The 113,511-nt window shown below is 67.7% G+C and carries 101 protein-coding genes and 1 tRNA gene (1 of these 102 only partly in view); 52 read left to right on the top strand and 50 right to left on the bottom strand.

Features of this window, described 5'->3' with window-relative positions; translation table 11 throughout:
* Positions 1-136 precede the first annotated feature (136 nt).
* On the top strand, positions 137-2,098 hold the full coding sequence (locus AB7M35_RS06095) for a TRAP transporter permease (RefSeq protein WP_453958070.1): 1,962 nt from the start codon (positions 137-139) through the stop codon (positions 2,096-2,098).
* A 113-nt stretch (positions 2,099-2,211) separates the two neighbouring features.
* Here AB7M35_RS06095 and AB7M35_RS06090 read toward each other — a convergent pair.
* Positions 2,212-2,286: transfer RNA gene (locus AB7M35_RS06090), tRNA-Val, on the bottom strand.
* Positions 2,287-2,649: 363 nt separating this feature from the next.
* Between AB7M35_RS06090 and AB7M35_RS06085 the strand changes: the two genes are divergently transcribed.
* The 4 genes from AB7M35_RS06085 to AB7M35_RS06070 all read left to right on the top strand — a co-directional run bounded on the left by AB7M35_RS06085 (position 2,650) and on the right by AB7M35_RS06070 (position 6,429).
* A complete protein-coding gene (locus tag AB7M35_RS06085) occupies positions 2,650-2,844 on the top strand; it encodes a hypothetical protein (RefSeq protein ID WP_453958068.1) in 195 nt (64 codons plus the stop codon).
* Positions 2,845-3,164: 320 nt separating this feature from the next.
* Positions 3,165-4,082 carry a LysR substrate-binding domain-containing protein gene (locus tag AB7M35_RS06080; RefSeq protein ID WP_453958066.1) on the top strand — a complete coding sequence of 306 codons (918 nt, stop codon included), beginning with the start codon at positions 3,165-3,167 and terminating at the stop codon, positions 4,080-4,082.
* Between the two features lie 353 nt (positions 4,083-4,435).
* Positions 4,436-5,647 (top strand): Ppx/GppA phosphatase family protein, encoded by a 1,212-nt coding sequence (locus AB7M35_RS06075; protein WP_453958064.1) that lies wholly within the window; start codon positions 4,436-4,438, stop codon positions 5,645-5,647.
* Complete coding sequence (locus AB7M35_RS06070) at positions 5,644-6,429, top strand: RlmE family RNA methyltransferase (protein ID WP_453958062.1); 786 nt, start codon at positions 5,644-5,646, stop codon at positions 6,427-6,429. Before AB7M35_RS06075 ends, AB7M35_RS06070 begins: the two co-directional genes overlap by 4 nt.
* 73 nt (positions 6,430-6,502) lie before the next feature.
* Here the strand turns inward: AB7M35_RS06070 and AB7M35_RS06065 are convergent, their stop codons facing one another.
* Positions 6,503-7,912: an MFS transporter gene (locus tag AB7M35_RS06065; RefSeq protein ID WP_453958061.1), complete on the bottom strand. Its 1,410-nt coding sequence runs from the start codon at positions 7,910-7,912 to the stop codon at positions 6,503-6,505.
* Positions 7,913-8,181: 269 nt separating this feature from the next.
* On the opposite strand from AB7M35_RS06065, the gene guaB reads away from it, so the two are divergent.
* The 3 genes from guaB to guaA all read left to right on the top strand — a co-directional run bounded on the left by guaB (position 8,182) and on the right by guaA (position 12,659).
* Positions 8,182-9,684: an IMP dehydrogenase gene (gene guaB / locus AB7M35_RS06060; protein ID WP_453958059.1), complete on the top strand. Its 1,503-nt coding sequence runs from the start codon at positions 8,182-8,184 to the stop codon at positions 9,682-9,684.
* Between the two features lie 81 nt (positions 9,685-9,765).
* The gene (locus AB7M35_RS06055; RefSeq protein ID WP_453958057.1) at positions 9,766-11,049 is read left to right on the top strand and encodes an RsmB/NOP family class I SAM-dependent RNA methyltransferase; all 1,284 of its coding nucleotides are present in this window, start codon (positions 9,766-9,768) and stop codon (positions 11,047-11,049) included.
* 41 nt (positions 11,050-11,090) lie between these two features.
* Positions 11,091-12,659 carry a glutamine-hydrolyzing GMP synthase gene (gene guaA / locus AB7M35_RS06050; RefSeq protein WP_453958055.1) on the top strand — a complete coding sequence of 523 codons (1,569 nt, stop codon included), beginning with the start codon at positions 11,091-11,093 and terminating at the stop codon, positions 12,657-12,659.
* A 217-nt stretch (positions 12,660-12,876) separates the two neighbouring features.
* On the opposite strand, the gene AB7M35_RS06045 is transcribed toward guaA, so the two are convergent.
* Complete coding sequence (locus AB7M35_RS06045; protein ID WP_453958052.1) at positions 12,877-13,494, bottom strand: TetR/AcrR family transcriptional regulator; 618 nt, start codon at positions 13,492-13,494, stop codon at positions 12,877-12,879.
* Positions 13,495-13,621: 127 nt separating this feature from the next.
* On the opposite strand from AB7M35_RS06045, the gene AB7M35_RS06040 reads away from it, so the two are divergent.
* The 8 genes from AB7M35_RS06040 to AB7M35_RS06005 all read left to right on the top strand — a co-directional run bounded on the left by AB7M35_RS06040 (position 13,622) and on the right by AB7M35_RS06005 (position 21,257).
* Positions 13,622-14,368 (top strand): SDR family NAD(P)-dependent oxidoreductase, encoded by a 747-nt coding sequence (locus tag AB7M35_RS06040; protein ID WP_453958051.1) that lies wholly within the window; start codon positions 13,622-13,624, stop codon positions 14,366-14,368.
* 70 nt (positions 14,369-14,438) lie between these two features.
* The gene (locus AB7M35_RS06035; protein ID WP_453958049.1) at positions 14,439-15,317 is read left to right on the top strand and encodes an SDR family oxidoreductase; all 879 of its coding nucleotides are present in this window, start codon (positions 14,439-14,441) and stop codon (positions 15,315-15,317) included.
* 264 nt (positions 15,318-15,581) lie between these two features.
* Entirely contained in the window at positions 15,582-16,256 is a 675-nt protein-coding gene (locus AB7M35_RS06030; RefSeq protein ID WP_453958048.1) for a response regulator transcription factor, read from the top strand.
* The gene (locus AB7M35_RS06025; RefSeq protein ID WP_453958047.1) at positions 16,253-17,590 is read left to right on the top strand and encodes a sensor histidine kinase; all 1,338 of its coding nucleotides are present in this window, start codon (positions 16,253-16,255) and stop codon (positions 17,588-17,590) included. Before AB7M35_RS06030 ends, AB7M35_RS06025 begins: the two co-directional genes overlap by 4 nt.
* A 411-nt stretch (positions 17,591-18,001) precedes the next feature.
* Positions 18,002-18,850: an enoyl-CoA hydratase/isomerase family protein gene (locus AB7M35_RS06020; RefSeq protein ID WP_453958046.1), complete on the top strand. Its 849-nt coding sequence runs from the start codon at positions 18,002-18,004 to the stop codon at positions 18,848-18,850.
* 795 nt (positions 18,851-19,645) lie between these two features.
* The gene (locus tag AB7M35_RS06015; RefSeq protein WP_453960628.1) at positions 19,646-20,422 is read left to right on the top strand and encodes a DUF3313 domain-containing protein; all 777 of its coding nucleotides are present in this window, start codon (positions 19,646-19,648) and stop codon (positions 20,420-20,422) included.
* Between the two features lie 189 nt (positions 20,423-20,611).
* Positions 20,612-21,076 (top strand): hypothetical protein, encoded by a 465-nt coding sequence (locus AB7M35_RS06010; RefSeq protein ID WP_453958044.1) that lies wholly within the window; start codon positions 20,612-20,614, stop codon positions 21,074-21,076.
* Positions 21,077-21,161: 85 nt separating this feature from the next.
* A complete protein-coding gene (locus AB7M35_RS06005) occupies positions 21,162-21,257 on the top strand; it encodes a helix-turn-helix domain-containing protein (protein WP_453958043.1) in 96 nt (31 codons plus the stop codon).
* A 96-nt stretch (positions 21,258-21,353) separates the two neighbouring features.
* Here AB7M35_RS06005 and AB7M35_RS06000 read toward each other — a convergent pair whose 3' ends face one another.
* The 4 genes from AB7M35_RS06000 to AB7M35_RS05985 form a co-directional block, all read right to left on the bottom strand.
* The gene (locus tag AB7M35_RS06000) at positions 21,354-23,354 is read right to left on the bottom strand and encodes a TRAP transporter permease (protein WP_453958041.1); all 2,001 of its coding nucleotides are present in this window, start codon (positions 23,352-23,354) and stop codon (positions 21,354-21,356) included.
* Between the two features lie 63 nt (positions 23,355-23,417).
* Positions 23,418-24,575 carry a TAXI family TRAP transporter solute-binding subunit gene (locus AB7M35_RS05995; protein ID WP_453958040.1) on the bottom strand — a complete coding sequence of 386 codons (1,158 nt, stop codon included), beginning with the start codon at positions 24,573-24,575 and terminating at the stop codon, positions 23,418-23,420.
* 196 nt (positions 24,576-24,771) lie between these two features.
* Entirely contained in the window at positions 24,772-25,566 is a 795-nt protein-coding gene (locus tag AB7M35_RS05990) for an IclR family transcriptional regulator (protein WP_453958038.1), read from the bottom strand.
* A 41-nt stretch (positions 25,567-25,607) separates the two neighbouring features.
* The gene (locus tag AB7M35_RS05985) at positions 25,608-26,816 is read right to left on the bottom strand and encodes a CaiB/BaiF CoA transferase family protein (protein ID WP_453958037.1); all 1,209 of its coding nucleotides are present in this window, start codon (positions 26,814-26,816) and stop codon (positions 25,608-25,610) included.
* Between the two features lie 122 nt (positions 26,817-26,938).
* Here AB7M35_RS05985 and AB7M35_RS05980 point away from each other — a divergent pair, with 122 nt between their 5' ends.
* From AB7M35_RS05980 to AB7M35_RS05970, 3 genes are read left to right on the top strand one after another with little or no spacing between them, the layout of a single operon-like run.
* Positions 26,939-27,769: an SDR family oxidoreductase gene (locus AB7M35_RS05980; protein ID WP_453958036.1), complete on the top strand. Its 831-nt coding sequence runs from the start codon at positions 26,939-26,941 to the stop codon at positions 27,767-27,769.
* Complete coding sequence (locus AB7M35_RS05975; protein ID WP_453958034.1) at positions 27,762-28,229, top strand: MaoC family dehydratase; 468 nt, start codon at positions 27,762-27,764, stop codon at positions 28,227-28,229. Before AB7M35_RS05980 ends, AB7M35_RS05975 begins: the two co-directional genes overlap by 8 nt.
* A 34-nt stretch (positions 28,230-28,263) precedes the next feature.
* Positions 28,264-29,055: an oxepin-CoA hydrolase, alternative type gene (locus AB7M35_RS05970; protein WP_453958032.1), complete on the top strand. Its 792-nt coding sequence runs from the start codon at positions 28,264-28,266 to the stop codon at positions 29,053-29,055.
* A 194-nt stretch (positions 29,056-29,249) separates the two neighbouring features.
* On the opposite strand, the gene AB7M35_RS05965 is transcribed toward AB7M35_RS05970, so the two are convergent.
* Positions 29,250-30,074: an AraC family transcriptional regulator gene (locus tag AB7M35_RS05965; protein WP_453958030.1), complete on the bottom strand. Its 825-nt coding sequence runs from the start codon at positions 30,072-30,074 to the stop codon at positions 29,250-29,252.
* Between the two features lie 135 nt (positions 30,075-30,209).
* Between AB7M35_RS05965 and AB7M35_RS05960 the strand changes: the two genes are divergently transcribed.
* Both AB7M35_RS05960 and AB7M35_RS05955 read left to right on the top strand, forming a co-directional pair.
* Positions 30,210-30,905, top strand: coding sequence for an O-methyltransferase (locus AB7M35_RS05960; protein ID WP_453958029.1), 696 nt, complete (start codon positions 30,210-30,212; stop codon positions 30,903-30,905).
* Between the two features lie 74 nt (positions 30,906-30,979).
* Positions 30,980-31,648: a siderophore-interacting protein gene (locus AB7M35_RS05955; protein WP_453958028.1), complete on the top strand. Its 669-nt coding sequence runs from the start codon at positions 30,980-30,982 to the stop codon at positions 31,646-31,648.
* A gap of 124 nt (positions 31,649-31,772) precedes the next feature.
* On the opposite strand, the gene AB7M35_RS05950 is transcribed toward AB7M35_RS05955, so the two are convergent.
* From AB7M35_RS05950 to AB7M35_RS05925, 6 genes are all read right to left on the bottom strand, one after another.
* Positions 31,773-32,948 carry an alpha/beta hydrolase gene (locus AB7M35_RS05950; protein WP_453958027.1) on the bottom strand — a complete coding sequence of 392 codons (1,176 nt, stop codon included), beginning with the start codon at positions 32,946-32,948 and terminating at the stop codon, positions 31,773-31,775.
* 108 nt (positions 32,949-33,056) lie between these two features.
* Positions 33,057-34,070, bottom strand: coding sequence for a TAXI family TRAP transporter solute-binding subunit (locus tag AB7M35_RS05945; protein WP_453958026.1), 1,014 nt, complete (start codon positions 34,068-34,070; stop codon positions 33,057-33,059).
* Positions 34,071-34,157: 87 nt separating this feature from the next.
* Complete coding sequence (locus AB7M35_RS05940) at positions 34,158-36,092, bottom strand: TRAP transporter permease (protein ID WP_453958025.1); 1,935 nt, start codon at positions 36,090-36,092, stop codon at positions 34,158-34,160.
* Entirely contained in the window at positions 36,089-36,847 is a 759-nt protein-coding gene (locus AB7M35_RS05935; RefSeq protein WP_453958024.1) for an enoyl-CoA hydratase/isomerase family protein, read from the bottom strand. The genes AB7M35_RS05940 and AB7M35_RS05935 overlap by 4 nt, the downstream gene beginning before the upstream one ends.
* Entirely contained in the window at positions 36,844-39,228 is a 2,385-nt protein-coding gene (locus AB7M35_RS05930; RefSeq protein ID WP_453958023.1) for a xanthine dehydrogenase family protein molybdopterin-binding subunit, read from the bottom strand. The genes AB7M35_RS05935 and AB7M35_RS05930 overlap by 4 nt, the downstream gene beginning before the upstream one ends.
* A gap of 1 nt (position 39,229) precedes the next feature.
* Positions 39,230-40,789 (bottom strand): UbiD family decarboxylase, encoded by a 1,560-nt coding sequence (locus AB7M35_RS05925; RefSeq protein ID WP_453958022.1) that lies wholly within the window; start codon positions 40,787-40,789, stop codon positions 39,230-39,232.
* A 152-nt stretch (positions 40,790-40,941) separates the two neighbouring features.
* Here AB7M35_RS05925 and AB7M35_RS05920 point away from each other — a divergent pair, with 152 nt between their 5' ends.
* Together AB7M35_RS05920 and AB7M35_RS05915 are read left to right on the top strand one after the other, a co-directional pair.
* The gene (locus tag AB7M35_RS05920) at positions 40,942-41,670 is read left to right on the top strand and encodes an IclR family transcriptional regulator (protein ID WP_453958021.1); all 729 of its coding nucleotides are present in this window, start codon (positions 40,942-40,944) and stop codon (positions 41,668-41,670) included.
* A gap of 35 nt (positions 41,671-41,705) precedes the next feature.
* Entirely contained in the window at positions 41,706-42,374 is a 669-nt protein-coding gene (locus AB7M35_RS05915) for a dienelactone hydrolase family protein (RefSeq protein WP_453958020.1), read from the top strand.
* A gap of 56 nt (positions 42,375-42,430) precedes the next feature.
* On the opposite strand, the gene AB7M35_RS05910 is transcribed toward AB7M35_RS05915, so the two are convergent.
* Complete coding sequence (locus tag AB7M35_RS05910) at positions 42,431-42,961, bottom strand: VOC family protein (protein ID WP_453958019.1); 531 nt, start codon at positions 42,959-42,961, stop codon at positions 42,431-42,433.
* A gap of 106 nt (positions 42,962-43,067) precedes the next feature.
* Between AB7M35_RS05910 and AB7M35_RS05905 the strand changes: the two genes are divergently transcribed.
* Positions 43,068-43,862 carry a response regulator transcription factor gene (locus AB7M35_RS05905; protein WP_453958018.1) on the top strand — a complete coding sequence of 265 codons (795 nt, stop codon included), beginning with the start codon at positions 43,068-43,070 and terminating at the stop codon, positions 43,860-43,862.
* A 10-nt stretch (positions 43,863-43,872) separates the two neighbouring features.
* Here the strand turns inward: AB7M35_RS05905 and AB7M35_RS05900 are convergent, their stop codons facing one another.
* On the bottom strand, positions 43,873-44,856 hold the full coding sequence (locus AB7M35_RS05900; RefSeq protein ID WP_453958017.1) for a VOC family protein: 984 nt from the start codon (positions 44,854-44,856) through the stop codon (positions 43,873-43,875).
* 238 nt (positions 44,857-45,094) lie between these two features.
* Here AB7M35_RS05900 and AB7M35_RS05895 point away from each other — a divergent pair, with 238 nt between their 5' ends.
* The 3 genes from AB7M35_RS05895 (at position 45,095) to AB7M35_RS05885 (ending at position 49,463) form a co-directional block, all read left to right on the top strand.
* The gene (locus AB7M35_RS05895; RefSeq protein ID WP_453958016.1) at positions 45,095-46,303 is read left to right on the top strand and encodes an FAD-dependent monooxygenase; all 1,209 of its coding nucleotides are present in this window, start codon (positions 45,095-45,097) and stop codon (positions 46,301-46,303) included.
* A gap of 189 nt (positions 46,304-46,492) precedes the next feature.
* Complete coding sequence (locus AB7M35_RS05890; protein WP_453958015.1) at positions 46,493-47,515, top strand: TAXI family TRAP transporter solute-binding subunit; 1,023 nt, start codon at positions 46,493-46,495, stop codon at positions 47,513-47,515.
* Positions 47,516-47,561: 46 nt separating this feature from the next.
* Entirely contained in the window at positions 47,562-49,463 is a 1,902-nt protein-coding gene (locus AB7M35_RS05885; protein ID WP_453958013.1) for a TRAP transporter permease, read from the top strand.
* Between the two features lie 360 nt (positions 49,464-49,823).
* On the opposite strand, the gene AB7M35_RS05880 is transcribed toward AB7M35_RS05885, so the two are convergent.
* From AB7M35_RS05880 to AB7M35_RS05855, 6 genes are all read right to left on the bottom strand, one after another.
* Positions 49,824-51,344, bottom strand: coding sequence for a tripartite tricarboxylate transporter permease (locus tag AB7M35_RS05880; RefSeq protein ID WP_453958011.1), 1,521 nt, complete (start codon positions 51,342-51,344; stop codon positions 49,824-49,826).
* The gene (locus AB7M35_RS05875; RefSeq protein WP_453958010.1) at positions 51,341-51,802 is read right to left on the bottom strand and encodes a tripartite tricarboxylate transporter TctB family protein; all 462 of its coding nucleotides are present in this window, start codon (positions 51,800-51,802) and stop codon (positions 51,341-51,343) included. The genes AB7M35_RS05880 and AB7M35_RS05875 overlap by 4 nt, the downstream gene beginning before the upstream one ends.
* Before the next feature lie 68 nt (positions 51,803-51,870).
* The gene (locus AB7M35_RS05870) at positions 51,871-52,863 is read right to left on the bottom strand and encodes a Bug family tripartite tricarboxylate transporter substrate binding protein (RefSeq protein ID WP_453958008.1); all 993 of its coding nucleotides are present in this window, start codon (positions 52,861-52,863) and stop codon (positions 51,871-51,873) included.
* Positions 52,864-53,005: 142 nt separating this feature from the next.
* The gene (locus AB7M35_RS05865; RefSeq protein ID WP_453958006.1) at positions 53,006-54,499 is read right to left on the bottom strand and encodes a UbiD family decarboxylase; all 1,494 of its coding nucleotides are present in this window, start codon (positions 54,497-54,499) and stop codon (positions 53,006-53,008) included.
* 136 nt (positions 54,500-54,635) lie between these two features.
* Positions 54,636-56,735 carry an acetate--CoA ligase family protein gene (locus AB7M35_RS05860; RefSeq protein WP_453958004.1) on the bottom strand — a complete coding sequence of 700 codons (2,100 nt, stop codon included), beginning with the start codon at positions 56,733-56,735 and terminating at the stop codon, positions 54,636-54,638.
* 5 nt (positions 56,736-56,740) lie between these two features.
* Complete coding sequence (locus AB7M35_RS05855; protein ID WP_453958002.1) at positions 56,741-57,595, bottom strand: p-hydroxycinnamoyl CoA hydratase/lyase; 855 nt, start codon at positions 57,593-57,595, stop codon at positions 56,741-56,743.
* 51 nt (positions 57,596-57,646) lie between these two features.
* On the opposite strand from AB7M35_RS05855, the gene AB7M35_RS05850 reads away from it, so the two are divergent.
* Positions 57,647-58,108, top strand: a complete 462-nt coding sequence (locus AB7M35_RS05850; protein ID WP_453958001.1) for a MarR family winged helix-turn-helix transcriptional regulator — start codon at positions 57,647-57,649, stop codon at positions 58,106-58,108.
* Positions 58,109-58,380: 272 nt separating this feature from the next.
* On the opposite strand, the gene AB7M35_RS05845 is transcribed toward AB7M35_RS05850, so the two are convergent.
* Positions 58,381-59,934: a winged helix-turn-helix domain-containing tetratricopeptide repeat protein gene (locus AB7M35_RS05845; protein WP_453958000.1), complete on the bottom strand. Its 1,554-nt coding sequence runs from the start codon at positions 59,932-59,934 to the stop codon at positions 58,381-58,383.
* A 131-nt stretch (positions 59,935-60,065) separates the two neighbouring features.
* Here AB7M35_RS05845 and AB7M35_RS05840 point away from each other — a divergent pair, with 131 nt between their 5' ends.
* From AB7M35_RS05840 to AB7M35_RS05830, 3 genes are all read left to right on the top strand, one after another.
* Positions 60,066-60,668 (top strand): DUF1326 domain-containing protein, encoded by a 603-nt coding sequence (locus tag AB7M35_RS05840; RefSeq protein WP_453957999.1) that lies wholly within the window; start codon positions 60,066-60,068, stop codon positions 60,666-60,668.
* Entirely contained in the window at positions 60,668-61,462 is a 795-nt protein-coding gene (locus AB7M35_RS05835; protein WP_453957997.1) for a DUF2182 domain-containing protein, read from the top strand. Before AB7M35_RS05840 ends, AB7M35_RS05835 begins: the two co-directional genes overlap by 1 nt.
* A gap of 164 nt (positions 61,463-61,626) precedes the next feature.
* On the top strand, positions 61,627-62,061 hold the full coding sequence (locus AB7M35_RS05830) for a pyridoxamine 5'-phosphate oxidase family protein (RefSeq protein WP_453957996.1): 435 nt from the start codon (positions 61,627-61,629) through the stop codon (positions 62,059-62,061).
* A gap of 111 nt (positions 62,062-62,172) precedes the next feature.
* On the opposite strand, the gene AB7M35_RS05825 is transcribed toward AB7M35_RS05830, so the two are convergent.
* From AB7M35_RS05825 to AB7M35_RS05810, 4 genes are all read right to left on the bottom strand, one after another.
* Entirely contained in the window at positions 62,173-63,132 is a 960-nt protein-coding gene (locus AB7M35_RS05825; protein ID WP_453960625.1) for an ABC transporter substrate-binding protein, read from the bottom strand.
* Positions 63,133-63,251: 119 nt separating this feature from the next.
* Positions 63,252-64,040: an ABC transporter permease gene (locus AB7M35_RS05820; RefSeq protein ID WP_453957994.1), complete on the bottom strand. Its 789-nt coding sequence runs from the start codon at positions 64,038-64,040 to the stop codon at positions 63,252-63,254.
* Positions 64,037-64,861 carry an ABC transporter ATP-binding protein gene (locus tag AB7M35_RS05815; RefSeq protein ID WP_453957992.1) on the bottom strand — a complete coding sequence of 275 codons (825 nt, stop codon included), beginning with the start codon at positions 64,859-64,861 and terminating at the stop codon, positions 64,037-64,039. Before AB7M35_RS05815 ends, AB7M35_RS05820 begins: the two co-directional genes overlap by 4 nt.
* Before the next feature lie 336 nt (positions 64,862-65,197).
* Complete coding sequence (locus AB7M35_RS05810) at positions 65,198-65,482, bottom strand: putative quinol monooxygenase (RefSeq protein WP_453957990.1); 285 nt, start codon at positions 65,480-65,482, stop codon at positions 65,198-65,200.
* A gap of 272 nt (positions 65,483-65,754) precedes the next feature.
* On the opposite strand from AB7M35_RS05810, the gene AB7M35_RS05805 reads away from it, so the two are divergent.
* Together AB7M35_RS05805 and AB7M35_RS05800 are read left to right on the top strand one after the other, a co-directional pair.
* Positions 65,755-67,131, top strand: a complete 1,377-nt coding sequence (locus AB7M35_RS05805) for a CoA transferase (RefSeq protein WP_453957989.1) — start codon at positions 65,755-65,757, stop codon at positions 67,129-67,131.
* A 225-nt stretch (positions 67,132-67,356) separates the two neighbouring features.
* On the top strand, positions 67,357-67,707 hold the full coding sequence (locus AB7M35_RS05800) for an ArsC family reductase (protein WP_453957987.1): 351 nt from the start codon (positions 67,357-67,359) through the stop codon (positions 67,705-67,707).
* A gap of 20 nt (positions 67,708-67,727) precedes the next feature.
* On the opposite strand, the gene AB7M35_RS05795 is transcribed toward AB7M35_RS05800, so the two are convergent.
* The 6 genes from AB7M35_RS05795 to AB7M35_RS05770 are packed head-to-tail and all read right to left on the bottom strand — an operon-like array spanning position 67,728 to position 72,844.
* Complete coding sequence (locus AB7M35_RS05795) at positions 67,728-68,474, bottom strand: SDR family NAD(P)-dependent oxidoreductase (RefSeq protein ID WP_453957985.1); 747 nt, start codon at positions 68,472-68,474, stop codon at positions 67,728-67,730.
* Positions 68,475-68,477: 3 nt separating this feature from the next.
* Positions 68,478-69,131 carry an isochorismatase family protein gene (locus AB7M35_RS05790; protein WP_453957983.1) on the bottom strand — a complete coding sequence of 218 codons (654 nt, stop codon included), beginning with the start codon at positions 69,129-69,131 and terminating at the stop codon, positions 68,478-68,480.
* A gap of 1 nt (position 69,132) precedes the next feature.
* Positions 69,133-69,747 carry a 3-isopropylmalate dehydratase small subunit gene (gene leuD / locus AB7M35_RS05785; RefSeq protein ID WP_453957982.1) on the bottom strand — a complete coding sequence of 205 codons (615 nt, stop codon included), beginning with the start codon at positions 69,745-69,747 and terminating at the stop codon, positions 69,133-69,135.
* On the bottom strand, positions 69,744-71,159 hold the full coding sequence (leuC, locus tag AB7M35_RS05780) for a 3-isopropylmalate dehydratase large subunit (RefSeq protein ID WP_453957981.1): 1,416 nt from the start codon (positions 71,157-71,159) through the stop codon (positions 69,744-69,746). Before leuC ends, leuD begins: the two co-directional genes overlap by 4 nt.
* Positions 71,160-71,184: 25 nt before the next feature.
* Positions 71,185-72,048, bottom strand: a complete 864-nt coding sequence (locus AB7M35_RS05775) for an isocitrate lyase/PEP mutase family protein (RefSeq protein ID WP_453957979.1) — start codon at positions 72,046-72,048, stop codon at positions 71,185-71,187.
* 46 nt (positions 72,049-72,094) lie between these two features.
* Complete coding sequence (locus AB7M35_RS05770) at positions 72,095-72,844, bottom strand: maleate cis-trans isomerase family protein (RefSeq protein WP_453957978.1); 750 nt, start codon at positions 72,842-72,844, stop codon at positions 72,095-72,097.
* A 212-nt stretch (positions 72,845-73,056) separates the two neighbouring features.
* Here AB7M35_RS05770 and AB7M35_RS05765 point away from each other — a divergent pair, with 212 nt between their 5' ends.
* Positions 73,057-73,839 (top strand): GntR family transcriptional regulator, encoded by a 783-nt coding sequence (locus AB7M35_RS05765; protein WP_453957976.1) that lies wholly within the window; start codon positions 73,057-73,059, stop codon positions 73,837-73,839.
* Between the two features lie 14 nt (positions 73,840-73,853).
* Here AB7M35_RS05765 and AB7M35_RS05760 read toward each other — a convergent pair whose 3' ends face one another.
* The 6 genes from AB7M35_RS05760 to AB7M35_RS05735 all read right to left on the bottom strand — a co-directional run bounded on the left by AB7M35_RS05760 (position 73,854) and on the right by AB7M35_RS05735 (position 79,345).
* On the bottom strand, positions 73,854-74,729 hold the full coding sequence (locus AB7M35_RS05760; protein ID WP_453960622.1) for an MBL fold metallo-hydrolase: 876 nt from the start codon (positions 74,727-74,729) through the stop codon (positions 73,854-73,856).
* Between the two features lie 5 nt (positions 74,730-74,734).
* Complete coding sequence (locus AB7M35_RS05755; protein ID WP_453957975.1) at positions 74,735-75,571, bottom strand: SDR family NAD(P)-dependent oxidoreductase; 837 nt, start codon at positions 75,569-75,571, stop codon at positions 74,735-74,737.
* Between the two features lie 45 nt (positions 75,572-75,616).
* The gene (locus AB7M35_RS05750; RefSeq protein ID WP_453957974.1) at positions 75,617-76,357 is read right to left on the bottom strand and encodes a GntR family transcriptional regulator; all 741 of its coding nucleotides are present in this window, start codon (positions 76,355-76,357) and stop codon (positions 75,617-75,619) included.
* Positions 76,354-77,271, bottom strand: coding sequence for a hypothetical protein (locus AB7M35_RS05745; protein ID WP_453957973.1), 918 nt, complete (start codon positions 77,269-77,271; stop codon positions 76,354-76,356). Before AB7M35_RS05745 ends, AB7M35_RS05750 begins: the two co-directional genes overlap by 4 nt.
* Positions 77,272-77,371: 100 nt before the next feature.
* On the bottom strand, positions 77,372-78,118 hold the full coding sequence (locus tag AB7M35_RS05740; protein WP_453957972.1) for a maleate cis-trans isomerase family protein: 747 nt from the start codon (positions 78,116-78,118) through the stop codon (positions 77,372-77,374).
* Positions 78,119-78,166: 48 nt separating this feature from the next.
* A complete protein-coding gene (locus tag AB7M35_RS05735; RefSeq protein WP_453957971.1) occupies positions 78,167-79,345 on the bottom strand; it encodes an FAD-dependent oxidoreductase in 1,179 nt (392 codons plus the stop codon).
* Positions 79,346-79,796: 451 nt separating this feature from the next.
* On the opposite strand from AB7M35_RS05735, the gene AB7M35_RS05730 reads away from it, so the two are divergent.
* The 7 genes from AB7M35_RS05730 to AB7M35_RS05700 all read left to right on the top strand — a co-directional run bounded on the left by AB7M35_RS05730 (position 79,797) and on the right by AB7M35_RS05700 (position 87,369).
* Positions 79,797-80,714: a branched-chain amino acid ABC transporter permease gene (locus AB7M35_RS05730; protein WP_453957970.1), complete on the top strand. Its 918-nt coding sequence runs from the start codon at positions 79,797-79,799 to the stop codon at positions 80,712-80,714.
* The gene (locus tag AB7M35_RS05725; protein WP_453957968.1) at positions 80,714-81,643 is read left to right on the top strand and encodes a branched-chain amino acid ABC transporter permease; all 930 of its coding nucleotides are present in this window, start codon (positions 80,714-80,716) and stop codon (positions 81,641-81,643) included. The genes AB7M35_RS05730 and AB7M35_RS05725 overlap by 1 nt, the downstream gene beginning before the upstream one ends.
* Entirely contained in the window at positions 81,640-82,446 is an 807-nt protein-coding gene (locus AB7M35_RS05720) for an ABC transporter ATP-binding protein (protein WP_453957966.1), read from the top strand. Before AB7M35_RS05725 ends, AB7M35_RS05720 begins: the two co-directional genes overlap by 4 nt.
* Positions 82,436-83,179 carry an ABC transporter ATP-binding protein gene (locus AB7M35_RS05715; RefSeq protein ID WP_453957964.1) on the top strand — a complete coding sequence of 248 codons (744 nt, stop codon included), beginning with the start codon at positions 82,436-82,438 and terminating at the stop codon, positions 83,177-83,179. Before AB7M35_RS05720 ends, AB7M35_RS05715 begins: the two co-directional genes overlap by 11 nt.
* A gap of 46 nt (positions 83,180-83,225) precedes the next feature.
* Positions 83,226-84,422 (top strand): ABC transporter substrate-binding protein, encoded by a 1,197-nt coding sequence (locus AB7M35_RS05710; protein ID WP_453957962.1) that lies wholly within the window; start codon positions 83,226-83,228, stop codon positions 84,420-84,422.
* Between the two features lie 100 nt (positions 84,423-84,522).
* Complete coding sequence (locus AB7M35_RS05705) at positions 84,523-85,455, top strand: TAXI family TRAP transporter solute-binding subunit (RefSeq protein WP_453957960.1); 933 nt, start codon at positions 84,523-84,525, stop codon at positions 85,453-85,455.
* Positions 85,456-85,470: 15 nt separating this feature from the next.
* Positions 85,471-87,369: a TRAP transporter permease gene (locus tag AB7M35_RS05700; RefSeq protein WP_453957958.1), complete on the top strand. Its 1,899-nt coding sequence runs from the start codon at positions 85,471-85,473 to the stop codon at positions 87,367-87,369.
* Positions 87,370-87,480: 111 nt separating this feature from the next.
* Here AB7M35_RS05700 and AB7M35_RS05695 read toward each other — a convergent pair whose 3' ends face one another.
* A complete protein-coding gene (locus AB7M35_RS05695; protein WP_453957956.1) occupies positions 87,481-89,166 on the bottom strand; it encodes a thiamine pyrophosphate-requiring protein in 1,686 nt (561 codons plus the stop codon).
* A gap of 355 nt (positions 89,167-89,521) precedes the next feature.
* On the opposite strand from AB7M35_RS05695, the gene AB7M35_RS05690 reads away from it, so the two are divergent.
* Positions 89,522-90,559, top strand: coding sequence for a hypothetical protein (locus tag AB7M35_RS05690; RefSeq protein ID WP_453957955.1), 1,038 nt, complete (start codon positions 89,522-89,524; stop codon positions 90,557-90,559).
* Between the two features lie 60 nt (positions 90,560-90,619).
* Here the strand turns inward: AB7M35_RS05690 and AB7M35_RS05685 are convergent, their stop codons facing one another.
* Positions 90,620-91,975 (bottom strand): sugar porter family MFS transporter, encoded by a 1,356-nt coding sequence (locus AB7M35_RS05685; RefSeq protein ID WP_453957953.1) that lies wholly within the window; start codon positions 91,973-91,975, stop codon positions 90,620-90,622.
* A gap of 314 nt (positions 91,976-92,289) precedes the next feature.
* On the opposite strand from AB7M35_RS05685, the gene AB7M35_RS05680 reads away from it, so the two are divergent.
* From AB7M35_RS05680 to AB7M35_RS05665, 4 genes are all read left to right on the top strand, one after another.
* A complete protein-coding gene (locus AB7M35_RS05680; RefSeq protein ID WP_453957951.1) occupies positions 92,290-93,471 on the top strand; it encodes a DegT/DnrJ/EryC1/StrS family aminotransferase in 1,182 nt (393 codons plus the stop codon).
* Between the two features lie 134 nt (positions 93,472-93,605).
* The gene (locus AB7M35_RS05675; RefSeq protein ID WP_453957950.1) at positions 93,606-95,006 is read left to right on the top strand and encodes a sugar porter family MFS transporter; all 1,401 of its coding nucleotides are present in this window, start codon (positions 93,606-93,608) and stop codon (positions 95,004-95,006) included.
* Positions 95,003-95,320 (top strand): hypothetical protein, encoded by a 318-nt coding sequence (locus AB7M35_RS05670; protein ID WP_453957948.1) that lies wholly within the window; start codon positions 95,003-95,005, stop codon positions 95,318-95,320. The genes AB7M35_RS05675 and AB7M35_RS05670 overlap by 4 nt, the downstream gene beginning before the upstream one ends.
* Positions 95,310-96,944, top strand: coding sequence for a GMC oxidoreductase (locus tag AB7M35_RS05665; protein ID WP_453957946.1), 1,635 nt, complete (start codon positions 95,310-95,312; stop codon positions 96,942-96,944). The genes AB7M35_RS05670 and AB7M35_RS05665 overlap by 11 nt, the downstream gene beginning before the upstream one ends.
* A gap of 58 nt (positions 96,945-97,002) precedes the next feature.
* On the opposite strand, the gene AB7M35_RS05660 is transcribed toward AB7M35_RS05665, so the two are convergent.
* Positions 97,003-97,446, bottom strand: a complete 444-nt coding sequence (locus AB7M35_RS05660) for a GFA family protein (RefSeq protein ID WP_453957944.1) — start codon at positions 97,444-97,446, stop codon at positions 97,003-97,005.
* A gap of 114 nt (positions 97,447-97,560) precedes the next feature.
* On the opposite strand from AB7M35_RS05660, the gene AB7M35_RS05655 reads away from it, so the two are divergent.
* The gene (locus AB7M35_RS05655) at positions 97,561-97,938 is read left to right on the top strand and encodes a winged helix-turn-helix transcriptional regulator (protein ID WP_453957942.1); all 378 of its coding nucleotides are present in this window, start codon (positions 97,561-97,563) and stop codon (positions 97,936-97,938) included.
* Between the two features lie 43 nt (positions 97,939-97,981).
* Here AB7M35_RS05655 and AB7M35_RS05650 read toward each other — a convergent pair whose 3' ends face one another.
* The 7 genes from AB7M35_RS05650 to AB7M35_RS05620 all read right to left on the bottom strand — a co-directional run bounded on the left by AB7M35_RS05650 (position 97,982) and on the right by AB7M35_RS05620 (position 106,174).
* Positions 97,982-98,809 (bottom strand): XdhC family protein, encoded by an 828-nt coding sequence (locus tag AB7M35_RS05650; RefSeq protein WP_453957941.1) that lies wholly within the window; start codon positions 98,807-98,809, stop codon positions 97,982-97,984.
* A 10-nt stretch (positions 98,810-98,819) separates the two neighbouring features.
* A complete protein-coding gene (locus AB7M35_RS05645; RefSeq protein WP_453957939.1) occupies positions 98,820-100,019 on the bottom strand; it encodes a vWA domain-containing protein in 1,200 nt (399 codons plus the stop codon).
* Positions 100,016-100,891, bottom strand: coding sequence for an AAA family ATPase (locus tag AB7M35_RS05640; protein WP_453957938.1), 876 nt, complete (start codon positions 100,889-100,891; stop codon positions 100,016-100,018). Before AB7M35_RS05640 ends, AB7M35_RS05645 begins: the two co-directional genes overlap by 4 nt.
* A 93-nt stretch (positions 100,892-100,984) precedes the next feature.
* Positions 100,985-103,405, bottom strand: coding sequence for an aerobic carbon-monoxide dehydrogenase large subunit (locus AB7M35_RS05635; protein WP_453957936.1), 2,421 nt, complete (start codon positions 103,403-103,405; stop codon positions 100,985-100,987).
* The gene (locus AB7M35_RS05630; protein ID WP_453957935.1) at positions 103,402-103,902 is read right to left on the bottom strand and encodes a (2Fe-2S)-binding protein; all 501 of its coding nucleotides are present in this window, start codon (positions 103,900-103,902) and stop codon (positions 103,402-103,404) included. Before AB7M35_RS05630 ends, AB7M35_RS05635 begins: the two co-directional genes overlap by 4 nt.
* A gap of 11 nt (positions 103,903-103,913) precedes the next feature.
* Complete coding sequence (locus AB7M35_RS05625; protein WP_453957933.1) at positions 103,914-104,777, bottom strand: FAD binding domain-containing protein; 864 nt, start codon at positions 104,775-104,777, stop codon at positions 103,914-103,916.
* Positions 104,778-104,947: 170 nt separating this feature from the next.
* Positions 104,948-106,174: an MHYT domain-containing protein gene (locus AB7M35_RS05620; protein ID WP_453957932.1), complete on the bottom strand. Its 1,227-nt coding sequence runs from the start codon at positions 106,172-106,174 to the stop codon at positions 104,948-104,950.
* 336 nt (positions 106,175-106,510) lie between these two features.
* On the opposite strand from AB7M35_RS05620, the gene AB7M35_RS05615 reads away from it, so the two are divergent.
* The gene (locus AB7M35_RS05615; protein ID WP_453957931.1) at positions 106,511-107,392 is read left to right on the top strand and encodes an alpha/beta hydrolase; all 882 of its coding nucleotides are present in this window, start codon (positions 106,511-106,513) and stop codon (positions 107,390-107,392) included.
* Between the two features lie 33 nt (positions 107,393-107,425).
* Here AB7M35_RS05615 and AB7M35_RS05610 read toward each other — a convergent pair whose 3' ends face one another.
* Positions 107,426-108,334 (bottom strand): LysR family transcriptional regulator, encoded by a 909-nt coding sequence (locus tag AB7M35_RS05610; protein ID WP_453957929.1) that lies wholly within the window; start codon positions 108,332-108,334, stop codon positions 107,426-107,428.
* A gap of 125 nt (positions 108,335-108,459) precedes the next feature.
* On the opposite strand from AB7M35_RS05610, the gene AB7M35_RS05605 reads away from it, so the two are divergent.
* The 4 genes from AB7M35_RS05605 to AB7M35_RS05590 all read left to right on the top strand — a co-directional run.
* Entirely contained in the window at positions 108,460-110,739 is a 2,280-nt protein-coding gene (locus tag AB7M35_RS05605; RefSeq protein WP_453957927.1) for a xanthine dehydrogenase family protein molybdopterin-binding subunit, read from the top strand.
* On the top strand, positions 110,736-111,695 hold the full coding sequence (locus AB7M35_RS05600) for a dihydrodipicolinate synthase family protein (RefSeq protein WP_453957926.1): 960 nt from the start codon (positions 110,736-110,738) through the stop codon (positions 111,693-111,695). The genes AB7M35_RS05605 and AB7M35_RS05600 overlap by 4 nt, the downstream gene beginning before the upstream one ends.
* A 51-nt stretch (positions 111,696-111,746) precedes the next feature.
* Positions 111,747-112,298, top strand: coding sequence for a 3-hydroxyanthranilate 3,4-dioxygenase (locus AB7M35_RS05595; protein ID WP_453957924.1), 552 nt, complete (start codon positions 111,747-111,749; stop codon positions 112,296-112,298).
* 64 nt (positions 112,299-112,362) lie between these two features.
* Positions 112,363-113,511 carry the 5' portion of an ABC transporter substrate-binding protein gene (locus AB7M35_RS05590; RefSeq protein ID WP_453957923.1) on the top strand. Its footprint extends 27 nt past the window's final position, so 1,149 of the gene's 1,176 nt are visible here — the first part of the coding sequence; the start codon lies at positions 112,363-112,365; its stop codon lies beyond the right edge, outside the window.

Genomic DNA, 113,511 nt, shown 5'->3' with positions numbered 1-113,511 from the left:
CGGCCGACCGGCACTGTCGGCGGCCGGAGCAATCCTTCACAGACCCGGCCGCCCGTCTTTCCACCGCGAAGGATCAGCCGCGCTTCCGGCGTGCCCCCACGCCCGACAGGTGCCGCGATCGGCAAGGATCCGCCTGATGAGCGTCGAAACGACCGGCGTCGAAGCCTCCATTCCTCCCTCGCCGCTGCTGCGGATCGCCACCATCGTGCTCGGTGCGCTGATCGCGCTTGCCGGGCTCGCGTGGGGGGCGGACCTCTACCGGCTGGTTGGCTGGACCTTTCTCACCGAGCAGTTTCTGGCCGCCATCCTGGGCCTCAGCCTTGCCCTGGTGTTCGTGACGCGGCCGCTGCGCCGCTCCGACCCGCGCCCCAAGCAGCTCACCTGGTACGACAGCCTGCTCGCGCTGATCTCGCTGGGCGCAGGCATCTACGCCGCCTTCGAGTATCCGACGATCCTCTCCAACTTCTTCAGCCAGCCGACAGATGGGCTGATCGTCAGCTGGCTGTTCTTTCTGCTGGTGATCGAGGGGCTTCGGCGGACGTCCGGCTGGTCGCTGGTGATCGTCGTGCTGGCCTTCACCGTCTACGCGCTGGTCGGCCATCTGGTCGAAGGCGAGCTGCAGACGCGGAACGTCGACCTCAACAACATGGTCTTCTATCTCGGCGTCGACACCAGCGGGCTCTTCGGTCTGGTGCTGCTGGTCGGCGTCACCGTGGTGATCCCCTTCATCTTCTTCGGCAACCTGCTGCAGGCCTCGGGCGGCTCGTTCTTCTTCAACGACTTGGCGCTCGGGCTGATGGGGCGCTTCCGCGGTGGCGCGGCGAAGATCTCCATCCTCGCCTCCACCCTGTTCGGCTCCATCTCCGGCATCGTCGTCTCCAACATCCTGGCGACCGGCGTCATCACCATCCCGATGATGAAGAAGTCCGGCTTCAAGCCGGAGCAGGCCGCCGCGATCGAAGCGAGCGCGTCGAACGGCGGCCAGCTGATGCCGCCGGTGATGGGCGCCGTGGCCTTCCTGATGGCCGACTTCCTGCAGATCTCGTACGCGGAGGTGGCGCTCGCCGCCCTGGTGCCGGCGCTCCTCTATTATCTGGCGCTGTTCATCCAGGCGGACCTGGAAGCGGCCAAGGCCCACATCCTTCCGGTGCCGCTGAAGGAGATCCCGAGAATCGTGGCGGTGCTGATGAAGGGCTGGTTCTTCATCCTGCCGTTCGCGGTGCTCATCTACGCGCTGTTCTGGCTGAACCGCGAGGCGGAGAACGCCGCCGTCTTCGCCTGCATCGGCGTGGCGCTCGTCGGTCTCGCGTTCGGCTATTCCGGCCACAGGCTGACCCTGCGGGGCATCTGGGACGCGCTGGTGCGCACCGGCATCTCGTCGGTGGACATCATCATGATCTCGGCCGCCGCCGGCTTCATCATGGGCATCCTGCAGCTGACCGGGCTCGGCTTCGCGCTGACGCTGTTCCTGGTGAAGTTCGGGGCCGGCAGCATCTTCCTGCTGCTCGTCATCGCCGGGCTGATGTGCATCGTGCTGGGCATGGGCATGCCGACGCTGGGCGTCTACGTCCTGCTGGCGGTGCTGATCGCGCCGAGCCTCGTCGAGGTCGGCATCTCGCCGCTCGCCGCGCACATGTTCATCCTGTATCTCGGCATGATGTCGTTCGTGACGCCGCCGCTGGCGATCGCCGCCTTCTTCGCGGCGAACCTGGCAGGGGCGGCGCCGGTGCGCACCGGCTGGGTCGCCATGCGGTTCTCATGGACGGCCTACATCGTGCCGTTCCTGTTCGTGTTCTCCCCGACGCTGCTATTGCAGAGCCCGTCCTGGAGCGGCACGATCCTGTCGCTGGCCACCGCGGCGGTCGGGGTGTGGTTCGTGTCGGCGGGCGCCATCGGCTATGCCCTGCGCCCGCTCTCCCTCCCGCTGCGGATCGCGTCGATCGTCGGCGGGGGGCTGCTGCTGATCCCGCTGGAGATGTTCCACCACGCGGCGATCGCCAACGGCATCGGCCTGGCAATGGTGGTCACGGTGCTGGCGATCGAGATCGTGGCCCGGCGCGCCACGCCGGCAACTGTTGGGGAAGGGGCGGCGGAATAGTCCGCCGCCACGAGCGGGAGAGGCCTCCGCGCACCGACAGGGTCAGCGGCTGGATCGGGCCGTCCGGCGTTCAGTCTCGTGGGGAGTTCTGACGGTCAAACCATTGGAAACAATGGTGGGCGTGACAGGGATTGAACCTGTGACCTTTCCGGTGTGAACGGAACGCTCTCCCGCTGAGCTACACGCCCCCGCCGTCAGAGCGTGTCCCATAAGCCTTCTTGGAAAATGAGGCAAGGGCTTGTGCGCCATCGTTGTGGACGACCGCGCCGCATGGCCGTTTGGTCGCCAAGGCCTCGGCGGCCGAGCCCGGGTCGGATCGATCGCGGACGACCTGCCGGCCCGGCTGTCGCGCGCCGCCCAATGAGCACGGGACCTTGCCGCTGACAGCATCGCGCGGTCCGGAAATGGCGGCAAACAATCGGAGGTGCATGGACTCGTGCCATCGCGTTTGGAGAAAGGGGCTTTCACATACTTCGCATTGTGCGATGCGAAAATGTTGCCCAGATTGGGGTCACGGCATTCGACCCGGCCTCCCACGCACGAGACATCAAATGGCTTTCTTCGCAGACACCGCCTCCGCCCCCGTCGCCGATGATCGCGCTGCCGCGACCCCGCGCACCGAAGCGTCCTTCTTCGAGATCTTCCGCGCTGCGCGCCGCCTCTCCTTCGCCGCCACCAACGGCGATGCGCTCCCCGAGGACGCCATCGAGGTGGTCATGGGCAAGCGCGCCTACCTGCGCAGCTGACACCCGCTCCTGAACGGCGCCGGACCTTTCCGGCGACCGATTGGATCCCATCCGGGCCGGCGTCTCACGCCGGCTCGCCGCTACGCCGCTCCGGTTCCTCCCAAGACCGAGCTGCCCTCCCGACCGGTGCGCCCTGCGCGCCGGTCGGGACGATCCTCGGATCCACGCCTCCGCCTGGATGGATCACCCGATCCTCGGGTGCGGGGCTGTTCCCCGCCTTTCCCCACAGGCATCGCCTCAATCGATCAGCGGTGCCAAGTTGCCCGGCCGGCGCGCTTGCGGCTGGATTTTTCGGCGCCCGCGTTGAATAGTCCTGCGCCGTGAGAGATCCTGACTTCACCACCCTTCGCTGCTTCGTTGCGGTTGCCCATGCCGGTGGCATCGCCGCCGGCGCACGCCGTCTCGACCTCGCCACCTCCGCCGTCTCCAAGCGCCTCGCCGACCTGGAGGCCTCCGTCGGCCAGACGCTCCTGGAGCGCGGCGCCTCGGGCGTGCGGCTGACGTCGGCGGGGGAGACGGTGCTGCGGCGCGCCGAGCACATGCTCGAAATCGCCAAGTCGCTGAGCGCCGACCTGGACGCGCATGCGGCCGGGGAGCGGGGGGAGATCCGGCTCGCCGCCGTCGCCGCCGCGGTCAGCGGGCGGCTGGCCGACGACCTCGCCGCCTTCGAACGCACCTATCCCGGCATCCGCATCATGCTGGCGGAGGGCATGAACTTCGACGCGGCGCGCGCCGTGGCCGATGGCACCGCCGGCGTGGGGGTCGTCGTCGACCATCACCTGCCGCCCGGCCTTCTGAAATTTCCCTATGCCAGCGACCCGGTCTGGGTGATCGGCCGCAAGGGCCATCCGCTGTTCGACGCGGTGGCCCCCGGCGAAGGCGTCCGCTTCGAGCGGGCGATCGAATACGACGTCATCTCCATGATGGGCGGCGCCTCCACGGAATCGCTGCTGGCAGCGGCGGCCACCACCATCGAGCGGTCGGTGCGCAAGCACTTCGAGGTGTCGCGCTACGATTCGCTGCGCCGGCTGGTGGAAGTGGGCCTCGGCATCGGGTTCATCCGCGAGAGCGGCGTCACCCGCTATCTGGCCGCGCTGGAGATCGAGGGGCGGCCGCTGGCCGAACCGTGGGCCGACCGACAGCTCTGCGTGATCCGCCGCGAGGCGAGCGAGGGCGGACGGGCGCTCGGCATCCTGATCGAGCACCTGACCAGCGGTCCGCCCGGCCGGCCGGCCTGAGGGCTGCTGCCGACTGTTCCGGCGCATCGAAGCGATCTGCCGATCCCGCCGGCGCCCGGTGCCGCTTCCTCGCCATGGGAAATGCGTGTCCTACCATCCCGTGGTCCAACGGCAAGGAGGGGCTGCGCGACGTCATTTGACGCAACGTTTGGCCGTTGGCCCGCGCATTGCTACACTCGTTCCAACAAAGGGCGGAACACGCAGCGCCGCGCTGCAGGGATCTGCCGGAACCGGACATGCCGGTTGCGGCCTCGCCTGCAGGTGGGGAGCCGGCGCGCTGCTCCGCCGGGAGCGGATGAACGATGGATGGCACGGACGACTCCGGTGCGCCTCCCGCACGATCGCGGGGGGTGATGCCGCAGGGACCTGCCGAGCGGTCGTGCGCGACGGAGGTTTCCGCGCGCGGGGCGGAGCTGCGCCATTGCGCCGTCGCGGCTGATCCCGGACACGGCGGGGCGGGCCGCCGGCGTGGGCCGAAGGGCGAGGGCGGCCACCCGTCGGCCGGGCCCGTTGTCCGGCGCGGAGCGCACACGGGGGCGCCCGGACGGCGCTACGCGGCCCTCGATCTCGGAACCAACAACTGCCGGCTGCTGGTCGCCGAAGCGCGCGGCGGCGGCTACCGGGTGGTCGATGCGTTCTCGCGCATCATCCGGCTGGGCGAGGGCGTGTCCGGCTGCGGCCGGATCGGCGAGCCGGCGATGGCACGGGCGATGGAGGCGCTGCAGGTCTGCGCGCGCAAGCTCGAGCACGCCCGCGTCGACCGCTTCCGCCTGATCGCCACCGAGGCCTGCCGCATGGCGGCCAACGGGCCTGAATTCGTCGAGCGGGTGGAGCGGGAGATCGGCCTCAAGCTTGAGATCGTCAGCCGCGAGACCGAGGCGCGCCTGGCGGTGGCAGGCTGTTCGACGTTGATCGACCGGGACTCGGAAGGGGTCGTCCTCTTCGACATCGGCGGCGGCTCGTCGGAGATCGTCTGGGTCGACCTGTCCGGCCGTCACCGGCTGACCGGCGTGGCGATCACCCGCTGCATCCGCGCGTGGACCTCGCTGCCGGTGGGCGTCGTGTCGCTCGCCGAGCGCCACGGCGGCGTGGAAGTGGACGCCGCCAAGTTCGGGGCGATGGTCGACGACGTCTCCAGCCTGCTGGAGCGGCTCGACCAGGGGGGCGCGCTGGATCAGGTCGTCGGTCGCGGGCGCGTGCATCTTCTCGGAACCTCGGGTACGGTCACCACGCTCGCCGGGGTTCACCTCGGCCTCGAGCGCTACGACCGACGCCGCGTCGACGGCACCTGGCTCCATGAGCGGGATGTGGACGCGATGATCGGGCGAATCCTGGCGATGCCGTTCCACGAGCGGGTCGCCAATCCCTGCATTGGCGCGGACCGGGCCGACCTCGTGTTGGCCGGCTGTGCAATCCTGGAGGCGATCCGACGCCGCTGGCCGTGCCGGCGGCTGCGCGTCGCCGACCGGGGCCTGCGTGAAGGAATACTGATGGAACTGATGGCGCAGGATCGCACCGGCCGCCCGCCGACGCCGGCAACCTCTCCGGCCGGGCCGTCCCTATGACCCGCAACTCCGGCGGCGATGGCAGCCGCGGACTGAAAACCCGCGTGAAGACCGCGCGGGGCCGGCGGGCCTCGTCGGTGCGCTGGCTCGAACGCCAGCTGAACGATCCGTACGTCCGCCGTGCCCAGGCCGAAGGCTACCGCTCGCGTGCCGCCTACAAGCTGCTCGAGATCGACGACCGCTACGGGCTTCTGAAGCCGGGCATGCGCGTCGTCGACCTGGGGGCCGCGCCGGGGAGCTGGTCGCAGATCGCGGCCGCCCGGGTCGGCTCGCGGCCGGAGGCGCCGAGCGTGGTCGGCATCGACTACCTGCACGTGGACCACCTGCCGGGCGTCACGCTGCTGGAGAAGGACTTCCTCGACGAGGATGCCCCGGCGGCGCTGATCGACGCGCTGGGCGGCCGCAAGGCCGACTGCGTGCTCTCCGACATGGCGGCCCCCACCACCGGACACCGCCAGACCGACCACATCCGCATCATGCACCTGTGCGAGGTCGCCGCCGATTTCGCCAGCACCGTGCTGGATCCGGGCGGCAGCTTCCTCGCCAAGGTGTTCCAGGGCGGCACGGAGGCGGCGCTGCTCGCCGAGCTGCACCGCAACTTCGAGAAGGTGCGGCACATCAAGCCGAAGGCCAGCCGATCGGAATCGGCGGAGCAGTACGTGCTGGCGACCGGCTTCCGGGGGCTCGTGCCCCGCGCCCATAGCCCCGAGCGCGACGACGAGGCCGACAGCGATCCGCGCGACCCGGAGGACTGGGACCGCGAGGACCCGAGGTCCGTCTAGAGCCCCTGCCGATCGGGTGGACACACCGGATCGGCGAGGAATCGCTCCAGATGAATGCTCGGGGGCAGGCAGGTCAGGGCCGCGTCGGCGCCGGGGTGCGCGCGACGTGGCCGGACATCTGCCCGCCGGCGGCGGGCGAGAGCTGGCGGAACACCAGGATCGAGACGGCCGCGATGCCGGCGACGACGACGAAGGCCGTCAGGAAGTCGCCCGGCATGATCTCGCCGCCCGGCCGGGCCGCCCGCTGGAACTCCAGGATGAAGGCCGACGCGGTGACGCCGGTCGACAGGCCGACCTGCTGCGCGACGCTGGCGAAGCTGGTGGCGCGGCTCATCTGCTGCTGCGGGATGTCGGCGTAGGCGAGCGCGCTGATGCAGGAGAACTGCAGCGAGCGGAAGAAGCCGCCGACCAGCAGCACCGAGATGATCACCGCGGTGGCCGGGCCGAGGGCGAACAGCCCCATGCTGCCGAGGATGACGGCGCTCACCAGCCCGTTGACGATCAGCACCCGGCGGAAGCCGAAGCGGCGGACGATCGGCTGCGCGGTAAACTTCATCAGGAGGGCGCCGATGGTCGTCACGAAGACCAGCGAGCCCGCCTGGAACGGGTTCATGCCCAGCCCGAGCTGCAGCGTCAGCGGCAGCAGGAACGGGATGGCGCCGACCCCCACCCGGAAAAAGAAGCCGCCGAACACGCTGGCCCGGAAGGTCGGCACCTTCAGGAGGTCGAGGTCCAGCAGCGGATGCGCCACGCGCCGTGCGTGGCGGACGTAGAGCACGATGCAGGCGATCCCGCCGAGGACGAGCGCGAGCGAGGCCGGCAGCGGCATCATGCGCTGCCCCATTACCGACAGCCCGAAGATCAGCGCCGACAGCCCGATGCCGGACAGGGCGAAGCCCGTGCGGTCCAGCGGCACCACTTCGGGCATGCGGATGTTGTCGATGAGGAAGGTGACCAGCAGCACGCCGACGGCGCCCACCGGCACGTTGATCCAGAAGATCCAGCGCCAGTCGAAATAGGTGGTGATGAAGCCGCCGAGCGGTGGCCCGATCATCGGACCAATCAGCGCGGGGATGGACAGCCAGGCGAGCGCCGACAGGATCTGGTCCTTCGGCGTGGTCCGCAGCACGACGAGGCGGCCGACCGGCGTCATCATCGCGCCGCCGGCCCCCTGGAGGATCCGCGCCAGCACGAATTCCGGCAGGCTGGACGACAGGCTGCAGCAGATGGAACCGAGCAGGAACACGCCGATCGCCGAACGGAAGATCGTCTTGGCGCCGAACCGGTCGGCCGCCCAGCCCGATATCGGAATGAACACGGCGAGGCTCAGCAGATAGGAGGTCAGCGCCAGCTTGAGGCGAATCGGATCGGTGCCGAGATCGGCCGCGACCGCCGGCAGCGACGTGGCGATCACCGTGGAATCGATGTTCTCCATGAACAGCGCCGAGGCGACGATCAGGGCCGTGACATTTGGACGAGCCACAGGGGCGATTCCAGCTAATTGATTTTGAAAGGATTTTTGCGCCGGTCAGGGAGGCTCGCCGCGCGGTCGATGCTGGCAAACCTGGGCAGTTTAGCCCGAGAATCGAGAGCGGGGGACAACTGGCAGCTATGCGTTAACGGCATTTTGCTTGCCGCGTCTCGTCATGGTAAAGACCTGCGCCACCGCATAGAAGCGTGACCTGTTCACGCGGGCGGGCTTGTTGCCCGCTCGATGTGCGCCCCTTTCCTCCCTGATCGTCGAGGCGGCGGATGGCACAAATCATTGAAACCTACAGCGGCCGCGAGGCGCTCACCTTCGACGACGTGCTCCTGATCCCGGGGCACTCGGAGGTGATGCCGAATGCGACGAACCTGTCGACGCATCTGACAAAGTCGCTGGCCCTGTCGCTGCCGATCATCTCGGCGGCCATGGACACCGTGACCGAGGCCAAGCTGGCCATCGCCATGGCCCAGGCCGGCGGCATCGGCGTGATCCACCGGAACATGACCCCGGAAGAGCAGGCCGAGCAGGTCCGCCAGGTCAAGAAGTTCGAATCCGGCATGGTCGTGAACCCGGTGGTGATCGGCCCCAACGCCCGCCTGAAGGACGCCCTCGCGCTGATGGAGCGCTTCCACATCTCGGGCATCCCGGTGGTGGAGAACGGCGGGCAGGGCGGTCAGATCGTCGGACGGCTGGTCGGCATCCTCACCAACCGCGACGTTCGCTTCGCCTCCGACCCCGACACGCCCATCCACGAGCTGATGACCAGGGAAAACCTGATCACGGTGCGCGACGGCGTCACCCAGGCCGAAGCCAAGCGCCTGCTGCACCAGCACCGCATCGAGAAGCTGGTTGTGGTCGACGATGCCCAGAACTGCATCGGCCTGATCACCGTCAAGGACATCGAGAAGGCGCAGCTCAACCCGAACGCCTCCAAGGACGAGCAGGGCCGCCTGCGCGCCGCCGCGGCCACGTCGGTCGAGGACGCGGCGATGGAGCGCTCCGAGCGTCTCATCGATGCCGGCGTCGACCTGATCGTCGTCGACACCGCCCACGGCCACTCCGAGCGCGTGCTCGACACGGTCCGCCGGGTGAAGAAGTTGTCCAACTCCGTGCAGGTCCTGGCCGGCAACGTCGCCACGCCGGAAGCCACCCGGGCGCTCATCGATGCGGGCGCGGACGCCGTCAAGGTCGGCATCGGACCGGGCTCCATCTGCACCACCCGCGTCGTTGCGGGCGTCGGCATGCCGCAGCTCACCGCGGTGATGGGGGCGGCCGACGTGGCCTCCCAGCTCGGCATTCCGGTCGTCGCCGACGGCGGCATCAAGTATTCCGGCGATCTGGCCAAGGCGCTGGCCGCCGGCGCCTCCTGCGCCATGATCGGCTCGCTGCTTGCCGGCACCGACGAGAGCCCGGGCGAAGTCTACCTCCACCAGGGCCGGTCCTATAAGGCCTATCGCGGCATGGGGTCGGTGGGCGCGATGGCCCGCGGTTCGGCGGATCGCTATTTCCAGGCGGAAGTGCGCGACACGCTGAAGCTCGTGCCCGAGGGCATCGAGGGCCAGGTCCCCTACAAGGGACCGATCGCCAGCGTGCTGCACCAGCTGGCCGGCGGCCTGCGCTCGGCGATGGGCTATGTCGGGGCGGAGACCATTCCGCTGCTGCAGGAGCGCGCCCGCTTCGTGCGCATCACCAACGCGGGCCTGCGCGAAAGCCATGTCCACGACGTCGCCATCGTCCGCCAGAGCCCGAACTACCCGACGGACGGCTGACCGACGACGCGCTCTTCCCCGGGGCCGAGCCCGCGCTTTCCGGCGCGGGCCGACGGCCCGGACAACCAAAGCTGAGGTTAAATGCGCGCTGGCGGACGCATCCAGGCTGCGATCGAGGTTCTCGAAACCATCGAGACCCAGCATCGACCGGTCACCGAGGTCCTGAAGGACTGGGGCAACGCCCACCGGTTCGCGGGATCCGGCGACCGGGCGGCGATCGCCAACCTGGTGTTCGACGCGCTGCGCTGGCGGGCATCCTCGTCCTGGCTGATGGGCACGGGCAGCGCCCGCGCGGTCGTGCTCTCGGTGCTGGTGCGCCGCTGGGGCTGGGACATCGAGGCCCTCGACGCGCTGCTGCAGGACGGCGATTTCGGGCCGGGTGCGCTCACCGCCGATGAACGGACCGCGCTCGCCAGCGTCGATCTGAGCACCGCGCCGGAAGCCGCCCATGCCGACGTGCCCGAGTGGGTCGTGCCGCACCTTGAGGCCACCTTCGGCGGCGACTGGATCAACGAGGCGGCTGCTCTCGCCGCCCGCGCGCCGATCGACCTGCGCGCCAACGCGCTCAAATCCTCTCGCGACAAGGTGCTGAAGGCGCTGTCGCGCTTCGGCGCGGTGCCGACGCCTTATTCGCCGCTCGGCGTGCGGATCGGCGTGGGACGCGAGTTCGAGCGCCAGGCCAACGTCATCCGTGAGCCCGGCTACCAGAAGGGCTGGTACGAGGTGCAGGACGAGGCGAGCCAGCTTGCCGTCATGCTCGCCGGCGCCACGCCGGGCGAGCAGATCCTCGACTTCTGCGCAGGCGCCGGCGGCAAGACGCTGGCGCTCGCCGCCGAGATGGACAACCGCGGCCAGGTGCACGCCTTCGACAGCGACCGGTCGCGCCTGCAGCCGATCTTCGAGCGCCTGCGCCGCGCCGGCACCCGCAACGTCCAGGTCCACGCCGCCGACGGCGACCTGTCGGGGCTCGCCGGCAAGATGGACCGGGTGCTGGTCGACGCCCCATGCTCCGGCTCGGGTGTCTGGCGGCGCCGGCCCGACGCCAAGTGGCGCCTCTCGCCGGAAGCTTTGGCCACCCGGATCGGCGAGCAGGCGGGCGTCCTCGACCAGGGGGCGACCTATGTCCGGCCCGGCGGCCGGCTCGTCTACGTCACCTGTTCGCTGTTCGCCGATGAGAACAGCCGCCAGATCGAGGCCTTCCTGGCCCGGACGCCCGACTTCGCACCGCTCACCACCGACCGTGCTAAAGGCGAGGCGCTGACCGCGGTGCCGGCCCGCGAGGTTCCTTTCGGCATGGTGCTTTCGCCGGCGACGACCGGCACCGACGGCTTTTTCGTTGCCGTGATGGAACGGCGCGAAGGATAAACACCGACCTCCCATCGACCCGCCTACGGGATGACCCGCCGATGACCGAACGCTCCGCCGACCGCCACGACTTCATCCTCATCATCGACTTCGGCAGCCAGGTGACCCAGCTGATCGCGCGCCGGGTGCGCGAGGCCGGCGTCTATTGCGAGATCGCGCCGTTCCAGTCTGCCGCGGAGGCGTTCCAGCGGACGCAGCCGAACGCGGTGATCCTCTCCGGCGGCCCCGCCTCCACGGCGGAGATCGGCAGCCCCCGTGCCCCCCAGGCGGTCTTCGACGCCGGCATCCCGATCCTCGGCATCTGCTACGGCCAGATGACCATGTGCGTGCAGATGGGCGGCGAGGCGGAACCGTCCGACCATCGCGAGTTCGGCCGGGCGACGGTGGACGTGGTGGCCGACTGCCCGCTGTTCGAGGGCGTCTGGGAGACCGGCGAGCACCACCAGGTGTGGATGAGCCACGGCGACCGCGTTGTGCGCCTGCCGGAGGGCTTCTCGGTCTACGCCAAGTCCGACGGCGCGCCCTACGCGGTGCTGGCGAACCCGGAGCGCAAGGCCTACGGCCTGATGTTCCACCCGGAGGTCGTGCACACCCCCGACGGCGCGAAGCTTTTGGAAAACTTCGTCCGCAAGATCGCCAACTGCTCGGGCGACTGGACGATGGCGGCGTTCCGCGACGAGGCCAAGGAGAAGATCCGCGAGCAGGTCGGCACCTCCCGGGTCATCTGCGGGCTCTCCGGCGGCGTCGATTCCTCCGTCGCCGCGGTGCTGCTGCACGAGGCGATCGGCGACCAGCTCACCTGCATCTTCGTCGACCACGGCCTGCTCCGGAAGGGCGAGGCCCAGGAGGTCGTGTCGATGTTCCGCGAGCACTACAACATCCCGCTGGTGCACGTGGACGCGGCCGACCTGTTCATCGGCGAGCTCGAGGGTGTTTCCGACCCCGAGCAGAAGCGCAAGATCATCGGGAAGCTGTTCATCGACGTATTCGAGGCGGAGGCCAAGAAGCTCGGCGGCGCCGATTTCCTCGCCCAGGGCACGCTCTATCCGGACGTGATCGAGAGCGTGTCGTTCGCAGGCGGCCCGTCGGTCACCATCAAGTCGCACCACAACGTCGGCGGCCTGCCGGAACGCATGAACATGAAGCTGGTGGAGCCGCTGCGCGAGCTCTTCAAGGACGAGGTGAGGGCGCTCGGCCGGACCCTCGGCCTGCCCGACAGCTTCGTCGGCCGGCATCCCTTCCCGGGACCGGGACTGGCGATCCGCTGCCCGGGCGGCATCACCCGCGAGAAGCTGGAGATCCTGAAGAACGCCGACGCGGTCTACCTGGACGAGATCCGCAAGGCGGGGCTCTACGACGCCATCTGGCAGGCCTTCGCGGTGCTGCTGCCGGTGCAGACCGTCGGCGTGATGGGCGACGGGCGCACCTACGACTTCGTCTGCGCGCTGCGCGCCGTGACCTCGGTGGACGGCATGACGGCCGACTTCTACCCCTACGACATGGCCTTCCTGGGCCGTGCCGCGACCCGCATCATCAACGAGGTCAAGGGCATCAACCGCGTCGTCTACGACGTCACCTCCAAGCCCCCCGGCACCATCGAGTGGGAATGAACTAGGCCCATCCTGGCGCCGCCGATATGTGCGCGTCGCACCGTCGGGCGCGATCTCGTTCAGGCTCGACTATTGGCTGACCGGCAGGCGGGAGACCGTCTATCTCGGACGGGATGCTTGTGACGGGATATTGCTCGCGAGGGATCGGGAGCACTGCTCCGCACGAGCTTCCAGCAAGCGAGCGCGCCTGAGCTGCGTGAGAAGATTTGCTCGGCATCTAGTCGGGCTTATGTCCCGGGGTCGCGCTCGTAGCCTGCGGACCGGTCGCGCGATAACGCAGCCCGTCAACCAGCAGCGCGACCAACCGGCGCGCGGCTGACGGATTTCCGTCGCTTGACGGCATGCACAGGCTCGCGACCGCTCGCAAGAGATCATACGGATTTGCGTCGGGGCGTATTTCTCCGGCGGCGACGGCGGCATCGAGCAACCTTTGCAGTGCGGGCTCGAACCGGCTGTCGAAATAGGCCGGCAGTGCTTCGAACGCCGGGTCGCCCGAATGCAGGGCGGCTGCCAGTCCGCGCTTGGCGACAATGAAGTCGACATAGCGTTGCATCCATCGATCGAGCGCTTCCCCGGGAGGAAGGGCTTCCGCAAGACTGGCCGCGGCGTCCGCGCAGGCATCAACTTCACTGCGAAACACCGCCGCGATCAGATCGGAGCGCTGCGGAAAGTTGCGGTAGATGGTCCCGACGCCGACACCCGCCTTTTCCGCGATCTCGCGCATCGGGGCCTCGACCCCGGATGTGGCGAACACGTCCCGTGCTGTCCGCACCAGTGTTTCAATGTTGCGCTGCGCATCTGCGCGCACGGCCCGTTCCGACGATCTGCCAGGCATGGATTTCATAGATCCCCCAATACGCGCTTGTTAAGCGGAACTATGTTCCGTATAGATGCGGAAGGATGTTCCGTTTAGTACGCCTTCGGACTGCGAAGAGCCAGCAGAGAAACAAGGGGACTTCACCATGTCGGACGAACGCGTTGCTCTCGTTGCGGGCGCCACTCAGGGCATAGGCCTGCAGATCGCAAAGGATCTGGTCGCAAGAGGACTGACGGTGATTGTCGGCGCGCGCGACCTGGAAAAGGGCGAGAAGGCGGCGCAGGAAATCGGAGCGGGAGCCCACGCCATCCAGCTTGATGTCACGGATGAAGCCTCGATCGCTGAAGCGGCCGCTCTCATCCAAACCCGGTTCGGCCGTCTGGACATCCTGATGAACAATGCCGGGATATCGCGGGCGAAGCCGAACCAGGATTTCGCAGAAGCCGTCAGGACAAACCTGCTGACCGACGCGCCTCTCGCCGATATCCGAACGGTGTTCGAGACCAATGTGTTCGGCGTCATTGCCGTGACACAGGCAATGCTTCCACTTCTGCGCGAGTCGCCTGCGGGCCGCATCGTCATCACCGGGAGCTCCGGCGCATCGCTGGCGCTCAACTCGGACCCCGCCAATCCGCACCGGCGGATGTTCGGCAACTACTCCGTGTCAAAGACGGCGGCGCACGCCGTGATGCTGGCGTTCGCGCTTGCACTCGAAGGCACCAACATCAAGGTCAACGCCGCTTGTCCCGGGTTCACCTCGACCGCGCTCAACAACTTCAACGGCACGCGCAGCGTGGAGGAGGGCGCGCGGGAACCGGTGCGGCTTGCCCTGATCGGCGATGATGGACCGACCGGCAGCTTCTCGGACCAAAACGGAACCGTGCCTTGGTGAAGACGCGCGGGATTGCGGGTTGCTTTGAGCAATGCGGACCGCTCTGACAAGAATATCCGGAGGTATGGGAATGCGCGTTTTTGTGACCGGCGCGACCGGGTTCATCGGTTCGGCGATCGTCCCCAACCTGCTCAAAGCCGAACACCAGGTGCTCGGACTGTCGCGGTCGGATGCGTCGGCCGATGCCTTGCGGCAAGCCGGTTGTGACGTCCTGCAGGGCGATCTGCGCGATCTGGAGAGCCTGCGCCGTGGCGCTGAGCAGGCCGACGCGGTCATCCACACGGCCTTCGATCATGATTTCTCCCGCATGGCCGACAACTGCGAGATGGACCGCATCGCAATCGAGGCGATGGGCAGCGCCCTTGCCCGTTCAGGCAAGAGGTTCATCGTCACGTCAGGCCTGCCGCCATTGATGGGGCGGGTTTCGACCGAGACCGACATTCTGCCGGCCGGGGCCCACGGCATGCCACGCGTGTCGGAGCAGGTGGCGATTTCGCTGACCGAGAGCGGCGTCAGCGTGTCGGTCATCAGGATGCCGCAGGTCCACGATCAGAACCGGCAGGGATTTGCCTCCTACCTGATGGATCATGCGCGCAAGCAGGGTGTCTCGGCCTATGTGGGCGACGGACAAAACCGCTGGCCGGCGGTTCATCGGCTCGATGTCGCCCGGCTTTACAGCCTCGTCCTCGACGATGGCGTGAACGGCGAGCGTTACCATGCAGTGGGCGAGGAAGGCGTTGCGGTCCGCGACGTCGCCGAAGCGATCGGCAAACGGCTGAACGTGCCGGTCACGTCGCTTTCGGACGAAGATGCGGCAGGACACTTTGGCTGGCTTGATCGGATCGCGCGAATGGACGTTCCCGCGTCTAGCGTCCTGACAAGGCAGAACCTGCGTTGGCAACCTCTGCAGAAGGCCAAGCTCATCCAGGACATTCTGGACTCGGCCTGAACGAAGGCCTGCTCCTGAAGCATTGTCCTCGCGAATGGAGGCCAAGACCATGCCCGAACCAACCGTACGGCCGGACAGACCGTCTGTGCGGACCGGCATCAACCCCAATCGGAGCGGTCAGCCGCAGCACGCACGAACATAAAGCCGGATGAACCGGTGGGGGCACGCCATTTCGCGGACAGGGCCTCCATGTCTGTGTATCCCTGCAATGCTGCTGCAATCTTGGCAGGGAAGACTGCCGATTGCATAGGACACGAAGTCGCCATGAGACTCTTGCTGATTGAAGATGAAAGGGAGTTGGCGAATGCGCTGTCGGCGGCGCTGAGCAAGCAAGGTATTGTCACCGACCATACCTTGAATCTCGCGGATGCACTTGAGCTTACACTTCAAAACAACTACGACGCCATACTCCTGGACCGGCGGTTGCCCGATGGCGAGGGCCTGACGTTCATTCCGAAATTGAGGCGGGCCGGGATTGATACACCCGTCATCGTGCTGACGGCCAGAAACGAGCCACTGGAGCGCGTCGAGGGCCTGGACCTTGGCGCGGATGATTACCTTGGAAAGCCGTTTCTCGTCGAGGAACTGATGGCCCGTGTGCGGGCGCTGTTACGACGCCCCCCAACGCTGGAAGAACAGACTATTCGGGTGGGACGATTGCAGATCGATCCGCTGCATCTCGATGTCACGTCCGGTTCCGTGCCGCTCGATCTTCCCAGGCGTGAACTTCTGGTCCTTCAGGCGCTGGCCAAGCGGAAGGGAAAGACCGTTCTTCGCTCGACGCTCGAGGATGCGGTCTACAATTACCAGGAGGAGATACAATCCAACGCTCTTGATGCGCATATTTCGAGGCTGCGAAAGCGGTTGGCGGATGCCAATGCGGGGGTCGCGATCCACAACATCCGAGGTGTCGGCTATCTTCTGAGGGAAGAAGGATGAGAGCCGGGCGCCAGTACAATCCCTCGCTCCGATGGCGATTGAGTTGGCAACTCAGCCTCGTGATCACGGCCGTCATTACCGTCGTTATCATCGGGCTGTCCGTCTATGCCACGATGGTTCTTTCGCCGAATATCGCCATGGAGCAGGAGGTCAAGTCCGCCGTGGCGCAGGCGATTGCGCGCGATCACCAAGGCCAGCTCGTACTCAAGGAAACGCCGGCATTTCGATCGTTGATTGAGCGGAACGACGGGCTCTGGATCGTGGCGGCCACAACCGACGGAGCTTCTCTCTCCCGAGGAACCGTCCCCGCAACCTATGCCGCCGTTGCTCCGCTCGTGCATCTGTTTCATTCGGCCGATATTCGCGGGGCAAGCGGCGTGCATGAAATCGCTTCGGTCGAGGACGTCGAGACGCCGATCGGAGAAGTGAGGATTCTCTTTGGCGGTGCCAGCGGCAAAGGATGGCCGGTTCTTGCGATCCTCGCGGAGGCCTATCCGATCTACCTCTCGCTGATTGCAATCGCGCTGCCGGCAATCTTCCTCGCGGTTCCCCACATTGTCGGGCGTGCCATAGCGAGGGTAAGCGACGTCGCTGACATGGCGTCGCAAATTGAACCTCGCCGGTACGGGGACCGTCTTCCCCTGGCGGGCATCCCCAAAGAGGTTTCCCCTCTGGTTACCGCGTTCAACGGCGCGCTCGACCGAATTGAGAATGAGTTCAAGAAACGCCAGCGTTTTTTGATCGACGCGGCGCATGAACTCAGGACGCCGATCGCCATCATGCAAACGCGCATTGAGGGCATGTCCGAAGGACTGGAGCGGAGGCGATTGCTGGACGACGTTGCGCGTTTGGCGGAGATGGCAGAACAGCTTCTCAGCTTCGAGCGCGGCGGCCAAACGGCCGATCTCGACGAAACGGTCAATCTCATCGATATCGCGCGCGCGGCGGTGGCGGATCTCGCGCCGCTCGCAATCGCGGCGGGTTACGAGGTGTCGTTTCATAACGAAGTAAAGTGCGTCGAGCGCAAAGGAGACAGTTCCACCCTGCGCCGAGCGATCGACAACCTCATCCGCAACGCCATCGACCACGGCGGCGGTCACGGGACAATCACGGTTTCCGCATTGGCGGACGGCGAAATCAGCGTGAGCGACGAAGGGCCCGGCATAACCGCAGATCACCTGGAATTGGTGTTCGAACCTTTCTATCGCGTGGTCCCGAACAGCCGGGGGGCAGGCCTTGGATTGAGCTTGGTAAAGCAAATCGCCGAGAAACATGGCGGATATGCCAGTATCCAAAGCACCTCCAGCGGCACCAAGGCGACACTGCGGCTTTAAGTGGGAAGGGCAGTCCCCGGGCGTCGCATTAGCAAGTTTCCCCGCCTTCAGCGTTTTCCATACGGCTCGACGCGGGCGGAGGCGTTCCGCGCCTTGTTCTTCGTTCCAGTGCTTCCGGTCCGTGCAGGCAAATACCAACCGGCCGCCCGGCACCAAAAGGAAAATGCTTCGTACGAAAGGGGTGCCCGCAAGCTTTCCTGTCTCGGCCTGTAATGTCCACGCAACTCTTGCGTTTCATCGTTCTTCGTGAACTGCCGTCGCAGCCTGCGGCGGGGTTGAAACGAGAGCGACCTCTATGAAAAACGACAATTGGACATCATGGGTCAGGTGCCCGCCAACTTCGCTGACGGCCGAGGTCCCCGCGCGCATCTTACCCGCGGCTTTTACCAACCGTTCGGGGAGGCAGGGCTCATGACCTGGGATCCGCGCGCGGAATGGAAAGGTTACGCTGCCCCAACCTCGTTCGAAGACTACGCGAAGCGCTACGAGCGCTTTTTCAAGATGCGGCGCCAGGGCGGCATTATTGAGCTCCGCATGCACACCGACGACGGCCCCTACAAACATACCCATGCCGCCCACAATGCATGGGCGCGTGTATGGCAGGACGTCGGAAACGATCCCGAGAACCAGGTGCTGATCCTGACCGGCACAGGGGACAAGTGGATGATGGGTGATCCGAAAGGACTCAACCCGAAACCGGCGGCGGAGCTGGACCCGGATCACATCTTCCAGCGGATGATGGACGGGTGGAAGCATATAGAAAGCTTCATCTACAGCATCGACATGCCCACCATCGCCGCCGTTAACGGCCCGGGCGTCCATACGGAATTCGCGCTGCTGTCCGACATCACCCTTTCAGCGCCGGATGCAGACTACATGGACCCGCACTTCTGGTTGGGGAGCCCTCCCGGCGACGGGCAAGGCATGGCGCTGCAGGCTCTGATGGGTCCAAAGCGCGCCGCCTACTATATCTATGCGGCCAAATCCATTCCGGCGCCAAAGGCTCTCGAACTCGGTCTCGTCAATGAGATATTTCCCCGGGAAGAGCTTCTTCAAAGGGCCTGGGACCTGGCCCACTACATAATGAAAAGACCGCGTTATACGCGTTGGGCGACCCACAACATCCTGTCGAGACATTGGAAGAAGGCGATCTCCGAAGATTTCGGATTTCATATGGCGCATCAGATGCTGGCAAACGTGGCGAGCAAATCGGTTGTGCCAGATCCGGAACTGCTGAACGATCCGCGCAACCCCTTCTAATCGAGCATCGGATTCTCCCGCCGAGCAGTCAAAGCTGCCGCTTTGTCTGCTTGGCAGGGTACGCCTTTTCCTGGAGTGAGCATGATTGACAATCACGAACATCCCGTCGCGCAGCAAAACACGCGGAAGCGCGGGCAACTCCTATTGAGCCGCCGGACGTTGTGCGTTGCCTCACTGGCGACAATTGTCGGTGCCCAGGCCTCCAAGGCTTATGGCGGTGGCGTGCTCCCGTTGAGGGAGCAGATCAGGCCCGAATGGGCCTACGCGTATGCTTATGTCTACGTCTTGGCGTAGCCGGAAATGAGCATTCGAGCGCTGTAGCGGTTCGAACCCCTTCGCGAACCCAGCTTGCGACGGCATTGGGCCGCGCGGGCATTGCTTGCGAGGACGTGTCCGCATCCGGCCTTCTCATCACTGGCGCCGACACAAAGACCGTGGGCAGGATTGCCGCTCGGGAAGCGATTGTCCTCGAAGAACTGACCCAGGACCGAGGCTCCCTGGAAGATGTCTTCCTTAGCCTAGCGCGTAATGCGCGCGACTATGACGGCCACGTGAGCCTCCATACGACCGTGCCGACGGCAGAAACAGCCTCCCTCGGACAGTCCGTAATGCTGCGGCAATCCGGAGCCCGCACCGTCCCTCCAACAGTGGTGACGGAGGCTATAAAGCGTGAGCAACGATCCATCCATCATCTCGTTCGGGGGATATGCTGCTTCTCCGCGACGATCCCTATCGAGAGGGCTCTGTCTGGCCTTACCGGTGATTGTTGCGATATCCGGATGTGCTGCGGTGCCCATGAAGGACGCCGGAACACTGACTTCCTACAGCAATCTCGGTGCTGCAAAGGGAAAGCTGTCAAAGAAGCGGATCTACGTCGACGGACAAGGTCTAGCTGCGGCGAAGACGGTCAGCATCGTGCCGACCACCTACGCATTTGGCGCCGCATCTCGCGTCAAGTCGCAAGCCGACCGTTCACTGGTATCCAATGCACTGGATCGGGCACTCTGCATCGCGCTGAGCGATAAATATCAGATGGTTCCAGCCGGCCAGCCGGCGGACATCACTGTCCGGTCTGTCATTACCAACGTTGTGCCTACGAACAAGATGGCGGCGGGAATTGCCACCGTTGTCACCGTGGGCGGCGATTTTATCATACCCAGCGATGTTCCCTTCGTCAGCGTGCCACGCCTGCCCATCGGCCTGGGTGGGCTGGCCGTTGAAGCGGAGGCGGTTGATAGCGTCGGCGTCCAGCGCGCGGCGATCGTCTGGGCTCGCGGAGCAAACGCGATTCAGGACAACCCTCGCTTTTCAGAAGTGGGCGATGCGTATGGGCTCGCATCGAAGTTTGCGAGTGACTTCTCCAAAATGCTTGTCACCGGCAAGGAGCCACGGTTGCTGGACATCTCACTTCCATCGAAACACGGAGTGCAATCCTGGCTCGGTGGAAAGCCAAAATACACCGCCTGTGAAGCCTTTGGCCGGGCGCCTGGGGTGCTGGGCGCCATCGCTGCCAATTACGGGCTGCCACCAGAATGGACCGAAAAGAAGCCCAAACCGCTCGGGACGCACTGACGCATTCCCGTCGCCGCGCGACCAGAGTGTTTCGGAAATGCGTGTCCTCAAGCACTTCCGCGTTCGAGCCGGTTGCCCCAAGCCGAACTGACTCTTCAGCTTCGACAATTTTCCATAAGCGGCAATCCATCCCCTCGGGCTGTTTGGATCCTCGACCGGCGCACGCAGGATAAGAAGGATATTGACCCCATGAGCAAACCTGAAGGGCGCTTCCAACGAAGCCTCAGATTGCTCCAGAATGACAGAGCGGCGCCACAAGCAGGTCGTCGTTTTACCTGGAGCCGTGAAACCTCTGGCGTTGTCAGAAGGCGATTGGTGCCCGCGTTCGTTTCAGCCTTCAGCCTGTTCATCTCACTGCAGGTGGCCATGGCCGCCGCGCCTTCGGCTGCGGTCAAAGAAACGTGCGGAGCGGAAATACGGTCGGTCTGCCTACGGCCATGGCGACTCACACCTGATGCCATATCGGCATGCGTCGAGGAGAACGCCTCGCAGCTGTCTCCGGTTTGTCAGGCATTTTGGGTCACCGCCAGTATGTGCCAGTCGGAAATGAGAGAAGTATGCGGCGGGTTAAACCCATTCACCATCAAGAGCTGCCTGAAAGACCGGAAGAGCGATTTTTCAGAAGTATGTCAGGGCACCCTGTACGAGGAATAAGAATATAGAACTCAATTTTACGATGAGAATGCGAGGTTTTTCTGTGTAAGAACTGGAGATTGATAGTCATTATCTCCGCTGCGCGATGCTGGTCGCCGAGCATGGGGGCTTCCGCCGAGCCGCCAAAGCTTTGGACCTGCCTCAATCAACGATCAGCAGGCAGATTCAATCACTTGAGTAGCGCCTCGGCATCTCACTCTTGAACGAAGCAGAACCGGTTACGCCTCCGCCGAATGGTCCGCGGATGTCCCCGCAGGGACGGTGCCCCGTACAGCTGTCAGTCGGCTGTTCTCTCGCCAGGCTCGATCAGACGCCTGCGTCGCCATGCGAAGGTGGCCGGAACGAGGGCGAGGACCGCACCGGCGAGTGACATTTCTGCCGGCCCGAGGCTCATCAGACCACCAAAGGGCGCAGCGACCAGCAGGCCCGACAGCGAGAGCAAAATCCGCATCGCGATGGAGAGGGTGCCACGCCCGAGGCTGCCGACGAAAGCGAGATAGCCCTGCATCCCGGCCGCGAGGAGCCAGACGCCGAGGAACGCACCGAGGACACTGGTGACAACCTCGGGCATCGGCGCCTGTCCAATCAGCGCCGGATTGAGGACGAAGAAGAACGGAATGACGTAAATCACCACGCCAAGCCGCGTCGCCTGCCAAGCCGAAGCCATCGGATTCGCGCCGGCCAAGGTTGCAGCCGAAAACGCACCGAGAGCGACCGGCGGCGTGATGAAGCTGACCATCCCCCAATAGAGAATGAACAGGTGGACGGCGAGTTCGTTGAGTCCCGCCTGCACCAGTGCGGGCGCCAGCACCACCGCGAGGAAAATATAGCAGGCGGTTACCGTCATCCCCATTCCGAAAATGAAGGAGGTCAGGGCGCCCATGAGAAGCAGCATCGCCGTCGAGTTGCCCGCGGCATGCACCAGTTCGTTCGCCAGCGGTCCGGTCAGACCGGTCGCCTGGAACGCGCCGACGATCATGCCGATGCCCAGCAGGATCGACACGATCTCGGACAGAGTCCGGCCCACCGAGACGATCATGTCGACGAAGCCGCGTCGCGTAAACCTGTCGCGCCGGCTGAATTGGTTGAAGGCCAGCAGCAGGGCGACGGCGTAGAAGGGAGCGGTCGTCTCCCATCTGTAGGCGGTCATGAGAAAAATGAGCAGCGCGAAGACGAGGATGTAAGGCCAGCCTTGCCGCAGGGTGTCGCGAATCTTGGGCAGTTGCGCTCGCGACAGGCCGGAGAGGCCGCGCCGGGCGGAATAGGCGTCAATCTGGACGAACAGGCCGAAATAAAAGAGCGCGGACGGAATTGCCGCGGCCAGCATGATCTCGACGTAGGGGCGTCCTAGCCACGACGACATCACGAAGGCGGTGGCCCCCATGATCGGCGGCATGAGCACGCCACCCGTGGAGGCGCAGGCTTCGATCGCGGCGGCGATCCTCGCGGTGAAGCCGCTGGATTTCATCGCCGGGATGGAAACGGCGCCGGTCGTGAGCACGTTGGAGATCACCGATCCCGACATGGATCCCATGAAACCCGATGCGAAGATCGACACCTTGCCCGCGCCGCCGCGATACTGCCCGACCAGCGCCATCGCAAGATCGTTGAAGAAGCGCCCGCCGCCGGTGAACTGAAGGACCGCGCCGAAGAGGATGAATCCGATGACGAGCGTCCCGAATGCTTGCATCGGGATGCCGAAGGACGCCTCCGCCGAGATCATGAAGAACGGCACCACGTCGGTGAAGGGCTGGGTGAAGCCGCTCAACGGATCGGGGATACTGCTGGCGAAGGTCGGGTAAAGCGAGAAGATCAGAACCACGGCGAACAGGATCAACCCGCCCGCCCGGCGCGTTCCCTCGAGAATCAGAAGATAGAGCGCGATGGACATCCATTTCGCGGTCTCCGGTGCCGCATATTCCCATCCGTTCCGGAGGCTCTGGTCCGAGGTGTAGGCAAAGTATCCGCCGATGAGCAGCGTCGGGACGACAAGGAGCCAATCGTACCAGGGGACATCGGCCGAGCGCCGGCCCGTGATCCGGAAGGCGAGGAAAGTGATCGAAAGAAAGATGCCTGCGAGAAGGTAGAGATACGTCCCTTCGAGCATCGCGGCACCGCCGACCCGCAGGTTGAAGAGCTGCTTGATTGCAAGCAGGATCGCCACCGTAGAGGCGATCCCGATGTACCACCGGGCCACACCCGAAAACGTCAGTGTCTCGCTTGCGATCTCGTCTTCCAGAGCCCTTGTCACACGGTCGTTGACCACGCCGTCGCTCATCTTAGCGCTCATGCCTCGCTTGCCGGGGGACGTTCGGGCGGGCTCTTCATCCGCCCGACCAACTCAGAAGGCGACCTGGAAACCGCTGGCCTTCAGAGCCTCGCGCCGCTTTTCCGGCCATGTTGCGTCCCAGTCGTCAGGCGCAGCGGCCTTCAGCTCGTCCCATGCGGCAGCAAGCGCATCCTGACGGGCGATGAGCATGTCGTTGTGCTTCTGTGCCTCCTCGGTCCAGACACCGGCCTCCTTGTAGTAGCGGATTGCGCCGGCGTGGTAGGGGATCACCCACTCAAGTTGCTGGAACTCTATCGCCCAGCCTTCGATGCCGGGCGTCTTGCCGGAATAGGCGGGCAGAAGATCGAACATCGCCTTGGTCATATTGTAGGCGAGGTCCTCGTCGGTTGTGTCGAGCGCGATGAGGATCGGATAGGGGAAGGCGGCCATGTCCCGGCCATCGCTGCCGTCAATGTTCGCGCCGACCGTCCCGCGTGACTTGATGTAGTAGGGGGCAACGTCGGTCAGCCGCTTGAAGGCTGCTTCGTCGGACGGATCGAATGGGGGCCAGAAAAGGCCGCGCGGGCTTGAGGCCGCTTCATAGGTCACGCCGGAGTTGGTGGACGAGAACGCGACGTCGACGGTGCCGTCGACGATGCCCTTCCATGCGGCGCCGAAACCTCCGAATTCGACCGTCTCGACGTCGTCCCAGGTTAGCCCGCCGTAGGCCAGCCACGCGGCGGTGTTTGTGTTAAGCGCGGGCGCGCCCTTGATGGAAGCGACGCGGAGCCCCTTGATATCGGCATAGGTGAAGCCCTCGCAGTCCGGCTTGCCCACCTCGGCGCAGGCCTCGCGCGCGACACCTACCGACATGGCCACACCGCCACCGGAGTTGGTGCCGAGTAGACGGATCTTTTGCGGCCCCCAGGTCTCTCCCCCGAAGTCCAGCACGCCTTCCTGCGCAAGATAGACCCCGATGCCGTTCAGCGAGAACGGGACCTTGCCCTGCCGCAGCGGTTCCATCCGCGCGACGTCGTTGCCCGCAGGCAGAATCCTTAAGTTGATCCCGGCCTCATCCTGGAGGGCCGCGCCGATGGCAACGGCCTCGTTGTACCCTGCGGACCCGGTTCCATAAGCGGTCCAGGCGAGCTGTTTCGGCAGTTCGAAATCGGCGGCGTTGACCCCGGTCGAAGCCAAGCACATCGCAGCCACGTAAATGAACTTTCGCATCGTACCCTCCCTTGTTTCCAGCGCTTCAACACGCCGGCTTTACCCCTAGCCTTGCACGTGAATGCTGCGCCTTCAAATATTTTTCTATTTATTCGTCTTTATTCTCCGATCGTTCGATATATTCAAACGATCGGTTCAGGCAGCAGGGAGCCTGCGGGCGGAACCGCCGCGAGCAGTTTCTGACCGTCGTTGGATTTCAGGCGTGGCGGGGGGGCAGCCGAAAGACACCAGACAGGCGCATGGACGCAGCGGCCTCGGCCAGCCGCGGGCCGAAGTCTGTTTCGAAATACTCGGCTACCGCGCGATAGCGCGGTACGGCGCAAGCGATGGCAACAAACAGGCCGTCTTCGGTCCGGCCGATCGGCGCACCGGCCGCGACCAGCTCCGGTCGCCAATCCCCGTACGACACGCAGAAGCCGTCGGTCTGGCAACGGGCCACGGCGGTCTCCATCACCAGAAGGGAGTCATCCAGATCCTGCCCGTGGATCGCGCGGATCTCTGCAATCTTGGCGTCGTAGTCCTCGGGCGGCAGCATCGAGAGGATGGACCAGCCGAGCGCGGAATGATGCAGCGGCCCGGATTGGCCGATGTCGGGAACGTGCGGCCAGCTGGGTGGAAGACCCGCCGTCTGGACGTGGACGAAAGAGTCTCCCGACATCACACCGATCGAGGCGTTGCCCGAACACATCTCGGCCATCTCGCGCATCGGGGCACCGACATTGTGGCGCCATGGCATTGTCGCCAGAACGGGATAGTTCAGTGAGAGCAGCCGCGGCGCGAGGCGGAACGCCCCCGTCTGTGTCTTGCGCAGGTAGCCGAGATGGAGAAGCGTCTTGCATAGGCGTGAAACGGTCGGCCGCTTCAACCCCATACGGCGCGCTATCTCCGCATTGGACAGCTCCTGCTCGGCCGCGGAGAAACACTGGAGGATCTCGATCCCGCGCATCAGCGTCGAAGAAATGGAAGTATCGAGTTCGGGGACCAGATCCATTTCCTGTTCGCTCGCCAGCGCTTCCCGCCCTGTCGCCGCTCTCATATGATCCCTTTTGCCACCAACTGCTCGATCTCCGCGTCATCGAGACCCAGAAGGTCTTTATAGACATAATCGTTGTCCGCTGCGATGCGCTTGGCGGCCCAGCGAATCCGGCCCGGGTTCCTGCGGAATCGAGGCACAAGGCCCTGCATTCGGACCTTTCCGAAATCTTCATCATCAACCTGTGCTATCGCGCCGCGCGCAATGAACTGCGGATCGGCGAAGATCTGGTCGATGGAGTAGATTGGCGCGAGCGTGCCCCCGGTGGCGCGGAACGCGGCGACAGCCTCTTCCTGGGTGTGGGAGGCAATCCAGCCGCCAAAGACGCGATCCAGTTCCTCCACGTTGGCCACGCGCGAGCTGTTGTCGCAGAATCGCGGGTCCTCGATCAGGTCCGGACGTCCGATCGCGCGCGCGTTGTTTGCGAAGGTGCGCGCGGTGCTGCCGGCGACCGTCACGTAGCGCTTGTCGGAGGTGAGGTAGACGTCTGACGGTGCCGAATACGCATTCCGGTTGCCGGCGCGTTCACGGACCGCGCCGAGCTGGTCGTACTCGATGGCCAGCACCTCGATGATGCGAAGCAACGCCTCGGTCAGGGAGAGGTCGATCTCCTCGCCTTGCTGGTCGCCCTGCGCCACGCGCCAGAGCGCGGCCATGACCGCGAAGGCTCCGAAGAGCCCTCCGATCGGATCGCCGATTGGATAACCGGTGTGCATCGGCGGCCTGTCGGCGTCGCCGGAGATTGCGGTCAGGCCGCCCATGGCCTCGAAGATGCGTGCCAGTCCCGACATCTCGCGGTAGGGCCCGTCCTGTCCGAAACCGCTGAGACGCAGGATCACGAGCTTCGGGTTTGCCTTCCAGAGCGTGTCGACGTCCAGCCCCCAACGATCCAGCGTGCCCGGACGAAAATTCTCGACCAGCACGTCGTTCTGCGCGACGAGCCGCAGGAACAGCTCCTTGCCTTCCTCACGGCGCAGGTCGAGCGTTCCGAAATATTTGCCGCGGTTCGTGACCTTCCACCACAGCGACTTGCCTTCCTTGAGAGGAGGGAACCCGCGCAATCCGTCGCCGACACCCGGAAGCTCCAGCTTCACCACCTCCGCACCGAAATCGGCCATCATCGTCGCGGCCATCGGGCCCGCTATGATCGTGGCTATGTCCAGCACGCGAAGACCGGCGAGCGGCCCCCTTCCTCGGGTATCCGTCATTCTTCAACTCCCTGAAACTCAAATTATCGTATCGTCTGTTCCTATAATTCAAACAATCAGCGTCTTGATGCAATATATCGGTCCGACATAAGGTGCGGGGAAATGACTGTGAGGAGGCGCCGATGACGAAACCGCTGAATGACAGGGTCGTGCTGATCACGGGCGCAAGCCGGGGGATCGGGCGTCAAATCGCGCTGACGGCGGCGGAACAAGGCGCGGCCGTGGTCATCGCCGCGAAGTCGGACACCCCTCACGCCAAGCTACCCGGCACGATCCACAGTGTGGCGGAAGAGGTTCGTCAGCGCGGGGGCAGGGCGCTTCCCCTCCGGCTGGACGTGCGTGACGATCACTCCATCGACGCCATGATGCGCGCGGTGGAAAGCGAATTCGGCCGGTTGGACGCGCTCGTCAACAATGCCGGGGCTATCCGGTTGGAAGGCGCGGCCGACCTTGAGATGAAGCGCTTCGATCTGATCCACATGATCAATACCCGGGCGGTTCTCGCCTGCACCAAGGCGGCGCTTCCCCTGCTCGAAAAATCCGACAACGCCCATGTCCTGAGCCTTGCCCCGCCGCTGAACCTGTCTCCCGACTGGCTTGGCCGCTATGCCCCCTATACCGTGACAAAGTACGGCATGACGCTGCTGTCGCTCGGCATGGCCGAGGAGTTCAGGGATCGCCGGATCGCCGTCAACACCCTCTGGCCGCGCACCACGATTGCAACCGCTGCCGTGGAATTCGAGGTCGGTGCTGACTACCTTGCCCGCTCGCGCACCCCGCAGATCGTCGCGGACGCCGCCTGCCGGATCCTCTCCACGCCGCCCACCGAGTTGACGGGTCAAAGCCTTGTGGACGAGGCCTATCTCAGGTCCTGCGGAGTGACGGAGTTCGACGTCTACCGGCCCGATGCCGCGGGCGGGGAGCTGGCGCTGGACCTCTTCGTCGATGCCTGACCTCCCGCCGAAATACATCCCGCGCGCCGACTACGAGGCTCTCGTCGGGCAGGAGATCGGTCTCTCGCACTGGATCACCGTTACGCAGGAGCGGATTGACCAGTTCGCCGCCTGCACCGGCGACCATCAGTATATCCACACCGATCCCGAGCGTGCCCGGCACGGGCCTTTCGGCAAGACGATTGCGCACGGGTTTCTCACCCTCTCCATGATCGCCGAGATGATGCAGAAGCTTCCGCGGATGGAGGGTATCCGGACGAACGTGAACTACGGGCTCGACAAGGTGCGGTTCATCTCTCCGGTGCCGGTCGACAGCCGTCTGAGGGGACGGTTCACACTTTCCGGCCTGACCGAGGTGAAACCGGCCGTCATCGAGACCGTCTTCGCGGTCCGGGTGGAGATCGAGGGCAACGAGAAGCCCGCTCTCATCGCGGACTGGCGGGCACGCAGGATTTTCTGACCCGCGTACTTTATCGTCAACGAAAGGCAGCGGCGTGAGCAACTCATCGACCAAGGTAGTGAGCGAGCAGCGGGGAAACATCCTGCTGCTGAGCCTTGACGGCGTCGAGACCCGGAATGCCATCGGTCCCGACGTCTATCCCGTCCTGCAGACCCACATCGTCAATGCCGAACAGGACCCCGAGATCGGCGCGATCGTCCTGACCGGGGCGAATGGCTTTTTTTCGTCCGGCGGCAACGTGAATGCACTGAAGGCCAGCGGGGCCTCCACCCTGGCCGCAGCGACCGGCAACACCGACAGGCTCAACGCCCTCATCCTTTCCATTGCCGAGAGCTCCAAGCCCGTCATCGCGGCGGTCGAGGGCGGAGCGGCAGGAGCCGGATTTTCCCTTTGCCTGGCTTGCGACATGATTGTCGCTAGCGAAGACGCCCGCTTCACCGCCGCCTATGTGCGGGTTGGCCTCAGCCCGGATGGCGGCGCGACGCATTTCCTCACGCGCGCTCTTCCGCGCCAGCTCGTCAACGAGATCTGCATGCTGGGGAGGCCGGTGGCGGCCCTCCGCCTCCATGCGGCAGGTTTGATCAACAGTTGTCATCCGGCAGGACGAGCACTGGATGCCTCCCTTGAACTGGCGAGCGAGATAGCGGCAGGACCGCCGAACGCAATGAGGACGATCAAGGAGATTATTCGCATCGCCGGTTCAAGTGATCTGCCGGTCCAGCTTGCCATCGAAGCACGTGCGATCAATCGTGCCCGTTTTGGCGACGAGGCGGCCGAAGGTCTGTCCGCATTTATCGAAAAAAGAAAAGCGAATTTTCAGCGCTAGGGAACGGCGATTACTCAAGCGCTCCGGCGCGCGTTTCATGGACGAGACGTCGACGTCGGTCCTCGATCCCCGCTGCGGCCGTGCAGGGCGTGGCCGTGTGATGCCGGTCGGTACGCACACCGCATCAGAGCGCCGCGCCGCCCGGCCAGGCGCTCGAATGGCGACGGGCGACAGCGTTTGCCGCCTTCGCCCGGTCACGCGCCGATGACAGTTTTCTGGCTGTAACGCTCGGCCATGTAGCGACCGGGTGGCGTGCCGAGGGCTTTCTTGAACATCGTGACGAAGCTCGGTCCGCTTTCATAGCCGAGGTCGGCGGCGACCTGCTGGATTGTCGCGCCGCCCGCCATCCATTGGACCGCCAACACGACTGCCAGTTGCTGGCGCCAGCGGCCGAAGCTCATGCCGGTCTCGCGCCTGATCAGGCGCAGCAGCGTGCGCTCGCTGAGGCCGGCGCGCGCCGCCCATGTCGCCAGCGTTGCCCGATCGCCCGGTGCGGCGAGCATCCGATCGAGGATCTGGCGCAACCGCGGATCGGTCGGCATCGGCAGATGCAGATCCTCGACCTGGGCAATCGCCAGTTCGTCGAGCAGCACCGACAGCAGCCGCGAGTTGGCGCCGCCCTCTTCGTAGAGCAGCGGCAGGTGGGCCGCACGGATCAGCAGTTCGCGCAGCAAGGGTGTCGCCGAGAGGGCGCAGCAGCCGGTCGGAAGTCGTGGGTCGGCATCGCTGGCGACAAAGGCGCCGTAGCCTTCCAGCGCGCCGGTGATCTTGATCGCGTGCAGAGCTCCTCCGGGGATCCAGATGGCGCTGCGCGGCGGCACGATCCACAGGCCGCCTGCCACTTCGCAGGCCAGTGCGCCCCGTTGCACGAGGAGGATCTGACCTTTGCCGTGCCGGTGGGGCTTGAGTTCGAAATCTCCGAAGGTCGACGACTCCACGCCGTAGGTGACCACCAGCCGTGGCACGTCGTCCGGCTCGACCCAGGCCGAGGGATCGGACTGGTCATTCAGCAGCGGCATGGGAAACCGACCTGATTGGCGGGATCTGATAACATTCTGGCTGTCCTTCGGAATGACGACAGTGAGGACGGTCTTTAGTCGTCCTGAACGCGCCGGTCGAGGCCGATCTGTCGCCATGTTGGGAAGGACGAAGTTGTGAACACGCTGAGCAGCCGCCGGGTCGCCGACCTCCTGGATCAGCTCCATCGGGACGCCGAGGCGGCGGACGGCGCCATGATGCAGGAGATCATGGACCGTCTCGCCGCTTCGGAAGAGACGCCCGAGCAATTCGTCGAAGCGATGATTGCGCAGGAGCGCGCCGACTATCAGACCGCCTATCGGGACCGCGCGACCAACTTCCTGTCGGTCACGCCCCGCTACGGTCGGTTTCTGTATGCGATCGCGCGCGCCGCGAAGGCGACACGGATCGTGGAGTTCGGCACGTCGATGGGCGTCTCGACCATCTATCTTGCCGCGGCGTTGCGCGACAATGGGGGCGGGCACCTCATCGGTGCGGAGCTGGAGCCGACGAAAGTCGCGCGTGCCCGCGCCCATATCGACGCGGCAGGCCTGGCAGATCTCGTCGATATTCGCGAAGGCGACGCACTGACCACGCTCGCAGATGTCGGCGGCGAGATCGATCTCGCGCTGATCGACGGCGCATGGTCGCTCTACCTGCCGGTGCTCAAGCTGATCGAACCCGCTCTGCGGGACGGTGCGGTCGTGCTCGGCGAGAACGGCTTTGCAGCGGACTATCGCGACTACGTCCGCGACCCCTCCAACGGCTATGTCGCGCAGACTTTGCCGATCGACGAAGGCCGTGGCAACGAATTCGCTGTGAGGGTTCTGTGACGGGCCCGGCGGTCGTCGAAGGAGGCCGGGCCCCGACGTCCGGCCGGCTCGGCACGGTGCTCCGAAGCCTGTTCATGAAGCGCGCTGCGGTGGCGGCGGTTGACGACGTGGCCGACAACTTCCGGCTGGTCACCCTGACGGGGCCTGCGCTCGCGGCCGTGACATGGGAGCCGGGGCAGAAGGTCCAGATCGGCATGGGCACCGGCCTTGCCACCCGCACCTACACGCCGCTCGATTGGGATGCGGCGGCAGGGCGCACCCGGCTGCTTGGCTACATGCACGGCGCAGGGCCGGGCACTGAATGGTTGCGCGCTATCCGGGTGGGCGTTCCGTGTGACGTCTTCGGTCCACGCCGTTCCCTCGACGTTCGACATCTGCCCGGTCCGCTGTCGATCTTCGGTGACGAGACGTCCATTGCTCTGGCCAGCGCCCTGGCGCGTCACGGCGGTGACCGCCCTGTCACAAGCTGGCTGGAGGTCTCCGATCCGGCGAGTGCAGAACAGGTCAGTGCGGCGCTCGGGCTTCGAGACGTCACCTGGTTCGCAAAGCGGCAGGGAGACGCACATGGGGCGCAGATGGAGGAGGCCGCACGTGTGCGGGCGGCCGGTGGCGGATCGTTCGTGCTGACCGGCAAGGCAGGCACCGTCCAGCGATTGCGGCACGCGCTCAAGCGCGCAGGCGTCTCGGCGGATCGCATCGCAACCAAGGCCTATTGGGCGCCCGGCAAGACGGGCATGGACTGAGAGGATTGCGGCCAATGGGCGCCCGGCGTTGGTGGGACCGCGCGAACTCGCCGGTTGGCTCCGATGGCTGAGACCGACAAGAGCCGCGGACCGGACAGGAACGAACGGCGTCTCGGCCCGCTGCCTACTCCAGCAGTCGGCGCGCCCGGGCCCAGTCTGACGCGGTGGCGATGCATTCGGCGAGGAGCTCGGGCTGGCCGAGGTAGTAGTGCGTCGCGCCCGGGATCTCGTGGTAGGTCTTGTCCGGGGTCGCCAGCGCCGCGCGGATGGCCGGGTTGTGGCTCGCCGGGACCGCGTCGTCCGCTCCGTTGACGATCTGGAGCACCGGTGTGCGCGTGATCTTCGCGGCGTTCATCGGGCCCTTCGCGTTGGAAAGGTCGTAGCTCCACTGGCTCAGCCAGGAGCGCAGCGTCGAAAACCGCGCCAGCCCCACCGGACCGACGTTCACGGTCTGAGGGACGCCCATGTAGCACCAGCCTTCCTTGCGGCCGTTCGGATCGATCGACGGGTCGAGCCAGCGCACGTCGCACATGGTGCGGTGGGTGACGAAGCCGCGTTCGACCTCCGGACCGTCGCGGCGGGCGAGCTCGGCGAGCATCTCCTGGCATCGCGCGGTGATGTGGCGGTTGCGGGCCCTCTGGGCCTCGCGGAAGCGCTCGATGAACGCGTCGCTGAACGGCGGCTTGTTGGGGCAGTCGGGGCTGTAGATGTCGAATTCGAGGTCGCGCGCGTCGGGATCGAGCTCGTCGGTGATGGAGGGATCGAGCCACTCCGTCAGCGTTTCCGCACGGCTGAGATGCGCGGCAATGAAGATGACGCCATCCGCCGGGCTGAGGTCGGCGGCGGTCAGGTCGACCGGATCGCCGGCCGGCGTATGGGTGATCGTCGGTGCCTCGGCCTGCGCCTGGTAGAAGAGGGACAGCGAGCCGCCGCCGGACCAGCCCACCAGCACGACCTTCGCGTAGCCGAGCTCCTCACGGGCGTGGCGGACCCATTGGCCGAGATCGATCGCGACCTTCTCCATGATCAGCGCGACGTCGTTCTTGGCGTAGCGGCTCGCGGCGCAGAGTACGTGCAGGCCCGCATCGGCGAGCGCCATCGGCATCGGCAGCAGCTGCAGCGTGGAGGTCGGGTGCATGAACAGGAAGACGGTGTCGCTCGGCGCCGCGCCGGCCAGCAGCTGGCCCTCGAGGTTCACCCGGCCGGAGTTGCCGGCAAACCCGTAAACTTCGGTCGTCTTGGCGCCATCCGGGAACGAGACGATCAGCGGACGACGCTGCCACTGCGGGTGCGACACCATGGGCGGAGGGTTCCTTCTGTCAGTCATTGTGCGGGTCCGCGAAGACGATCGCCCGAGACCGAGATCCCGGGCGATGTTTTGGTTCAGGCGTGCTGCCGTCGGGACGGCCTACTGGCTCGCTTCTTCGAGCAGCGCGTCCTGGCGCTTCTCGTCGGTGTCGGTCCACACGCCCTTCGACTTGTAGAAGGCGACGGCGGCGGGGTGGTACGGCATCACCGGCGCGTCGGTGACGGCATTCTCGTTGGTGAAGCCGCGCATCGACGGATGGATGTCGAAGAGCTGCGCTTCGTTGTCCCAGAGCGCTTCGAGCATCTGGGTGACGACTTCGTCGGACGCGTCCTTCGACGCCACCAGATAGCTGTCGTAGGAGAGCAGGCGAGTGTCACCGTCGATGCCGGGAGCGACACCGTCCTTGGCCACCGCGATGCGGGCGCCGGGGAAGACCATTTCCTGGTAGATCGCCTGGGCCTCGGCCGTCTCCGGCACCGAGAGGTATCGGACGCCCACCTGCGTGTCCGCCTCGCGCGCCCGCGGCTGCCCAAGCGAGGCCCACGTGGCGTCGAGCCGATCCGCGACGAGCGCGTCGAGGCCGTCATTGGCGCCGGTCACGGGAACCGGGGTCACGTCGTCCCACGTGTAGCCCGCAACGCGCAGCGAGGCCGCAAGGGAGTTGCCGATCGACAGATGTCCGCCGAAATCGGACGAGATGCGCTTGCCCTTCAGGTCCGCGAAGGTCTTGATCGGGCCGTCATCGCGCACCGCGAAGCCGAGCATCAGGCTGGCGCCGCCGGCCCGGAGGATGCGCAGGTTCCGGTAGGCCTGGCCGGCCTCGTTGTCGCCGGAGAACGCCTGATAGGCGCTGTTGGCCGACATCATGCCGAACGGCACCTCGCCGGAGTTGACGATCGGCGCCCAGGCGGCGGGCCCGGCATAGGGACGCACGATGACGTTGAGGTCGCTGTTGCCGCTGGCGACCTTGGCGACGCCGGAGCCCACGGTGTTGAAGGTGGTTCCCTGCTTGTCGGTGGCAAGCGCGACCGTTTCAGCTTGCGCGGCGGAGACGAGGCCGCCGATCAGCCCGGCGGCGACCGAGAGCGAAATGAAGGCGTGGCGACTGAACATGTTGGTTTCCTCCCATGGAAACGTTCGGCGCGGTTCGTTGTAGGCGCGCGCCAGTTGCCGGAGCGGAGTCCGCCGCCCCGTTGCGGGTCATGCGGCCGTCTGCTGCCGCAGTGACGCGGAAGCGATCCGTTCGAACACCACCAGGGCGAGGCAGACCCCGAGGCCGGCGAAGTTCGATACTTCCGCAAGTGTCGAGCCGAAGGGCGAGAACATCGCCGCACAGCCGGCGACGAACAGGATCACCCGGAAAACCGGATTGAGCGGCCGGAACAGATATCCGGCCAGCGCGGCGGAAATCGCAAAGAGCCCGACGGCGGCCGACAGGATGTCCCAGACGATCTCGAGCGGTCCACCCTGCATGAGAAGCCCGAGGCTGAACGGGAACACGAACGGCAGCAGGTAGGCGGCGATGCCGTAGCGCATGCCCGAGATGGCGGTGGACCAGAAGTTCGCGCCGGCGATCGCTGCCGCCGTGAAGGTGGCGAAGCAGACCGGAGGCGTGATCATGGACAGCATGCCCATGTAGAAGATGAACAGGTGCACGGCCATCCGGTCGACGCCGAGTTCGGACAGCGCCGGCGCCACCAGCACGGCGAGCATCGTGTAGATGACGGCCGTGGGCAGCGCCATGCCGAGCACGACGCAGACGAAGCCGGTCATCAGCAGGATGAGAAGCACGTTGTCGCCGGCAAGCGCGACGAGGATCGACGACATGCTGTAGGCGAGGCCGGCGAGCTGGAGCGCGCCGATCACCAGGCCGGCCACGGCGGTGAGGATCAGGATGCTCGCGACGGTCCGGCCGGTGGAGACGAACGCGCCGGCGAGGTCGGCGAGGCTGGGCCGCGTCCGCTCAGCGAGCGCTCCCACGACCAGCGCGGCGCCCGCGGCGGCAAGCCCGGCCTTTCCGGGCGCCCAGAACGCGAACATGACGGCGTAGATCAGCACGCCCAGCGGAATGACGAACCCGAAGCCCCGGCGCAACGTCGGCAGCATGCGGGGAAGGTCGGCGGCCGACAGGCCCTTCAGCCCGCGCCGGCCGGCCTCGAGGTCCACCTGGATGAAGACCGCGAGGTAGTAGAGCAGGGCCGGAATGATCGCCGCCAGCACGACCTGCGCGTAGGGAATGGCCAGGAAGTCCGCCATCAGGAAGGCGGTGATGCCCATCACCGGCGGCATGATCTGCCCGCCCGTCGAGCTGACGGCCTCGATCGCGGCGGACTGGTGCTTGGGATAGCCCGACCGCTCCATCATCGGGATCGAGATCGGGCCCACCACCGCCACGTTGGACACGGCGCTGCCCGAGACGGCGCCGAACAGGGTGGAGGCGGCCACGGAGACCTTCGCCGATCCGCCCCGGTAGCGTCCGAGGAGGGACAGCGCGAGGTCGGTGATGAAGGTGTCGCCCTTGGTGATCTTCAGGATGGCCCCGAAGAAGATGAAGGTGACGATGGTGTTGGCCGCCACGTCCAGCGGCAGGCCGAACAGCGCGGTGGTGTCGAGGTAGGAGTAGACGACGATCCGTTCCCAGCTCGAGGGCGGAATGGCGAAGATGCCCGGCATCATGTCGCCGAACCGCGCGTAGAGGATGAAGAAGGCGGCGACGAGGATGAGCGTCCAGCCGATCATCCGCCGGGTCGCTTCGAAGATCGCCAGGATCAGCGCGGTGCCAAGCGCGATGCGGATCGGTTCAAGGCTCGAGAGCTCGTAGACGAGCCAGTTGAAGTTCACGACAACGTAGCCGCAGCTGACGACGGCCACGAGCGCCAGAACCCAGTCGTACCAGGGCACGCGATCGCCCGGTTCGCCGGTCCTCGATTTCACGTTCAGGAACACTGCCACCAGGCCGCAGGCGAGCATGATCGCCAGGAACTGCTCGTTGAACACAAGCATGCCCAGCCAGTTGTGAACCTCCATCGCCCACAGGGCCGCCAGCACCACCGGCAGGGTCAGCGCGAAGGTCGCCATCCACCGGGCAGGTCCGGCGAGCTGCCGCCACTTCGAAGCTGCCGAGTCCTCGCTCACCGGGATGCTCCATCGCTGGGGGTCACGAACCGCTCGGAGGCGGCCGCGGAGTTTGCCGAGGCGGCGTATTCGCGGAGCACCTCGAACCCGCTGTCGGCTGCGAGATTGAGGAACCGCTTCACGGTGGCGAGCGATGTGGCGCCGTTGGCCGAGAGCGCGCTGCGATACGCGGCGACGCGGCCGTCGAGTTCGCCGGACGCGCACGCTTCGGAGGCAAGCCCGACCTGGACCGCGGCGGTCGCGTCGAGCGGTTCGCGGCTGAAGATCAGCCGCGCCAGTCCGGCCCGGCTCACCCGGTCGGCGAGCGCCGTTCCGACCAGCAACGGCGGGATGTCGCGGTTCATCTCCGGGATCCGGAAGTCGGCCGTGTCGTCGGCCAGGACGACGTCGCCCAGCCCCGCGAGCGCGCAGCCCACGCCGTGGGCCCGTCCGCGAACCGCGATGATCACCGGCAGGGGCGTGCTGCGCACGGCCGCATAGAAGGAGAGGACGGGCTCGGCCACCCGGTGGCGCAGGGCCTCGGCGGTCATCACCACGCCGGGCTTCGGCATGGGAGAGACACGGCCGGCGCAGAAGTCCGCTCCGGCGGCGTTCAGGAGCACGAAGCGGGTGCCTTCGGGAGGAGCGAGGAATGCCGCGCTCAGGGCCTCCGTCATGGCGTGGGTCAGCACGTTGCCTTCGTCGGCGCGATCGATCGTGATCTCGAGACATCCGTCATCGGCGAGATGCGTTCGAATGGTGCCCGTGTCTGTCATCGTGCGGTTCCCTTCGCAGCCTCGATCGCCGCCCAGACCCGGGCCGGCGTCGCGGGCATCTCCAAGTCCTCGACCCCGAGCGGGGCGAGGGCGTCGATCAGCGCGTTCATGACGGTGGCGAGCGACGGCGTGATGCCGCTCTCGCCGCCACCCTTCACGCGCAAGGGGTTGCCGTCGGTGGGATCCTCCACGAGGTCGACAGTGAACGACGGCATGTCCGACGCGCGGATCATGCCGTAGTCCATGAAGCTGCCGCTCAGCATCTGTCCGCTGTCCGCATCGATGGCGATCGTCTCGCTGAGTGCCTGTCCGACGCCCTGGACGATGCCGCCGTGCACCTGTCCGTGCAGGATCAGCGGATTGATCGGCTGCCCGGCATCGTCGATGGAGGAATAGCGGGTGATCTCGATGGTGCCGGTGTCGGGGTCGACCTCCAGCTCGCAGACCGCCGCCCCGGTCGGGAAGGCGGGCATCCGGCCGGTGAAGCTGACCGACGCGGTGAGCGCGCCCGAAAGATCGCTGGGCAGCTCCCCGCTCTGCATGAGGCCGGCAAGCTCGAAGACGGAGAAGCTCCGGTTGGTGCCTTCGGCGCGGAACAGGCCGTCCTCGAAGCGCACCTGCTCCACCGCCACGCCGAGATGACCGGCCAGCACCGTCCGCGCGCGTTCGACGATCTCGGCCGACGTGCGCACCAGGAGGGCGCCGCCCAACCGCATCGACCGGTCGGAATGGGATCCGCCGCCGGAAACCACGCGGGTCGTGTCGCCCGAAATCAGCTTCACCTCTTCGGGCCGCACCCCCAGCCGATCGGCCATGACCTGCGCGAAGCTCGTCTCGTGGCCCTGGCCCGTCGACTGGGTCCCCGTCACCACCTCGACCACCCCGGCCGGATCGACGGTGACGTCGACGCGCTCGTGGGGAATCCCGACGGGGCTTTCGACGTAGTTGGCAAGCGCGATGCCGGCCAGCCTGCCGCGCGCCCGCGCCGCCTCCCGGCGCGCCGGGAAGCCGTTCCAGTCGGCGGCCTCGAGCGCGTGGTCCATGTTGGCCGCGAAATCCCCGCTGTCGTAGGTGAGGCCCATGGCCGTGGTGTAGGGAAGCGCCGCACGGGGGATCAGGTTGCGGCGGCGGATCTCCAGCCGGTCGATCCCGAGCTTGCGGGCCGCGATATCCATCATCCGCTCCATGGCGAACGTGGCCTCCGGCCGTCCGGCGCCGCGATAGGGGGCCGTCGGCACGGTGTTGGTCATCGCGCCGCGAATGCGGGCAGCGGCGGCCGGGATGTCGTAGACGGTCGTCATGACGCGGAAGGTGTTGGCCATCGGCACGAAGGCGACCGTGTAGGCGCCGACGTTGGCGATGATCTCGCAGCTGTAGCCGAGGATGCGGCCGTCGGCGTCGAGCCCCATGCGGGCGCGATAGACGATGTCGCGGCCCTGATAGTCGGTCAGAAAGCTCTCAGACCGTGTCGAGGTCCAGCGTACGGGCCGGCCGAGGCGTTTCGCGGCGATGGCGAGCATCGGCTGCTCGGGGGACACGTTGGTTCTCGGGCCGAAGCCGCCGCCGGTGTCCGGGCAGGTTACGTCGATCTCGTCGCGGCCAATGCCTAGGGCAGCTGCCATCGTGTCGCGCTGGCGTACCGCTCCCTGGCTGCCGGCGATCATGTGATATCGGCGGGTCTCCGGATTGTAGTCGACGATCGCCGACCGCGGCTCCATCTGCGCGTTGGCGATGCGCTGATTGACGAAGCGGTGCTCGATCACGCAGGCAGCCGACGCGATCGCGGCGTCGGAGGCGGCAAGGTCGCCGAACGTCGCCTCGACGGCGCAGTTGCCGGGAATCTCCGGGTCGAGCTGGGGCGCGCCGTCGGCCAGCGCGTCCTCGGCGCTGATCACGAAATCGAGCTCGCGATAGTCGACCGCGACGGCTTCCGCCGCGTCCTGGGCCTGGAGCGCGGTTTCCGCCACCACCATCGCCACCGGCTCGCCGAGATAGCGGACGGTGCGGAGCGGCATCGGCAGGTGGTGGATATCGATCGAGCGGTTCCGCTCGTAGCCGCTGAAGGCGCGCTTGGTATGGTCCTTCGCATCGGCGGGGTCGGCGATATGGTTGATCGGCCGGCCACCTTCGTCGACGTAGTCCTGGCCGACGAGGACGGCGATCACGCCAGGCATCTCCAGCGCGGCGGAGGTGTCCAGGCCAACGATTTCGGCGGATGCATAGGGCGCACGGACGAAGGCTGCCGACACCTCGCGGTCGAGGTGGAAATCGTCGGTGTAGCGTCCCTTGCCGGCGACGAGCCGCAGGTCCTCGAAACGGGGCATCGGACGGCCGACGAAGGGCGGCGTCGGCTCTCCCCCGACGATGTCATCACGCTTCATGTCAGGCGTCTTCCCCGGCGGCGTCGATGAACCACTGGCCCAGCTCGTCTCGGTGCAGTCGTCCAGCCGCGCGCAGATCGTCGAAGATGGCGAAGATCTCGCGCCCGTCGCGGGTGCCGATGGCGGTCATTAGCTGCTCGTATGTCTTGGGTCCGTCGGCGAGCGCCGCCTCGACGGATGCGAACCGGGGGCCCTCGAAGGTCGGCGGGGTCGGCACGCGGGACTCGATGGACCGCGCCATGGCGATCGGCATGGTGCAGTCGAAGCCGGCCTTGGCACCGGTGACCGCGCCCTCCAGGGAGGGGTCGAGGGGCAGGGTGCGCATGCCGTTCTGGACGACGATGTCGCGATCGGCCTGCAGCCGCGTCGCGAACGCCCACTCGCACTGGATGTCGGAAAAGATGTCGATGTCCGGATCGTAGACGAACACGTTCTTCACGTTGCCCAGCGAACCGAAGCAGGCGGCGATCGCGTTGCGTGCCTCGCCCGGCACCCGCTGCCGCATCGAGATCCGCACGTTGAACATTCCGCCCGAGGCGGTGGTGGCATGGACGTTCAGCGGTTCACGGACCGCCGTCTGCAGCGCCCGCCACATGGTGACCTCGGTGCGCAGCGCAATCAGCTGGGCGCTGTCGGTCAGCGCCATGTTCGGCCCGGCGATGGTGGAGGTCTGGAAGATCGGATCGCGGCGATGGGTGATGGCGGTCAGATGGAACACCGGGTTCATCTTCACGCCGCCGTAGTAGCCGAGAAACTCGCCATACGGCCCCTCGGCCTCGACGTGGCCGGCGCAGTCCAGATATCCCTCGAGCACGTACTCCGCGTCGGCCGGGACCATCAGGTCGCAGGTGACGCATTTCACGACCGGCATGTCCTGGCCGCGCAGCGAGGCGAGCAGGTCGACCTCGTCGGTCGGAATCCGCATCGTGGCCGCCACGTGGTCCACCGGATGGGAGCCGACGATGAAGGCGATCGGCATGTGCTTGCCGTCGGCGACGTACTGCTCGTAGATCGCCTTGAGGTCGCTGGGCGAGACCAGATCCACGCCGGCCTCGCGCCGTCCGCGCACCATCAGGCGGCGGATGCCGACATTGGTCAGTCCCGATCGCGCATCGAACGCGATGTCCATCGAGGACGAGATGTAGGGCCCGCCGTCCAGCCGGTGCTGCAGGTGGATCGGCAGCCGCGAGAAATCGGCCTCGTCGCCGCGCAGCACCACTTCCTGCGCCGGCGCCTGGCCCTGAGGCACCGTGCGGGTGCCCTTCGGGTTTGCCAGTCGGCCGAGCACCGTCTGGAGCAGGTCGTGCGGATCGGTGTCGAACGCCAGCGCGAGCCGTTCGCGACTGCCGGCGATGTTGCCGGCGAGGCGCGCGCCTTCCTTCCCGACGTTGGAAAACAGGATCGCGTCGGCGCAACCGTCGAGCTGTGCCGCCACATCGGCAAGGTCCGTCGGCTTGGCGACTTCGACCATGCCGCCGCTCGTTCGCAGTCGATCAAGGAACGATCGGAGGTCGACAACGGCGTCCTTCCGGACGACGCTGTCGATTGCGGCTTGGGCCATTCTGTACCTCCCCAGGCACTCGTTTATTCACTTTTGTCAAACTTGGTTGTAGGATGATAAAGAATGGTGGGTGCGTCAAGGACCTTCAGGACCACGCTATGATGGATGAGCCCGCTTCCCCTCCGAAGGATTCCCGACGCGGAATCCAGTCCGTGGAGATCGGATTCCAGCTGATCAACGCGCTGGCCGCGGCGCGGGGCAAGCTGCCTCTCAAGACCCTGGCGGAGCGCGCCGGGATGAGCCCGAGCAAGGCGCACCTCTATCTGGTGAGCTTCCTGCGGCTGGGGATCGTCGCGCAGGATCGGGTGACGTCGCGCTACGGGCTCGGGCCCGCTGCGCTGCAGCTCGGCATTTCCGCCATCAACCAGATGGACGTGATCGATGTGGCGCGCGAGCACCTGCCCGGGCTTCTGGAGCAGATCGATACTTCGGTCAGCCTGGCAGTCTGGGGCAACCGGGGGCCGACCATTGTCTTCCGGCTCGACAGCGAACTGCCGCTGCCGCTGTCGGTGCGGGTGGGGTACGTGCTGCCGCTGATGACCACCGGCACTGGCCGGACATTCATGGCGCACCTGCCGGAGCGGGAATGGGCATCGATTGCGGCGGTGGAGGAGAACACCCGGCCCGGTCTTCTGAAGACGGCCCGCGCCGATCTCGACCACATCCGTGAGGTCGGCATCGCGATCACCCAGAACCAGACCCATGCCGGCTTCTTCGGCGCGGCGAGCCCGATCTTCGACAGCGACAACACGATCTGCGCCGCGGCGACGGCCATGGGGCTGAGCCATACGGCAAACCTGGGCGAATCGGGACCGATCGCCCAGGCCGTGCGCGCAACGGCGGCATTGATCAGCCGCGATCTGGGCGCCCGGCCTTCCTGACCAGACTTTCCAAGATCAATGGAGAACCGAACTTGATGGGACGTGATCTCACGCTGACCGCTGCAGACGGCCACGAGCTCGACGCCTACGAAGCGACCGCGGATGCTGCAAAGGGTGGGGTCATCGTCCTGCAGGAGATATTCGGGGTGAATCCCCACATCCGCGAGGTTGCGGATCGCTTCGCCGCGGCGGGATACACGGCCGTGGCGCCCGCCCTGTTCGACCGGATCGAGCGCGGCTTCCAGAGCGGCTACTCGGCCGAAGAGGTCGCCGCCGCCCGTCCGCTGCTCGCCGCGTTCGACTGGGACACCGCGCTGATGGACGTCGATGCCGCCCGCGCGCACCTGGCGGCGAAAGGATTGAAGGTGGCGGTCGTGGGGTTCTGTCTTGGCGGCTCGCTCGCCTTCCTGTCGGCGACGCGGCTCGACGGGCTGGCGGCGGCGATCGGATACTACGGCGGATACATCGCGAAGGTTGCCGATGAGACACCGCGATGCCCCGTGCTGCTGCACTACGGCGACAGCGACCACACCATCCCGATGGCAGATGTGGAGACGGTCCGGGCGGCGCGGCCGGACGTGGAGCTCCACGTCTATCACGCCGGCCATGGCTTCAATTGTGACGCTCGGGGCAGCTACGATCAGGAAAGTGCCGATCTGGCGTGGAGCCGGACGATCGGCCTCATGGACCGCGCCGTGGGTTGACGCGACACCGGCGCGGCCGGCCGTGCTGGCCAGGTCGCGCCGGATTCGCCGGTCGCTCAGGCCTTTGCCAGCAGCGACGCCTTCTTCCTGTTCCAGGCTTCCAGTCCGGCGTGGGCCTCTTCGGCCATCTGCTTCAGCTCGCCGGGCTTGTCCACGCGCGCGGTGATCTCCAGCCGCAGGCCGTTGGGGTCGAAGAAGTAAATGGAGTGAATGAAGCCGTGGTCGACGATGTCCGTCGTCTTCACCCCGGCGTCGTTCAGCCGCTTCTTGTAGGTCATCACGTCGTCGACGGTGTCCACCTCGACGGCGAAATGCATCACCCAGTCGGGCGTGTTGGGCGAGGGAAGCGGCATCTCGTTCTCGCCGAGATCGAAGAAGGCGAAATAGGAGCCGTCCCCCATCTCGAAGAAGAAGTGGGAGTAGGGCCGGTATTCTCCGGTGCTCGGCACCTTATCGGACTGCATGCACGCGACGAGCGGCAGGCCGAGCACGTCCTCATAGAACTTTCGGGTCTCTTCGCCGTCCCGGCAGGGGAAGGAGTAATGATAGAGGCCCTTGATTTTCGGGAGCGTCGTCTGGGTTCCCATGTTGCTTCCTCCACTGGCTTGTCTGGTGTGCAGAAGGTAGGAGGTGGATGGGAGAGTCTTGTACCCTTTTGAGAGGGACAAGCTGAATCGCCCGGAGGAACCCCGCATGCCGGACCTGAACGGCCTGGCCCGTGTGATCGACCGGATCGGCCAGGCCGATTTCGGACCGGCACTCATGGACTGCCTGGCAGCCGTAGTCTCCGCCGACATGTGCTCGGCGTTTTCCGTAACCGAGGGCAACGCCGCGGTTCTGGTCGCCGAAAGCACGATGAGCGAGCGTTCGGCCTTCGCGCGGATCGCGTCGCTCCGCTACGCGCAGCGTTATTGGAACCGCGACCTCGACACCCTCTACAATCTGGGCCGGGCGCATCGCCACGTCCTGATCGCGCGCCGTCCCGAGAAGTCGATTCGCGATCTGGAGTACCGCCTGGAGTGCTACGGCGACGGCGCGGTGGGCGAGCGCATCTCGATTTGTCGGACCGGCGGGTCCGGCCTGATCGTGAACGCCTACCGGCTTCAGGAGTCCGGCCCGTTCCCGGCCGCCGGGATGGATCTCCTCGAACCGATCGCGCCGGTACTCGTCGCAGCCGTCGGACGGCACGCGCGGATGCTGCGCGAAGCCGCCTTGCCCGGCGCGCCGGATCCCATCGTCCTGGCGGACCGGATGCGGCTGAGCGGCTATCTGCCGTTGAGCCTCCGCGAGGCGCAGGTGATGGCGGCATTGGCGCTCGGCTGGACCGAGGCGGCGGCCGCGCACCGGCTTGGGGTGGGGCTCGCCAGCGTCGCCACCTATCGCAAGCGCGGCTATGCCAAGCTCGGCCTCGGCAGCCGCGGCGAGCTGAGGCGGCTGGCGGAAGCGCTGTGGAGCGGGGAGGGCGGCGGCCTCGGTTCGCCGGACTGACCGGCGTCACTCAGCCGCGCGAAGAGCCGCGCAGCGCCTCGAGCCACCGGCAGTCCGGCGCGCGCTGGCCGTTGCGGGCCAGGGCGAGCCGCATGTCGCGGAATGCGTCGCGTTGCTCGTCGGAAAGATAGAGCCGCTCATGGCCCCAGAAGCTCGGCCCGCAGTCGGTCTCGTGCGGGGTCCATGTCTCCGGGTCGATGAGCCTCCCGCCATGGCCGGACTCGATGAAGAAGCCCGACGGCGTGTGCGTGTAGAACGACGTCATGTAGTCGTTGGTATGCCGCCCCAGGGTCTGGGAGATGCGGCCCTCCTCGAGAAGGGCCAGGTCGTATCCTTGGCCGACATCGTCGAGAGCGCCGTATTCGACCATCAGGTGATGCAGGCCGCGCGACGCGGACCCCACCATCGCGAAGCTGTGGTGACGCTCGTTCACGTGGAAGAAATAGAGCGGGATCGGGGTGAGCGCATAGTCCGAGACCCGGAAGCCCAGCACATCCCGATAGAACGGCAGCAGCGTGTCCACGTTCGGCGTCTTCATGACCACGTGCCCCATGCCGTGGACGCCGGTCCGGAAGCCGGAGATGGCCCGGCCGGGACGGAACGGCTCATCGGCAACCTCTGGGTCGCAGAAGAACTCCAGCCGGTTGCCCTCCGGATCCCGGCACCAGATCATCTGTCCGACGAAGCGCTGATCGCAGAGATCACGTGAAGCGGCGTGGACGGCAACCCCGGCTGCCTCGAGCCGTTGTGCCACCCGTTCCACGGCGCCGGAGTCCGGAACTTCCCAGCCGATGAACGCGATCGCCTCGTCCGCCTCGCGGCTGACGACCAGTCGCTGCTTGCGATCGTCCATGCGGAACGACGTCTGCACGCTCGAGCGGTCGACCAGCTGCAGCCCGAGAAGGCGCGTGGCGTAGTCGCTCCAGTCGTCGAGGCGATCGGCACCGACGGCGAGGTAGCCGAGTGCGGAGACCTCGAGAGGGGGATGGTTCATCGTGGCACCTCCTTCTCGAATTTAGGATATGTTTGGGTGATTGTATATTGCTGAAGATGGTCGTTTGCCTGCACCATCCCGGGCCAAGCTGCGGTGCCTCCGAACGGGCCCTTCGGCACAAATCGATGTTTGACCATGGTGAATAAGATTTCTATATATTGAACCCTAAGACGGAAAGTCATCACGCTTCGCGCCACCGGTCCGGTGCTCGAAGGACGGTCAGAGGGAGACGTCCGATTTGAAACCTCATGTGCTGATCGCGGGAGGCGGTATCGGGGGCCTGGTGGCTGCGCTGGCCTTGCTGCAGAAGGGCATCGACGTCGATGTCTACGAGCAGGCGCCGCAACTGGCGGAGCTGGGAGCCGGTCTTCAGCTGGCCGCGAACGGATCGCGACTTCTGATCGAGCTCGGCCTGGAGGAGAAGCTCCTCCCCATCGTGTGCGAGGCCGCCGGCAAGGAAGTCCGCATCTGGAACACCGGCCAGTCTTGGAAGCTGTTCGACCTTGGTGCCGATTCCATCGAGCGCTTCGGGGCGCCGTACTGGATGGTGCATCGGGGCCAGCTTCACACGGTCCTGATCGAGGCGGTGCGCGCGCTGAAGCCCGACGCGATCCATCTCAACTCCGGTGCGCTCGGCTACACCCAGGACGACACCGGGGTGGTGCTGCAGCTGGCCAATGGCGGCACCGCGCGCGGCGATGTGCTCATCGGCGCCGACGGCGTGCATTCGACCCTGCGCGGGCAGATGTTCGACAGCCCCAAGGCGACGTTCACCGGCCTTATGGCGTGGCGGGGCCTGGCGCCGATCGAGCGGCTGTCGGCGGAGCTGCAGCGGCCGGTCGGCACCAACTGGGTCGGTCCCGGCGGCCACGTCATCACCTATCCGATCTGCGGCGGCACCTATCTGAACTTCGTCGGCCTCGTGGAGAACCGTCAATGGACGGAGGAGAGCTGGTCGACGGTCGGGACGGTCGAGGAGTGCCTGGCGGACTTCAGCACCTGGCATCCGCTGGTGCGCGAGACCGTCGAGGCGCTCGACCAGCCGTTCCGATGGGCGCTGGTGGGCCGCGCTCCGCTTCCCAACTGGACGATCGGGCGGGTGTCGCTTCTGGGCGACGCGTGCCACCCGACGCTGCCGTTCCTGGCGCAGGGGGCGATCATGGCGATCGAGGACGGCGTCGTGCTGGCGCGCTGCCTGGAAGCGAATCCGGACGATCCCGTCCTGGCGCTGCAGGCCTATCAGGCGCTCCGCATCGAGCGGACGACGGCGATCGTCAACGGCTCCAACGCCAATCTCGACCGCTTCCACAACAGCGCGCTGGCCGATCCGGTTAGGGCGATCGAATATGTCGAGAGCGAATGGCAGCCGGAGAAGGTCCGCAGCCGCTACGACTGGCTGTTCGAATACGATGCGACGCGGGTGCCGCTCGACGCCGCCTTCGCCTGACCCGCTCCGCTGCATGCTCCCGCGCAGCCTTTCGCCGCGGGTGGCAGACGAAATGGATGCGCAATGCTTGAATGCGGTCGTGTAACATCATGAAGTAACCGAAAGGCCAGCGCATTCCTGGCGTAATTCAAAGTAAAGCCCCGAAGAAGGGCTATATCCATGGTTGAATCCATAAAGGGAGGACTGAATATGAGCCGTCTTAACACGAGGCGCATCCGCCTGGCCGCCGGGCTGTTCGCCGCGACCGCGATGGCCGCGACCGCCGGCCCGGCCTTTGCCGAGATGACCCAGGTCACGATCGGCACCAACGCGACGGGCACCCTCTACAACCAGATCGGCACCGCCGTCGCGAAGGTCGTCAAGGACGAGGTGGGCGTCCCCGCTGCCGCGCAGCCGTTCGCCGGCACCTCCGTCTATCTGCCGAAGTTGCAGCGCGGCGACGTGGAGCTCGGGCTCAACTCGGGGCTCGATTCGGCGATCGCCTTCTCCGGTCAGGATGAATACAAGCAGCCGCTCGACAATCTGCGCGGCGCGATCATGCTCACCTACGCGTATTACGGGATGTACGCCAAGGCGAGCTCGGGCCTCACCACCGTCGCCGAACTCAAGGGCAAGCCGGTGGTCATGGGATACCGGGCGATCGCCTCGTTCGACAAGGTGAACAACGCAATCCTCGGCACGGCGGGCATGACGCCGAAGGATCTCGACGCGCAGGTCGTCACCGGCATTCCCGAGGCTGTGCGAGACATCGTCGACGGTCGGACCATGGCCGCCGGCACGATCACCGGCTTCCCGGCCCTGCGCGAGGCCGATGCCTCGGTCTCCGGCGGCCTGATCGTTCTGAAGCTCGGCGACAACGACAAGCCGATCAACGATCTTCCCGGCTTCGACGTTGCGGAGATCAAGCCGGGTCCGGCCTTCGTCGGCGTCAAGGAGCCGATGCGGGTCGCCCGCTTCAGCGTGTTCCTCAATACGAGCAGCAACCTGAGCGACGACGACGTGTACGCGATCGTCAAGGCGGTTCATTCGAACTGGACGCAGATGGGTGAGCAGGTGCCGGCGCTACGGTCGATCAAGGCCGACCAGCTCGTGCCGGTGAACTTCGGCCATCCCTACCACGAGGGCGCCGTGCGCTACTTCGAGGAAGTGGGGCTCTGGACGCCGGAGCACGCCGAACGGCAGGCGGCGCTTCTCGGCACCGCAAAGCAGTAGTTCAGCCCGATCGCCATCCTGATCCACGCATAGAGTTCGAACGACCATGATCGTCCTGACCACGTTTCTGCAGCGGGTCTATACCGGCTTCCTGTTGATCGGAGGCGTGGTCTGGGCATCGGATCTCCTATCGGTGCTCAATGTGTCGCTGATGGATGCCGAGTGGCTCGGCATCTATCTCGGCGTCGCCGTCGCGGCGGCCTTCCTGCATACGCCGTATGGCAGCAGGGCAGGGGTGATCGACATCCTGCTGGGCTTTGTCGCGATGGCGTGCTGGGCCTGGATGGCCTTCAACTTCCAGAACTGGCTGGTCGATTTCGACGGCGCGACGCCCGCCAAGTTCGTGCCGGCGACGATCGCCATCCTTCTCATGATGGAGGCGCTCAGGAAGGCCAGCGGTTTGCCGATCGCCATCCTGGTCTGGGTGCTGATCCTCTACGGCCTGTTCGGCCACGTCATTCCGGGGCCGTTGCAGGCACACTATCAGCGCCCCGCCGACTTCATCATGTATCTCTACGCCGACACCAATGCGATCCCCGGCATGGTGCTGGTCATCATCGCCGGCATGGTGCTCGCCTTCATCGTTTTCGGCAAACTGATGGAGGTCAGCGGGGCGACGAACTTCTTCACCGACCTCGCGATGTCGGTGATGGGCCACAAGCGCGGCGGACCGGCCAAGGTGGCGGTCGTCGGCTCGAGCCTGTTCGGGTCGATCAGTTCCTCGCCCGTCGGCAACATCATGTCGACCGGCGTCGTCACCATTCCGCTGATGAAGAAGACCGGCTTCAAGCCGCACTACGCGGCCGCGATCGAGGCCGTCGCCTCAACCGGCGGACAGATCGCGCCGCCGGTGATGGGCGCCACGGCCTTCCTCATGGCCGAATTCCTGCGCATCGACTATTTCGACGTGGTCGTCGCCGCGGCCCTGCCGGCGCTCTTCTACTATCTCTGCCTGTTCATGCAGGTCGATGCCGTCGCGGTCCACGAAGGGCTGGAAGGCGTGCCGAAGTCCCAGCTTCCGCGCTTCCGCGCGGTGCTGCGCAAGGGCTGGGTCTTCCTCCTGCCGCTGGCGGTGCTCATCTACATGCTGTTCTGGCGCGGTTCGACGCCGGCTTTCGCGGCCCTCACGGCCTCGCTCGTCCTGCTCGTGTTTGCCCTTATCGGCCGCAAGATGCGGACCCGCTCGGAGTGGGCGCGCTTCATCTTCGGCGGTGGCGAGGGGATGATCCCGCTCATCATGATCGGCGCGGCGGCCGGCGTGGTGGTGGGCGTCATGAACGCCTCCGGCCTTGGCCAGTCGCTTTCGTTCGTGCTGGTCGACGCGGGCGCTGCCTGGGGCCTGCTGCCGATGCTGGCGATCACCGCCGTCCTCTGCATCGTCCTCGGCATGGGCATGCCGACGACCGCGATCTACGTCATCCTGGCGACGGTGCTGGCGCCGGCACTGACGAAGATGGGCATGACCCAGATGGCCGCCCACCTCTTCATCTTCTACTTCGGGGTGATGTCCTTCCTGACGCCGCCGGTGGCCGTGTCGAGCTATGTCGCCGCCGGCCTCGCCAAGGCGAGCATGTGGCGCACCGGGTGGGTCGGCATGCGGCTGGCCTCCATCTCGATGCTCCTGCCGTTCGTGTGGGCCTACGACCCGGCCTTGCTGCTGGACGGGTCCCCGATGGCGATCGGCGTGGTGATCGCCACCACGACCGCCGCGATCTTCCTCATCTCCCGGGGGTTCGTGGCGCTGCAGGAGCCGGGCAACCGGAAGGAGGCCTGGTTCGGCTTCGCCCTGGTCCTGCTCGCGCTGGCTTCCGGGTCGAGCCCGATCTGGATGGGACCGGAGTCCTGGCTGGCAGGCGCCACGGCCCTGATCGCCATCGCGTGCTGCTGGCTGATCCCGCCGGCGCACGGCTCCGATGTCCGATCCGAAGCGGCGAAGTCCCCGGCCTGACGTTAGAAGGGGCGCTGTCGGCTCCCTGGAGGGGCGTATCCGGCTTCCACGACGTTGAGCCGAGGTCTCGGACCGGCGCGGCGCGAGAGGGCGGCACGATTTCTCGCCCGATCGGCACCCCGACTGGCTTCCGCCAGGGCTGCGGGTCCTCGGCGTGAAATGACAAAGCCTTCTGAGCGGGTAGCCGCTCAGAAGGCTTTTTTCATGGGCGGACCGACCGCCGGGGCCCACCATGGGCACGTTCGTCCTTCAAGGCGGAAGCGGGTGCGCTATTGAGGCCGGACCGCACCGGATCGGCTTGGCGCCTTGACGCGTGGGGAACCGCGGGGGAGCTGACGGCGGGCGAGGGCCCGCCGCCCCTCAAAGCTCCCGTTCGGCCGCCGCGCGGGCCCGCGATCGGCGCCGGATGTAGGCGTACACCGTCCACGCGATGATCAGCAGCGACGCCGTCAGGAACAGCGCGCTGATCGGCCGGCTGAAGAACACCGTGTAGTCGCCCCGGTAGAGGGTGAGGGCTCGGCGCAGGTTCGTCTCCAGCATCGGTCCGAGGATCATCCCCAGGACCAGCGGCGCGACCTCGAACCTGAGGTAGGACAGCACGGCCCCCGTGACGCCGAAGAAGATCAGGACGTAGAGGTCCATCACGCTGTTGTTGACGCTGTACACGCCGATGCAGATGAAGGCGATGATGAACGGGTAGAGCACGGAGTAGGGAATCGTCAGCATCCGCACCCAGAACCCGATGAAGGGGATATTGAGGACGAGGAGCATGACGTTGCCGAGCGCGAAGCTCACCACGAGACCCCAGAACAGATCCGGATGCGACGTGATGACCGAGGCGCCGGGCTGGATCCCGTGGATCGTCATGGCGCCGATCATGATGGCCATGACGACGTCGCCGGGAATGCCCAGGGTGAGGGTGGGAATGAAGGCGGTCTGAACGCCGGCGTTGTTCGCCGATTCCGGGCCGGCGATCCCCTCGATCGCGCCCTTGCCGAACTGTTCGGGATGCTTGGAAATCCGCCTTTCCGTGGCGTAGCTCATGAACGAGGCAAGCAGGCCTCCGGTGCCGGGAAGCGTCCCGAAGAAGGCCCCGAGGCTTGTCCCCCGCACCATCGGCCCACGCGACCGGCGCCAGTCCTCGCGCGTCGGCAACATCGAGCGGAAGGTGATGTCCGACGCCTTGATCGGGCGCGGCTTGATCACACCGGCGTTGCGGATGATCTCCGGCAGTCCGAAGATTCCGAGTGCCATCGCCACGATGGGAAGGCCCTCGTACAGCTCGTCGATATTGAAACTGAACCGCATCAGGCCGGAATCGATGTCGCGCCCGACCAGGCCGAAGATCAGGCCGATGCCGATCATCGCCGCGCCCCGAAGCGGCGATCCGGCACTCAGCATCGAGGCCGCCACCAGGCCCAGCACCATCAGGGAGAAGAACTCCGGCGCGCTGAACGTCAGGGCCAGCTTCGCCAGTGGCGGGGAGAAGATCCCCATGATCAGCATGCCGGTGATGCTGCCGACGAACGAGGCGATCGCGGTCATGAACAGCGCAACGCCCGCGCGGCCCTGCTGCGCCATGGGATAGCCTTCGAGGCACGTCACGGCCGACGTCGGCGTGCCCGGCAGATTGAGCAGAATGGCGGCTGTCGCGCCGCCGTAGTTCGAGCCGTAGTAGATGCCGGCCAGCATGATCAGCGCATGGGCGGGCTCGAGGCCGTAGGTAATCGGCAGCAGCAGGGAGATGGCCGCCATGGCGCCGATCCCCGGCAGGACCCCGACGAAGGTCCCCAGTGCGACCCCGATGAAGCAGTACCAGATGCCTGCCGGGGAAAACGCGACGTTGAACCCGATCGACAGATTGGTCAGCAAATCACTCATGGCCGCCACCGGAAAACATCGACCTGGATGGAGAGGCCAAGCCAGAAGATCAGCACGCAGGCGAGGGGAACGATGAGCGTCAGCGCAAGCTTCTGGAGCATCGACGTGTTGCGATCGGCGAGCGAGCCGAGAAACACGCTGATGGCGGTGGCCGGGGCGAGGCCGAAGCGATCGATGGTCAAGGCGAAGCTGCAGACGGCCGCCATGATCAGCAGGATGGTCCGCAGCGGCATCGGCGAAGCGGCGTCGGCGTCAGGCGCCTTTTTCCAGAACTGCTCGACGATAAGCCCGGCCCCGACGATGATCAGAAAGCAGCCGATGTAGAATGGGAAATAGCCCGGGCCCATGCGGCGCGCGCTGCCCAGGTTGAACTGCAACGCCTCGCTGACGGCGATGATGCCGAACGCGATGACGAGTAGCCCCGCCAGCACATCGATCTTGTTCTTCAGAACGCCCATCGTCTCCCTCGAATATGGACGTTACCCGGCGCGGGGCCGGGTAACGTTGGAAGGTCTTTCGGGTCGGATCAGTTCTGGGGAATCTTGGCGATCTCGACCAGTTTCTTCGACTCCGCCATCAGCTTGACGAGCGCTTCGTCGACCTGCTCGGGGGTGGCGATCCACACGTCGACGCCGGCATTTGCAAGGAAGGGCTTGGTCTTCGCCTGCTCGCTGACCTGCGTGAACATCTGGTTCAGCTTGTCGACCACGGCATCGGGCGTGCCGGCGGGAACCCAGGCCGCCCACCAGGTGAGCTGATCGATGTCGAGCCCGGTTTCCTTCAGCGTCGGAACGTCCGGCGCCACGTCGAGACGCTCGCCCGCCCCGGTCGCGAGGATCCGCAGGCGGCCGTCCCTCTGGCCGGCCAGGGCGTTTGCCGGATCGGTCACCGAGAAGTCGACCGCGAGCGACACCAGGTCGGGAAGCATTTCGGCGGTCGAGCCGTACCGGACCTCGACCGGATCCGCGCCGAGTTCCTGGACGTACTGCGCGCCGAGCACGCGGCCGGAGGTGTTCGACGTCGCGTAGGTCGCCGCGTCGCCGGCCTCCTTGAGGTAGGCGTTCAGCTCCTCGATCGTCTTGTACGGGGAGTCGGCACCCACCGTGATGTAGAAGGCGAGCTTGTTCACCCCGGCGACGCCCCTGAAGTCCTTGAGCGGGTCGACGGGCGGCTTTTTCCAGAGGTGATAGTTCAGCGTCGTCGCGCTGCCGCCGTGAACGTAGACGGTGTAGCCGTCCGGTGCCGCGTGGGCGACGTACTCGGAGGCGATGTTGCCGGCGGCGCCGGGCTTGTTCTCGACGATCACCGTGTTGCCGGTGAGTTCGCTGATCTCGTTGGCGAAGTAGCGGACGAAGACGTCAGCGCCGCTGCCCGCCGGATAGGCCGAAATGAACGAGATCGGCCGGTTGGGGAAGTCGTCCTGCGCCAGGCCCGGCGATGCCAGCGCGATCCCGAGTGCCGCTCCCGCCAGCAGGGTGAGCCCGGCTCGGCGCGTCCAGTGCGATGTGTTCACAGTCATCCTGTCCTCCCTCATGGTTTCCGCGGCCTGCCCCCTGCGCGGGGTGTCGATGTCCGGCCGCCCGTTCGTGGTCTGGTGCCGACTTCTTGGTGTCGGTCTCCTTCGACCCGATACTTGCCTCAGTGCCGAAGGCGCGGATGCCTCAATCGGTCAGGATCCAGGCACCCGATTTGTCGCGGCCAAGCCGGCCGCTTTCGTGGAGGCTGTCGAAGACTGCGTAGATCTCCCGTCCGTCCCGGGTCTGGATCGCAGCCATCAGCTCGGCAAACGTCTTGGGACCGTCCTGGAGCGCGGCTTCCACGGAGGCGAAGCGGCGCCCCTCGATGACCGGGGGACGGGGAATCTGGGCTTCCATCGAGGCCGCGACCGAGCGCGGCATCGTGCAGTCGAATCCGGCCTTCGCTCCCACGCGCGCGCCGACGAGCGACGGATCGAGCGGGATCGTCCGCATGCCTTCCATCACCACGAAGTCCCGGTCCGCCTGGAACCGCGTGGCGAGCGCCCAGTCGCACTGCTCGCTGGAGAAGATGTCGATGTCCGGATCGTAGACGAAGGCATGCTTGATGTTCGCGAGCGAGGCGAGGGCGGCCGAGATCGCGTTCCGCGCCTCCCCCGGCACACGCTGGCGCAGGGAGATGCGGACGTTGCTCACGCCGCCCGACGAGGTCGTGGCGTGAACGTTGAGCGGCTCGCGGACGGCGGTTTCCAGCGCGCGCCACACGGTCACTTCGGTCCGCAGCGACATCAGTTGCGAGGCGTCGGTGCGGCCCAGGTGCGCGCCGGAAATCGTGGAGGTCTGGAAAATCGGATCGCGGCGATGGGTGATCGCGGTCAGGCGGAAGATCGGATTGATCTTCACGCCGCCGTAGTAGCCCATGAACTCGCCGTACGGCCCTTCGGGCGCAACGTAGCCGGCGCTGTCGAAGTACCCCTCCAGGATGCACTCCGCGTCGGCGGGAACCATCAGGTCGTTGGTCTGGCACTTGACCACCGGCATGTCCTCGCCGCGCAGCGAGGCCATCAGCCCGACCTCGTCCACGGGGATGCGCATGGTGGCGGCGACGTGATCGACCGGGTGCGAGCCGATGACGAAAGCGACGGGCAGATGCTCGCCGCGCTCGACGCATTTCTCGTAGATCGCCCTGAGGTCGCTCGGCGCGATGAGATCCACGCCGGCCTCTCTGCGGCCGCGGACCATCAGCCGCCGCATGCCGACATTGGTCATGCCGGTGCTCTGGTCCATCACGATGTCGGTGGAGGCGGAGACGTAGTTGCCGCCGTCCAAGCCGTGCTGCAGGTGGATCGGCAGCCGGCTGAAGTCGGCATCGTCGCCGGTCAGAACGACGTCCTGAACCGGCGCCTCGGCGGTGCCGACCTCGCGCGTCGCCTTCGGGTTCGCGAGCCGCGCATTGACTTCCCCGAGAAGTCCGTCGCCGGTCGTGTCGAAAGCAAGGGCAAGCAGGTCGCGGCTACCCGCGACGTTGCCCACGAGCTTCGCGCCCTCGGGTCCGACCTTGCTGAAGTAGACGGCGCGCTCGGCGCCGTCGAGATGTTGGGCTATGTCGGCGAGGTCGACGGGGCCATCGACGATGTCGAGCAGGCCCGCGGCGTGCGCCGCAGACAGAAACGACCGCATGTCATGCGCTGTTCCCCGGTTGTCGCGCTCGAACATCGATCCCTGCCTTTCACTGCCATTTGCCTGAAGGCCCGAACGGGTCTTCATGAGGTCGGTCGCCGGTGCGTCCCTCTCGAAACGCACCGTGCGCCGTCGACTATGCTTCCACGCTCACCAGGACATCGAGGATCGCGATCCGGTCGCGATAGAGCGCGAGCGGGTTCACCTCGATCTCGACGATGTCGGTGCGGTCGTGCAGCAGGGCGCCCAGCCTGGCCACGAACGCCGCCGCGCCGGCGACGTCGAGCGGCGGCAGGTTGCGGCCGCCCACGAGCATCGGCGCCGACCGCAGCCTGCGGATCTCCGCCTCGATCTCGGCGGGCGTCGCGTTGCCGGCGATCAGCCGGACGTCCTTCAGCGTTTCCGCCCAGACGCCGCCCATGCCGACCACGTGGACGATCCCCCACTGCGGGTCGCGTCGTGTGGCGATGATCAGCTCGGCGTCCGGCCGCGCGGCCTGCGGCTCGACGAGCAGCCCGTCGAGGGTCAGATCCGGTGCGTTCCTGGCCAGCGCCGACTGCATCTCGTCCCAGGACTGGGCGAATGTCTCCGGCCCGTCGATGCCGATCTTCACGCCGCCGACGTCGCTCTTGTGAGCGAGGAGATCGGCCTGCGCCTTGAGCACCACCGGGTAGCCGACGTCCTGGGCGGCGCGCAGTCCGGCCTCGATGTCCGTCGCGAGCACGAAATCGGCGATGTCGCAGCCCGCGTCCCGAAGTAGCGCCTTGCCCCTGGCTTCCGACAGCGTGCGGGTGGGGCGCGGTTCGCTCGGCGGGGTGATGACGAGCTCGGTCTGCGAGACCGCCTGCGTCTGCGCCATCCGCGCGAAGGCACGCAGGGCGCGCTCGGGGGAGCGGAAGAAGGGCGTCCGGCTGTCCGCCAGCTCGTCGAGGAATTCCTGCGGCATCGGATGTTCGTCGCCGAGCACCACATAGACCGCCGGTTTCTCCGCCGTCTCGAAGCGCGGCCGGAGGGACCGCCACTTGTTCATGATCTGCGCGGTCGATCCGCCCATCACGGCGACGACGACGGCGTCGACGCCCGGATCGGCCAGCAGCCGTTCCGTGGTGTCGCCGAACAGGTTCGGCTCCTTCATGCCCTGGGCGGTGATGTCGAGCGGATTGTCGACGGTGGCGAAGCTCGGGAGGATGGCCGTCAGGGCGTCGATGGTCGCGGGCTGCAGCGGGGCGATCGGCAGCCCGAGCGCATCGCAGAAATCGAGGGTGAAGCCGCGCACCGCGCCCGAGTTTGTCATCAGCGCCACGTTGGAGACCGCGGCGGACGGGTAGCGGTTGCAGATCGTCGCGATGTCGAAGAGCTCGTCGAACCCCTCGGCCAGGATCACCCCGGCCTTGCGGACGAACAGCTCCATCACCGCGTGATCGCCGGCAATCGCCCCAGTGTGGGACTTGGCGGCTTCGCGCGAGCGCTCGCTGCGCCCGGGATGCGTCAGGATGAGCGGCTTGCCGAGCTCGCGGGCGCGCAGCGCGGATTTCAGGAACAGGTCCGGCTTCTTCAGCTGCTCCACGAACACGGCCAGCTGCGAGACCTGGGGATCCTCCACCAGGTGGGCGATGACCTCTTCGACGGTGGTCACCGCCTCGTTGCCGGTCGATACGGCGTAGCTGACGGGCACCCCGCGCGACAGCAGGGCGATCCGCAGATTGCCCATCATCGCGCCGCTCTGCGTGATCACCGCGGCACCGGGACCGGTGGCCGGGGTGTATGCCAGCGGCTCGAAGGTGCCGGGGGTGTTGCGCAGGAAGTTCGCGAAGCCCATGCAGTTGGGCCCGAGCATGGCGATGCCCGCCTCGCGGGCAACCCTGGCGATCCGGTCCTGCGCGGCGCTGCCTTCTTCGCCGGTCTCCGCGAAGCCGGCCGAGAACAGGATGACCGAACCCACCTTGCGGCGGGCGCAGGCCTCGATCGCCTCCGGGACATGGACCGCGGGCACGATGAGCGCCACGAGGTCGATGTTCTCCGGAAGCTCGTCGATGGTCGCCACGCAGGGAATGCCAGAGATCTCGCTGTGCGAGGGGTTCACCAGGTGGATGTCACCGGTGAACCCGAAGCTCAGGAAGTTCTGCAGCACGTTCCCGCCGAGGGAAAACGGCTTCGGCGACGCGCCGACGATCGCGACCGAAGACGGGTTGAGAAGCCGTGCGACCCCGCCGGCCGGGAGAGAGGTGGCGACCATCCCGATCAGTCCTCCCTGCGATAGGCGCCGAGGCCGGGGCGATAGCTCTTTTCGTCGAGGAACTGGCTCATGCCCTTTTCCGCCCCGCGTTCCGGGTCGATGGCCGCGGTCTGCCCGTGCTTGGCCATCAGGTACTCGTTCGCGGTATCCCAGTTCATGGTGCGGACGTGGTGATAGGCGGACTTGGCGGCGCGAAGGACGACCGGGTTCTTCTCCTTCAGCTTCTCGGCGAGGGCGATCGTGCGGGCGCGCAGGTCGTCCTTCGGCACGGCGAAGTTGACCAGGCCCATCTCGGCGGCCTTGGTGCCGTCGAACGTGTCGCCCGTCATGATGTAGTAGAGGCAGTCGCGCTGGTTCATCACCATGGAGACCGACTTGGTGACGATGCCGGCCGGAATGATCCCCCAGTTGATCTCCGAGAGGCCGAAGGTGGCATCCTCGGACGCCAGCGCGAGATCGCAGGCGATCATGAACTGGAAGGCGCCGCCGAAGCACCAGCCGTTGACCATCGCGATGGTCGGCTTGGGGAAGTACATCATCCGCCGCCACTGCCACTGGGAGTTGGCGCGGTAGAGCCGCTCCCGCTCGATCGCCGGCCACGTGTCGGGGATGCGGAAATATTCCTTGAGATCCTGGCCGGCCGAGAACGCGTCGCCCGCTCCGGTGATCACCATCACCTTGGCTTCGTCGTTGCTCTCGACCTCGTCGAGGATGGCATTCATCTCCCGGACGATGCCGGGGCTGATGGCGTTGCGCTTGTCGGGGCGATTGAGCGTAACCCACGCGATGCCGTCGACGATTTCCAGGAGGGCATTCTCGCCGAAGGCGACATCTTTGGAGTTGCTATCTACGCTCGTCATGTATCAGATTCCCTTACATTTGTCATCCGTTGGATAACAGGAATCCTTATAATGTCAATCGACAACCTGTCGTTTCTCGACCGCCGCAACCTCCGTCCGAGAAGCGTCTTCCTGTTGTACATCACGGCGCACGCCATCCGGTCCAGAATCGAACAGGAACTCCGCCGGCTGAAGCTCACGGGGCTCCATTATTCGATCCTGTCGATGGTGCAGTCGAACGGATCCATGTCGTCGGCCGAGCTGTCGCGCCGCTTCTACGTGACGCCGCAAACGATGAACGGCACAATCCTGACGCTGGAGCGCAGGGGGCTTCTGGAGCGCCACCCGGCCCCCACGAACGCCCGGATTCGCTGCATCGATCTGACGCCCAAGGGCAGTGCGGTGGTCGAGGAGTGCGACGCGATGGTGGACGTCATCGAAGAGGAAGCCTTCTCGAGCCTCGACGATCTCGAACTGGCGATGCTGCGCAGGCTGACCTTTCGCGTCTTCGAGGGACAGAAATCGCGCGCGTGACGCAAGGACGTTCTCGGGCGTCGCTGATCTCCGTCGCGACGGGAGGCAGGCGGGGCCGGCATCGGCGGCCCGCTGCCCCCATCTGCCGACATCGCCCGCACCGGAATGACCGGCACGAGCTGTCGATGTCTTGTAAGGCTTACATATATGATCGGCGCGGGTAGCCTTGCGTGGCCGGCCTCACCATCATGTGCAGGAACGACCTGCAGGCCGAGGGCAGGGCGGTCATCATCGACTAGCGTGTCAGCGGTCCCGGTCCCGGGCCCGGGCGGTCACGCCTTGAGGCCGGCCTTGCGCAATCCCTCGATCAGATGGGCGAGGTCGTCGCCATGTGCATTCCATTTCAGCATCTCGTCCACCGGCGAGAGGCCTTCCCGCAGCGACTCGATGCGCGCCAGCGACGCGGCGGCCTCGGCGCGCCCGAGCTGGCCCAGCGCCGCCGCGCTCAGGATGTGGCTCCAGTAGAAGCCGGGCATTCCTATGCGCGCGACGTCGATCAGCACCGCCTCGTAGTCGCGCTGGTCGTAGTGATACCGGGCGTTGGCGAAGTGGTACCAGCCGGGATGCATCGGGTTCAGCAGCCGGGCCCGGTCTGAATACGCCACACCGCGCGCGTAGTCCCCGGCGAAGGTGAGGTAATGCCCGGCTTCGGCCAGGATCTCCGGGTCGTTCGGGTTGAGGTCCAGCGCCCGCTGCATTTCCGTCTCGAACGTGTCGTTCTCCTTGCGGAAGAAGTGCGTGATCGCGAGCCAGCAGCGGGCATAGGCGCTCTGCGGATCCAGCTCCGTCGCCCGTCGGGCGCTCGCCAGCGCCCGGTCCAGCGGGTCGGGGCGCGGATTGGCGCCGAAGCGGTATTCCGCCAGGTAGACGTTGGCCAGCAGGGCGTGCGCCTCCGCATAGGTCGGATCCAGCGCGACGGCGCGCTCCAGCAGGTCCCTGGCTTCGGCGTGCCGGGCGTCGTCGAGGCTGCTGGTGTAGCGCCGGGCCCGCAACAGGCAGTCGTAGGCGTCGAACTCGGGCGGCTTCTTCATCAGCGCCCGCGTCAGCCCGGTGTCCTGGATCTGGATGCCCAGGGCGGCCGCCACCATGCGGGTCATCTCGTCCTGGACGGCGAAGATGTCTGTGACCTGGCGATCGTAGCGCCCCGCCCACAGCATCACCCCCGTTTCGGCGTCGACGAGCTGCACCATGATGCGCAGCCGCCTTTCCTCGTTGCGGACGCTGCCGGAGACGATGAACCGCGCGCCCAGGTGCCGGGCGATGTCGAGCGGGGACATGTCGCTGGAGCGGAACTGGAAGGCGGTGCCCCCGGCAAACACCCGCAATTCCCGAAACAGGGTGAGGTTGCCGATCACGTCCTCGGTCATGCCGTCGCAGATATACTTGTCGGTCTCGGCGCTGGCGGGTTTGAACGGCAGCACCAGCAGGGTGGGGATCTGCGCCGCATCCGGGCGGGCGGGCGGGAGCGCCGGACGCGGGACGTCGGCCGCCGGCGGTTCTGAAACGGGGCGGCTTCCGGCGCAGTCCACCTCGGCCACGAACCGGATGCCGCGCCTCGGGATGGTGCGGACGCAGGTCTGCTCTGCCTTGCTGTCGCCCAGCACGGTGCGCAGCGCGAAAATCCGGCTGCTGATCGTGGTGTCGGCGACGGCGCGGCCCTGCCAGATGGCCTCGACGAGATCGTCCCGGCTGACGATCCGGTCGCGGTTCTCCACCAGGAACAGCAGCAGATTGAACACGAGCGGCTCGACCGGCAGCACCTCTCCGTCGCGGCGCAGTTCGAAGAGATCGGCATCCACAGCGAAGGGGCCGAATGTGTAGATCATCGCTCCTCCAATCCGCTCGTGACACAAAAACCATGCGTTCCGAAGGAATTCAGGATGACCTCGGCAAGCGACGATGTCGACCACCAAGTATCGTGAGGGACAATTTCAGCTCAACCACAAGGAGAATGCTGATGTCCTGGTCCCTCGACGGCACCTATTTTGAAAGCTGCAACTGCGATACCGCCTGCCCCTGTCTGTTTCTCAGTCCGCCGACGCAGGACGATTGCACGGCCCTCGTCGGCTGGCACATCGATAAGGGCGAACTCGACGGTCTCTCGCTGGCCGGCCTCAACGTCGCCCTGGCCGTCCACTCCGAAGGCCCGATGCCGACGACGCAGTGGACCGTGGCCGTCTATGTCGACGACCGCGCCAGCGAGGCCCAGAACGCGGCGCTCATGCAGATCTTCGGCGGTCAGGCGGGCGGGCATCCGGCGCGGCTCGCCACCCACATCGGCAAGATCGCCGGCGTGCGCCAGGTGCCGATCGAGTTCACCATCGAGGGCGGGCGCCACAGCCTGAAGATCCCCGACATCGCCGACGTGGCGATCGAGCCCTTCCTCGGCCAGGGCGATGCGCCCGTCACCGTCCAGGGGCATCCGCTGTGCATCGCGCCGGGCTTTCCGGGCACGATCGCGAAGAGCAGCCACCTGAACTACTCCGATCACGGCATGACCTGGTCGCTCACGGACCGGACCGGCGTGTTCTCCCCGTTCTCCTACTCGGATCGGGTCTGATGGGCGCCGCGGCTCCCCTCGCGGCGGCGCGCGTGGCGCCGCGGCGGCTCGCGGTGCTGCTGGCCATTCCGGTGGCGGCCGCGGTTCTCTCCTGGGTCTGGCTCGCCCAGATGATCGGCGACATGTCCGCGATCCCGGGCATGTCGTCGATGATGATGGCACCGCGCGCCATCACCGCCGGCATCGTCGTCGGGCTGTTCGTCATGTGGGCGGTCATGATGGCGGCGATGATGCTGCCGACGGCGGGCCCGATGATCCTGGCCTATGCACGGATGCAGGCGAGCGACCGGGCCGCCGGCCGCGGCTGGATGCCCGTCGCGGCCTTCGCGCTCGGATACGTGGTCGTCTGGTCCGGCTTCAGCCTCGCGGCCGCCGGCCTCCAGGCGGTCCTCACGTCGCTCGCGCTGATGTCGCCGATGGTGATGGAGGCGGCGGCGCCGGTATCGGGGGCCATCCTGGTCGGGGCGGGGCTCTACCAGTTCACGCCGCTGAAAATGGCGTGCCTGCGGCTCTGCCGGTCGCCGCTGAGCTTCCTGATGACCCGTTGGCGCCCCGGCACGCCGGGCGCGCTGCGCATGGGGCTGAGCCACGGGACCTACTGCGTGGGCTGTTGCTGGGCGATGATGGCGGTGCTGTTCGCCGTCGGGGTCATGAACACCGCCTGGATCGTCGGGCTCACCGGCGTCGTGCTCCTGGAAAAGGTCGCCGGCCCGGGCAGCCTGGTGTCGCGGGCGATCGGCGTCGGGCTGATCGGCCTCGGCGCGTCGGCTCTGCTGCGGACGGCGGGCATCTGAGCCCGTGCGGGCGCAAGGGGCGCGACGGCACGGCGGCGCCGTCGCGCCGCGTCGGGCCTTCAAGCCATTCTTTCGCGTCTCCGGAACTCCTGACCGTTTCGGCGCTTCCCATACCTCAGCCAAGCCGCTGGAACGGGTGGCATTGCGAGGATGAGGAGACCGACATGACGGAAATGACGCTTGCGGACGTGGCGAAGGAAATGCGCGACATCGACATCGCGATGCTGTCGACGCGCACCCAGAACGGCGCCATCGCCGCGCGCCCGATGAGCAACAACCGCGACGTGGAGTACGACGGCGACAGCTACTTCTTCACCTCCCAGCGGACCCGGACGATCGAGGACATCGAGCGCACGCCGGACGTCGGCCTCTCCTATGTCGGATCCAAGGGGATCCTGAGCCGGGGCCGCGTGTTCATCTCCATCGAGGGCAAGGCCGAACTGATCCGCGACCGCGCCGCGTTCAAGGACCACTGGACCAAGGATCTCGACGAGTGGTTCCCGAATGGCGTCGACACGCCGGGGATCGTGCTGATCAAGGTCCACGCCAGCCGGATCCACTACTGGAACGGCATGGAAGAGGGCGAGATCAACGTCTGAGGACCGTCGTCGGCCGCCCGTGCGGCCGGGCAGGAGCTCCGTACCGGACTGACAAAAAAAGGGGGCCCATCGGGCCCCCTTTCGTTTGCGCGGTGAGCAGCCGGGCGGCTGCTACTGCGCGTTGGCCTTTTCCACGAACTCGTTCGTGTAGGTGTCGGTGATCTCGATGTTGGCGGCGGCGACCGCCGGATCGCCGGCGCTGAACACCTTCAGCACCGCTTCGGCGCCCTTCGGGTCCATCATGCCGGTCTCGGAGAACATCGGCAGCGTGTTCTTCAGGGCCGCGAGGTAGCCTTCCTTGTCGTTGCCGACCATTTCCTCCGGCATCTTCTCCATGATCTCTTCCGGCGAATGGCTGTGGATCCACTTCAGCGTGGCCACGACGGCATTCGCCAGCGCCTGGGATTCCTCCGGATGCTCCTCGATCCAGGTGGCCTTGGTGTAGATCGCACCGCCCGGATAGTCGCCGCCGAACACGGCGCGCGTGTCCTTCTCGGTCCGCGTGTCGGTGAGGATCTTCAGGTCCGGGTACTTGGTCTGCAGCAGGGTGACGGCCGGATCCAGCATCACGGCGGCGTCGATCTGGCCCTGCTCCATGGCGGCAATCGCCGTGCCGCCGAGGCCCACGCCGATTACGGCGGCGTCGTCGCGCTCGAGGCCGGCCTGCTGGAGCTCGTACTTCAGGAAGTAGTCGGTCGACGAACCCGGCGCGCTGATGCCCACCGTCTTGCCCTTCAGGTCGGCGACGGAGTTGATCTTGCCGGTCTGGTTCGGGGACACGACGATGACCAGGCCCGGGTAGCGGTCATAGACGACGATCGCCTTGAGCTGCTGGCCCTTGGCGGCAAGCGCGACGGTGTGGTCGAAGTAGCCCGACACCACGTCGGCGCTGCCGCCGATGACGGCCTTCAGCGCCTGCGACCCGCCCTTGAAGTTGACCAGCTCGACGTCGAGGCCGGCCTTCTCGAAATTGCCGAGCTGCTTGGTCAGCACGGTCGGCAGGTAGCACAGGCAGCCGGCGCCACCGATGGCGAGCGTCACCTTCGACTGGGCGGCGGCGGCGCCACCCATCGTCACCACGGCAGCCGCCACGGCGATCAATTTTCCGATTGTTTTCACGTTGATTCCTCCCTTTGAACACGATGTCGTCCGGTCGACTTTAGGATCGGACGACGGGAAATCCACCCATTCTACCGGTGGGTCTGGCCCGGCTCGGGCCGCCAGACGAGCAGTCGGCGCTCGACCAGGGTGACACCGAAGTCGATGACCAGCACGAATGCCGCGAGCACGAACATGCCCGCGAACACGCCGGCCACGTCGAACATGCCTTCGGCCTGCTGGATCAGGTAGCCGAGGCCGGCGGCCGACCCGAGATACTCGCCGACGACCGCGCCCACCACCGCGAACCCGATCGAGGTGTGCAGCGACGAGAACACCCAGGACATCGCCGACGGCATGTAGACGTGGCGCAGGAGCTGGCGCTCGTTCATGCCCAGCATGCGGGCGTTCGACAGCACCGTGCGGTCCACCTCCTTCACGCCCTGGTAGACGTTGAAGAAGACGATGAAGAACACCAGCGTGAATCCGAGTGCCACCTTCGACCAGATTCCGAGGCCGAACCACAGCGTGAAGATCGGCGCCAGCACGACGCGGGGCAGGGCGTTGGCGCCCTTCACATAAGGGTCGAACACGGCGGCCAGGCGCGGCTGGCGGGCGAACCAGAAGCCGATGATGATCGCCGCGACCGCGCCGATGACGAAGGCGAGGGCGGCTTCCAGGAGCGTGATCCAGAGGTGGTACCAGATGGTGCCGGCGGCGAACCAGTCCCAGATCTGCCGGGCCACGTCGATGGGCGTGGAGAAGAAGAAGGCGGTCTGCGAGGGGTCGCCGACGAGGTCGGTGCTCGACACCACGTACCAGGCGGCGATCGTGATCACCGCCACCCCGATCTGGAGCGTGACGAGAAGGGTGCGGTTCATTCGCTGTCTCCCACGGACATGCCGGGATAGGCCTTCAGCACTTCCTTCTTCAGCAAGTGCCAGATGTCGCGATGCAGGGCCTGGAACTCGGGCTCGAGCTTGATCTCGCCGATGTCGCGCGGCCGCTCGAGCGTGATCGGAAAGTCGCCGATGATGCGCGCGGCGGGGCCGGTCGACATGATGACGACCCGGTCGGACAGCGAGATGGCCTCCTCCAGATCGTGGGTGACGAACAGCACGGCCTTGCGGTTTTCCGACCAGAGCCGAAGCAACAGGTCGCCCATGATCAGCCGGGTCTGCGCGTCCAGCGGTCCGAACGGCTCGTCCATCAGGATGATTTCGGGATCGCGGATCAGCACCTGCGCCAGGGCGACGCGCTTGCGCTGGCCACCGGAGAGCATGTGCGGATAGCGCTCCGCGAAGGATTCCAGCCCGACGCGCTTGAGCCAGGCCAGCGCCTGGGCGCGGGCGTCGGCGCGGCGCACGCCGTTGATCTCCAGCCCGATGGCGACGTTCTCGATCGCCGTCTTCCAGGGCATCAAAGCGTCCTGCTGGAAGAGGTATCCGGCCTTCTCGTTGAGCCCGGGGATGTGCGAGCCGAAGATCTCGACGGTGCCGTTCGCGGGATTGAGCAGGCCGGCGGCGGCGTTGAGGAGCGTCGACTTTCCACAGCCCGTCGGGCCGACGATCGCCACGAACTCGCCCGCCCCGACGGTCAGGTCGACGTTCTCCACCGCGCGGAAGACCTTGCCGCCCGCCACATCGAATTCGATGGCGATGTCGGTGAAGCGAACCGCCTCGTCCTGAGGGTGCGGCGTCATATTTCCGGCGTCCTCCGGTTCGTTGCCCGCGGTTGCCCGCATCCTTGGTGCCCCCTGTTCCTCGGCCGCTTTCTGTCGCTCGGCCGTCCGGCTCGATCGGAAGCGGCCCTGGCGGCCGCTGCGACCGGCTCGCCCGCCGTCGGCGGGCCATACATGGCAGAAATTCTCTCGTGCGTCGCGTTCGGGTGCCCGGCCGGTTCCCTTGCTGTCCCGGGACGGGAATCCATGGCTACGTCATGCAACGGACCGGTGCTTCGGCTCAAGGGTGGTCGTGAGGGAAATGCCGCTCGGCCTGATCGCGGGCATGGAGGCCAGCCCGCGCGGGTGGCGCAACTGTCAGATCCGGGTGTCCCAGGTCACGATGGTGATCTTGCGCCGATAGGGCGCCACGTCCTTGTCGAATGACTTGAAGTGGTCGGATGCGAGGTGCGCGTCGAAGTCCTCGCGGCTCTTGTAGGTCTCGTAGAGGAAGACCGCCCCCGGCTGGCCGTGCTCGCACCAGACATCGAACCTGTTGCACCCCGCTTCCTTCCGGCTGTCCTTGGCAAAGGCGCGGACGCGCTCGACGAACGGATCGTGGTGCTCGGGTGCGACTTCGAACGTGACGCAGGCACAGAACATGTTCGGTCCCTCGGTATTGGTGTTCGGCGAATGGCTTTCCTGCTCGGCGGTTCTGTGGCGGAGAAACCCGGGGCGCGCTCCCCGCACCCAAGGCATGTGGGAGACGATCGAACTCAACCGTCTCGGGTTGAAGATAGCTTTACACCGGCGGCTCATGAAAGCCCGGAACGTCGCGGGCGGCGTCGAATGTCGCTAAAGCAGGAGTCTGCACCAGGCCTTGCCCGGCGGAATCGCGGTCGGTCAGGCGGGCGAAACGCAAGGGAGACGCGAGGATGACCGATCGGCGAACGCCCACGGGTCTGCCGCTCATCTGGTCCGCGCTGGCGCGCGACGGAGATCGCCTGCCGCACGTCGGCGAGGCCGGTACCGGGGATCTGCCGTCCGTCTTCGCCGTCAGCGATCTGGCGTCGGCGACGGTGGGGGCACTGGGGGCGGCCCTGTCCGAATTCATGACGGACGAGGCGGGCGCGCCGCCGGCGGTGACGGTCGACCGCCGCCTGGCGTCCCTCTGGTTCGCGACGTCGATCCAGCCCGTGGGCTGGGAGCGCCCGTCGTCCTGGGACGCGGTGGCGGGCGACTATCGCGGCGCCGACGGCTGGATCCGCCTGCACACCAACGCGCCCCACCATCGGGACGCCGCCCTGTCGGTACTGGGTGTCGGCGCCGACCGCGACGAGGTCGCACGCGCGGTCGCGGGCTGGGAGATCACCGCGCTGGAGCAGGCCGTGGTCGCCGCCGGCGGCTGCGCGGCCGCCATGCGGACCCGCGCGGACTGGCTCGCCCATCCCCAGGGCGCGGCGGTCGCGGCCGAGCCGCTCGTCTGGCGCGAGGCAGGCACCGAGGGGCCCGGGCACGCCGCGGGGCCGGTGGCGGGCCGTCCGCTTTCGGGCATCCGCGTGCTCGATCTCACCCGCGTGCTGGCCGGCCCGGTCTCCACACGCTCGCTCGCCGGCTTCGGCGCCGACGTGCTGCGCATCGATCCGCCCTGGTGGGACGAGCCCGGCGTGTTGCCGGACGTGACGCTGGGCAAGCGCTGCGCGCGCCTCGACCTCGCCAGCCCCGAAGGTCGCAGCGTCCTCTCCGGGCTGCTGCGCGACGCCGACGTGCTCGTCCACGGCTACCGCTCCGACGCCCTTGCCCGGCTGGGCTTCGGACCGGAGGAGCGTCAGCGCATCCGGCCCGGCCTGGTCGACGTGTCGCTCGATGCCTACGGCTGGACCGGCCCGTGGGCGACACGGCGCGGCTTCGACAGCCTGGTGCAGATGAGCGCCGGCATCGCCGCGGAGGGCATGCGCGTCCGGCAGGCGGAGAAACCGACGCCGCTGCCGGTGCAGGCGCTCGACCATGGCGCCGGCTACCTGCTGGCCGCCTGCGCCGTGCGCGGCCTCACGCTGCGCCGCCGGACTGGGAAGGGCTCGATCTGGCGCACGTCGCTGGCGCGGGTGGCGGAACTGCTGGCCGCGCTTCCCGCCGCCCCGGACGCCGAGCCGATGCCGGCCATGGCGCCCGCCGACTTCGCCGCCGGCTCCGACGAGCAGACCGGCTGGGGGCCGGCGCGCCGCCTGCCGCCGCCGCTGGCGATCGCCGGCGCGCCCATGCGCTGGGAGCGGCCCGCCGGACCGCTGGGCACATCTCCGGCGGCGTGGTGAGCGTTTCCGCCTGTTTCGAACGGCGGCTCTCTTGAACCCGACATCCCTGGCGCCGGGCTGAGATGCCTCGGGGTAGGCCGCCGATTGCGGTGGCGGCCCAATTTTGGTCTATCCCGGCTGCGCGCCGCCGGCCCGGACCGGGAACGAGCGGGCGCGCCGGAATCGATCGGTCGAAGCAGGTTCAGGTCGCAGGATCTGAACGGGACAAGCGCAAGGGAGACGCGGGTGACGGTCACGGTCTACGGCATCAAGAACTGCGACACGATGAAGAAGGCTCGGTCCTGGCTCGACGGGCAGGGGATCGACTACGCCTTCCACGACTACAAGACCGCCGGGGCGTCGCCGGAGCTCCTGAAGGGCTGGGCGGACCAGGTCGGCTGGGAGGTGCTCCTCAACAAGGCCGGGATGACGTTCCGCAAGCTCGACGACGCGGCGAAGGCCGATCTCGACGAGGCGAAGGCGATCGCGCTGATGACCGCGCAGCCGTCGATGATCAAGCGGCCGGTTGTCGATGCCGGCGGCCGCCTGATCGTCGGCTTCAAGCCGGATGCCTACGCGGCCTTCTTCGCGGCCTGAGCACGCCCCGTCATCGCCCGTCAGGGCATGTAGGCGCCGCCGTTCACCCACAGCACCTGGCCGGTCATGTAGCGGCTGTCGGGTCCGAGCAGGAAGCCGATCGGGCCGACGACGTCGTCCGGCTGCGCCAGGCGCTTGAGCGGCAGGTTGGCGACGTACGCGTCGACCGGAATGTCCGGATCCGCCGCCTCGTCGGAGCGCCCGGTGCCGCCGCGCAGGAAGGCGGTGTCGACGGCGCCCGGCGCCACGACGTTGACGCGCACGGAAGGCGCCCATTCGAGCGCGAAGGTCTTGGCGAGCGCGATGACGCCGGCTTTTGACGCGGCGTAGGGGCCGTAGCCCGGCCGGATGTACTGGCCGAGGCCCGAGGCGATCAGCACCGCGCTGCCGCCGTCCGACAGCAGCGGCAGCACCGCTTTCGTCGACAGGAACAGGCCGCGCAGGTTCACCGAGATGATGTCGTCGAAATAGTCGGTGGGCGTCTCCGACAGCGGCCCGACCCGGTTGTTGTAGCCGGCGAGGTTCACGAACCCGTCGAGGCTCGGCCAGCGGGTCGACAGGTCGCGCGCCGCCTCGGCGATCGAGGCCTCGGAGTGGATGTCGACGGCGATCGCCGGGGTGTCGGGAGCGTGGCGCTCCAGCGAGTCGGCGAGGTCGAGGACGACGACCTCGTCTCCGTTGGCCAGAAGCGAGGCCACCAGCGCGCGGCCGATGCCGCCGGCCCCTCCGAGCACCGCGATCCGGCGGCCGGACATCTCGACTGCCATGGGTCAGCGCTCCCCGGCCCGTCTGGAGGCAAGGCTCGCGATGTGGGCGAGGATCTCCGCCTCGGAGACCACGTCGGCGTACTTGGCGTTCATGTCGAAGAGGTTGGCCTCGTGGGGCGCCTGGTGCCGGTCGCCGCAGGCGTCCGCCACCACGGTGGTGATGAAGCCGTGGGACATGGCGTCGATGCAGGAGGCGCGCACGCATCCGCTGGTGGTGAGCCCGCCCAGGATGACGTTGTCGATGCCCGCGGCGGTGAGGGTTGAGGCGAGCGAGGTGCCGAAGAAGGCGCTCGGATATTGCTTGGAGACGACGATCTCGTCGGGTTCGGGGACCAGCCCGTCGGCGAAGCGGGCCGTCGGCCGACCCTCAACGAACGCCTTCAGCGGCAGCGCCTTCTCGAAGAAGCGGCCGCCGTTGAGCCCGCCCTCCTGGTAGGTGACTTCGGTCAGCACGACGGGGATGCCGGCGGCCCGGGCGGCCTTGCGGATGCGCAGGGCCGATGCGAGGGCATCCTCCACGCCGGCGCCGCCGTAGAGATCGCAGTCGGGATCGAAGTAGGCGTGCGCGAAGTCGACCAGCACCAGCGCCGGCCGGCGTCCGAAGCCCACCTTGTTGGAGTAGGCGCGCTTGTAGTTCTCGGCGAGGTCTTCGGTCATGTCATCGGTCCTGAAACAGCCAGGGCTGGGCAACCCGGTGGCGGGCCTCGAACGTCTCGATGGCGTCCCCGTCCTCGCGGACGATGACGTCGGTCTCGTCCCAGCCGTTGAGAAGCATGGTCCGGTCGGCCTCGGCGATGTCGATGCCCGCCACCTTCTCTCCGTCGACCCGCAGCGTGCGCTGGTCAAGGTCCACCTCGAAGGTTTCGCCCGCCGCGGCGCGCGCGCCGAGGGCGGCGACCTGCTCCCGCGGCAGGGTGATGGTCAGGAGGCCGTTCTTCACGCAGTTGGCGGCGAAGATCTCGCCGAAGCTTGGCGCGATGACGCAGCCGATGCCGTGGCCGACCAGCGCCCAGACCGCCTGTTCGCGGCTGGAACCGCAGCCGAAGCCGTCGCCGGCGATCAGGATGCGCGCCTCGGCGAACGTCGGGTCGTCGAGGACGAAGCCCGGGCGCCGGTCACCCCGCGCGTCGAACCGGCGGTCGTGGAAGAGGTAGGGGCCGAGCCCGTCCCGATCCATCAGCAGCAGGAAGCGCGCCGGGAAGATCACGTCGGTGTCGACGTTGTCCTCCGGCAGGTGGGCGGCGCGCGAGCGGAGCGTCGTGAAGCCGGTCATGACGGGACTGCGTCCAGCGCGCGCACGTCGACGAGGTGGCCGGCGATCGCCGCCGCCGCCACCATCGCCGGGCTCATCAGGTGGGTGCGGCCGCCGATGCCCTGCCGCCCCTCGAAGTTGCGGTTGGAGGTCGACGCGCACCGCTCGCCGGGCGCGAGCCGGTCGCCGTTCATCGCCACGCACATGGAGCAGCCCGGCTGCCGCCATTCGAAGCCGGCGGCGAGGAACACCTCCGCCAGCCCTTCCTCTTCGGCGCGCGTCCGCACCGGCCCGGAACCGGGCACCACGATGGCGGTGACGCCCGGCGCCACGTGCCGGCCGCGCACGACGGCGGCGGCGGCGCGCAGGTCCTCCAGCCGGCCGTTGGTGCAGGAGCCGATGAACGCGTGGTCGATGGCGATCCGGTCGAGCGGCGTGCCTGCCTCCAGCCCCATGTAGGTGAGCGCCCGGCCGCGGCGCTCCCGGCGCTGGGCGTCCGGCTCGTCGGCGGGATCGGGCACCCGGCCGGTGATCGGCAGCGCGTCCTCGGGGCTGGTGCCCCAGGTGACGTGGGGCGCGAGGTCGGACACGTCGATCCGCTCGTGCCGGTCGTAGGCCGCGTCCGGATCGGGCGCGAGGGTGCGCCAGTAGGCGACCGCCTGGTCCCAGAGGTCGCCCGCCGGCGCCATCGGCAGGCCCTTCAGGAAGGCGAACGTGGTCTCGTCCGGCGCGACCAGGCCGACGCGCGCACCGCATTCGATGGTCATGTTGCAGAGGGTCATCCGCTCCGCCATCGACATGGCGGAGATCACCGGGCCGGCATATTCGATGGCGTAGCCCGCCGCGCCGTTGGCGCCGATCCGGCGGATGACGGCGAGCGCCACGTCCTTCGCCGACACCCACCGGCTGCGCGTGCCCGTCACCTCGACGCGCATCGTCTTCGACTTGCGCTGGCGGATGCACTGGGTGGCCATGATGATCCCGCACTCGCTGGCGCCGACGCCGAAGGCGAGGGTTCCGAAGGCTCCGTGCGTGGAGGTGTGGCTGTCGCCACAGGCCAACGTCGCGCCGGGCAGGGTGAAGCCCTGCTCGGGACCGATGATGTGGACGATGCCCTGGCGCGGATCGTCGAGGGCGATGAACGGGATGGCGTGGCGCGCCACGTTCTCGGCCAGGCGGTCGGTCTGGGCGCGCGCCTGGGCATCGGGGATCGGGCCGTCGCGCCCGCGCGTCGGCACCGCGTGGTCGGGCACCGCCAGGTTGGAGGCCGGGCGGCGGACCGAGCGCCCGCGCCCCTCGATCGCCAGGAACGACTGCGGCGTGCTCACCTCGTGCAGCAGGTGGCGATCCACGTAGATGAGCGCCGAGCCGTCGCAATAGTCGCGCACGACATGGCTCGACCAGAGCTTCTCGTAGAGCGTCGATCCGGTCATGGCGCCCTCCCGGCGTTGCCCGCGGTCAGTCCGCTTCGGCGTATTTCTCCTCGAACGCCCAGACGTCCTCGAAGCCGAGCAGCGTGTTGAACGCGGAGAAGTCGTAGAGGTCGATCCCGTCGCTGGTCTCGCCGTTCTCCTTGAGGTCGGCGTAGGCCTTCTGCAGAGCAGCCCCCATCGCCAGGAAGCCGACGGCCGGGTGGATGGCGACCGAGTAGCCGATCTCCTTCAGCCGCGCGGCGGAGAGCAGCGGCGTGCGGCCGCCGTTGACCATGTTGGCGAACAGCGGCGCGTCGATCTCGTCGGCGACACGGCGCATCTCGTCCTCGGACTCAGGCGATTCCACGAAGACGATGTCGGCGCCGGCCGCCGCGAAGGCCTTGCCCCGGCGGATCGCCTCGTCCAGCCCGAGGCCGGTGCGGGAATCCGTGCGGGCGATGATCAGGAAGTCGTCATTCCGGCGGCTGTCGACGGCGACCTCGATCTTGCGGACCATGTCGGCGAGCGGGATGACGCGCCGGTTCTTGGTGTGGCCGCACTTCTTCGGAAATTCCTGGTCTTCCATCTGGATCGCCGAGACGCCGGCGTCCTCGTAGCCGCGGATGGTGTGGCGCACGTTGAGCAGGCCGCCGTAGCCGGTGTCGGCATCGGCGATCACCGGGGTCTGCGTCCGCTGCACGATGGTGGCGATGCGCTCGATCATGTCGCGGTAGGTGGCGAGCCCCGCGTCCGGCAGGCCGAGATAGGACGCGACCGTGCCGTAGCCGGTCACGTACAGCGCCTGGAAGCCGATGCGGTCGGCGATCATCGCGGAGATCAGCTCGAACACGCCCGGGGCCAGCACGAGGTCGCCGGAGGTGATCGCGGCCTTGAGTTTGGGGTCAGCCATTCGTTGGTCCCTTTGTCTCTTCTGTCTGGGTGCTGCGGGGCTCGCGTCAGTGGAGCCGCAGCAGGGTTCCGAAGTCGTCGAAGCGGTCGTCGATGCCGGCCGCGCGCAGGCCGGCCCAGAACGTCGCCTGGTTGGAGGTGACCACCGGCACGCCGAGCTCCCCCTCCAGCACGGGCACGATCGGCAGCGTCGGCAGGTCGGTGCAGGTGATCAGCAGCGCGTCGCTGCCCGCCACGAAGGCGCCGCGCGCATGGTCGGTGACGGCCTGGAGCGTGGTCTCCGCGATCAGCGGATACTCCGACGGGCCGCCGGCGCCGATGCCGAGCCCGACGATCTTCTCCACCGCGGTGCCATGGTCGCGCAGGAAATGGGTCTCGTGCTGGTTGAGCGCCTCGGCGTAGGGGGTTGCCACCGACATGCGCACGGCACCGAGCGTCCTGAGCGCCGACACGATGGCGGCCGACGTCGTCACCACCGGCACGCCCGTCCGCTCGCTCAGCGTCTCGGGCAGGGCGTTGGCGGGCGAGATCATCGAGCCGGCGGTGCAGGCATAGGCGACCACGTCGACCCGCGCCTGCTTGAGGATCTCGATGACGGCCACCAGATCGGCGATGAGGGCGGCGCGGCCGGCCTCGCTGGCGGTGTCCGCGTGCAGCGGCATCCGGTGGGTGTGCACCGTCACGCCTTCCGGCACCATGCGGCTCCACTCGGCCTCGTTCACCGTGTTGGTCGGCGGAACGATCAGGCCGAGCTTGGCGCGGTAGCTGTAGGTGGACCTGTGTCGGGGGCCGGTCACGGCGGAATCCTTGCGGCGGAAGCGGTAAGTACGGACTATTTCCACAATCTCTTTCAAAATGTCCATACAATTCGCCGCGACGGCGCGGCCGGATCGCCTCCCTGCCTGCCAGATGGCCGCAGCGGCGCACGGGATCCGTGACTCCGCCGGGGCGACGCGGTACCCAGATAGCGGGCCCGATGGGGGCCGGAACAGACGGAGTGGGTCGACAGGTGGCGGACGCGCATTCCACGGACAGCAGCAGGTCCAACGACACCGGGCCCCGCTACGCGCGGATCCAGCGGGTGCTGGAGGAGCGCCTGAAGTCGGGATTCTACGCGGTCGGCAGCCTGATGCCGACGGAGATCGAGCTCGCTGCGGAGTTCGACACCAGCCGCTTCACCATCCGAGAGGCGCTGCGCTACCTCACCGAGCACGGCTACGTGGAGCGCCGGCAGGGGGTCGGCACCCGGGTGATCTCGCCGCGGCCGATCGCCAGCTTCTATCAGTCGTTCGGCTCGCTGGAGGAGCTCTTCCAGGTGGCGATCGACACCTGGTACGTGGTGCTCGACACCGAGCTGGTCAGCCTGTCCGCGGACGTGGCCGAGCGCGTCGGCGGCCTTCCCGGCGAGGAATGGTACCGCATCAACGGCATGCGGTGGACCGAGCCGGGCGGCCGTCCGATCTGCTTCATCCAGAGCTACGTCCCGGCGCGCTTCCGCGAGGCGATCCCGAAGTTCGCCACGCACCAGGGGCCGTTCTTCGCGCTTCTCGAGCAGTATTCCGACGGGCCGATCGAGGAGGCCGTCCAGGAGATCCGCGCCATGGCCATGCCGGCCGAGATCGAGCGGATGCTGGGGCTGCGGCCGGGGTCGTGGTCGCTGCAGATCCTGCGTCGCTACATCGCCGAAAGCGGCGTGCTGATCGCCTCGTTCAACTGGCACCCCGCCGACCAGATGACCTACGTCATGCACATCCAGCGCAGCCGCCAGGGCGACGGCTCCCAGGGCGGCTGACCGCTCCGGCTGGCTCAGACGTACTCCGGCCGGAATCCGTTCGCGGTCCGGACCGCCCGCATGGCATGGCTGCCGCGCAGGTGGGCGGGCAGCAGCAGCAGGCCCTCGTCGGCCGAGCGCGCGCAGAGGTCGAAGCGCAGTTGTGCGGCCATCTGCCGGTCGAAGCAGAAGCGGCTCGACCAGTCCGGGCGGAGCACCTGCAGCGGCGAATGGAAGGCGTCGCCGCAGAAGAGCGCCCGCCGCTCCGGCGCGAACGCGACCTCCAGCCCCACCTGCCCGGGCGAATGACCGGCGAGCGGCACGATGGTCATCCCGGAGGCGAGCTCGAAGCCGTCGTCCACCTCCTCGCACAGCCCCGCCTCGATGACCGGAAGCACGCTGTCGGCGTACGAGCCGTGGTTGGCGACGCCCGGCCGCGCCCGTTCGGCCTCCTGCCAGTGGCTGAGCTCCGTGCGGCCGATCATGTAGCGGGCGTTGGGGAAGGTGGGCACCCAGCGGCCGTCCTGAAGCCGGGTGTTCCAGCCGACGTGATCGGCATGCAGGTGCGTGCACAGCACGATGTCGATGTCGTCCGGCCGAAGGCCGGCCGCGGCGAGCGCCGGCAGGTAGGGCGCCCCGCTGCGGCGATGCCAGTCTTCCCGGGCGGGACGCTCCTTGTGCTCGCCGACGCAGGTGTCGATGAGGATGGTGAGCGCACCGGCCCGGACGACGAAGCTGTGCAGTCCCAGCAGGATGGTGCGCGCCGCAAGGTCGATGTGATCGCCGGTTAGCCAGCCGATGTCGTCGCCCAGCTCGGCGAGATCGATCCCCGGCAGCAGCAGGTCGAGCGGCAGCACGAACGGGTCGAGGTCCGCGATCTTCTGGACGGTGGCGTCGCCGAGCCGCAGCATGGCGCTCACATGATCGCGGGCTTGTCGACGTGCGGCGAGCGCGCGCCCGCCGCCGCCTCGGCGGGGGCTAGCGTCTCGTCCCAGAGGCGGGCGATGAAGCGGGCGCCGGTGACGCCGTTCGAGGCGTCGGATGCCAGCCAGCCGATGCCCCGGCGCATGATGGCGGCGGGCAGCAGGTTGCCGTCGGCGCCCTTCTTGTCGGCGCTCGGTGGCAGCAGGTCGGTGTCCGCCGCGCCGCCCGGCAGGTAGACGTTCACGTCGACGCCGGTCCCGTCGAGATCCTGGGCCCAGCAGCGCGACGCGGCCTCGATGGCGGCCTTCGAGGGGCCGTAGGGCGCGTAACCCTTGCGGACCATCGTCTGGTCGCTGGTCGACACGTTGATGATCTTGCCGAAGCCGCGCTCGATCATGCCGGGCGTCACCGCGGCCGCCATGTAGAAGGTGCCGTTGACGTTGGCGTCGACGATCGCCCGCCACTTGGTGGGCTCGATCTCCCAGAAGCGGGTCGGTTCGACGTTGAAGCGCTCGCTGATGACGCGCATGCCGAGCCCTGCGTTGTTCACCAGCACGTCGATGCGCCCGAGCGCGCCCAGCACCTGGTCGACCATCGCGCGGCACGCGCCCGGATCACCGACGTCGCCGGTCACCGTCAGGGTCTCGCCGCCGTCGGAGAGCGCCGCCGCCTCGGCGGCGGTGTCGCGGAGCGCCTGGCTGTCGCGCGATCCGGCCAGCGCAACGGTTGCTCCGGCCTCCGCCAGCTCCAAAGCCATTTCCCGGCCGAGGCCGCGCGACGCGCCGGTGACGAGAACGACCCGTCCGTTCAGTGAGGGGTGTCGGTACATGTCGGCTCGGAACCTTCCTGGGCCTGCGCGCGAAGTGGGGACCGGTCAGGCCGTGATGGAGAAGCTGCCGCCGAGGCGCGGCTTGGTGGACAGCACGTGGCCGGCCATCGCCGTTTCCGCCCACTGGCTGTTGCGCTGGGTGAGCGCGGCCAGGATGTCGCGATGCTGGGCGTTGGAGCGCACGATGTTGATGGGCTGGTCGCAGACGAACTGCTTGATCATCACCAGCGGCAGCGCGGCCGCCTGCGCGGTGAGCGTCAGCAGTTGCCGCGAGCGCGTCGCCTTCACGATGGTGGTGTGGAAGTCGGTGTTGAGGATGACGAACGCCTCCACCGCCGCGTCGTCGGCGCGATCGCCGAGGGCGTCGATCTGGTCGATCAGGTCCTGCAGGCGGGCCAGTTCCTTCTCGTTGATCTTGCCGGCCGCGATCGAGGCGGCGTAGGCGTCCAGCTTGGCGCGGATGTCGAAGATGACGCCGACCTCGTCATGGGAGAAGTCGGTCACGTAGCGGTGGCGGTTCTCCACCGTTGCGAGCCCCTCGGCGACGAGCCGCCGCAGCGCCTCGCGCACCGGCGTGCGGCTGGTGCCGGTCAGCTGGGCGAGCGATTCCTCGCGCAGGTGCGCGCCGCTCTTCAGCGCCCCCGTCAGGATGGCGCGCCGGATGCCCTGATAGGCGCGCTCGGCGGGCTTCTGGTTGTCGGGCACGGGCAGGTCCGGCACCAGCGTGAACCGTTCCTCCGTCCACGTGGTGGCGTCTTCGAGCGCGTGTTTCGGCCGGACCGTCATGGCGCCTCCGTCGGCTCGATGTGCGACTGATGCGTCTGAAGATACCATTCCGCAATCTCCTCGCGCGTTGCGAACCATACGTCGTCGAACGTCTTGGCGTATCGGATGAAATCGCGCAAAGCCCGTATCCTGAAGGGCTGCCCGATGACATGCGGGTGAAGCCCGACGTTCATGAACCGGCCGCTCGCCGCGCTCTCCTCGTAGAGCCAGTCGAACTGTTCCTTGAACATCTGCAGTCCGGTGTCGGCGCTCAACCCCTGTCGCAGGAAGCTGAAGTCGTTGACCTCGGACGTATACGGCACCGACACCATCGGCCGGCCGCTGCGCGTGTGGACGAGGTACGGCTGGTCGTCGTTGAGGAGGTCGGTGACGAACAGCAGGCCCTCTTCGGCCAGGATGTCGATGGTGTTGAGCGTCGAACGCAGCGAACTCGACAGCCAGCCCTTCGCCTTGCGGCCGCAGACCTCCTCGTAGATGTCGAGCGTCCGGCGAATGACCCGGCGCTCGGCGTCCTCGTCGAACATGTAGTCGGTCAGCAGCTCGTCCTGCACGTAGTTGTGGGCGACGATCTCGAACCCGCGTTCGAGCGCCGCATCGACGATCTCGCGGCGCTCCACCGCGATCTTGGCGTTGATGGTGCAGCTGGAGGGAACGCCCTCGGCATCGAAGATGTCGAACATCCGCCAGACGCCGACGCGCTGGCCGTACTCGCGCCAGGTGAAGTTGGGGTTGTCGTAGACGTTGCCGGGCAGGTCGCCGCCGACGATGCCGGGCCCGCCCGGATAGTACTTCTTGTCGCTCTCCTGCACCGGATCCCAGTATTCCAGGTTGGTGGTGAGGATGACCGCGAGCCGCTTGCCGTCCGGCCACCTGAGCGGCTTGCGCCGCGGCATCGGAACGAAATCGTAGTGCATCGCCGTGCGGCTCCCCGAAGTGCCCAAGGCTCTCGATCTGGAGCCGTTTCCCGCCGGCCGGGCGATCCCGGGCGGCGGGCAGGCGGCTCCGGCGGCGTCCTCAGTAGTGCGACAGCAGGGACCCGTATCCCTGGATCTTGTCGTCGATGCCGTTCATGCGCAGGGCATGCCAGTAGGTGGCTGTGTTGATGGCGATCACCGGCTTGTCGAGCCAGAACTCGGCGATGCCGCCGACCCGGGCCATGGCGAGGTTGGTGCCGGCCTGGACGATCGCCTCAACGCCGCTGTCGTTCACCTCGATGATGGCGTCGCGCAGGGTCTTCTCGGTCTCGTGGGCGATCAGCATCGGGCTCGCGCACTTGAGGCCCTTTACCGTGACGACCTCGTAGCCGCAGTCGGTGAAGAAGCGCTCCACCTGGGCGTCGCCGATCGGCATGTAGGGGGTGATGACCGCGATGCGCTTGATGTCGCCGAAGCGCGACAGCGCCGCCTGGCAGGCGTCCGAGCCCATGGCGACGTTCATCCCCGCCCGGGCCTCGACCTCCGCCTTCAGGCCGTCGGCGCGCTCCTTGCCGTCCCAGAACGTCTCCGCCGACATGCCCATCACGAGCGCGCCCGGCGAGCAGGTCTTCACCGCGTCGATCGCATCCATGGTCGCGGCGCGGATGCGCATGACGAGTTCGTTGAAATCCTCGTCGGAGTGCACGGGATCGTCCGGGATGACGATGCGCGAGAAGTGGTTGGTCACGCCGACGGGCCGCATCGAATCGAACTCCGGCTGCACCGAGGTGTTCGTCGACGGCGCGATCACGCCGAACTTCATGCGGTAGCCGAGACTGTCCACCATTGGGCTGGTTCTCCTTGCAGGGCGTGATGCCGGATCGGCCGGTGCGCGTCAGGCGACGGCTTCGAGGTCTCGCAGCGACTGGATCATCGACGACCGCAGCAGGTAGTCGCGATGCGCCTTCGGGTCGGCGACGGTGCGGCGCAGCTCGTCGTGGTAGGCCCGCCGCGCCTCCGGCTCCCGCTCCGCCATCATCTTGCGGTTGCGCAGCGTCTGGGCCTGCACGGTCTCCAGCGCCACCTTCCGCCGCTGGCGCTCGTAGCGCCCCATGGTCTCGATCGGCGCGCCGTTCCACACCTCGGCGAGCTTGCCCGTCAGGTTCACCGCGTCGTGGATGCCGCCGTTCATGCCCATTCCGCCGAGCGGGTTGTTCAGGTGCGCGGCATCGCCGGCAAGGAACACGCGGCCCGCCACGTAGCGGTTGGCGATGCGCTCGTGCACCCGGTAGGCGGTCGAATGGACGATCTCGTAGCCGGCGTCGTTCGGGCAGAGCCGCTGCAGCCGCTGCTCCATGACCGGCACGGAGGTGATCTCGCTTTCCGGCAGGTTGGGATCCGTCGGCAGCAGCACCCGCCACAGGGTGGAGGTCTGCAGCAGCACGGCCCACTCCTCCGGGTCGGTCAGGTAGGCGATCGGCGCCAGGTCCGGGATCGCCTTGTCGAAGGGGAAGTGGGTGGACATGGACAGGAAGATCTCGGGGATCGTCTGGCCTTCCAGCTCGATGCCCACCGTCCGCCGGATGGCGCTGCGCGCGCCGTCGGCGGCGATCAGGTAGCGGCCGCCGAACGTCTCCTTCGACCCGTCGGGCCGGGCGATGGTGAGCGTCACGCCGTCGTCCTCCTCGCTGACGTCGACGGCCTCGGCCTCGTAGATGATGTCCACCATGCCGCTGGTCTCCATGCGGGCGCGCAGGAGCTCGGCCAGCTTCCACTGCTCGCACTGGAGCCGGTAGGGGTGGGCGGTGTCGTCGGCGAGCAGGCCGAGGTCGAAGGTGGCGACGATGCCTTCCTTGCGGTCGCGGAACTGCCACTGGGGGCAGACGAGCCCGCGCTCGATCAGCCGGTCGGTGACGCCGAAGCGGTCGAGCATGTCCAGCGTCGGCGGGTGGAAGGTCGAGGCGCGCAGGTCCTTCGGCAGCTCGCGGCTGATCTCGAAGATCGTCGAGGGAATTCCGTCCTCCGCCAGCGCCGCCGCGGCGACCAGCCCGACCGGCCCCGCGCCGACGATCAACACCCGTTCCTGCGCACCGCCCATCCCGCTGAAGCCCCCAATGTTTGGCCTTGACAACACTCAGATCGGTTTTCATTGTGTACAAGTTGTCAGGACATATCAAGCCTATTTGCCGTGATGTGTTCCTGACAATGTGGCGTAGGCATCCCGTGGCGATGCGCCGTCAGGGCTGCCGGTTTGGCGGGTCCGGGCGGCAGGGCTTCTGGTCCATGCGGGAAACGACGGTCGAAAACGGCCGCATGCCGAGCTTCCAGAGAGGTGGAAACAGCGACGCGTGTCGCGTTTCCTTTGCATTCTCCGAACTCTGAAGGAGCCGTGGCCGCGTCCGGTCCGCGCTCCGGCCGGGGATCCGCGGTTTTCCGGCGGGCTCCGGCTCAAGGAATGACGGGAATTGGCGTCAGGCAGGGCCGTCATTTGTATACAAATGGCGCGCCGGGTGGGGAGATTGCGGATGCTGCTGGTTCAGCAATTCGTCAACAGTCTGATGCTTGGCAGCGTCTACGTGACCGTCGCCGTGGCGTTCACGCTGACCATCGGCGTGCTCAATTTCCTGAACTTCACCATCCCCACTCTGTTCATGGTCGCCGGCATGGTCGGCTGGGCGACCGCCCAGTGGGGCCTGCCCTTCGGTTTGTCCGGACCTTTGCCGTGGCCCGTGGCGCTGCTGGTCGGTGTCGTCGTCGCCATCGTCGCCTCGCTGGTGGTCGAGCGCTTCACCTTCCGATACCTCAAGACGAAGTACGGCGACGCCACCGAGCACGCGATCCCGCTGGTCAGCTCGCTCGGCTTCCTGCTGATCCTGGAGAACCTCGTCCGCATCGCCTACGGGACCGATGCCCAGCGCTTTCCGGGGCCGACCGCCGACCTGACGCTCAACGTCTCCGGCATCTTCATCCGCATCCCGCAGATGCTCAGCCTGTTCGTCGTGCTGGCGATCGTTGCCGGGCTCACCTGGCTCCTGCGCCGCAGCAGCCTCGGTCGGGCGCTGCGGGCGATCGCGGAGAACCCGGACGCCGCCAACATCCTCGGCGTCGACATCCACCGCATCGTGCCCGTCGTCTTCATGCTGACCGGCCTCCTCTGCGGCCTGGCGGGTGCGCTGTTCGCCGTCAACTACGGCGAGGTGTCGCCGATGATGGGCGAGGACATCGGTACCAAGGCGATCGCCGGCATGGTTGTCGGCGGCCTCGGCTCGATCTGGGGGGCGGTGCTGGGCGGCCTCATCGTCGGGCTGACCGAGACGATGACCATCAACTTCTTCGGCGCCGACACCGTGCAGATCGCCGTCTGGGGGATGCTGCTCCTCACCCTGTTCATCCGCCCCCAGGGCCTGTTCGGCCACAACTCCATCGGCAAGGGGAAGCTCTGATGAGCGGCTACTGGGCGGGCATCCTGTCGATCCTGGCGATCAACGTGGTCTTCGCCTACGGCATCTTCCTGCCGGTCGCGACCGGCCAGCTCAATCTCGGCGGCGCGGGCTTCCAGGCGATCGGCGCCTACGCGGCCGCCTATCTCTCCGCCACCTACGGGTTCGCGGTGCCGGTCACCATCGGCGTCGGCATCGTGCTGGCCGGCGTGGTCGGCTTCCTGGTGGCGTTCCCGATCCTGCGGATGAGCGGCGTCTACCTTGTGCTGGCGACGTTCGCCTTCGCCGAGGTCGTGGCCGGGCTGATCCTCAATTCCGAGACGCTCGGCGGCGCCATCGGCCTGTCGGTCCCGGCCTACGTCGACTACCAGGTGCCGCTGGCGGCGGCGGCCTTCGTCACGCTGTTCGTCTTCTACCTGATGTCGACGCGCTTCGGCCTTGTCATGCGCGCCGTCCACGACGACGCGGTGGTCTCCGACCTGATGGGCGTGAGCGTGCGCGGCGTGAAGGTCTGCGCCTTCGCCATCGGCGCGGCGCTCGCGGGCCTCGCCGGCGGCCTCTATGCCCACACCTTCAACTTCGTCGAGATCCAGGGCTTCAACGCCCTGATGTCGATCTACGTCCTGCTCTACGTGCTGCTCGGCGGCACCCAGACGGCCTGGGGCCCGCTCGCCGGCGCGACGTTCTTCACGCTGCTGCCCGAGGGCCTGCGCGTCGCCGTGCCGGCGGTCAAGCAGGGGGTCGCGGCGCTGTTCGGCATGGAGGGCGCGGTCACGCCGCCCGATGAGTCGTGGCGCTTCGTCATCCTCGGCGTCCTCACCGTGCTGATGATGGTGTTCCGGCCCGAGGGGCTGATCACCCGCACGATGATCGAGCGCCTGCGGCCGCGGCGCCGGAGCGGGACGGCCGCCGCCCGCGAGGTGGCGGCATGAGCGCGCCGATCCTCGCCCTTGACGGCGTCTCCAAGCACTTCGGCGGCCTGGCGGTCGTCACCGACGTCAGCTTCGAGGTGAAGCCCGGCACCCGCACCGCGCTGATCGGCCCGAACGGGGCCGGCAAGACGACTGTCTTCAACCTCGTCTCGGGCGTCTACCGCCAGGACGAGGGGACGATCCGCCTCGACGGGCAGGAAATCTCCGACGTGCCGTCGCGCAGGCGCATCGGCCTCGGCATGGCGCGCAGCTTCCAGAACATCCGCCTGATGCCGCACCTCTCGGTGGTGGAGAACATCATGCTGGGCCAGCAGGCCCAGGCCGGCGGCCTCGCCGGCGCCATCACGCCGCTGTCGTTCTTCGGTCGGTCGAAGTGGCGCCGGCAGGCGGAGGATCTGCTCGCCCGCATGTCGCTGGAGGCGTTTCCCGGCGAGATGGTGGCGACGCTCCCCTACGGCATCCGCAAGAAGATCGAGGTCGTGCGCGCGCTGGCCTCGTCGCCGCGGCTCCTGCTGCTCGACGAGCCGGCGGCGGGCCTCAACCCGACCGAGACGGCGAGCCTGCGCGACTTCCTGCTGGAGCTGTCGGAGAGCGGCATCACCCTGCTGGTGGTGGAGCACGACATGGGCCTCGTGCGCAGCCTCTGCGACCACGCCGTGGTGCTGAACTTCGGCCGCAAGGTCTACGACGGGCCGACCGACAGGGTGCAGGACGATCCGCAGGTGCTGGAGGCCTACCTCGGCCCCCGCCACGCCGCCGCCCATCGGCCGGCGACCGCCGGGGAGGGCATCCATGTTGCTTGACGTCACCGGCCTCGACGTCACCTACGGCCGCACCCGTGCGGTCAAGGCCGCCGACCTTTCGGTGGGCGAGGGCGAGATCGTGGCGGTGCTGGGCGCCAACGGCGCCGGCAAGACGTCGCTGCTCCGCGCGCTGCAGGGCGCGGTGCGCCCGTCCGGCGGGCGCATCCTGTTCGACGGCCGCGACCTCACCGCCGCCACCTCCGCGGCCCGCGTCCGCTCCGGCATGATGCTGGTACCCGAAGGCCGGCAGATCTTCGTCTCCATGACGGTGCACGAGAACCTGCTGATGGGCGCGTATCTGCGCCGCGACGGCGGCGTCGAGCGCGACATCGAGGCGATCTACGACCGCTTTCCCAACCTCGCCGAGCGGCGCGACATGAAGGCGAGCGTCCTGTCGGGCGGCGAGCAGCAGATGCTCGCCATCGGCCGGGCGATGCTGGGCCGGCCCCGCCTGATGATGCTCGACGAACCGTCGCTCGGCCTGTCGCCGCTGTTCGTGGCGCGGCTGTTCGACCTGCTTCTCGAACTCAATCGCGACGGGCTGGCGATCCTGCTCGTCGAACAGAACACCACCATGGCGCTCGAGATCGGATCCCGGGCGTACGTCTTTGAACTCGGTTCGGTCGTGCTGGAGGGCACGGCCGATGAGCTCCTCACCGACGACGCGCTGACCGAAGCCTATCTCGGCGGCGCCTCGACGGGGCAGGGGGAGCGCCACGCCGAAGCCGGTTGAGGCACTGAACCGGAAAACTGCCCGCAGCGAAGAAGGGGAGCGCGGAATGAACACGTTTGGATCACGTCTCGTACTGACAGGGGTGGCGGCCGCCTTCGGTCTCGCCGCGTCGCTCACGCCGGGCGCCGCCCAGGACACCATCAAGATCGGCAACATCGTCGCCACCGCCGGACCGCTGAAGAGCGCGGCGGAGCCGACCGTGGTCGCCGTCGACATCGCGGTGGAGGAGATCAACGCGTCCGGCGGCATCAACGGCAAGCCCATCGAGATCGTCCGCTTCGACACCGGCTCCGATCCCAAGCAGGCGTCGGTGGGCGCCCGCAAGCTCATCCAGGATGACGACGTGCTGGCGATCGTCGGCCCGTTCTCGTCGAGCGAGACCCGCGTGGCGCTGAACGACGCGGAACGCCTGAAGACCTTGATGCTGCCGACGTCGTCCTCGGCGCCGGGGCTGGTCGACGGCAAGACCTACGTCTACCGGCTGTCGGAGGACGAGGCGGTCCAGTTCGGCCGCCTGCTCGACACCATCAAGACCGACGGCATCAAGGCCGAGACGGCCGAGATCGTCTACATCTCCGACGACGTCGTCTCCAACATCGCCGGCACCAAGCTCTATCCGGCGCTGCTGGAAAAGGCGGGCATCAAGGTCGGCGACCCGATCCCGGTCCAGTTCAAGAGCTTCGACATGTCCGCCCAGGCGGCGCAGATCGTCCAGGAGAACCCCGACCTCGTCGCCATCGCCGGCCTGCCGGACCAGGCCTCCAAGGTCATCAAGGAACTGCGGCGTCAGGGCTACGAGGGCCGCATCATCGGCTCGCAGATCTTCGCCGATCCGAACGTCGTGGAGCTGTTCGGGCCGGAAGGCGACGGCACGCTGCTGGTCGCCGGCTTCTGGAAGGGGCGGACGGAGCAGTCGGCCGCGTTCAACGAGAAGTTCGTCAAGGAGGCGGAGACGCGGGGCATCCACAAGCTCGGCGCCCACCACTCCGACGCCCAGGCCTACGACATCCTGTTCCTCCTGAAGCAGGCGATGGAAGCCGCCGACGTCACCGGCGATCCGGCGAAGCTCGACGAGGAGCGGCAGGCCATCGTGGACGCCATGGACGGCATCGTCTTCACCGGCATCATCGGCGACGACATCTGCTTCAAGGGCCACGACGCGCAGCTGCCCGGCTACATCATCGAGATCAAGGACGGGGCGTGGACCAAGTTCGACGAGGTCCCGGCGGACCCCTGCGAGTAGACACCGGGGCCGGCCGGTGGCCGGCCCTTCGTTTCACCCCGCCCGTCGCACGCGGCTCTGACCCGCGCCCGACGGACCCGGTCCACGAGAGGAATGTCCCATGCTGAAGTCCTTCGCCCTTGCCGCCGTCGTCACGGCCGTGTCCCTGAGCGCCGCATCCGCGCAGACCGTGGGGATCGGCACCACCCAGGGCGGTGCCACCAACCAGCTCGCCACCGCCATCGCCAACGTCGTCTCGTCGGACGGCGAGGTGCAGATGCGCCCGCAGATCGCCGCCAACACCTCCCAGTACATCCCGCTGGTCAACGCCGGGAAGCTGGAGTTCGGCGTCGCGAACTACCCGCAGACCTGGTACGCGATCGAGGGCACCGGCATGTCCCGCGAGCCCAGCGCCAACCTGCGCATGGTCTCGTCGCTGTTTCCCTTCGTCGCCGGCCTGGTGGTGACGGAGGACTCCGGCATCAACAGCTTCGCCGACCTCAAGGGCAAGGGCGTGCCGCGCTTCCCCGACAACTCGCTTGGCGATTACGTGATCCGGCTCGGCCTCGGCGCCGGCGGGCTCACCTATGACGATGTCGTCGAGGTTCCGGTCGCCAACTTCCCGCGCATGTACGAGGCGCTGAAGCAGGGCCAGACGGTGATCTCGATCTCGGCGCTCGGCGCGCGCCCGACCTTCGACCTCGAGGCGTCGCTGGGCGACATCAAGTTCCTCTCGTTCACCGAGGAGAACCTCGCCGGCATGAAGAAGCTGATGCCCGGCATCTTCCTCTACAAGGTCGACGCCAGCGACACGCTGCCGGGCCTCGACGAGGGCGCCACGGTGTTCGCCTACAACTACCTCCTGTGGGCCAACAAGGACGTCGACGACGCGACCGTCGGGAGCGTGGTCAAGTCGATCTACAACAACGCCGAGGAACTGAAGGAATCGAGCCCCATCTGGGCCGGCTTCGACAAGCAGGAGATCTGCGCGAAGCTGGAGATGGAGTACCACCCGGGCGCGCTGGCGGCGTGCCAGGAACTCGGCCTGCGTTGATCGGAACGGGCGACCATGAGCAAGACCGCCATTAACGCCATCCAGTGGGCGCTTTGCCTCACGGTCGCCCTTCTCCCCGTCGCGTGGGCACTCAACCTGCCGCTCCGCGCCGGGCTGCTTCTCTATCCCGAGCAGGTCGCGGGACTGATGCTCGGCCTCGCCGCGGCATCGGTCTATCTCCGCGACATCCTTGAGGCGCGTGGCCTGCGGCTGGTCATCGACCTGCTGCTCGCCGCCGTCAGCCTGTGGGTCGGGATCCACATCCTGCTGCGCTTCCCGGTCCTCTCCGAGGGCTCGTTCTTCCATCCCGAGGAATCGCTCGCCCTCGGGGCGGGCATCGCGGTGGTCTCCATCGAGGGCCTGCGGCGGCTGGGCGCCCTCAGCCTGGTCATGATCCTCGGCCTGCTGGTGCTCTACGCGCTGTTCTCCGACCTCGTGCCGGGCCAGCTGCAGGGCAAGCCCATCGCCTTCGACGAGATCGTCCGTTTCATCGGCGTCGACAGCGCCGCGACGCTCGGATCGGCGCTGCAGGTGGCCGCGTTCGTGGTCATCATGTTCATCATCTTCGGACGCCTGCTGGTGGTCACCGGCGGCGCCGGCGTGCTCACCGACGCGGCCCGGGTGCTGGCCGGCGAGCGCCGCGGCGCCACCGCCAAGATGGCCGTCATCGCCTCGGCGTTCATGGGGTCGATCTCCGGCAGCGCCGTCTCCAACGTCATGTCGACGGGGGTGATCACCATTCCCGCCATGAAGCGCGCCGGCTTCCGGCCCCAGACGGCGGCGGCGATCGAGGCGGTTGCCTCCACCGGCGGCCAGATCCTGCCGCCCGTCATGGGCGCCGCCGCGTTCCTGATGGCCGAATACCTGCGGCTGCCCTACCGGGAGATCGTCATCGCGGCGGTGATCCCGGCGCTGCTCTACTTCTATTCCGTCTACCTGCAGATCAGCGTGCTGGCCGAGAAGCACAATCTCGGCGCCGGCGACCAGGAGCCGCCGAAGCCGCTCGCGGTCATCGGCCGCCATGCCGTGGTCGTCGTGGTGCCGATGCTGACGCTGCTGGTCGGCCTGTTCGCCTTCGACGTGTCGGCCGAAGGGGCGGTGGTCTGGTCATCGGTCGCGCTGATCGTCATCGGGCTCCTGAACCTCGGTGGCCCGCACCGGGTCACGCCGGGCGAGATGATCGAGGCGGTCTACAAGGCCGGCCGCGACTCCGCCGAGATCCTGTTGATTTGCGCCGTCGCGGGCATGATCATCGGCCTCATGTCGAGTTCCGGGCTGTCGTTCGGCCTCTCCTTCGTGCTGCTGGAGCTCGGCAAGGATTCGCTGCTGCTACTGCTGATCCTCACCGCAGTCGTCTCTATCATTCTGGGCATGGGCCTGCCGACCACCGGCGTCTACCTGCTGCTGGCGACGCTGGCCGCCCCGCCGCTGGTCCAGCTCGGCATCGGCCAGCTCGAGGCCCACTTCTTCGTCTTCTATTTCGGCCTCTTGTCGATGATCTCGCCGCCGGTGGCGCTGGCCGCCTTCGCCGCCGCCTCCATGTCCGGATCGAAGCCCATGGCGACGGCGATGGAGTGCGTGCGGTTCGGCTGGATCGCCTTCATCCTGCCGTTCGCGTTCGTCTACCACCCGGGCCTGCTCATGCAGGGAAGCGCCTTCCAGGTGGTCGAGGCGGTGATGTTCGCGCTGATCGCGGTGCCGCTGGTGACGGCGGCGATGCTGGGCTACGGCGTCCGCCGCATCGGCCCCGCCGAGCGGCTCCTGGCCGGCGGCCTCGGCCTCGTCTGCATCCTGCCGACCGGCGGGGTGGAGTGGCTGGTGGTGGCCACCTGGGCCTCGGCCGCGGCCGGGCTCGCGGCGATCGTCTGGCACTGCCGCCAGCGCGTTCCGGCCCCCGTCGGCGAAGAGGCCTGAGCCGCCCTGCGGCTTGGCGGGCTGCGCCGCCCGCGATCGATCGAACGACCGTCAGTCGAGCCGCGCGGACCCGGGTCCGCGCGGCTTGTCCCGTTTCGGGCGTCCGCCGGCCTACTCCGGCAGGTCGAGGGCGATCAGCGCCTGCTGGCCGCCGTCGACCGCCGTCAGCGCCCGCTCGACCAGGCCCGGCAGCGCGGAAAGGTCGCCGGTCGCCTCGGCGTGGGCGCCGTGGGCGCGCGCCAGCCCTACGTGGTCGACCGACGGCGACAGGTCTGCCATGAACATGCCGTCGTCGGCCGCCGATGCGCCCTGCGCGTACATGGCGAGCGTCGAGTTGCGCACCGCGCCCCAGCGGCGGTTGTTGAAGATCACCGTCAGGATCGGCAGGCCGTGGGCCTCGGCCGCCCAGTGGCAGGCGGACGGGTTGTTGAACATGTAGGCCCCGTCGCCGAGCATGGCGACGACCGGCCCCTGAGGCGCCGCGTTGCGGATGCCGAGCGCGGCGCCGAAGCCCCAGCCGAGCCCGCCCGCCGGGCTCGCGCCGTAGAACGCGCCGGGGCGGGTGAAGCGGCCCTGGGGCATGCGGAAGGAGTACTCGTTGACGATGGTCGACGCGCCCGGCAGCAGCGCCGCCAGCGCCCGGCTGGCGCTCGCCGCCGTCATCCGGTCGCCCTCGGCCTCCGCCGCGATGGCGCCGTGGCGGCGGGCGTGTTCGCCGGCGAGCCGGCGCCGGCGCGCCTCGACGCGGGGCGCGGCGTCGCCGACCGGGCCGAGCGCCTCCAGGAGCGCCGCGAGCGCGCTCGCCGGCGCCGCCGTGATCGCCTCCTCGGCCTGGAAGCTGCGCATCGGATAGCGCGTGTGGAGCGGATCGACGCCGATCTCCACCATCGCCGCGGTCGGCCGCGGCCGGGTCACCGACGGCACCCACGGCACGTCGACCGAAAGCGCGACGATCAGGTCGGCGTCGCCGAGCGCGGTGCCGGTCTCGTAACCCAGATGCATCGGATGGTCGGCCGGCAGGTTGACCACCCGCGGATTGAACTCGATCACCGCCACCGCCCAGCGCTCCGCGAGCGTCGCGAGCAGCCCGACCGCGGCGTGGTCGCGGCCGGCGTTGGCGGTGACGATCACCGGCGCCTCGGCGGCGCGGATGCGCGCGGCGAGCCGGTCGATGGCGTTGGCGTCTGGCGCCTGGGGCGCGGCCGGCGTCGGGCGCCGGTCCGGCCGCTCGGACCGCACGGTCTCCGCCAGCATCTCGCGCGGCAGCGACAGGTAGACCGGTCCGGCCGGCGGCGCCATCGCCACCTCCAGCGCCCGCGCCAGCCCGTCCTCCACCTGCTCGCCATTGCGGATCTCGTAGTCCCACTTCACCGCCTCGCGCAGCACGCCGGCCTGGTCGAACATCTCCTGCGCCCAGTGGATGAAGCGGCTGCGGGTGCCGTGCGGGCCTTCCTCGGTGACGGGGGTGCGGCCGGCCGACAGCAGGATCGGGATGTTGTCGCGCGCCGCGTTCATCGCCCCGCACACCATGTTCGCCGTCCCGACGGACACGTGCACCATCGCCGCCTGGGCGCGGCCGGTGACCAGCGCGTGGCCGTGCGCCATGGCGACCGCGAGGTTCTCGTGCGGGCAGATCAGCGGGCGCGGCAGGGCGGAGAAGTCGCCGCCGGCGCGGCCGTAGGCCTCGACGATCGACGGGAAGTCGGTCCCGGACACGGAGTAGAGCGCGTCGACCCCGAAGCGCTTCATGGCCCGGAGATAGGCCTCGGCGGCGAGCGTCTCTCGTTGGTCGTGCATCCGCTTTCCCGTCCCTCGATGGTGGCTGATAGCGCGGCCGCGGGCTCCCGCGCGGGAGCGGATGGCGGACCGTCGTCCGAACATGTCCGACAGACGCGGCGAAATGTCCAGACAACCGGACGTGATTCTGTCGATTTGTCCGGAAATGCGGCGCCGGATGAGGGGGGCGGGGACGGCCCCGCCCGCGCCGCGGGGCCGCAGGGTGCCGGATATGTTGGTAACCGGCCGGCGGATCCCCGCCGCCGTTGTCCGGTTCATGCTGGGGCGCCGAGTGTGATATGACACACTGGGGAAGACGGGCAACGGCCGCTGATTGCGTGGTGCGTGCCGGACAAATGAAGGATACAGGCAGCCGATGGAGCCGCGAAGCGACGACATTGGAGGGGGTGCGTATTCGGGCGGCGCCGAGCGGAGCGAGCTGTCCAGGAAGCTCCAGCTCACGACGATCGCCCTGGGCTGCCCGACGAGCAAGGAGCTCTGCGCGCGGTTCGCCGCCGTCAATCCCAACACCGCCTTCACCGCCCAGAACGCCTACAAGTGGATGCGCGGCAAGGCGACGCCGCGGCTCGCCAGCGTCTACGACGACTGGGCGCGCGTGCTGGGCGCCGACTTCACCGGCGCCTTCGTCGCCGCCTCGAGTTTCGAGGAGTTCGCCGCCCACGTGCAGCGGTGCCACCGGGTGCCCGAGGCGGCGCTGGCCAAGCTCGCCACGCCCCCCGCCGTCGATCCGGCCGGCGCGGACGACCAGGTCGGCGCGCTGGTGCCCCTCGTCTGGCAGTCGAGCCACGTCCTGTGCGGGCGCTACCTGGCGGTCTCGTTCGCCTGGTCGCGCGGCGAGGCGGGCCGGCTGATCCTCGGCAGCATGGACATCTCGCCGGCCCAGGACGGGGCCCTGGAGGCCCGCTACAACGAGTATCTGTTCGGCAAGCGCGTGGCGATGACCGGGCTCGTCTCCGGCGACGGCCGCGCCGCCCAGTCGGTGCTCCAGTGCACCTACAGCCGCCGGCTCTACTTCCTCGCGCTGCAGGTGCCGTCGCCTCCCGCCAACATCGTCGGGGGCATCCTGGCCGGCTGCGCGCTGCACGATCCCAACACGCGCGCGATCACCGGGCGGATGGTGTTGGTCCGCGACCGCTCGGCCTCCAGCGAGCCGCAGCACGCCGTCGACTACCTGGACGCCACCGTCGAGGCGCTGGAGGCGGAGATCGCCAACCTCGGCTATCTGCCGTCGCCGCAGCGCACGCGCGCCACCGAGGTGCTGCTCGATCTGCTGCGCCTTCCGTCGAAGTCGCCGGAACTCTACGAGGTCGACCCCGAGACGGTGGCCCTGCTGGGGCTCGCCTTCGACCGCCTCAAGGTCTCCCAGGACGATGCGTTCGCCGAGATCAGCTGACGCGGCTTGCCGTCGGGCGGCACCGCCCGTTCGGTCGGCAACGGCTCGGCAAGCCGCCGTCTAGCGCGCGGCGCGGGGCGCGACCGTGCCCACCCGCCTGAGCGGCACGCCGCCCAGCACGTCCTTCTCGATCGCCTCCAGCGGACGGTTCTTGGTCTCCGGCACCAGCAGCAGGCCGACCACCAGCGCGATCACGCACATGGACAGGAACAGCAGGATCACGGCGGACAGCCCGAGCGCCTCGACCAGCGACAGGAACGTGAACGCCACCAGCATGTTGAACAGCCAGCTCATGGCCGAGGCGGTGGCGATGCCGGCCTCGCGGATGGTCGACGGGAACAGCTCCGACATCAGCACGTAGGGCAGGGGCCCGAGGCTCAGCGCGAACGCCACGATGTAGATGCCGAGCCCGATCAGGCCGAGCAGCGGCAGCCCGAAGTTCGACGACGCGACCACGGCGGCAAGGCCCAGCACCATCACGGCGCTGCCGACGATCATCAGCGGCCGCCGGCCGGCGCGGTCGACGAGCCAGAGCGCCGCCACCGTCGCCAGGAAGTTCAGCACGCCGAGCCCGAACGTCGCCGCCAGCGCCGACATGCCGGCCTCGAAGCCGAGCTGCTCGAAGATGCGCGGGGCGTAGTAGAGGATGCCGTCGATCCCGCTCAGGTTCTGCAGGATGAACAGCACGCTGCACAGCACAAGCACCGACATCGTGCTGCCGCGCCGGATGGTCGCCCAGATCCGCGCCGGCGGCCCGTCGTGGGCGGCTGGCATCATGTCGGTGAGGTCGCTGCCGAGGCCGAGCCGTCCGGCGGCGGTCTGCGCGTCGGCGTTTCGGTCCTTGCCCAGGAGCCAGCGCGGGCTCTCCGGCAGGCAGTAGACGATCAGCACGCCGAACAGCGACGGCAGGATGCCGAGCCCGAGGATCAGCGACCACGACTGTTCGCCGGGCAGCAGAAGCGGCGTGGCGTAGGCGAGCAGGATGCCCGCCGTCACCGCGAGCTGGAACGAGGCGACCACCGTGCCGCGCCAGCGGGCGGGGGTGATCTCCGCGCCGTACATTGGCGCGATCATCGACGACAGCCCGACGGCGAGCCCGACCAGCATCCGCGCGGCGACGAGCAGGCCGTAGCCGGGCGCGGTGAGCGAAATGATGTTTCCGACGACCGCCAGGCAGAACGCGGCGATCAGCGTCGTGCGCCGGCCGGTGCGCGCGGTGGCCGGTCCGGCGGCGATCGCGCCGATGAAGCAGGCGGCCGGCACCGACGCCACCAGAAGCTGTTCCTCGATGAGGCTGAGCGAGAGATGCGCTTCGATCTGCTGCAGCGCTCCGGCGATGGCTGCGGTGCTGTAGCCGAACAGAAGACCGGAGACTGCGACCATGGCGGCGGAGAGGAGAAGTGCCGAGCCCAGCATCAGAAGCGGTCGCTTTCCATTGAATTCCAAAAGTAGCGGGAGTGAGCTATACGTATCGCCCGCGCGAATGTGTAGTGTCTCCCAATGCGGGAGGCGCAAAATACATCATTGCCGCGATAATATAAGTAGTCATTTTCGGTTGTTCTGATGGTTGGGGGGAGGTCGCTGTGAGCGTGTCCGAAGAATCGGCGCAGCATACGCGCGCTAACAGGCTTGCAATCGAAGGAGGGGTTCCCGTTCGGACTGCCCCTCTGCCCTGGGAACTTCCGGGTGCGCACTATATCGGCGAGGAAGAGCTGGAGCTCGTCTCGCGGGTGGTGCGCGCAAGAAGCCCGTTCCGCTTCTACGGCCCCGATCCTCAGCACATGGTCGACACGCTCGAAAAGGAGTGGTGCGAAACCTTCGGCCACAAGCACGCCCTCGGCGTCTCCTCCGGAACAGCGGCGCTGTCGATCGCCATGGCGGCGCTCGACGTCGGTCCGGGCGACGAGGTGCTGGTGCCCGGCTATCTCTGGGTCAGCTGCGTGTCGGCGGTGGTGCGCTCCGGCGCGATCCCGCGGCTGGTGGATATCGATGAGACCTTCTGCATCGATCCGGCCGACCTGGAGCGCAAGATCGGCAAGCACACCCGGGCGGTGCTCTGCGTCCACATGAGCGGCGCGCCGGGCCGCATCGAGGAGATCGCCGCGATCTGCCGCAAGCACGGCCTCGGCCTCGTCGAGGACTGCGCCCAGGCGGCGGGCGCGCGGGCCGGCGGCAAGTCGGTCGGACGCTTCGGCGACATCGCGATCTTCAGCTTCCAGCTCAACAAGAACATGACCTCCGGCGACGGCGGCCTGATGGTCTGTGAGGACGATGCCCTGTTCCGGCGCATCGTGGCCCTGCACGACCTGGGCTATGCCCGCACCCCGGCCGGCCGGCTCGATACCTCCGACGAGGCGTGCCAGCTCTGGGGCGTCGGGGCGCGCATGTCGGAGCTGGCGGGCGCCATGGCGCTCGCCCAGATGCGCAAGCTTCCGGCCATCACCGGCGCCATGCGCTCCTCCAAGTGGCGCATCCGCGACGCGCTGGCCGACATCAAGGGGCTGGACTTCCGCAAGGTGCCCGATCCGTCGGGCGACACCGGGCCGTTCATCCTGATGATGCTGCCGGACGCGAAGACGGCCGACAACTTCGTCGCGGCGGTGCGCGCCGAGGGGATCGCGGGGCCGTCGGGCAGCCTCGCCTGCCTGACGATGCGGGAGTGGGGGCTGCACTGGTACTCCAACATCCCGAGCCTGGTGCAGAAGCGGTCCAACTCGCGCGACGGGTTCCCGTGGACGCATCCGGCCAACGCCTTCGCCAGCGACTATTCCTATGCGTTCGGTGCGCTGCCGGTCTGCGACGACCTGCATCATCGCGGTGCGATCCTGACGGTCGCGTCGACGCTGAGCGAGCAGGACGAGCGGGACATCATCGTGGCCATTCGCAAGGTCGCGGACGCACTTCTGCGCTAGGGCCGCCGCCAGCCGGGCGCCAGCGCCCGGCCGGTCGGACGTGCCGGGACAGGAAGCCTGAGCATGGCCCGTTCGGACCGTTTCGGTCCGGGCGGCAATTGCTTTAGAATACGTGATGTCGGGGGGACTTGCTGATGATCTACTTCGTTGCCGCGGTAGCGGGCATTGCCGGATTCCTGTTCGGTTTCGATGAGGGGGTCATTGCGGGCGCTCTCCACCTCCTGAGGGCGCAGTTCCACATCACCTCGACCCAGGAAGGGTTGATGACCGCGGCGGTCCCGTTCGGGGCGCTGTTCGGCGCGCTGGCCGCGGGCCGCGCGGTCGAGAAGTTCGGGCGCCGGCCGATGCTGCTGTTCGCGGCGGTGCTGTTCGCCATCGGCGCGCTCTGCGCGTCGCTGTCGCTCGGTGCCCTGATGCTGACCTTCGCCCGGCTGCTGCTGGGCTTCGCCATCGGCATCGCCGGCCTGGTCGCGCCGCTCTACATCTCCGAGAGCGCGCCGGCGGAAAAGCGCGGCATGCTCGTCTCCATCTACCAGCTGGCGATCACGCTCGGCATCCTCGGCGCCTATCTGGTCGGCTACGCCTTCGACGAATCCTGGCGGATCATGTTCGCGATCGGCATCATCCCCGGCGTGGCGCTGTTCGCCGGCATGTTCATGCTGCGCGAGACGCCGCGCTTCCTGGCGATCCGCGGCAAGCCCGCCGAGGCGCGCACCGCGATCGCGAGCCTGCGCGGCATCTCGCCCGGCGATCCGCGCATCGAGCAGGAGCTTGAGGAGATCTCGGAGACGGCGGAAGCCGACAAGGGCCACCGCGGCTGGGCCGAACTGTTCGGCCCGGTGGCGCGTCCGGCCCTGGTGGTGGGCATCGGCCTCTTCTTCCTGCAGCAGCTCAGCGGCATCAACGCGGTCATCTACTACGCCCCGGTGGTGTTCCAGGAGGCCGGCTTCACCGACGCCTCCACCCAGATCCTCGCGACCGTCGGCGTGGGCATCGTCAACGTCCTGATGACCCTCGTCGGCATGGCGCTGATCGACCGGATCGGCCGGCGCAAGCTGCTGCTCGGCGGCTTCCTGTTCGCGGCGCTCGCCCTCGGCATGATCGCCATCGGCGCCGCCACCGACGTCCAGTCGATGGATGTCGTCGCGTTCGTGGGCCTCGTCGTCTACATCGGCGCGTTCGCCGCCAGCATCGGCCCGCTTCCGTGGGTGATGATGTCGGAGGTCTTCCCGCTCAATGTCCGCGGCCGCGGCATGAGCGTCGCCTCCGTCACCAACTGGGGCTTCAATTTCCTGGTCGTGTTCTCGTTCCCGATCCTGGTTGCCGACATCGGGCTCGGCGCGGTGTTCGCGATCTACGCGCTGGTCTGTGCCTTCGGGATCCTGTTCACGTTCCGCTACGTGCCGGAAACCAACGGCATCCTGCTAGAGGACATCGAGCGTCACCTGCGCTCCGGCCGTCCCTTCCGTGACCTCGGCAAGGCGCTGGCGGGCACGCCAGGTGCCGCCGCGGCGGCGGGCGGAGTGCGGCCATGAGCGTGAAGCTGACCAACGAGGACGGCGCGGCGATGATCGCCGCGATCGTCGCCTTCTCTCCCTACCGCCGCACCCTGACGCCGATGCTGCCGGACATCACCCGGATCGCCCTGGCCAACAACCAGATCCGCAGCGCGCTTGCGGCGGTGGCGGAACGGAGCAACTTCGCCGCCACCCGGGTGATCGCCAGGCGCGATCTCGGCCCGGAGCGCGCGACGCTCCTCTCGTTCCTCGAATACATCTACTTCGCATCGCCGAGCTTCCTCGATTCCGTCGGAGAAGGTTCCCAGGGAGGATCGTCCGATGGCCGCTAGAGCCGAACACTGCGACGTCGTCATCGTCGGAACGGGCGCCGGTGGCGGCATCATCGCCCACAAGCTCGCGAAGGCGGGGCTCAACGTCGTCTCGCTGGAGCAGGGCGGGACCCTGCCCGACGACTATTTCACCAAGACCGCGCCCCCCGGCGCCAAGCTCGACTTCGGCATCGGACCGTCCACGGTCTGGCCGGCGGACCCGCACGACAGCCTGTTCGTGCACCCGCTGTTCGCCGACGGCGTCCACGGCGCCACCACCCGGCCGGCGGGCGGCTTCCGGCACTTCCAGATCCTCAAGCTCAACGGCCTCCAGAACCTCTGGAACGGCGTGAGCGTGCGGTTCTCGAAGGACGATTTCGCCGGCTGGCCGTTCGGCTACGACACGCTTGCCGACGACTATTCGGCGGTGGAGAAGCTGATCACCGTCTGCGGCACGAAGGAGGGCATCCCGGAGCTCCCCGACGGCGAGTTCATTCCGCCGAAGCCGCTGCGGCCGGCCGACAAGATCATCGTGTCGGCGGTCAACGCGCTCAACGAGCCGTTCTCCCACGCGATCCCCAACCGCAAGGCCATCATCACCACCCCCGGCCTTGCCAGCTCCTGCATCTCCACCGGCATCTGCACCTCCGGCTGCCCGGTCGGCGCCGTCTACAAGTTCTCCGCCCGCCTGCTCCCGGAGATCGCCGGGCTGGACAACTACGAGCTCCGCACCAACGCCAAGGTGACCCGCGTGCTCCGCGACGAGGGCGCAGACCGCGTGTCCGGCGTGGAGTACATCGACACCGAGACCGGCGAGCGCCGGACGCTGTCGGCCCGGTTCGTGGTGCTCGCGGCCGGCGCCATCGAGACGCCGCGCATCCTGTTCAACTCCGCCGACGAGGCGGATCCGGCGGGCCTCGCCAACCGCCACGACCGGGTGGGGCAGGGGCTGCAGGACAATCCGAAGGCGGTGCTGTCGACCTCGCTGCTGCGGCTGTGGGGCAAGAAGCGCGACTACGACATCGGCTATGGCGACCTGCTGATCCTGATGTCGCAGGGCAAGCTGCCCGACGGGTCCAGCTTCCCGTTCATCGGCCACGCCATCCACGGCCTGCCCGACGTGCCTCACTACCTGTCGGGCTTCTCCGGCTTCCCGCCGCAGGTGAAGACCCGCCTCGCGCGGATCATGTTCCATTCCTACGTCACGCTCGGGCTGTTCTGCGCCGGCGAGGCGCGGCCGGAGAACCGCGTGCGGCCAGGCACCACCACCGATTCCGACGGCGTGCCGCAGGTGGCGGTGGACTTCACCACGCCGCCGGCGGCGAGGCTCCAGATGGAGTCCATGCTGAAGTGGGGGCGGAAGATCCTGCGCCGGGCGACGGCCACGAAGATCTACGAGAGCACCGACAACAACGGCACCGGCATCCACTACGCCGGCACCACGGCGATCTCCGACGATCCGTCGACCGGCGTCGTCGACCGCGACCTGCGCTGCCACGGCCTCGACAACCTCTACGTCTGCGACGGCGGCGTCATTCCCAACCTGCCCGACAAGCACCTGACGCTGTCGATCATGGCGCTCTCCTATCGCCTCGGCCGCCACCTGGAGGCGCGTGCCCGTTCCGAGGAAAGCATCGCCGCCTGACGGCGTTCTCGGCCGAAGGGGAGGGGCGGCCCGGCCGCCCCGGCCTCCCGCCGCCGCGTCAGGTCGCTTGCGCGAACGCCGCGGGCGGCGCTTCCGGCATGGTGTCGAACACCGGCCGCGAGCGGTCGACATGCGCCCAGCCCGGCGCCCGGCTCGCGTAGACGGTCATCTGCGGCGCGACGAGGTCCGGGTCGTCGAGGGCGGAGGCGCGGAGGAAGGCCAGGTGCGGAATGCCGGCGTTCGTCGAGTAGAGCGGGCTGCCGCAGGTGCCGCAGAAGCCGCGGCGCACCATGTTGCCGCTGTCGGCCGCGCGTTCGTAGAATGTCACGTCGCCCGACACCTCCAGGGCGTCGGCGGAGACCATCACATGGGTGCAGTGGGCCGTGCCGCTGGATTTGCGGCAATCGATGCAGAAGCAGTCGCCGACGATCTCGGGCTGTGCCGAGCAGCGAAACCGGACCGCCCCGCACAGGCAGCCGCCGGTCAGGTCGACGGATTCCATGGTCTGTGTCTCCCCCGCCATCGCGCCCGTCACGATTTCGGGCGCCTGCACCTCGATCGGAGCAGTCTACGCGTGTAGACTTGTTACTTGCAATTCAAAAGTAAGTCAGTCGCCATGAAGCCCGAGTTCCGATCGCCGTGCCCGATTGCCACCACCCTCGACATCGTCGGGGACCGGTGGTCGCTGGTGCTGGTCCGCGACATGCTCACCGGCAAGTCGCGCTACTCGGAGTTCCTGCAGTCGCCGGAGCGGATCACCACCAACATCCTCGCCGACCGGCTGGGGCGGATGGAGGAGATGGGGCTGATCACCCGCACGCTCTACCAGGAGCGCCCGAAGCGCTACGCCTACGCGCTGACCGACAAGGGGCGCGGGCTGATCCCGGTCCTCCAGGCCATCTGCCGGTGGGCGAACCGCCACGAGCCGGGCACCTGGACCCCGCCGGAGAGCTTCATGACGCTGACGGTCGAGACCGGGCCGGACGGATCCTGAGCGCCCGCGTCCGCCCGCAGGCCTTCCCCCGCCGCGAACCCGCCTAGCCCCCGGCCGGCGTCTCCCGCTGGCCGCGCCGGCGTTCGGCGGTGATCTCGGCCAGGATCGACAGCGCGATTTCCTCCGGCGTGATGGCGCCGAGGTCGAGCCCCGCCGGCGCCTTCACCCGGGCGAGCGCCGCCGCGTCGGCGCCCTTGGCGAGCAGCTTGTCGGTGAGCGCGGCCATCTTGCGCCGGCTGCCGACGAAGGCGTGGTAGGCGGCCGGGCAGGCGATGGCGGCGGCGAGCGCCGCCTCGTCGCCCTTGCCCTGGGTCGAGACGACGACGAAGCGCCGCGCGTTGGACGGGGCGATGTCGAAGCCGTCGCGCAGCGCGTCGGCCTCGGCGCCCGACGGCCGGTCGCCCGGCGGGCAGGCGAGCGTCACGTGGTAGCCGAGCGGCCGGGCGAGTTCGCACAGCGCCGCGGCGATCGGGCTGCCGCCGAGCACCACCAGCGACGGGCGCGGCAGCACCGCCTCCACGAAGATGTCCATGGTCCCCTGGCTCGGGCACATGTTGCTGGCGTAGCGCACCCCGTCGCGCGCCGCGCCGGGGGCAACGCCGAGTTCCGACAGCAGGTTCTCCGGCTGCACCGACACGAGGCGGGACTCGCCGTCGGCGAGCGCGTCGCGCGCCGCCTTCAGCACCGCGCCGCGGGCGCAGCCGCCGCCGATCCAGCCGCCCGCGATGCTGCCGTCGGCGCGGATGACCGCCTTGGCGCCGGCCTTCGCCGCGGTCACCGAGACGGTGCGCACGACGGTCGCCAGCACGAACGCCTCGTCCGCCGACTTGAGGCGGGAGACGATGTCCATGATGTCGGGTTGAACGGTCATCGGGGAGACCTCACAGCCGGGCGAGATAGGGTTCGAGCGCGGCCAGGCTCGAAAGCGTGTGGGCCGGCGCGTAGAGATCGACGTGCGGCAGCGCCGCCTGGATGCCGGCCGCCTCGGGGGCGTAGCCCTCCCAGCCGATCATCGGGTTCAGCCAGACGATCCGCCGGCAGCGGCGGCCGAGCGCCGCCATCTCGCGGCCGAGCTTCGCCGCGTCGCCGGTCTCGTAGCCGTCCGACAGGATCATCACGCAGGTGCGCGAGTGCAGGACGCGGGCCGCGTGGTGGCGGTTGAAGTCGGCCAGGCAGTCGCCGATCCGCGTGCCGCCGCCCACCCCCTGCGCCATCATCGACAGCCGGTCGAGGGCGCGGCCGGCGTCGCGCTCCCGCATGGCGTCCGACATGTGGGCGAGCCGGGTGTGGAACAGGAACGCCTCGGCGTCGTCGAAGGCGCCCAGGATGCCGTGCACGAAGCGCAGGAACACGCTGGTGTACATGGACATCGATCCCGACGCGTCGAGCAGCACCACCAGCCGCAGCGGCTTCTGCTTGCGCTGGCGGCGCACCAGCGTCAGCGGCACCCCGCCGTGGCTGATGTTGCGATGGATGGTGCGGCGGAGATCCAGCCGGTAGCCCCGTCGGCGGGCCAGGTCGCGGCGCGTCATCCGGGTCCGCATGGCGCGGGCGAGCCGCTCGGCGGTGGCGTGGGCGGCGGCCATCTGGTCGGGATCGTCGATCTTGCGCAGGTCCGTCTGGGCCAGCTCCTCGGCGCCTGAGGCCCCCTCCATCCGCCCTTCGCCGGTGCCGGCCCCGTCCGGCGCGTCGCCCGAGGGCACCTGGTCGGCGACGGCGTCGCCGCCCCTGGGTGCGTCCATCAGGCTCTTCAGCGACGGGCTGTTGGGCCGGCTCGTCGAGCCGGCGGCGATGGAGCGCGAGCGCACCCGCTTGCCCAGGAAGAACGCGTCGAAGATGCCGTCGAAGGCGTCCCAGTCCTGGCGCCGGCTGGAGACCAGGTGCTTGAGCGCCGAACGCAGCGTCGCCGGCCGCGCGGCGTGGCCCGCCTCCACCAGCCGCGCCGCGTCCCGTCCCTCCGCCAGCCCGACGGCGAAACCGCTGTCCCTCAGCGTCTTCAGGAACGCCGCCAGCCGGCCGGCGACGAGGCGGGAGACCGCGTCGGCATCGTCCGGGGAGAGGGGGGCGCCGCAGCAGCTCATGCGACCTTGCCCAAAAGCCGTGCCGACACCTCGCGGGTCACCCGGGCGCGGTCCTCCCGCGTCTTCAGGAGGCACATCAGCGTCTCGTGGACGACCTCCGGCTGGTCGCGCAGGTCGCTCACGTCGAGCCCGAGCAGCGCCGCGGTCCAGTCCAGCGTTTCGGCGACGCCCGGCACCTTCTGCAGGTCCTCCTTGCGGATCGCCTCGACCATCCGGGCGATCTGCAGCGACAGCGTCGCGCCGGCCTCCGGCAGGCGGGCGAGGATGATGCGCGCCTCGCGGTCGACGTCGGGGAAGTCGACGTAGTGGTAGAGGCAGCGCCGCCGCAGCGCGTCCGACAGCTCCCGGGTGCCGTTGGAGGTCAGCACCACGTGGGGGATGGAGATCGCGGTGATGGTGCCCAGTTCCGGGATGGAGACCTGGAAGTCGGAGAGCAGCTCCAGCAGGAACGCCTCGAACTCCTCGTCGGCACGGTCGATCTCGTCGATCAGCAGCACGGGTGGCGTCGCGCGGCGGATCGCCGCCAGCAGCGGCCGCTCGAGCAGGTACTTCTCGGAGAATATGTGGTCCTCGATGTCGGCCACCATGCCCTGGCTGGCCTGGATCGCCAAAAGCTGGCGCTGGTAGTTCCACTCGTAGAGCGCGCCGGCCTGGTCGAGGCCCTCGTAGCACTGCAGGCGGATGAGCTCGGTGTCGTGCACTGCCGCCAGCGCCTTGGCGACCTCGGTCTTGCCGACGCCGGCCTCGCCCTCCAGCAGCAGCGGCCGGCGCAGGAGCTGCATCAGCGACAGCGCCGTCGCGAGCTCCGCATCGGCGATGTAGCCGCTGTCGGCGAGGCGGGTGGCGATGTCGGTGCGGGTGAGGGCGGTCATGTCATGCAAAACCTGCTGACCCTGGAGCCGGGCCGGGCGCCGTCTCCCCCGCGACACGGGCCGCGGGGGACGCGGCGGATCCGGCGATCCGCGCTAGCCGAGGGCGCCCAGGTCCCTGGCCGCCTTCCAGTTGCGCCAGTAGTCGTGGGGCATCTGGATGTGGGTCGATCCGAGGAACGCGAAGGCGTCGTTGACGGCGTTGGAGAAGGCCGGCACGCCGCCGACGTTCGGGCTCTCGCCGACCCCCTTCGCCCCGATCGGGTGGTGCGGGGAGGGGGTGACGGTGAAGTCGGTCTCCCAGTGCGGGGTCTCCACCGCCGTCGGCATGAAGAAGTCCATGAACGACCCGGTCACCACGTTGCCGGTCTCGTCGTAGCGGATCTCCTGACCCATCGCGATGGCGAAGGCCTCCGTCAGGCCGCCGTGCACCTGCCCCTCGATGATCATCGGGTTGATGCGGGTGCCGCAGTCGTCGAGGGCGTAGAAGCGGCGGACCTTGTAGACGCCGGTGTCGACGTCGATGTCCATGACGCAGACGTAGGCGCCGAACGGGTAGGTCATGTTCGGCGGGTCGTAGTAGGAGACCGCCTCCAGGCCCGGCTCCATGCCCGGCGGCACCGAGTTGTAGGCCGCCCAGCAGATGTCCTTCATCGACTTGAACTTCTCCGGCAGCCCCTTCACCCGGAAGCCGTCGATGTCCCACTCCAGGTCGTCCTCGTGGACCTCCAGGTGATAGGCGGCGATCATCTGGGCCTTCGCCTTGATCTTGCGCGCCGCCATGGCGATCGCCGCGCCCGCAACCGGGGTCGAACGCGAGCCGTAGGTGCCGAGACCGTAGGGCGCGGTGTCGGTGTTGCCTTCCTCCACCATGATGTTGTCGGCGGGGATGCCGATCTCGGTGGCGATAATCTGGGCGTAGGTGGTCTCGTGCCCCTGGCCCTGGCTCTTGGTGCCCATGCGGGCGATGCCGGCGCCGGTCGGGTGCAGGCGGATCTCGCAGGAATCGAACATCGCGATCCCCAGGATGTCGCAGTTCTTCGACGGCCCGGCCCCGACGATCTCGGTGAAGAAGGACAGCCCGACGCCCATGATCTCGCGCGTCTCGCCGCGCTTGAAGGCCTCGCGCTTCTCCGCCTGTTCGCGGCGGAGCCCCGCGTAGTCGACCGTCTCCATCGCCTGGCGCATGGCGGTGTGATAGTCGCCGGAATCGTACTCCCAGCCGAGTGCCGAGTGGTACGGGAACTGCTCGGCGCGGATGAAGTTCTTGATCCGGAGTTCCGCCGGATCCATCCCCAGCTTCTGGGCCAGGATGTCCATTCCGCGCTCGATGCAGTAGGCCGCCTCGGTCACTCGGAACGAGCAGCGATAGGCCACCCCGCCGGGCGCCTTGTTGGTGTAGACGCCGTCGACGGCCAGGTGCGCCACGGGGAAGTCGTAGGACCCGGTGACGATGTTGAAGAAGCCGGCCGGCCACTTGGACGGGTCGGCGCAGGCGTCGAAGGCGCCGTGGTCGGCCAGCACGTGGACGCGCAGGCCGGTCACCTTGCCTTCCGCCGTCGCCGCGATCTCCGTGGTCATGTGGTAGTCGCGGGCGAACGAGGTCGAGGTCAGGTTCTCGATGCGGTCCTCCACCCATTTCACCGGCTTGCCGGTGACGATGGAGGCGACCGCCGCGCAGATGTAGCCCGGATAGGCGCCGACCTTGTTGCCGAAGCCGCCGCCGATGTCCGGCGCGATCACGTGGATCTTGTGCTCCGGGATCTGCGAGATCAGCGCCACCACGGTGCGGATCACGTGGGGGGCCTGGAAGGTCCCCCAGATGGTCAGCTCGCCCTTGATCTTGTCGAACGAGCAGACGCACTGGCAGGTCTCGAGCGGCGAGGGATGGGTGCGGTGATAGGAGATCATCTCCTTCACCGTCACCTCGGCCTTGTCGAAGGCCGCGTTGGTCAGGTCCCGGTCGCCCACCGTCCACTCGAAGATGTGGTTGTGGTGCTTGCGCGGCCCGTGGGCGCCCTCGGTCTTGCCCTCCAGGTCCTCGCGCAGCACCGGCGCGTCGGCATCCATCGCCTTGAAGGGATCGACGAGCGCCGGCAGGTCCTCGTAGTCCACCTCGACCGCGGCCACGCCGTCCTCGGTGGCGTAGCGGTCGGTGCCGACGACGAAGGCCACTTCCTGGTTCTGGAACAGCACCTTGCCGTCGGCGAGCACCATCTGCACGTCGCCGGCGAGCGTCGGCATCCAGGCGAGGTTGACGCCCTTCAGGTCCTCGGCGGTGAGCACCGCGAGCACGCCCGGCACCTTCAGCGCCGCCTCGGTGTTGATCGACTTGATCCGCGCGTGGGCGTGCGGCGAGCGCACGAAATCGCCGTGCAGCATGCCCGCCAGCTTCACGTCGTCGACGTAGTTGCCGCGCCCCTGCGTGAAGCGGACGTCCTCGACGCGCTTGCGCTTGCAGCCCATGCCTTCGAGGGCGGCTTCGCGCTGTTCCCGTGTGGGAGCCATGTCGTTCATTCGGCGGCCTCCTGGAATTCCGTGCCGTTCAGCTTCGCGGCGGCGTACTGGATGGCCCGCACGATGTTCTGGTAGCCGGTGCAGCGGCAGAGGTTGCCGGAGATCCCCATGCGGATCTCCTCCTCGCTGGGCGACGGGTTCTCCTGCAGCAGGCGGTGGGCGCGGACGATCATGCCCGGCGTGCAGAAGCCGCACTGGAGGCCGTGCATCATCCGGAAGCCCTCCTGGAGGGCGGAGAGGGTGCCGTCGGCGTTGGCGATCCCCTCGATGGTGGTGATCTCGGCGCCCTCGGCCTGCACCGCGAACATGGTGCAGCTCTTCACCGACATGCCGTCGATGTCGATGGTGCAGGCCCCGCAATGGGTGGTCTCGCAGCCGATGTGGGTGCCGGTGAGCGCCAGGTTCTCGCGCAGGAAGTGGACGAGCAGCGTGCGCGGCTCGACGAGGCCTTCGACCTCGGTGCCGTTCACCTGCATGGTGACGTGTGTCTTTGCCATGTTCGATCTCCTCAGCGTGCGCGTTCGGCGGCGCGCGCGAGGGCCCGCTTCACCATGATGCCGCCGACGTGCTTGCGGTATTCGACCGGCCCGCGGCTGTCGGCGGCGGGCTGCATGATCGCCTCGGCCGCCTTCGCGGCCGCGTCGAGGGCCGCCGCATCGAGGCTGGTTCCAATGACGGCGTTGGCCGCGTCCTCGGCCAGAAGCGGCGTGTCGCCGAGATTGGTGAGGCCGATGCGGCAGGTGGCCACCGTGCCCCCCGACATGGTCAGCATCACGCCGGCGGCGGCGGTGGCGTAGTCGCCGACCTTCCGCTTCAGCTTCTCGTAGGCCGCTCCGTTGCCCTCCGGCGGCACCGGGATGGAGATCGCCGTCAGGATCTCGCCGGGCTCGCGCGAGGTGAAGTAGGCGCTCTGGTAGAAGCCGTTCGCCTGGCACTCGCGGGCACCGTCCGGTCCCTGAAGGCTGTAGGTCGCGTCCAGCATCATCATCAGCGCCGGCATGTCGTTGCCGGGGTCGCCGTTGGCGACGTTGCCGCCCACGGTGCCGCGGTAGCGGATCTGCGGATCGGCGATCAGCCGCGCCGCCTCGATCAGCACCGGCAGGGTGCGGGCGATCTCGTCGGAGCCGATCAGCTCGTGCTGGGTGGTGAGCGGGCCGATGACGATGCGGTCGCCCTCGCGGCGGACGCCCTTCATCTCCGGCAGGCCGCCGATGTCGACCAGGTGTTCGGGCGCCGCCAGCCTGAGCTTCATCATCGGGATGAGGCTGTGACCGCCGGCGACGATTTCGACATCCTCGCCCAGCGAGGCGAGCAGGCCGACCGCGTCGTCCACCGACGTGGGTCGGTGATAGGTGAATGGAGCTGGGATCATGCGTGTCCTCCATCCGTCCTTTTTGAGTCTCGCAAACACGCGATCTCGGGACGTTGATGGAAAGGCTCGGCTTCCCTCGCCGGGGTGGCAAGATCAGCCCGCCGTCTGGGGCACGAGGCGCGGGAAATTGCACGAACGGCGGCTTCCGCCGCACGAACTGCGTCAGGGTTTCAGACCCTTTCGGGCTCCGCGGCGGCGCTCTCGGCGGCCTTGGCCAGCCCGAGGCGGGACTTCAGGTCGGTGACGCGGGCGCGGCTGACGGGGACCAGGTGCGGGGTCGGGCCCTCGAGTTCCACCACCGCGCCGTCGCCCTCCTTGCGCAGGAACGCCACATGCGCGAGCGCCACGATGTGGCTGCGGTGGACGCGGATGAAGGCCTGGGGGTCGAGGTGGGCTTCCGCCTGCGAGATCGACCACGGGCTCATCCGCTCGCGCACCCCGTCGTGCACCAGCGTGTAGTGGGCGTTCGCCTTGATGCTGCGGATCTCCGACGCCGCCACGAAATAGGTGCCGCTCGACCCCTCCACCGGAACCCGGGCGGCATGGGCGGCGGCGGGCGGCGCGTCGGTCGGCGACGAGGGGCGGGCTTCGGGCGGCTGGCTGTCGGTCCGGTCCGTCTCGCCGGGGTCGAAGGCGGTCGCCACGTCGAGGCCGGAGGGCCCGCCCGCCACCAGCGGCGCGGCGCGCGGGCGCGGATCGGGTATGAGGAACAGCAGGAAGCCGGCCGCGATGAAGAAGCAGAGCAGCGCCAGGATCGGCGAGAGCACGGCCTCCGAGACCGTCAGCCCGCCGACGGGATCGCCGACGGCGCAGACCGGCAGCTCGGTCATCCCGTACATGGCGGTGTAGTGCATGCCCGAAACGGCGATGCCGAAGGCCACCGCGCTGCCGGCCAGCCGCATGCCGGCCTGGGGCCGGACGAACATCCGCAGCGCCCCGAACGCGGTCACCACCGCAATCACCACCGCGGCCGCCATGATCGCCGGGTCGTGAACGGGGTGGTCGCCGGTCATCAGCCCGCGCATGCCCACGTAGTGCATCGACACGATGCCCGTCCCGAGGAGCAGGGCCGACGCCGCGACGCGCCCGTCCGACGGCTCGCCCACCGACACGAAGAACAGCGAGACCCCGACCACCAGCGCACAGATGAGGAAGGACACGATCGTCGGCAGGACCAGGAACGTCGCCCCGTCGGACACCGGCGAGGCCATCATGCCGACGAAGTGCATCGTCCAGATGCCGACCGCCAGGAAGCAGGCCGCTCCGGACAGGAGCAGGCGCCGGTTCGCGCCGGGCGTTCCCCGGACGCGCGCCGCGAGCCCGAAGCCGGTGTAGCCGCCGAGGATCGCGACAATCACCGAGAGCGCGACGAGGTAGGGGTCGTGGCCTGTGACCATCCCGCAATCGGCACACGGCGGCATCTCCGTGTGCGCTCTCCCTGAGGTGTTCGTCTTCTTGTTTAGAAAGACTACATGCGGGCTACGGTCGTTGACAACGTTGGCGCGAGCCGGTCGTCCAGGCGCGCCATCCGGCCCGCGCGGGGTGCGCGTCGGCTGCCGTGCGCGAACGCGCAAAAAAGCGCAGAAACGCGCAGAAACGCGCAGTTTGGCGCGGCGGAATCCGCGCGCACCGACAACGGCGATTCTCCGCGCGCCGTTTTGCCGTTATCGTCGCCCACCGAGTCGGCCGTCATGCCGGCAACGGCAATTGTTTCGGGGGTTTCAGTGACGAGCGTGCGTGATCTGTCCGAGGAGGCCGGGCTGCCGGTCGACACCATCAACAGCGACTACAATGCGCGGGCCACGGTCTCCGCGGAGGTCTTCGAGGAGACCGTCAAGCGCTACCGGGAGGGCTCCGTCGCCGCCCGCAAGATCGCCACCGCGCTGGACGTCGTCTACGACGAGGCGAGCGGCCAGACCGTCGACATCTTCGGCGGCGGCGAGGAGCCGCGCGCGGCGTTCGTGTTCATCCACGGCGGCTACTGGCGGGCGCTGTCGAAGAACGAGTCGGCGTTCATGGCGGAAATGCTGGCCCGCCACGGCATCGCGACGGTGGCCGTCGACTACCAGCTTGCCCCGGAAGTTTCGCTCGAGGAGATCGTCCGGCAGGTGCGGGCAGCCATGGCCTTCCTGCACCGAGAGGGCCGGCGCTACGGCATCGATCCGGAGCGGATCTACGTCGGCGGCAGTTCGGCTGGCGGCCATCTGACGGGGGCGGTGCTGGCCGGCGGCTGGCACGCGGATTTCGGCGTGCCGGAGACCCTGGTGAAGGGCGCGCTGCCGGTCAGCGGCCTCTTCCACCTGGCGCCGATCGCCAGGTCGTTCGTCTCGGAATGGCTGACGCTCACCGACGCCGACGTCGCGGCGCTGAGCCCGGCGGAGAACATTCCGCAGGTGGGCTGCCCGATCGTGGTCGCCTACGCGGCCAACGAGTCGGTCGGGTTCGGGCGCCAGTCGGAGGCCTTCCACAAGGCCTGGCAGGACGCCGGTTTCCCGTCGACGCTGATGGAAATCCCGGATCGCCATCACTTCGATGTGGTGCTCGATCTCGCCTCCGACCGCACCGCGCTCGGCCATGCGCTGCTCGACCTGATCGGCGGACGGCAGGCCGGCTGAGCGCTTCCCTCGATCCCGGCCGGTCGTCGGGGCCTACTGGAAGGCCGGCTTCAGGCGCTGGATGCAGCGCCGCAGGATCGGCGTGAAGGCGGCCACCGCCGGCGACACCGACCGTCCGCTGGCGTGGATCAGCTGGATCTCGCGGGCGATCGTCGGGGCGACCAGCGGCCGTCCCGTCAGCGCGCCGTTGCGCGCCGCCGCGAGCGCGTAGGTCGGCAGCACCGCCACGCCGAGGCCGGCTTCGACGAGCGCGATCGCGGTCGTCACGTGGCTCACCTCGTAGCTCGGCACCAGCCCGACGCCGACCGTCTCAAAGCCCACTTCGGTGAGGACGCGGATGCCGCTGCCGCGGGTGAGCGTGACAAGCGCCTCGCCGGCGAGGTCCGCCCATTCGACGCGGTCCTGGCCGGCAAGCCGTGAATCGCGGCGGCAGAACAGCATGAGCTCGTCGCGGGCCAGCGGCAGCCGCTCGATCTGATCCCCGCCGGGCGGAAAGGTCCCGAGCCCGCATTCGGCGCGGCCCGACCGCACGTTCTCGATGATCGCGTCGGTGCTGGCATCGATCAACTCGACACTGATGCCGGGAGCCTCGCGGCGGAAATCGGCAATCGCCTCCGGCAGCACGGACGCGGCCAGCAGCGGCGGCGCGGCGATGCGGATTCGGCCCCGGCGACGCTCGGCCAGCGCGTTGAGATTGGTGACGGCGTGTCCCAGATCCTCGACGATCTTCTCCGCGGATGCCTGGAATTCCCGGCCGGCGTCGGTCAGCTCGACGCGCCGGGTGGTCCGGTCGAAGAGCCGGACCCCGAGCTCCGTCTCAAGTTCTTTCACCGCCTGCGAAACCGCCGGCTGCGCGGACTGGAGCCGCGTCGCGGCGCGGGAGAAGTTTCCGCTTTCGGCGACGGCGAGAAAGGACTCGATCTGTTTCAGGGTGATGCGCATCGGGCCGATTTATAGGAATTTCAGATTAATTTATCACGTAATGCTGCCTTCACATATAGGTGGGGCGATGCTTCCCTGTTGCCTGCAGATTGGTCAATTCCGCCGTTGCGCAGTCGGGAGGCAGCTTGGGCGTTACGTCCGCATCCGTAGAGACCATGCCCTGGCTCGGCCGCAGCATGCTGCGGCGCGAGGACGACCGCTTCACCAGCGGCCGGGGCACCTACGTCGATGACCTGCAGCCGAACGGCTGCCTGCATCTCGCCTTTGCCCGCAGCCCCTACGCCCACGGCCGGATCGCCGGCATCGACTGCGAGGCGGCCCGCGCCACCGACGGTGTGATCGCCGTCTTCACCGCCGCCGATCTCGGCCCGCTCGGCCGCAATGCCATCAATCCCATCATCGCCGATCTCGTCGAAGTGCCGTTCGAGGTGCTTGCCGGCGACACCGTCGGGGCGCTCGGTCAGCCCGTCGCGGCCGTCGTGGCCGAAACCGCCGCGGTCGCCCGCGATGCGGCGCTGCTGATCGAGATCGACATCGACGCGCTGCCGGTCGAGAGCGGAGCGCAAGGTGCCCGGTCGGTCGAGCAGGCCCTGACCGCGGGCGATGCCGAGGCCGCCTTCGCCGCCGCCGATCACGTGGTGTCGGTGCGGATCGAGCACGCGCTGGTCGCGCCGACGCCGATGGAGCCGCGCGCCGCCCTTGCCGTCTGGGGCGAGGACGGACTGACGGCCTGGTGCTCCACCCAGACGCCCTACCGCGTGCGCGAGGACCTCTGCCGGATCCTCGACCTGCCGTCCGACCGGGTGCGGGTGATCGCGCCCGATGTGGGCGGGGCGTTCGGCGGCAAGGCCTCGATCTATCCGGAAGACGTGATGGTCGCGTTCGCGGCGCGTGCCGTGGGTGGCGCGGTCAAGTGGTGCGCCCAGCGCGGCGAGGACCTGCTTGCGGCGACCCAGGGCCGCGGCGCCACGACGACGGGCGAGATGGCGTTCTCCGCGGACGGGCGGGCGCTGGCGCTGCGGGCCAGGCTCGTCTTCCAGCAGGGGCACTGGATGACCTACAGCGCCGTGGTGCCGCCCAACAACGCGCTGCGCATCCTTCCCGGTCCTTACCGGATCGGCGCGCTGGACGTCGCCGCGCGCTCGCACATGACGAACCGCGCCGCCGTCGGGATCTATCGCGGCGCCGGCCGGCCCGAGGCGGCCATGCTGCTCGACCGGCTCATGGACGAGGGCGCCCGGGCGACCGGCATCGATCCCATCGAACTTCGCCTGCGAAACGTCGCCGATGTCAAGGCGATGCCGCTCGCGCGCCTGACCGGCGCCGACGTCGATTCCGGCGATTTCGCGCGCCTTCTCGACACGCTGCGCGCGCGCAGCGACTACGCGCACCTGTGCGCGGACAAGGCCCGTCGGCGCGCGGCTGGGGAGATCGTCGGCATCGGCGTGTGCCTCTACATCGAGCCCTGCGGCCAGGGCTGGGAAAGCGCGGCCGTCACCCTGCGCGCCGACGGCACGTTCCTGGCCACGACCGGAGCCAGCGCCCAGGGGCAGGGGCGCGAAACCGCATTCGCCCAGATCGTTTCCGATGCGCTCGGCACGACGCCCGAGGCGGTCACGGTGCGGCAGGGCGATACATCGCAAGCGGCGTCCGGTCTCGGTGCGCTCGCCAGCCGCTCCACCGCGATCGGCGGCAGCGCGATGCTGCGCGCCTGCGAAGGGCTCAGGACGCAGCTCGCCGGCGCCGCGGCCGAACTGCTGCAGTGCCCGGCGGACATGATCCGGTTCCAGCCGAGCCGACTTTACGGCGGCGAGACGGGCGCCTCCATCGGGCTCGCCGATCTCGCCCGCCAGCTTCACGAGCGGGGCGAGGCGGGCGCCGCGACGCTCACCTGCTCCACCGTCTACCACGCGGAAGGGGAGGCCTGGGCGAGCGGCGCCTGCCTGGCCGCGGTCGCGATCGATCGCGACACCGGAGAGACCCGCATCGAGCGGCTGGTCTGGGTCGACGATGCGGGTGTCGTGGTCAATCCGCTGCTGGCGCGTGGCCAGATGCTCGGCGGGCTTGCCCAGGGGCTGGGCGAGGCGATGCTGGAGCGGCTGGTCTACGACGAGGACGGCCAGCTGCTGACAGGATCGTTGATGGACTACGCGCTGCCGCGCGCCGACGACATGCCGCCGGTGGAGATCGAGAAGATCGTCACCCGGTCGCCGTCGAATGCGCTCGGCGCGAAGGGGGTCGGCGAGGCGGGATGCATCGGCGTTCCGGCCGCGATCTTCAACGCGGTCTGCGACGCCGTGGCGCCGTTCGGGCCCCACGATCTTCAAATGCCATTGACGAGTGAAAAGGTCTGGCGTGCCATCGCGGGCAGGCCGACGAACGCGCGAGGCGGAAACGACCGATGAAATACGCAAAGAAGGACGCGAAGGCCTACGCGTTCGAGAACATGAAGGGCATCTGGGCCGCCGCCCTGACGCCGTTCACCGACACGCTCGCGATCGACGAGGACGGCCTCAGGGCGAACATCGATCACTGGATCGAGGATCTGAAGATCGACGGCTTCTTCATCGCCGGAAAGCAGGGCGAGTTCTTCTCGATGTCGCTCGACGAGCGCAAGCGCACCTTCGACCTGGCGGTCGACGCCTGTGGCGGACGGGCGGCGACGATCATGTCGTGCTCGGACCAGAACATGGACACGGTGATCGAGCTTGCCCGTCACGCGCAGTCCTGCGGCGCCGATTACATCGTCGTGCACGCGCCGATCCTGCACTTCTACGAGGCGCAGGACGAAACGCTGCTGAACTACTACCGGACCATCGCCGACAAGGTCGACATCGGCATCGCGCTGTGGAGCCACCCCGACAGCGGCTACCTGATGAGCCCGGAACTCTGCAACAAGCTCGCCGACATCGAGAACGTCGTGGCGATCAAGTACTCGGTTCCGCGGGAGATGTATGTGGAGCTGACCCGGCTTGCCGGCGACCGGATCATCGTGTCGACGGCGTCCGAAAAGGAATGGCTCGACAACATCCTGGAACTCGACTGGCGGCTCTATCTCTGCTCGTCGCCGCCTTACCTGATCCAGACGAAGCACGACCTGCGCATGCGCGAGTACACCGACCTGGCCTTTGCCGGCGAGGCGGACAGGGCAAGGGCTGTGAGCGCCAGCCTCGATCCGGTGCGGGCGGCGCTGAAGTCGACGCGCCCCCCCGAAAAGCCGCAGGCCCAGCAGAAATACTGGCAGGACCTGCTCGGCCAGGTGGGCGGCAAGGTACGGCCTCCCTGCCTGGAACTGACCGAGGCGGAGAAGACCGCGATCCACACGGCATTCGAGGGCTGCGGGCTGAAGACGGCGGGTTAGGCCGGCCGGGCCGGCATCGCGAACATGGAAGCAGTTGAGAGGACGAAGGGCATGAGCACGGGACGACGACTTTCCGCTTTCAACTTCCAGAACTGGATCGAGGAGCACCGGCACCTGCTGCAGCCGCCGGTCGGCAACCAGCAGGTCTGGGAGGATGCCGACCTGATGGTGACGGTGGTCGGCGGCCCCAACAAGCGGACCGACTATCACGACGATCCGGTCGAGGAATTCTTCTACCAGCTCGAGGGCGACATGGTCCTCAAGGTGGTCGACAACGGCGAGTTCTACGACGTGCCGATCCGCGCCGGCGAGATCTTCATGCTGCCGCCCCACGTGCGCCATTCGCCGCAGCGGCCGCAGGTCGGCTCGGTCGGCCTGGTGGTCGAGCCGAAGCGCGCCGCCGACCAGCTCGATGCCTTCGAGTGGTATTGCTTCGAGTGCCACGCGCTGGTGAAGCGGGTGGAGGTGTCGCTCAAGAGCATCGTGCGCGACCTGCCGCCGATCTACGAGGCGTTCTACGCCAACGAGGCGGAGCGCAAGTGCCCGGAGTGCGGCGCGATCCACCCGGGCAAGGCACCGCCGGAAGGCTGGGTGAAGATCTGAGCGATCCGGAACACGACATCCTTGCACCCAGCAGTCTGGAACTGCCTTTTTTGAAAGTAGTGGCATGAAATTTGGTCAAGTTTGTCTGGCGGCGGGCGTGTTTGCCGCCGCCATGGGCGGCGCCGGCGCGATGGCGCAGGATCCCCTGAAAATCGGCTTCATCACCACCCTGTCGGGGCCGGCCGGCTATCTGGGGCAGGACGTCCGTGACGGCTTTCAGCTGGCGGTTGACATGGAAGACGGAAATCTGGGCGGCGTTCCGGTCGATCTGATGATCGAGGACGACGGCCTGAAGCCGGCGAACGGCCGCCAGATCGCCGATCGCTTCCTCACCGACGAGGACGTGAAGCTGTTCACCGGGCTGATCTTCTCCAACGTTGCCGGAGCGGTCGTGCCCGAAGTGGTCGAGGCCGGTGCCATCATGATCAGCCCGAACGCCGGGCCTTCGGAGTTCGCCGGCAAGGACTGCAACGCCAACTACTTCGTCGTCTCCTGGCTGACCGACACCATGCAGGGCAGCGCCGGCCAGAACGCCACCGACCTCGGCTACAAGCGGGCCTTCGTCCTCGCGCCGAACTATCAGGCCGGCAAGGACGCGATCCAGGGCTTCAAGCGCTACTTCAAGGGCGAGATCGTCGGCGAGATCTACACCAAGCTCGACCAGTCGGACTTCGCGGCGGAAATGGCGCAGATCCGCGCGGCCGCTCCCGATGTCGTGTTCCAGTTCCAGCCGGGCGGGCTCGGGATTGCGTTCACCCGCCAGTATCAGCAGGCCGGACTGCTCGACACCATCCCGATGGTCGTCTCCGAGCCGTCGATGGACCACGTCATCCTGAAGGCTGTCGGGGAAGCCGCCGAGGGCCTCAACGTGTCCGGCGCCTGGAATACGGACCTCGACAACGCGGCGAACAAGGAATTCGTCGCCAAGTTCGAGGAAGCCTACGGCCGCACGCCGACCATGTACGCGGCCCAGGGCTACGACACGGCGCGCGCCATTGCCGCGGCTTTGAAGCAGACGGGCGGCAGCGTCGACGACACCGAGGCGTTCCGCACCGCCATGCTGAAGGCCGACTTCGAGTCCGTCCGCGGATACTTCGCGTTCGGAAAGAACCAGCACCCCATCCAGGACTGGTATGCGATGACGGTCGCGCCCGGTGACGACGGCGCGATGACCCTCAAGACACGGGCCAAGATTCTCGAGCATCACGGCGAT

The sequence above is a fragment of the Amorphus suaedae genome (genome assembly GCF_053629675.1).
The sequence above is the reverse complement of the archived record's forward strand: the minus strand, read 5'-3'. Positions and strand labels throughout refer to the sequence as shown.

Bases quoted from the DNA above. Each gene is read 5' to 3' on its own strand.
- AB7M35_RS05755 (WP_453957975.1), bottom strand. From the start codon at position 75,571: ATGTACCGACACCCCTCACTGAACGGACGGGTCGTTCTCGTCACCGGC.
- AB7M35_RS06075 (WP_453958064.1), top strand. From the start codon at position 4,436: ATGCCGCAGGGACCTGCCGAGCGGTCGTGCGCGACGGAGGTTTCCGCG.
- AB7M35_RS05690 (WP_453957955.1), top strand. From the start codon at position 89,522: ATGGAGCCGCGAAGCGACGACATTGGAGGGGGTGCGTATTCGGGCGGC.
- AB7M35_RS05700 (WP_453957958.1), top strand. From the start codon at position 85,471: ATGAGCAAGACCGCCATTAACGCCATCCAGTGGGCGCTTTGCCTCACG.
- AB7M35_RS06035 (WP_453958049.1), top strand. From the start codon at position 14,439: ATGCGCGTTTTTGTGACCGGCGCGACCGGGTTCATCGGTTCGGCGATC.
- AB7M35_RS05805 (WP_453957989.1), top strand. From the start codon at position 65,755: ATGACCGATCGGCGAACGCCCACGGGTCTGCCGCTCATCTGGTCCGCG.
- AB7M35_RS05830 (WP_453957996.1), top strand. From the start codon at position 61,627: ATGACGGAAATGACGCTTGCGGACGTGGCGAAGGAAATGCGCGACATC.
- AB7M35_RS05685 (WP_453957953.1), bottom strand. From the start codon at position 91,975: ATGCTGGGCTCGGCACTTCTCCTCTCCGCCGCCATGGTCGCAGTCTCC.
- AB7M35_RS05610 (WP_453957929.1), bottom strand. From the start codon at position 108,334: ATGCGCATCACCCTGAAACAGATCGAGTCCTTTCTCGCCGTCGCCGAA.
- AB7M35_RS05980 (WP_453958036.1), top strand. From the start codon at position 26,939: ATGACGAAACCGCTGAATGACAGGGTCGTGCTGATCACGGGCGCAAGC.
- AB7M35_RS05930 (WP_453958023.1), bottom strand. From the start codon at position 39,228: ATGAAGCGTGATGACATCGTCGGGGGAGAGCCGACGCCGCCCTTCGTC.
- AB7M35_RS05990 (WP_453958038.1), bottom strand. From the start codon at position 25,566: ATGGATCTGGTCCCCGAACTCGATACTTCCATTTCTTCGACGCTGATG.
- AB7M35_RS05740 (WP_453957972.1), bottom strand. From the start codon at position 78,118: ATGGTGGACAGTCTCGGCTACCGCATGAAGTTCGGCGTGATCGCGCCG.
- AB7M35_RS05705 (WP_453957960.1), top strand. From the start codon at position 84,523: ATGCTGAAGTCCTTCGCCCTTGCCGCCGTCGTCACGGCCGTGTCCCTG.
- AB7M35_RS05625 (WP_453957933.1), bottom strand. From the start codon at position 104,777: ATGATCCCAGCTCCATTCACCTATCACCGACCCACGTCGGTGGACGAC.
- AB7M35_RS05865 (WP_453958006.1), bottom strand. From the start codon at position 54,499: ATGCGGTCGTTTCTGTCTGCGGCGCACGCCGCGGGCCTGCTCGACATC.
- AB7M35_RS05855 (WP_453958002.1), bottom strand. From the start codon at position 57,595: ATGACGAGCGTAGATAGCAACTCCAAAGATGTCGCCTTCGGCGAGAAT.
- AB7M35_RS05885 (WP_453958013.1), top strand. From the start codon at position 47,562: ATGATCGTCCTGACCACGTTTCTGCAGCGGGTCTATACCGGCTTCCTG.
- AB7M35_RS06015 (WP_453960628.1), top strand. From the start codon at position 19,646: ATGAAGGACGCCGGAACACTGACTTCCTACAGCAATCTCGGTGCTGCA.
- AB7M35_RS05860 (WP_453958004.1), bottom strand. From the start codon at position 56,735: ATGGTCGCCACCTCTCTCCCGGCCGGCGGGGTCGCACGGCTTCTCAAC.
- AB7M35_RS05750 (WP_453957974.1), bottom strand. From the start codon at position 76,357: ATGACGGTCCGGCCGAAACACGCGCTCGAAGACGCCACCACGTGGACG.
- AB7M35_RS05595 (WP_453957924.1), top strand. From the start codon at position 111,747: ATGAGCACGGGACGACGACTTTCCGCTTTCAACTTCCAGAACTGGATC.
- AB7M35_RS05795 (WP_453957985.1), bottom strand. From the start codon at position 68,474: ATGGCAGTCGAGATGTCCGGCCGCCGGATCGCGGTGCTCGGAGGGGCC.
- AB7M35_RS05965 (WP_453958030.1), bottom strand. From the start codon at position 30,074: ATGCCGCTGCTGAATGACCAGTCCGATCCCTCGGCCTGGGTCGAGCCG.
- AB7M35_RS05720 (WP_453957966.1), top strand. From the start codon at position 81,640: ATGAGCGCGCCGATCCTCGCCCTTGACGGCGTCTCCAAGCACTTCGGC.
- AB7M35_RS06095 (WP_453958070.1), top strand. From the start codon at position 137: ATGAGCGTCGAAACGACCGGCGTCGAAGCCTCCATTCCTCCCTCGCCG.
- AB7M35_RS06070 (WP_453958062.1), top strand. From the start codon at position 5,644: ATGACCCGCAACTCCGGCGGCGATGGCAGCCGCGGACTGAAAACCCGC.
- AB7M35_RS05945 (WP_453958026.1), bottom strand. From the start codon at position 34,070: ATGTTCAGTCGCCACGCCTTCATTTCGCTCTCGGTCGCCGCCGGGCTG.
- AB7M35_RS06000 (WP_453958041.1), bottom strand. From the start codon at position 23,354: ATGAGCGACGGCGTGGTCAACGACCGTGTGACAAGGGCTCTGGAAGAC.
- AB7M35_RS05745 (WP_453957973.1), bottom strand. From the start codon at position 77,271: ATGCACTACGATTTCGTTCCGATGCCGCGGCGCAAGCCGCTCAGGTGG.
- AB7M35_RS06025 (WP_453958047.1), top strand. From the start codon at position 16,253: ATGAGAGCCGGGCGCCAGTACAATCCCTCGCTCCGATGGCGATTGAGT.
- AB7M35_RS05840 (WP_453957999.1), top strand. From the start codon at position 60,066: ATGTCCTGGTCCCTCGACGGCACCTATTTTGAAAGCTGCAACTGCGAT.
- AB7M35_RS05645 (WP_453957939.1), bottom strand. From the start codon at position 100,019: ATGAGCTGCTGCGGCGCCCCCCTCTCCCCGGACGATGCCGACGCGGTC.
- AB7M35_RS05910 (WP_453958019.1), bottom strand. From the start codon at position 42,961: ATGGGAACCCAGACGACGCTCCCGAAAATCAAGGGCCTCTATCATTAC.
- AB7M35_RS06005 (WP_453958043.1), top strand. From the start codon at position 21,162: ATGCTGGTCGCCGAGCATGGGGGCTTCCGCCGAGCCGCCAAAGCTTTG.
- AB7M35_RS05985 (WP_453958037.1), bottom strand. From the start codon at position 26,816: ATGACGGATACCCGAGGAAGGGGGCCGCTCGCCGGTCTTCGCGTGCTG.
- AB7M35_RS05995 (WP_453958040.1), bottom strand. From the start codon at position 24,575: ATGCGAAAGTTCATTTACGTGGCTGCGATGTGCTTGGCTTCGACCGGG.
- AB7M35_RS05900 (WP_453958017.1), bottom strand. From the start codon at position 44,856: ATGAACCATCCCCCTCTCGAGGTCTCCGCACTCGGCTACCTCGCCGTC.
- AB7M35_RS05675 (WP_453957950.1), top strand. From the start codon at position 93,606: ATGATCTACTTCGTTGCCGCGGTAGCGGGCATTGCCGGATTCCTGTTC.
- guaA (WP_453958055.1), top strand. From the start codon at position 11,091: ATGACCGAACGCTCCGCCGACCGCCACGACTTCATCCTCATCATCGAC.
- AB7M35_RS06045 (WP_453958052.1), bottom strand. From the start codon at position 13,494: ATGCCTGGCAGATCGTCGGAACGGGCCGTGCGCGCAGATGCGCAGCGC.
- AB7M35_RS05875 (WP_453958010.1), bottom strand. From the start codon at position 51,802: ATGGGCGTTCTGAAGAACAAGATCGATGTGCTGGCGGGGCTACTCGTC.
- AB7M35_RS05870 (WP_453958008.1), bottom strand. From the start codon at position 52,863: ATGACTGTGAACACATCGCACTGGACGCGCCGAGCCGGGCTCACCCTG.
- AB7M35_RS06010 (WP_453958044.1), top strand. From the start codon at position 20,612: ATGAGCAAACCTGAAGGGCGCTTCCAACGAAGCCTCAGATTGCTCCAG.
- AB7M35_RS05935 (WP_453958024.1), bottom strand. From the start codon at position 36,847: ATGACAGACACGGGCACCATTCGAACGCATCTCGCCGATGACGGATGT.
- AB7M35_RS05710 (WP_453957962.1), top strand. From the start codon at position 83,226: ATGAACACGTTTGGATCACGTCTCGTACTGACAGGGGTGGCGGCCGCC.
- AB7M35_RS06055 (WP_453958057.1), top strand. From the start codon at position 9,766: ATGCGCGCTGGCGGACGCATCCAGGCTGCGATCGAGGTTCTCGAAACC.
- AB7M35_RS05620 (WP_453957932.1), bottom strand. From the start codon at position 106,174: ATGGTCACAGGCCACGACCCCTACCTCGTCGCGCTCTCGGTGATTGTC.
- AB7M35_RS05845 (WP_453958000.1), bottom strand. From the start codon at position 59,934: ATGATCTACACATTCGGCCCCTTCGCTGTGGATGCCGATCTCTTCGAA.
- AB7M35_RS05600 (WP_453957926.1), top strand. From the start codon at position 110,736: ATGAAATACGCAAAGAAGGACGCGAAGGCCTACGCGTTCGAGAACATG.
- AB7M35_RS06040 (WP_453958051.1), top strand. From the start codon at position 13,622: ATGTCGGACGAACGCGTTGCTCTCGTTGCGGGCGCCACTCAGGGCATA.
- AB7M35_RS05715 (WP_453957964.1), top strand. From the start codon at position 82,436: ATGTTGCTTGACGTCACCGGCCTCGACGTCACCTACGGCCGCACCCGT.
- AB7M35_RS05790 (WP_453957983.1), bottom strand. From the start codon at position 69,131: ATGACCGAAGACCTCGCCGAGAACTACAAGCGCGCCTACTCCAACAAG.
- AB7M35_RS05955 (WP_453958028.1), top strand. From the start codon at position 30,980: ATGAAGCGCGCTGCGGTGGCGGCGGTTGACGACGTGGCCGACAACTTC.
- AB7M35_RS05810 (WP_453957990.1), bottom strand. From the start codon at position 65,482: ATGTTCTGTGCCTGCGTCACGTTCGAAGTCGCACCCGAGCACCACGAT.
- AB7M35_RS06030 (WP_453958048.1), top strand. From the start codon at position 15,582: ATGAGACTCTTGCTGATTGAAGATGAAAGGGAGTTGGCGAATGCGCTG.
- AB7M35_RS05655 (WP_453957942.1), top strand. From the start codon at position 97,561: ATGAAGCCCGAGTTCCGATCGCCGTGCCCGATTGCCACCACCCTCGAC.
- AB7M35_RS05650 (WP_453957941.1), bottom strand. From the start codon at position 98,809: ATGACCGTTCAACCCGACATCATGGACATCGTCTCCCGCCTCAAGTCG.
- guaB (WP_453958059.1), top strand. From the start codon at position 8,182: ATGGCACAAATCATTGAAACCTACAGCGGCCGCGAGGCGCTCACCTTC.
- AB7M35_RS05915 (WP_453958020.1), top strand. From the start codon at position 41,706: ATGGGACGTGATCTCACGCTGACCGCTGCAGACGGCCACGAGCTCGAC.
- AB7M35_RS05695 (WP_453957956.1), bottom strand. From the start codon at position 89,166: ATGCACGACCAACGAGAGACGCTCGCCGCCGAGGCCTATCTCCGGGCC.
- AB7M35_RS05950 (WP_453958027.1), bottom strand. From the start codon at position 32,948: ATGGTGTCGCACCCGCAGTGGCAGCGTCGTCCGCTGATCGTCTCGTTC.
- AB7M35_RS05850 (WP_453958001.1), top strand. From the start codon at position 57,647: ATGTCAATCGACAACCTGTCGTTTCTCGACCGCCGCAACCTCCGTCCG.
- AB7M35_RS05880 (WP_453958011.1), bottom strand. From the start codon at position 51,344: ATGAGTGATTTGCTGACCAATCTGTCGATCGGGTTCAACGTCGCGTTT.
- AB7M35_RS05820 (WP_453957994.1), bottom strand. From the start codon at position 64,040: ATGAACCGCACCCTTCTCGTCACGCTCCAGATCGGGGTGGCGGTGATC.
- AB7M35_RS05640 (WP_453957938.1), bottom strand. From the start codon at position 100,891: ATGACCGCCCTCACCCGCACCGACATCGCCACCCGCCTCGCCGACAGC.
- AB7M35_RS06085 (WP_453958068.1), top strand. From the start codon at position 2,650: ATGGCTTTCTTCGCAGACACCGCCTCCGCCCCCGTCGCCGATGATCGC.
- AB7M35_RS05630 (WP_453957935.1), bottom strand. From the start codon at position 103,902: ATGGCAAAGACACACGTCACCATGCAGGTGAACGGCACCGAGGTCGAA.
- AB7M35_RS05925 (WP_453958022.1), bottom strand. From the start codon at position 40,789: ATGGCCCAAGCCGCAATCGACAGCGTCGTCCGGAAGGACGCCGTTGTC.
- AB7M35_RS05760 (WP_453960622.1), bottom strand. From the start codon at position 74,729: ATGCTGCGGCTCGGCGACGCCACCGTCCAGAAGATCGCGGACCTCGAC.
- AB7M35_RS05725 (WP_453957968.1), top strand. From the start codon at position 80,714: ATGAGCGGCTACTGGGCGGGCATCCTGTCGATCCTGGCGATCAACGTG.
- AB7M35_RS05835 (WP_453957997.1), top strand. From the start codon at position 60,668: ATGGGCGCCGCGGCTCCCCTCGCGGCGGCGCGCGTGGCGCCGCGGCGG.
- AB7M35_RS05660 (WP_453957944.1), bottom strand. From the start codon at position 97,446: ATGGAATCCGTCGACCTGACCGGCGGCTGCCTGTGCGGGGCGGTCCGG.
- AB7M35_RS05665 (WP_453957946.1), top strand. From the start codon at position 95,310: ATGGCCGCTAGAGCCGAACACTGCGACGTCGTCATCGTCGGAACGGGC.
- leuD (WP_453957982.1), bottom strand. From the start codon at position 69,747: ATGACCGGCTTCACGACGCTCCGCTCGCGCGCCGCCCACCTGCCGGAG.
- AB7M35_RS05730 (WP_453957970.1), top strand. From the start codon at position 79,797: ATGCTGCTGGTTCAGCAATTCGTCAACAGTCTGATGCTTGGCAGCGTC.
- AB7M35_RS05975 (WP_453958034.1), top strand. From the start codon at position 27,762: ATGCCTGACCTCCCGCCGAAATACATCCCGCGCGCCGACTACGAGGCT.
- AB7M35_RS05635 (WP_453957936.1), bottom strand. From the start codon at position 103,405: ATGAACGACATGGCTCCCACACGGGAACAGCGCGAAGCCGCCCTCGAA.
- AB7M35_RS06020 (WP_453958046.1), top strand. From the start codon at position 18,002: ATGACCTGGGATCCGCGCGCGGAATGGAAAGGTTACGCTGCCCCAACC.
- AB7M35_RS05775 (WP_453957979.1), bottom strand. From the start codon at position 72,048: ATGGCTGACCCCAAACTCAAGGCCGCGATCACCTCCGGCGACCTCGTG.
- AB7M35_RS05825 (WP_453960625.1), bottom strand. From the start codon at position 63,132: ATGGGTGGCGCCGCCGCCGCCCAGTCGAAGGTGACGCTCGCCATCGGT.
- AB7M35_RS05815 (WP_453957992.1), bottom strand. From the start codon at position 64,861: ATGACGCCGCACCCTCAGGACGAGGCGGTTCGCTTCACCGACATCGCC.
- AB7M35_RS05905 (WP_453958018.1), top strand. From the start codon at position 43,068: ATGCCGGACCTGAACGGCCTGGCCCGTGTGATCGACCGGATCGGCCAG.
- AB7M35_RS05890 (WP_453958015.1), top strand. From the start codon at position 46,493: ATGAGCCGTCTTAACACGAGGCGCATCCGCCTGGCCGCCGGGCTGTTC.
- leuC (WP_453957981.1), bottom strand. From the start codon at position 71,159: ATGACCGGATCGACGCTCTACGAGAAGCTCTGGTCGAGCCATGTCGTG.
- AB7M35_RS05670 (WP_453957948.1), top strand. From the start codon at position 95,003: ATGAGCGTGAAGCTGACCAACGAGGACGGCGCGGCGATGATCGCCGCG.